Source organism: Luteibacter aegosomatissinici, from assembly GCF_023078495.1.
Lineage (GTDB): Bacteria > Pseudomonadota > Gammaproteobacteria > Xanthomonadales > Rhodanobacteraceae > Luteibacter > Luteibacter aegosomatissinici.
This window is the reverse complement of sequence record NZ_CP095742.1, coordinates 4811863-4927205: the sequence shown is the minus strand read 5'-3', so window position 1 is coordinate 4927205 and position 115343 is coordinate 4811863. Positions and strand designations below refer to the sequence as shown.

General features: G+C 65.9%; 95 protein-coding genes and 1 riboswitch (2 of these 96 only partly in view). Of the genes, 57 read left to right on the top strand and 38 right to left on the bottom strand.

Annotated elements, in window-relative coordinates; all coding sequences use genetic code 11:
• Window positions 1-562 carry the 3' portion of a pirin family protein gene (locus L2Y97_RS22000; protein ID WP_247431109.1) on the top strand. The gene continues 83 nt to the left of window position 1, outside the view, so only the last 562 of its 645 coding nucleotides appear in the window; its start codon lies beyond the left edge, outside the window; its stop codon occupies window positions 560-562.
• A gap of 18 nt (window positions 563-580) precedes the next feature.
• On the opposite strand, the gene L2Y97_RS21995 is transcribed toward L2Y97_RS22000, so the two are convergent.
• Window positions 581-1162: a TetR/AcrR family transcriptional regulator gene (locus L2Y97_RS21995; RefSeq protein WP_247431107.1), complete on the bottom strand. Its 582-nt coding sequence runs from the start codon at window positions 1160-1162 to the stop codon at window positions 581-583.
• Between the two features lie 90 nt (window positions 1163-1252).
• Here L2Y97_RS21995 and L2Y97_RS21990 point away from each other — a divergent pair, with 90 nt between their 5' ends.
• Window positions 1253-2440: an MFS transporter gene (locus L2Y97_RS21990; RefSeq protein ID WP_247431104.1), complete on the top strand. Its 1188-nt coding sequence runs from the start codon at window positions 1253-1255 to the stop codon at window positions 2438-2440.
• A gap of 5 nt (window positions 2441-2445) precedes the next feature.
• On the opposite strand, the gene L2Y97_RS21985 is transcribed toward L2Y97_RS21990, so the two are convergent.
• Genes L2Y97_RS21985 through L2Y97_RS21965 form a run of 5 tightly spaced genes read right to left on the bottom strand, consistent with a single transcriptional unit; the run spans window position 2446 to window position 6346 of the window.
• Window positions 2446-3372, bottom strand: coding sequence for a M14 family metallopeptidase (locus L2Y97_RS21985; RefSeq protein WP_247431102.1), 927 nt, complete (start codon window positions 3370-3372; stop codon window positions 2446-2448).
• Between the two features lie 53 nt (window positions 3373-3425).
• Entirely contained in the window at window positions 3426-4163 is a 738-nt protein-coding gene (locus tag L2Y97_RS21980; protein WP_247431099.1) for a GNAT family N-acetyltransferase, read from the bottom strand.
• 18 nt (window positions 4164-4181) lie between these two features.
• Window positions 4182-5810 (bottom strand): PepSY-associated TM helix domain-containing protein, encoded by a 1629-nt coding sequence (locus L2Y97_RS21975; protein WP_247431096.1) that lies wholly within the window; start codon window positions 5808-5810, stop codon window positions 4182-4184.
• Between the two features lie 3 nt (window positions 5811-5813).
• Entirely contained in the window at window positions 5814-6077 is a 264-nt protein-coding gene (locus L2Y97_RS21970) for a hypothetical protein (RefSeq protein ID WP_247431093.1), read from the bottom strand.
• A complete protein-coding gene (locus L2Y97_RS21965; protein WP_247431090.1) occupies window positions 6077-6346 on the bottom strand; it encodes a hypothetical protein in 270 nt (89 codons plus the stop codon). Before L2Y97_RS21965 ends, L2Y97_RS21970 begins: the two co-directional genes overlap by 1 nt.
• A gap of 293 nt (window positions 6347-6639) precedes the next feature.
• Here L2Y97_RS21965 and L2Y97_RS21960 point away from each other — a divergent pair, with 293 nt between their 5' ends.
• The 7 genes from L2Y97_RS21960 (at window position 6640) to L2Y97_RS21930 (ending at window position 11913) form a co-directional block, all read left to right on the top strand.
• Window positions 6640-7074, top strand: coding sequence for an SPFH domain-containing protein (locus tag L2Y97_RS21960; RefSeq protein WP_247431088.1), 435 nt, complete (start codon window positions 6640-6642; stop codon window positions 7072-7074).
• 129 nt (window positions 7075-7203) lie between these two features.
• Window positions 7204-7833, top strand: a complete 630-nt coding sequence (gene rsmG, locus L2Y97_RS21955; protein WP_247431085.1) for a 16S rRNA (guanine(527)-N(7))-methyltransferase RsmG — start codon at window positions 7204-7206, stop codon at window positions 7831-7833.
• Between the two features lie 146 nt (window positions 7834-7979).
• Window positions 7980-8822 (top strand): ParA family protein, encoded by an 843-nt coding sequence (locus tag L2Y97_RS21950; RefSeq protein WP_247431083.1) that lies wholly within the window; start codon window positions 7980-7982, stop codon window positions 8820-8822.
• A 9-nt stretch (window positions 8823-8831) separates the two neighbouring features.
• A complete protein-coding gene (locus L2Y97_RS21945; RefSeq protein WP_247431080.1) occupies window positions 8832-9707 on the top strand; it encodes a ParB/RepB/Spo0J family partition protein in 876 nt (291 codons plus the stop codon).
• Window positions 9708-9728: 21 nt separating this feature from the next.
• Window positions 9729-10268 (top strand): sigma-70 family RNA polymerase sigma factor, encoded by a 540-nt coding sequence (locus L2Y97_RS21940; protein ID WP_247431077.1) that lies wholly within the window; start codon window positions 9729-9731, stop codon window positions 10266-10268.
• Entirely contained in the window at window positions 10265-10993 is a 729-nt protein-coding gene (locus L2Y97_RS21935; RefSeq protein WP_247431074.1) for a DUF3379 family protein, read from the top strand. Before L2Y97_RS21940 ends, L2Y97_RS21935 begins: the two co-directional genes overlap by 4 nt.
• Window positions 10994-11196: 203 nt before the next feature.
• Window positions 11197-11913 (top strand): glycosyltransferase, encoded by a 717-nt coding sequence (locus L2Y97_RS21930; protein ID WP_247431071.1) that lies wholly within the window; start codon window positions 11197-11199, stop codon window positions 11911-11913.
• Between the two features lie 120 nt (window positions 11914-12033).
• Here the strand turns inward: L2Y97_RS21930 and L2Y97_RS21925 are convergent, their stop codons facing one another.
• Both L2Y97_RS21925 and L2Y97_RS21920 read right to left on the bottom strand, forming a co-directional pair.
• Complete coding sequence (locus tag L2Y97_RS21925; protein ID WP_247431068.1) at window positions 12034-12981, bottom strand: patatin-like phospholipase family protein; 948 nt, start codon at window positions 12979-12981, stop codon at window positions 12034-12036.
• Window positions 12982-12997: 16 nt separating this feature from the next.
• The gene (locus L2Y97_RS21920; protein ID WP_247431065.1) at window positions 12998-13993 is read right to left on the bottom strand and encodes a helix-turn-helix transcriptional regulator; all 996 of its coding nucleotides are present in this window, start codon (window positions 13991-13993) and stop codon (window positions 12998-13000) included.
• Window positions 13994-14205: 212 nt separating this feature from the next.
• On the opposite strand from L2Y97_RS21920, the gene L2Y97_RS21915 reads away from it, so the two are divergent.
• Together L2Y97_RS21915 and L2Y97_RS21910 are read left to right on the top strand one after the other, a co-directional pair.
• Entirely contained in the window at window positions 14206-15135 is a 930-nt protein-coding gene (locus L2Y97_RS21915; RefSeq protein ID WP_247431063.1) for a hypothetical protein, read from the top strand.
• Between the two features lie 90 nt (window positions 15136-15225).
• Complete coding sequence (locus L2Y97_RS21910; protein WP_247431060.1) at window positions 15226-16071, top strand: DUF481 domain-containing protein; 846 nt, start codon at window positions 15226-15228, stop codon at window positions 16069-16071.
• Between the two features lie 123 nt (window positions 16072-16194).
• Here L2Y97_RS21910 and hemC read toward each other — a convergent pair whose 3' ends face one another.
• The 5 genes from hemC to L2Y97_RS21885 form a co-directional block, all read right to left on the bottom strand.
• Window positions 16195-17115, bottom strand: coding sequence for a hydroxymethylbilane synthase (gene hemC, locus L2Y97_RS21905; protein ID WP_247431057.1), 921 nt, complete (start codon window positions 17113-17115; stop codon window positions 16195-16197).
• A gap of 88 nt (window positions 17116-17203) precedes the next feature.
• Complete coding sequence (locus tag L2Y97_RS21900; protein ID WP_247431054.1) at window positions 17204-17914, bottom strand: LytR/AlgR family response regulator transcription factor; 711 nt, start codon at window positions 17912-17914, stop codon at window positions 17204-17206.
• Window positions 17892-19004: a sensor histidine kinase gene (locus L2Y97_RS21895; protein WP_247431052.1), complete on the bottom strand. Its 1113-nt coding sequence runs from the start codon at window positions 19002-19004 to the stop codon at window positions 17892-17894. Before L2Y97_RS21895 ends, L2Y97_RS21900 begins: the two co-directional genes overlap by 23 nt.
• Entirely contained in the window at window positions 19001-19669 is a 669-nt protein-coding gene (locus L2Y97_RS21890; protein ID WP_247431049.1) for an alpha/beta hydrolase, read from the bottom strand. Before L2Y97_RS21890 ends, L2Y97_RS21895 begins: the two co-directional genes overlap by 4 nt.
• A 36-nt stretch (window positions 19670-19705) precedes the next feature.
• A complete protein-coding gene (locus L2Y97_RS21885; RefSeq protein WP_247431046.1) occupies window positions 19706-22519 on the bottom strand; it encodes a glycoside hydrolase family 38 N-terminal domain-containing protein in 2814 nt (937 codons plus the stop codon).
• 76 nt (window positions 22520-22595) lie between these two features.
• On the opposite strand from L2Y97_RS21885, the gene L2Y97_RS22600 reads away from it, so the two are divergent.
• The gene (locus L2Y97_RS22600; RefSeq protein ID WP_425492803.1) at window positions 22596-23528 is read left to right on the top strand and encodes an NUDIX hydrolase; all 933 of its coding nucleotides are present in this window, start codon (window positions 22596-22598) and stop codon (window positions 23526-23528) included.
• On the opposite strand, the gene L2Y97_RS21875 is transcribed toward L2Y97_RS22600, so the two are convergent.
• The 4 genes from L2Y97_RS21875 to L2Y97_RS21860 all read right to left on the bottom strand — a co-directional run bounded on the left by L2Y97_RS21875 (window position 23517) and on the right by L2Y97_RS21860 (window position 27764).
• Complete coding sequence (locus L2Y97_RS21875) at window positions 23517-24617, bottom strand: glutathionylspermidine synthase family protein (RefSeq protein ID WP_247431044.1); 1101 nt, start codon at window positions 24615-24617, stop codon at window positions 23517-23519. The two genes, L2Y97_RS22600 and L2Y97_RS21875, sit on opposite strands and share 12 nt — an antisense overlap.
• Window positions 24617-25153 (bottom strand): DUF1190 domain-containing protein, encoded by a 537-nt coding sequence (locus L2Y97_RS21870; protein ID WP_247431041.1) that lies wholly within the window; start codon window positions 25151-25153, stop codon window positions 24617-24619. The genes L2Y97_RS21875 and L2Y97_RS21870 overlap by 1 nt, the downstream gene beginning before the upstream one ends.
• Before the next feature lie 10 nt (window positions 25154-25163).
• Window positions 25164-25568 (bottom strand): DUF350 domain-containing protein, encoded by a 405-nt coding sequence (locus L2Y97_RS21865; protein ID WP_247431038.1) that lies wholly within the window; start codon window positions 25566-25568, stop codon window positions 25164-25166.
• 93 nt (window positions 25569-25661) lie between these two features.
• Window positions 25662-27764: a prolyl oligopeptidase family serine peptidase gene (locus L2Y97_RS21860; RefSeq protein WP_247431035.1), complete on the bottom strand. Its 2103-nt coding sequence runs from the start codon at window positions 27762-27764 to the stop codon at window positions 25662-25664.
• A gap of 121 nt (window positions 27765-27885) precedes the next feature.
• Here L2Y97_RS21860 and L2Y97_RS21855 point away from each other — a divergent pair, with 121 nt between their 5' ends.
• The 10 genes from L2Y97_RS21855 to L2Y97_RS21810 all read left to right on the top strand — a co-directional run bounded on the left by L2Y97_RS21855 (window position 27886) and on the right by L2Y97_RS21810 (window position 40842).
• Window positions 27886-30294 (top strand): S9 family peptidase, encoded by a 2409-nt coding sequence (locus L2Y97_RS21855; protein WP_247431032.1) that lies wholly within the window; start codon window positions 27886-27888, stop codon window positions 30292-30294.
• A gap of 314 nt (window positions 30295-30608) precedes the next feature.
• Window positions 30609-30701, top strand: a complete 93-nt coding sequence (gene kdpF, locus L2Y97_RS21850) for a K(+)-transporting ATPase subunit F (RefSeq protein WP_247431030.1) — start codon at window positions 30609-30611, stop codon at window positions 30699-30701.
• Complete coding sequence (kdpA, locus tag L2Y97_RS21845; protein ID WP_247431027.1) at window positions 30698-32419, top strand: potassium-transporting ATPase subunit KdpA; 1722 nt, start codon at window positions 30698-30700, stop codon at window positions 32417-32419. Before kdpF ends, kdpA begins: the two co-directional genes overlap by 4 nt.
• Before the next feature lie 3 nt (window positions 32420-32422).
• Complete coding sequence (gene kdpB, locus L2Y97_RS21840) at window positions 32423-34498, top strand: potassium-transporting ATPase subunit KdpB (protein ID WP_247431024.1); 2076 nt, start codon at window positions 32423-32425, stop codon at window positions 34496-34498.
• A 13-nt stretch (window positions 34499-34511) separates the two neighbouring features.
• Entirely contained in the window at window positions 34512-34700 is a 189-nt protein-coding gene (locus L2Y97_RS21835; protein ID WP_247431021.1) for a hypothetical protein, read from the top strand.
• A gap of 56 nt (window positions 34701-34756) precedes the next feature.
• Complete coding sequence (locus tag L2Y97_RS21830) at window positions 34757-36175, top strand: outer membrane beta-barrel protein (protein WP_247431018.1); 1419 nt, start codon at window positions 34757-34759, stop codon at window positions 36173-36175.
• Between the two features lie 12 nt (window positions 36176-36187).
• Window positions 36188-36763 carry a potassium-transporting ATPase subunit KdpC gene (kdpC, locus tag L2Y97_RS21825; RefSeq protein ID WP_247431015.1) on the top strand — a complete coding sequence of 192 codons (576 nt, stop codon included), beginning with the start codon at window positions 36188-36190 and terminating at the stop codon, window positions 36761-36763.
• 150 nt (window positions 36764-36913) lie between these two features.
• Window positions 36914-39574, top strand: coding sequence for a sensor histidine kinase (locus L2Y97_RS21820; protein ID WP_247431012.1), 2661 nt, complete (start codon window positions 36914-36916; stop codon window positions 39572-39574).
• Window positions 39571-40269, top strand: coding sequence for a response regulator (locus L2Y97_RS21815; protein WP_247431009.1), 699 nt, complete (start codon window positions 39571-39573; stop codon window positions 40267-40269). Before L2Y97_RS21820 ends, L2Y97_RS21815 begins: the two co-directional genes overlap by 4 nt.
• 243 nt (window positions 40270-40512) lie before the next feature.
• Window positions 40513-40842, top strand: a complete 330-nt coding sequence (locus tag L2Y97_RS21810) for a hypothetical protein (protein ID WP_247431007.1) — start codon at window positions 40513-40515, stop codon at window positions 40840-40842.
• 7 nt (window positions 40843-40849) lie between these two features.
• On the opposite strand, the gene L2Y97_RS21805 is transcribed toward L2Y97_RS21810, so the two are convergent.
• The gene (locus L2Y97_RS21805; RefSeq protein ID WP_247431004.1) at window positions 40850-41641 is read right to left on the bottom strand and encodes an AraC family transcriptional regulator; all 792 of its coding nucleotides are present in this window, start codon (window positions 41639-41641) and stop codon (window positions 40850-40852) included.
• 144 nt (window positions 41642-41785) lie between these two features.
• On the opposite strand from L2Y97_RS21805, the gene L2Y97_RS21800 reads away from it, so the two are divergent.
• From L2Y97_RS21800 to L2Y97_RS21780, 5 genes are all read left to right on the top strand, one after another.
• On the top strand, window positions 41786-42028 hold the full coding sequence (locus L2Y97_RS21800) for a hypothetical protein (protein WP_247431002.1): 243 nt from the start codon (window positions 41786-41788) through the stop codon (window positions 42026-42028).
• A gap of 76 nt (window positions 42029-42104) precedes the next feature.
• On the top strand, window positions 42105-42563 hold the full coding sequence (locus L2Y97_RS21795) for a MarR family winged helix-turn-helix transcriptional regulator (RefSeq protein WP_247430999.1): 459 nt from the start codon (window positions 42105-42107) through the stop codon (window positions 42561-42563).
• Window positions 42564-42587: 24 nt separating this feature from the next.
• Window positions 42588-44039, top strand: coding sequence for an efflux transporter outer membrane subunit (locus tag L2Y97_RS21790; protein ID WP_247430996.1), 1452 nt, complete (start codon window positions 42588-42590; stop codon window positions 44037-44039).
• Between the two features lie 30 nt (window positions 44040-44069).
• Window positions 44070-45284, top strand: coding sequence for an HlyD/EmrA/EmrK family protein (locus L2Y97_RS21785; RefSeq protein ID WP_247430994.1), 1215 nt, complete (start codon window positions 44070-44072; stop codon window positions 45282-45284).
• Between the two features lie 82 nt (window positions 45285-45366).
• Window positions 45367-46893: a DHA2 family efflux MFS transporter permease subunit gene (locus L2Y97_RS21780; RefSeq protein ID WP_247430991.1), complete on the top strand. Its 1527-nt coding sequence runs from the start codon at window positions 45367-45369 to the stop codon at window positions 46891-46893.
• A 166-nt stretch (window positions 46894-47059) separates the two neighbouring features.
• Here L2Y97_RS21780 and L2Y97_RS21775 read toward each other — a convergent pair whose 3' ends face one another.
• Window positions 47060-47593, bottom strand: a complete 534-nt coding sequence (locus L2Y97_RS21775) for an acyloxyacyl hydrolase (protein ID WP_247430988.1) — start codon at window positions 47591-47593, stop codon at window positions 47060-47062.
• A 264-nt stretch (window positions 47594-47857) separates the two neighbouring features.
• Here L2Y97_RS21775 and L2Y97_RS21770 point away from each other — a divergent pair, with 264 nt between their 5' ends.
• The 3 genes from L2Y97_RS21770 (at window position 47858) to L2Y97_RS21760 (ending at window position 52311) form a co-directional block, all read left to right on the top strand.
• Window positions 47858-50803 (top strand): bifunctional diguanylate cyclase/phosphodiesterase, encoded by a 2946-nt coding sequence (locus L2Y97_RS21770; protein ID WP_247430985.1) that lies wholly within the window; start codon window positions 47858-47860, stop codon window positions 50801-50803.
• A gap of 87 nt (window positions 50804-50890) precedes the next feature.
• The gene (locus L2Y97_RS21765) at window positions 50891-51667 is read left to right on the top strand and encodes a dioxygenase family protein (RefSeq protein WP_247430983.1); all 777 of its coding nucleotides are present in this window, start codon (window positions 50891-50893) and stop codon (window positions 51665-51667) included.
• An 83-nt stretch (window positions 51668-51750) separates the two neighbouring features.
• Entirely contained in the window at window positions 51751-52311 is a 561-nt protein-coding gene (locus tag L2Y97_RS21760) for a DUF2239 family protein (protein WP_247430980.1), read from the top strand.
• Between the two features lie 108 nt (window positions 52312-52419).
• On the opposite strand, the gene L2Y97_RS21755 is transcribed toward L2Y97_RS21760, so the two are convergent.
• Window positions 52420-55587, bottom strand: coding sequence for an efflux RND transporter permease subunit (locus L2Y97_RS21755; RefSeq protein ID WP_247430978.1), 3168 nt, complete (start codon window positions 55585-55587; stop codon window positions 52420-52422).
• A 224-nt stretch (window positions 55588-55811) separates the two neighbouring features.
• Window positions 55812-57692 carry a TonB-dependent receptor domain-containing protein gene (locus L2Y97_RS21750; protein WP_247430975.1) on the bottom strand — a complete coding sequence of 627 codons (1881 nt, stop codon included), beginning with the start codon at window positions 57690-57692 and terminating at the stop codon, window positions 55812-55814.
• Between the two features lie 155 nt (window positions 57693-57847).
• Window positions 57848-58082: riboswitch (cobalamin riboswitch) on the bottom strand.
• A gap of 524 nt (window positions 58083-58606) precedes the next feature.
• Here L2Y97_RS21750 and L2Y97_RS22415 point away from each other — a divergent pair.
• Entirely contained in the window at window positions 58607-58738 is a 132-nt protein-coding gene (locus tag L2Y97_RS22415) for a hypothetical protein (RefSeq protein ID WP_256452063.1), read from the top strand.
• A 294-nt stretch (window positions 58739-59032) separates the two neighbouring features.
• On the opposite strand, the gene nagA is transcribed toward L2Y97_RS22415, so the two are convergent.
• The 3 genes from nagA to L2Y97_RS21735 all read right to left on the bottom strand — a co-directional run bounded on the left by nagA (window position 59033) and on the right by L2Y97_RS21735 (window position 62093).
• Window positions 59033-60181: an N-acetylglucosamine-6-phosphate deacetylase gene (gene nagA / locus L2Y97_RS21745; RefSeq protein WP_247430972.1), complete on the bottom strand. Its 1149-nt coding sequence runs from the start codon at window positions 60179-60181 to the stop codon at window positions 59033-59035.
• Between the two features lie 109 nt (window positions 60182-60290).
• Complete coding sequence (locus tag L2Y97_RS21740) at window positions 60291-61325, bottom strand: SIS domain-containing protein (RefSeq protein ID WP_247430969.1); 1035 nt, start codon at window positions 61323-61325, stop codon at window positions 60291-60293.
• A gap of 15 nt (window positions 61326-61340) precedes the next feature.
• Window positions 61341-62093, bottom strand: a complete 753-nt coding sequence (locus L2Y97_RS21735) for a GntR family transcriptional regulator (RefSeq protein WP_247430966.1) — start codon at window positions 62091-62093, stop codon at window positions 61341-61343.
• Between the two features lie 238 nt (window positions 62094-62331).
• On the opposite strand from L2Y97_RS21735, the gene zwf reads away from it, so the two are divergent.
• The 5 genes from zwf (at window position 62332) to L2Y97_RS21710 (ending at window position 68044) form a co-directional block, all read left to right on the top strand.
• On the top strand, window positions 62332-63804 hold the full coding sequence (gene zwf, locus L2Y97_RS21730; RefSeq protein ID WP_247430963.1) for a glucose-6-phosphate dehydrogenase: 1473 nt from the start codon (window positions 62332-62334) through the stop codon (window positions 63802-63804).
• The gene (gene pgl / locus L2Y97_RS21725; protein ID WP_247430960.1) at window positions 63801-64499 is read left to right on the top strand and encodes a 6-phosphogluconolactonase; all 699 of its coding nucleotides are present in this window, start codon (window positions 63801-63803) and stop codon (window positions 64497-64499) included. The genes zwf and pgl overlap by 4 nt, the downstream gene beginning before the upstream one ends.
• A gap of 42 nt (window positions 64500-64541) precedes the next feature.
• Window positions 64542-66353, top strand: a complete 1812-nt coding sequence (edd, locus tag L2Y97_RS21720; RefSeq protein WP_247430957.1) for a phosphogluconate dehydratase — start codon at window positions 64542-64544, stop codon at window positions 66351-66353.
• A gap of 14 nt (window positions 66354-66367) precedes the next feature.
• Entirely contained in the window at window positions 66368-67015 is a 648-nt protein-coding gene (gene eda / locus L2Y97_RS21715; protein WP_247430954.1) for a bifunctional 4-hydroxy-2-oxoglutarate aldolase/2-dehydro-3-deoxy-phosphogluconate aldolase, read from the top strand.
• 141 nt (window positions 67016-67156) lie between these two features.
• On the top strand, window positions 67157-68044 hold the full coding sequence (locus L2Y97_RS21710; RefSeq protein WP_247430951.1) for an EamA family transporter: 888 nt from the start codon (window positions 67157-67159) through the stop codon (window positions 68042-68044).
• Between the two features lie 85 nt (window positions 68045-68129).
• Here the strand turns inward: L2Y97_RS21710 and proP are convergent, their stop codons facing one another.
• From proP to L2Y97_RS21695, 3 genes are all read right to left on the bottom strand, one after another.
• The gene (proP, locus tag L2Y97_RS21705; RefSeq protein WP_247430948.1) at window positions 68130-69620 is read right to left on the bottom strand and encodes a glycine betaine/L-proline transporter ProP; all 1491 of its coding nucleotides are present in this window, start codon (window positions 69618-69620) and stop codon (window positions 68130-68132) included.
• 310 nt (window positions 69621-69930) lie between these two features.
• On the bottom strand, window positions 69931-70959 hold the full coding sequence (locus L2Y97_RS21700; protein WP_247430946.1) for a LacI family DNA-binding transcriptional regulator: 1029 nt from the start codon (window positions 70957-70959) through the stop codon (window positions 69931-69933).
• 65 nt (window positions 70960-71024) lie between these two features.
• On the bottom strand, window positions 71025-72314 hold the full coding sequence (locus L2Y97_RS21695) for a sugar MFS transporter (RefSeq protein WP_247430943.1): 1290 nt from the start codon (window positions 72312-72314) through the stop codon (window positions 71025-71027).
• Window positions 72315-72680: 366 nt separating this feature from the next.
• Between L2Y97_RS21695 and glk the strand changes: the two genes are divergently transcribed.
• The 3 genes from glk to L2Y97_RS21680 all read left to right on the top strand — a co-directional run bounded on the left by glk (window position 72681) and on the right by L2Y97_RS21680 (window position 79042).
• Window positions 72681-73706, top strand: a complete 1026-nt coding sequence (glk, locus tag L2Y97_RS21690) for a glucokinase (protein WP_247436952.1) — start codon at window positions 72681-72683, stop codon at window positions 73704-73706.
• 119 nt (window positions 73707-73825) lie between these two features.
• Complete coding sequence (locus L2Y97_RS21685) at window positions 73826-76558, top strand: TonB-dependent receptor (protein ID WP_247430940.1); 2733 nt, start codon at window positions 73826-73828, stop codon at window positions 76556-76558.
• A gap of 207 nt (window positions 76559-76765) precedes the next feature.
• Window positions 76766-79042, top strand: coding sequence for a beta-N-acetylhexosaminidase (locus L2Y97_RS21680; RefSeq protein ID WP_247430937.1), 2277 nt, complete (start codon window positions 76766-76768; stop codon window positions 79040-79042).
• A gap of 135 nt (window positions 79043-79177) precedes the next feature.
• Here the strand turns inward: L2Y97_RS21680 and L2Y97_RS21675 are convergent, their stop codons facing one another.
• Window positions 79178-83449 carry a DEAD/DEAH box helicase gene (locus L2Y97_RS21675; protein ID WP_247430935.1) on the bottom strand — a complete coding sequence of 1424 codons (4272 nt, stop codon included), beginning with the start codon at window positions 83447-83449 and terminating at the stop codon, window positions 79178-79180.
• Between the two features lie 149 nt (window positions 83450-83598).
• Between L2Y97_RS21675 and L2Y97_RS21670 the strand changes: the two genes are divergently transcribed.
• Both L2Y97_RS21670 and L2Y97_RS21665 read left to right on the top strand, forming a co-directional pair.
• Window positions 83599-85809: a beta-glucosidase family protein gene (locus L2Y97_RS21670; RefSeq protein WP_247430932.1), complete on the top strand. Its 2211-nt coding sequence runs from the start codon at window positions 83599-83601 to the stop codon at window positions 85807-85809.
• Window positions 85810-85873: 64 nt separating this feature from the next.
• Complete coding sequence (locus L2Y97_RS21665; protein ID WP_247430930.1) at window positions 85874-86644, top strand: transporter; 771 nt, start codon at window positions 85874-85876, stop codon at window positions 86642-86644.
• Window positions 86645-86665: 21 nt separating this feature from the next.
• On the opposite strand, the gene L2Y97_RS21660 is transcribed toward L2Y97_RS21665, so the two are convergent.
• The 3 genes from L2Y97_RS21660 to mprF all read right to left on the bottom strand — a co-directional run bounded on the left by L2Y97_RS21660 (window position 86666) and on the right by mprF (window position 90861).
• The gene (locus L2Y97_RS21660; protein WP_247430927.1) at window positions 86666-86827 is read right to left on the bottom strand and encodes a hypothetical protein; all 162 of its coding nucleotides are present in this window, start codon (window positions 86825-86827) and stop codon (window positions 86666-86668) included.
• A 627-nt stretch (window positions 86828-87454) separates the two neighbouring features.
• Entirely contained in the window at window positions 87455-88255 is an 801-nt protein-coding gene (locus L2Y97_RS21655; protein ID WP_247430924.1) for a virulence factor, read from the bottom strand.
• A complete protein-coding gene (mprF, locus tag L2Y97_RS21650) occupies window positions 88252-90861 on the bottom strand; it encodes a bifunctional lysylphosphatidylglycerol flippase/synthetase MprF (protein ID WP_247430921.1) in 2610 nt (869 codons plus the stop codon). The genes L2Y97_RS21655 and mprF overlap by 4 nt, the downstream gene beginning before the upstream one ends.
• A 214-nt stretch (window positions 90862-91075) precedes the next feature.
• Between mprF and L2Y97_RS21645 the strand changes: the two genes are divergently transcribed.
• Window positions 91076-93001 (top strand): LTA synthase family protein, encoded by a 1926-nt coding sequence (locus L2Y97_RS21645; RefSeq protein WP_247430919.1) that lies wholly within the window; start codon window positions 91076-91078, stop codon window positions 92999-93001.
• Between the two features lie 87 nt (window positions 93002-93088).
• Here the strand turns inward: L2Y97_RS21645 and L2Y97_RS21640 are convergent, their stop codons facing one another.
• Both L2Y97_RS21640 and L2Y97_RS21635 read right to left on the bottom strand, forming a co-directional pair.
• The gene (locus tag L2Y97_RS21640; RefSeq protein ID WP_247430916.1) at window positions 93089-93790 is read right to left on the bottom strand and encodes a pirin family protein; all 702 of its coding nucleotides are present in this window, start codon (window positions 93788-93790) and stop codon (window positions 93089-93091) included.
• A 121-nt stretch (window positions 93791-93911) separates the two neighbouring features.
• A complete protein-coding gene (locus tag L2Y97_RS21635) occupies window positions 93912-94337 on the bottom strand; it encodes a BP74-related protein (protein ID WP_247430914.1) in 426 nt (141 codons plus the stop codon).
• Between the two features lie 183 nt (window positions 94338-94520).
• Here L2Y97_RS21635 and L2Y97_RS21630 point away from each other — a divergent pair, with 183 nt between their 5' ends.
• Window positions 94521-95528 (top strand): LLM class flavin-dependent oxidoreductase, encoded by a 1008-nt coding sequence (locus tag L2Y97_RS21630; protein WP_247430911.1) that lies wholly within the window; start codon window positions 94521-94523, stop codon window positions 95526-95528.
• Window positions 95525-95959, top strand: a complete 435-nt coding sequence (locus L2Y97_RS21625) for a putative toxin-antitoxin system toxin component, PIN family (protein WP_247430908.1) — start codon at window positions 95525-95527, stop codon at window positions 95957-95959. Before L2Y97_RS21630 ends, L2Y97_RS21625 begins: the two co-directional genes overlap by 4 nt.
• A gap of 26 nt (window positions 95960-95985) precedes the next feature.
• Here the strand turns inward: L2Y97_RS21625 and L2Y97_RS21620 are convergent, their stop codons facing one another.
• Together L2Y97_RS21620 and L2Y97_RS21615 are read right to left on the bottom strand one after the other, a co-directional pair.
• Complete coding sequence (locus tag L2Y97_RS21620) at window positions 95986-96651, bottom strand: DUF6348 family protein (protein ID WP_247430905.1); 666 nt, start codon at window positions 96649-96651, stop codon at window positions 95986-95988.
• Between the two features lie 32 nt (window positions 96652-96683).
• Entirely contained in the window at window positions 96684-97499 is an 816-nt protein-coding gene (locus tag L2Y97_RS21615) for a DUF72 domain-containing protein (RefSeq protein WP_247430902.1), read from the bottom strand.
• 104 nt (window positions 97500-97603) lie between these two features.
• Here L2Y97_RS21615 and L2Y97_RS21610 point away from each other — a divergent pair, with 104 nt between their 5' ends.
• The gene (locus L2Y97_RS21610) at window positions 97604-98224 is read left to right on the top strand and encodes a response regulator (protein ID WP_247430899.1); all 621 of its coding nucleotides are present in this window, start codon (window positions 97604-97606) and stop codon (window positions 98222-98224) included.
• 5 nt (window positions 98225-98229) lie between these two features.
• Here the strand turns inward: L2Y97_RS21610 and L2Y97_RS21605 are convergent, their stop codons facing one another.
• Window positions 98230-99204, bottom strand: coding sequence for a GlxA family transcriptional regulator (locus tag L2Y97_RS21605; RefSeq protein ID WP_247430896.1), 975 nt, complete (start codon window positions 99202-99204; stop codon window positions 98230-98232).
• A 136-nt stretch (window positions 99205-99340) separates the two neighbouring features.
• Here L2Y97_RS21605 and L2Y97_RS21600 point away from each other — a divergent pair, with 136 nt between their 5' ends.
• The 3 genes from L2Y97_RS21600 (at window position 99341) to bla (ending at window position 103637) form a co-directional block, all read left to right on the top strand.
• A complete protein-coding gene (locus L2Y97_RS21600) occupies window positions 99341-101563 on the top strand; it encodes a TonB-dependent receptor family protein (RefSeq protein WP_247430892.1) in 2223 nt (740 codons plus the stop codon).
• Window positions 101563-102639, top strand: coding sequence for a PepSY-associated TM helix domain-containing protein (locus tag L2Y97_RS21595; protein WP_247430887.1), 1077 nt, complete (start codon window positions 101563-101565; stop codon window positions 102637-102639). Before L2Y97_RS21600 ends, L2Y97_RS21595 begins: the two co-directional genes overlap by 1 nt.
• A 188-nt stretch (window positions 102640-102827) precedes the next feature.
• Window positions 102828-103637, top strand: coding sequence for a subclass B3 metallo-beta-lactamase (gene bla, locus L2Y97_RS21590; protein ID WP_247430884.1), 810 nt, complete (start codon window positions 102828-102830; stop codon window positions 103635-103637).
• A gap of 112 nt (window positions 103638-103749) precedes the next feature.
• Here bla and L2Y97_RS21585 read toward each other — a convergent pair whose 3' ends face one another.
• Entirely contained in the window at window positions 103750-104646 is an 897-nt protein-coding gene (locus tag L2Y97_RS21585) for an acyltransferase (protein ID WP_247430881.1), read from the bottom strand.
• A 32-nt stretch (window positions 104647-104678) separates the two neighbouring features.
• Complete coding sequence (gene ligD / locus L2Y97_RS21580; RefSeq protein WP_247430878.1) at window positions 104679-106619, bottom strand: DNA ligase D; 1941 nt, start codon at window positions 106617-106619, stop codon at window positions 104679-104681.
• A gap of 130 nt (window positions 106620-106749) precedes the next feature.
• Between ligD and L2Y97_RS21575 the strand changes: the two genes are divergently transcribed.
• The 9 genes from L2Y97_RS21575 to L2Y97_RS21535 form a co-directional block, all read left to right on the top strand.
• Complete coding sequence (locus L2Y97_RS21575; protein WP_247430875.1) at window positions 106750-108435, top strand: copper resistance system multicopper oxidase; 1686 nt, start codon at window positions 106750-106752, stop codon at window positions 108433-108435.
• Window positions 108432-109370 carry a copper resistance protein B gene (locus L2Y97_RS21570; RefSeq protein WP_247430872.1) on the top strand — a complete coding sequence of 313 codons (939 nt, stop codon included), beginning with the start codon at window positions 108432-108434 and terminating at the stop codon, window positions 109368-109370. The genes L2Y97_RS21575 and L2Y97_RS21570 overlap by 4 nt, the downstream gene beginning before the upstream one ends.
• Window positions 109371-109442: 72 nt before the next feature.
• Entirely contained in the window at window positions 109443-110348 is a 906-nt protein-coding gene (locus L2Y97_RS21565) for a LysR family transcriptional regulator (RefSeq protein ID WP_247430869.1), read from the top strand.
• A 59-nt stretch (window positions 110349-110407) separates the two neighbouring features.
• The gene (locus L2Y97_RS21560; RefSeq protein WP_247430868.1) at window positions 110408-110566 is read left to right on the top strand and encodes a hypothetical protein; all 159 of its coding nucleotides are present in this window, start codon (window positions 110408-110410) and stop codon (window positions 110564-110566) included.
• Window positions 110567-110595: 29 nt separating this feature from the next.
• Window positions 110596-111075: a VOC family protein gene (locus L2Y97_RS21555; RefSeq protein ID WP_247430865.1), complete on the top strand. Its 480-nt coding sequence runs from the start codon at window positions 110596-110598 to the stop codon at window positions 111073-111075.
• Window positions 111076-111238: 163 nt separating this feature from the next.
• Window positions 111239-112690, top strand: a complete 1452-nt coding sequence (locus tag L2Y97_RS21550; RefSeq protein ID WP_247430862.1) for an alpha-L-fucosidase — start codon at window positions 111239-111241, stop codon at window positions 112688-112690.
• Between the two features lie 135 nt (window positions 112691-112825).
• Entirely contained in the window at window positions 112826-113092 is a 267-nt protein-coding gene (locus tag L2Y97_RS21545; protein ID WP_247430860.1) for a DksA/TraR family C4-type zinc finger protein, read from the top strand.
• A gap of 40 nt (window positions 113093-113132) precedes the next feature.
• Window positions 113133-113750: a histidine phosphatase family protein gene (locus tag L2Y97_RS21540; protein ID WP_247430857.1), complete on the top strand. Its 618-nt coding sequence runs from the start codon at window positions 113133-113135 to the stop codon at window positions 113748-113750.
• A 158-nt stretch (window positions 113751-113908) separates the two neighbouring features.
• A protein-coding gene (locus L2Y97_RS21535; protein ID WP_247430854.1) for a GGDEF domain-containing protein crosses the window boundary here: on the top strand, window positions 113909-115343 show its 5' portion. It continues 398 nt past the right edge of the window; the window shows 1435 of its 1833 coding nt (coding positions 1-1435); its start codon is at window positions 113909-113911; the stop codon falls past the right edge of the window.

Below are 115343 nucleotides of genomic sequence, written 5' to 3'. Positions count from 1 at the left end.
CACGGCCCTCTTCGAGGACAGCCGGGGTCGGTTCCTCAACCGCGATTCCCTCGGTAACAACCTAGCGCTGCAAGGCGGCGACCTGTATTGGCTGGCGGCTGGACGGGGGGCGGCGCACGAAGAGAAGCCGACCGAAGGCGGTTGGATCCACGCGCTGCAGGTGTTCGTTGACTTGCCTCCCCGCGCGAAGGGGGAGCCGCCGAGGGCGGTGCTCGTGCAGGCGGCGGACGTGCCCCTTGTCGAGGCCGTGGGTTGCCGGGTGCGCATCGTGCTCGGCCGGAGCGGCGCCGTCGTCGGTGAATTGGGCACGCCCCAGGAGATGACGATGCTGGATGGTGTGATGGACGCGGGCGCCTCGTTCACCCATCCGCTGCCTGCGGGAAGGTCAGCCTGGATTTACGCCATTGCGGGAGCCCTCTCGCTGGTCATCGGCGATGAGCGCCGCGACCTGGCTGAGGGGCATGCCGTGGCAGTCGCCGCTGGCGCGGCTTTGCCCATCGTCTTGTCCAGCGAGCGCGGCACGCATTTCGTGTTGTTCGCAGGCATGCCCCTGGGCCACTAACCGCAGGGCCGGCTGCGCTTATGTGTTCCTGGTCATCAGTGCATCGAGCCAGCTGCCCACGTCGTTCGCATCGGGCGTGCCGGCCGTGAACAGGATGCGATACATCATGGGTGCGACGACGCTATCGAGGATGTCCTGGGTGGCCAGCGTGGGCTCGTCGCGCGCGATGGCGCGCGCATTGATCGCATCCAGCTGCTGTGTGCAATAGAAGGCGCATTTACCCGTGCTTTCGCGGCCCTGCACCCCCAGCACATCACGCAGCATGGTGCGCCCGGGGCCCGACGACATCTCGTCGCGGTACTGCTCCAGCCACGTGAACAGGTCACCGCGATAGGTGCCCGTATCGGCTGGCAGTCCCTCGGGCCGCAACTGTTCCACCGCCACGTCCGCGAGCAGTTGGGACAGATCGCCCCAGCGGCGGTAAATCGTGGAGGGAGTGACGCCAGCCCGTGCAGCGATGGCGGGTACGGTGAGCGCTTCCCGCGCGCCTTCGGCCTGGAGCTCATGCACAGCCTGGTGAATAGCGGCCTGCACGCGGGCGCTACGGCCACCGGGACGGGGGCCCGCCGGGCGGGGCTGGGAGGCTGCAATATCGTTCATGGCTGCCTATCTTACTCCTAAAGGCTAATCTGTTGCTTTAGTGAGCGAGCGGCGTAGACTAACGCGCATTCTTTGCTTTTAGGCAAATCCATGAACGCCCCCGTCGTTCGCCGGCCCATGGCCGTGCATACCTTCAGCCTTATGGCGTTTATTGGCGCTTCCACCGCGCCGACGCCGCTCTATCGCCTTTACCAGGGGCAGTGGTATTTCACGCCCACGCTGCTCACCGTGATCTTTGCGGTGTATGCGTTCGCGTTGCTGGCGGCGCTGCTCATTGCCGGGCGGCTCTCCGATCACCTGGGGCGTAAGCCGGTCATCACGGGTGCCATCGTGCTCGATATCGCCGCCATGCTTGTCTTCCTGTCGGCGACCGGCCCGGCCTGGTTGCTGGCGGCGCGCGTGGTCCAGGGCATCGCCACGGGTATCGCCATGTCGGCGCTGCCCGCCGCGATCCTCGATATCGATCGCCAGCGCGGCGCCACCGTGAACAGCCTGGCGCCGTTGATCGGCATGGGGGCGGGTGCCTTGGGAAGCACCGCGTTGGCGGTGCTGGCGCCGGCACCACTGCAAGGCGTGTATGTCGTGGTGATCGGCGTGCTGCTGGTGGCGCTGTTGCTGACCCGCGGTACCCCCGAGACCGCTACGCCGAAGCCCGGCGCCATCGCCAGCCTGATGCCACATGTCGCCGTACCCGAACGGGCCCGGCCCGCGTTGCGTGCGGTGACGCCGCTTAACGTCGCGCTGTGGATGCTCGGTGGCTTCTACCTTTCGCTGATGCCTTCGCTGGTGGCGAAGACCACGCACTCCACTTCGCCCTGGATCGGTGGGCTTGTGGTTGCCGCGCTGATGCTCAGTGGCGCGGCGGCGGTGCTGCAGGGCCTGCGCCACGCAGCCATTCGCTCGCTGAAGCTGGGCGCCGTGATGCTTGCCGGTGGTTTGTTGTTGGTGCTTATCGGTGAAGTGATCGGTTCGGGCGCGTGGCTGATTGGCGCGTCGATCATCACGGGCGCCGGCTTTGGCGCCTCGTTCCTTGGCGCCGTCCGTAGCGTGATGCCACTCGCCGAACCGCATGAGCGCAGCCGCCTGATGGCCGCGTTCTATATCCAGAGCTACCTGGCTTTCAGCGTGCCGACCATCGCGGTGGGTGCGCTGGCGCAGCACTACGGCCTATCGGCGGCCATCCATCTGTACGGCGGCCTCATCGTTGCGCTGACGCTTGCAGGGCTGGCCTGGATCATCGCGCGTGCGCACCACGTGCACGCACCGGCGATCCCCTGAGTGTCTCAGCCAGCCGGGTGCGCGAGGGCGTAATCGATCGCCGCGCGCACCGCGGCCACCTGCGCGTCATTGCATTCCTTCGGCGTGGCGCGTGGGCTATCCGGGTAGACCTCGGTGGTGGTGCAATAGCGGGCCGGGGTAATGCCAGCGCACAGGCCCAGCGACTTCAACGCGTACTCGATGACGCCATGCGCCACTTCCGGTGACCCGATGATCTCGCCGTTCGCATCCGCCGGTGCGATGTGCGTGACCTTGGCCACGGCTTCGATCACGGCTTTCTGGAAGGCAGGCTGCGGCTTGTCCGCGTCATCGACCAGATAAAAACCATCCGGCACTTCACCCGGCTCGTAATCCTTCCCGTCACGGGCGGCAAGCGCCGGTCGGAACTCGGATTCATCCGTATCCGTGGTTTCGTGCAGGTCGATGTGCATCAGCACGTTGTCGGCCAGTGGTGCGAGCAAGCGCACCAGTGCGGCGGATTCGGCGGCGGGGCTGCCGTCGCGGAAGTTTCGGTTGGGATCGATGGCGTCGAAGTTCCAGCGGTGGATGCGCTCGTAGGCCCAGGGGCTTACGCAGGGCACCACCAGCACGTTCGCGCGGCCGGTGTAGTCATTGGCGTGTTCGCGCAGGAACTGCAGGGCGCCATGCACGCCGCTGGTCTCGTAGCCGTGAACGCCGCCGGTCACCACCATGACGGGCAGTGCGTCGTCCCAGTGGCGGGTGCGCAGGGCAAAGAACGGGTAATGCTCACCGGCGTAGTCGACCGAACCGTATTCCTCCACGTCGAACGATGCGCGAAGCGGATCGATGGCCTTCACCACCTCGTCGGTGTAGCTGCGTTGCTTCTGCTGCGTGGCACGCCACGCCTCGACCTCGGCGGGGCCCCAGGGCGTGCCGGGCGTACCGATGGGATAAGGCGTGGACTGCGTCATGGCGTTGGCTTCGTGGGCTACAGGTGCGGCGATTGTATACGCGCTCGCGCCGATCAGTTCCCGTGAAGCGGCACGCCTGCGGGGGCGCCGGCCCGGGTGATCTGGTTCAGCATGAAGACGCGGCTGCGCTGGAAACCCAGCCGTTCGTACAGGCCGATGGCGGATTGGTTCTCGCCGAACACATGCAGGAACGGGATTTCGCCACGGCGTTCGATATCGGCGCGTACGACGTTGATCAGCATGGCGGCGAGCCCTTTCCCGCGCCACTCAGGGCGGACGCATACCGCGCTGACCTCGGTATAGCCGGGGACGCGCATGCGCTCGCCCGCCATGGCGATGAGCTTGCCGTCGTCGCGCAGCCCGATGTAGCGGCCCATAGCGTTCGTCCGGCGAACGAAGGGTCCGGGCCGGGTGAGCTGGGTCAACGCAATCATCTCATCGACATCGTCGTCTCCAAGCTCCAGGAAATCGGCGCCGAACGAGGTGTTGTCCACCCGTGTCTCGGCGACCATCTGGTGCACGGCGCCCAACGGTATGGAGCGCAGGATCGGCGGAACCGAAAGCGGCTCACGGGAAAGCACGGCGGCGACGTCGCCGGGCTGCATCAGGGCGTGCAATGCTTCGAAGGCCGCAGGCAATTCATCGGCCACGGCGGCGAACGGAGCCACATCGGTCTGGTACCGCCGAACCAGCGCATCGCCTTCGCCAAGGTGCGCCTGGCGGGTACCGAGGGCACTCCAGATGGGGGTGGACAGGTCGCCGTGGGTTTCGTTGCCAGGGTCGCTCACCATCCACCTCCTGAAGATTACTCACCCATCATGCGCGGGTGTGGTCGATGCTGTCACGCGCGACGGCCTGGCTGCCCACACGCTGCATGGATCGCCCGCCACCGCCCGGCGGCGGGTAGCGACGGCCAGCCACGCGAAGCCTGCGCCCATCGCGATGGCGACCAGGTCCACGCCCAGCACGTCGTAGCGGCCTGCGGCCAGCGTTCGGGCCAGGCGATCGCCATGCAGGGCCATGTCGAGCAGGCCCACGAGCACGGACACGGCCGCCGTGGCCCAGAGCAGGTCGACTGCGGCCCTGGCCGGCCGTCGCCAGAAGGTCCAGGCGATGGCGGCGAAGAACGTGATGAAGCAGACCGGTTGGACGACCAACGTAGGCTCCGCACCGAAGTACGGCGCCAGGTGGTTGGCGACGAACGTGACCGAGATGGCGAGGCAGGTACCCAGACAGACGCCCACCGTGGCCGTGGCCATCGCGCGCACCTTCAGCGGCTGGTCGGCCTGGCGGCGCTTACGCCGCGTCTCGATGTAAAGCAGGTTGCCCGAATAAAAGAGAAATGCCCCGGCCAGGCCCAGGATGAAATACAGCCAGCGCAGCGACAGGTTGCCGAACGTGCCGAAGTGCAGGCCAAAGATCGCCGAGTAGGTGGCGTGGTTCGCATCGCGCGCGCCGGTGACCTGCACGTTGATGATGCGGCCGGTACTCGCATCGAGCGCAACCATGCCGTACTCACCCAACGTCTTCTCCGATGTTCCGCGCACTTCCGCCGCCGCACCCGGTTGGCCGTAGTGCACGTAGCGCATGTAGTCCGGGTCGAAATTCGCGGCGCCCGCGGCTAGCGCCGCCTTGCGTGCGATGGCGCCCAGCTCGGCGGGCGGCAACATGGCCACGGTGGTGCTTGCGTCAGTTTTTGGAGCGGCCGCCGTCATCGCGGCGGTATCCGGCAGCGCACTGGTCATGCGCTCGAAAGCACTCATCAGCTTGCCATCGAAGATCACTGTGTTGAACGCCATCAGCGCGACAAGCGTGAGACACAACAACGCACCGGTGACTGCAAAGATGATGTGGAAGGGCAGGCTGAGGATGCCGATCACGTTGTGCGCATCCTGCCAAAGGCGCTTCAGGTTGTGGCCCGGGCGCAGCGCGAACAGCTCGCGCAGCAGGTTCGGCAGGTGGATCAGCACGCCGGTAAGCAGGGCCAGCCCATAGATGACGCTGACGATACCCATGAGGTAGATGCCGATCTCGGGAATACCGAGGTCGTAATGCAGTTCATAGACGAAGTCGGCCAGGCCATGCTCGTGGTCTTCGGCATCGTGCGCGGCGCGGTCATCGATGGCCTGGGTCATCCAGGTGCCATCCTTCTCCATCCAGTAGGCGGCCACTTCATGCGAGGGGTGGCCCGCGGCGTAGGTGACGCCGATGGATTCGCGCGCGGCCGGATGCTTCGTCACGATGTCGGCCATCATGGCGCCGGCCTTGTCCATCACCTGTGCGTCGGCCAGTTCCTGCTTCGGCAGCGCCCAGGTATCGATCGGGTCGTGGAACATGGTCAGCGCGCCGGCATAGAACGCGATGAACAGGGCGAAGCCCGCGAGGAGCCCGGTCCAGGTATGCACGGTGGTGAAGGTGCGGATGGTGCTGGACTTCATGGCTCAGATACCGGGCAGGGTGTGCTTGGCGAGGAACAGCGCGGCGAACGCGCCCACGTTGGCCACGGCCAGCCAGGCCCAGGCCCGCACGCCGCTGCGGAACATATAGGTCGCGGCGATCACGACGGTCCACAGCGGGAAGAACGCCACCAGCCAGGGAATGAGCACCGCTTCGCTGGCGCCTGGCCACAGGTAGACGGCCAGGCCGACGATAGCCATGCATAGCGGGAAGCCGAGGAGGATGCCGGCGAAGGTCTTGGCGAGCATCAGCGGGCCTTCTTCGGGTCTGCCGGCTTGAACAGCCAGATCACGTAGGGGAATGCCACCGCGCCGAGCATCAGGGCGGTCAGCGTTGAGAAAATTCCGGGAAGCGTGGTTTCGCCCACCACCCAGCAAGCCAGTGCCACCGCCGTAAGCGCGCCCGCCGCGACCTTCGCGCCACGGCCCAACGGCCGCGCCAGCGCGCGCTGGTTACGGGAGGAAAGGTAGGCGAGCGCCATGGCAGCGAACGCCACCAGGCAGCCAAGCAGGTTCATGGGCGTAACCGGTCGGATAGTTATTGATAATTGTTATCATTCGCTACCGGCGGGTCAAACCCGCCCCTCCCCGCGCCGTGCCCTTTTCCGGCCGCCGTGCCCTCGGCATGGTCAAGAAATGCCCAGTGCTCAAGTTTTGACCAACCCATCCGCTAACTGAATATGGGGGTCTGGTAAAACTAGCGTTAAGGTCCTTCGTTATATTAGAGTTAACACCCCGATTGATCAGCGTGGTGCGTCATCTCGTTGCACCACGAGACAGGAAATTAGCGTAACTCATTGAAGTAACAGCCATGTTGACTATCGCCCTCCTCAGCACCGTTCTTGTCGCCAGCGTCCTCGCGGTCGCCTCGTTCAAGCGTGTGCCGGAAGGCCAGGTCTACAGCGTGCGTCGCTTCGGCCGTACCCCGGCCCTCCTGTCCGCCGGCACCCACGTCGTGCTGCCGCTGCTGGATCGCATCACTCACAAGATCGACCTGGGTGGCCAGGTGCTTCGTTTCGATGGCGGCACTGTCTACTGGCAGGTGCTCGAACCGGCCGCGGCCGATCCGGTGATCGAAGAAGCCCCCGAACTCATCCGCAGCAACGTTGTTGCGGCCCTGCGCGACCCCGCCACGGCCCATCTGGTCGATCGTCGCGCTGTCGGCACCCAGTTGAAGCACGCCGTGAACGGTTCGCTCCGCGCCCGCGGCATGCTGGTGACCCGCGTCGAACTCGACGCCGCATAAGCAGATAACAAGAGAACGCGTGTGCGTTATTTAAAAGGCGGCGGCAACGCCGCCTTTTTTTCGCGCCGCGTTTTCTAAATGCCGGGCTGGCTGCGATAATTTCCTGCCATCAGGACCATCCACACGCCCATGACCGCGCGCGACGACCTCAAATCCCTGCTCGAACGCGGCATCGCCCAGCTGGATGTGGCCCTCCCCGAAGGTGCCGTCGAGCGCCTGCTCGATTACCGCGAGCTGCTGGAACGCTGGAATTCGGCCTACAACCTCACCGCCATTCGCGATGACCGGGCGCAGATCAACCTGCACCTCATCGATTCGCTGGCCATCCTTCCCTATGTACACGGCCGCTCGCTGGCCGACCTCGGCACCGGCCCTGGCCTGCCGGGCATCCCGCTGGCCATCGCCGAGCCGGCACGCGAAGTGCTCATGGTGGATTCGAACGGGAAGAAGGTGCGCTTCCTGCGCGAGGCCATTCGCTCGTTGAAGCTGGGCAACGCCAAGGCACTGCAGAGCCGCGTGGAAGATGTCGAAGGCACCTTCGAATGCATCACCGCGCGGGCGTTTGCCTCATTGGCCGACATGCTCGGCTGGGGTGGGCACCTGCTGGCGCCGGGCGGCACCTGGCTCGCCATGAAGGGCAAGCATCCGGCCGAAGAGCTGGATGGGGTGCCGGCGGGGTTTCGGGTGGAGGCGATCCATACGCTGGCCGTGCCGGGTGTAGAGGGCGAGCGGCACCTTGTGGTCATTCGCCGGGATTGAGTGTGGGGCGGCGTAGATCGCGCGCAAGCGCGCTCCTACAGGGTAGGCGGTAATGCCGTGTGGGCCGGCGGCGCGGTGGAATGCAGGCGTTGCGCGCTAGATGCTACGCTAGCGCCCCTTCCGTGCACGGTAGCTAGCGACTTTCCATGGCCCGCATTATCGCAGTCGCCAACCAGAAGGGCGGCGTCGGCAAGACCACCACCTCGGTAAACCTCGCCGCGGCGCTTGCCGCCGCGAAGCGCAAGGTGCTGCTTGTCGACTTCGACCCGCAGGGCAACGCCACCATGGCCTCGGGCGTGGATAAGCACGAAGCCAAGCCCAACGGCTGCGAAGTGCTGCTCGGGGAAGTCGCGATCGAGGATGTGCTGGTCCGCACCGAGGCGGGTTACGACCTGCTGCCGGGCAATGGCGACCTCACCGCGGCCGAGCTGAAGCTCATGGACGGCATGGCCCGCGAGCAGCGCCTGAAAGAGCAGCTGGCCAAGGTGGCCGACCGCTACGACACCATCCTGATCGACTGCCCACCCTCGCTGCACCTGCTGACGCTGAACGCGCTCACCGCGGCCAACGGCGTGCTCATCCCGGTGCAGTGCGAATACTTCGCGCTCGAAGGCCTTTCCAGCCTGCTCGATACCATTTCGGCCGTGCGCCAGCGCCTGAATCCGGAGCTGGACGTGGAAGGCCTGCTGCGCACCATGTACGACGTGCGCAACAACCTGGGCAACGAGGTGTCGGCCCAGCTCACCACGCACTTCGGCGACAAGGTGCTGCGCTCGATCATTCCGCGCAACGTGCGCCTTGCCGAGGCGCCCAGCCACGGCCAGCCCATTCATCTGTACGACCGCGGCTCGCGCGGCGCCATCGCTTATATCGGCCTCGCGGGCGAAATCATCCGTCGCGAACGTGCCCTGGCCGGCGCCCCTGCTGGCGCCGCCGAGGCCGATGAGCCGGCGGCGGATGCCACCGACGCCGCCCCGACCACGCCTTAAGGAGCCCCCATGGCAGCAGCGAAGAAACGTGGACTCGGCCGTGGCCTGGATGCCCTCCTGGGCGGCGGTGCCGGTCCGGAAGCCGCCCCCTCGGTGATCGAGCAGGAAGGCGAGCTCCGCACGCTGCCCATCCACCATATCCAGGCCGGTAAGTACCAGCCGCGCCGGCACTGGAACGATGAGGCGCTCGACGAGCTGGCCGCGTCGATCAAGGCCCAGGGCCTGATCCAGCCGGTGGTCGTGCGTGCCATCGGCAAGAACAGCTACGAGCTCATTGCCGGTGAACGCCGCTGGCGCGCCGCGCAGCGTGCGCAGATGAGCGAGATCCCGGCCCTGGTGAAGGATGTGCCCGAGCAGTCCGTGCTCGCCATGGCCCTCATCGAGAACATCCAGCGCCAGGAGCTCACCCCGCTGGAAGAAGCCCAGGCCTTGCAGCGCCTGGTCGATGAGTTCGACCTGACCCACCAGCAGGCCGCCGATGCGGTCGGCCGCTCGCGCGCGTCGGTGTCGAACCTGCTCCGCCTCAACGAACTGCCGGCGTCGATCAAGCAGTTGCTCGACGAGAGCAAGCTCGAGATGGGCCATGCCCGTGCGCTGCTCACCCTGCCCTCGTTCATTGCCGAGCCGCTCGCGCGCGACTGCGCCCGCAACGGCTGGACGGTGCGCGAGCTGGAAGAAGCCGCCCGCAAGGCCCAGCTCGATCCCAAGGGCAAGGCCAAGTCGGCCGCACCCATGGACCCGAACGTGGCTAACCTGGAGCGCGAACTCGCCGAACGCTTCGCCACGCGCGTCGAAGTGGCCCAGGGCCGCGGTGGCAAGGGCAAGCTCGTCATCCACTACCACAGCAACGACGAGCTGGACGGCATCCTCAGCAAGATCCGCTGATGCTGGCGCGGGTGTAAGTAAATGGCCAAGCGCCCGGTCCATGAGGATGTGAACCCGAAACAGCGCCAGTACGAAGCGATGGTGCGCGCCCTCTCAGCCGACCTTTACCGGTTTGCCTGGTGGCTGGCGCGCGACGAGGCCGTGGCCCAGGACCTGGTGCAGGAGACCTTCCTGCGCGCCTGGAAAAACCTCGATGCCCTCCGCGAGGCCGAATCGGCGAAGGCCTGGTTGTTCACCATCCTGCGCCGCGAGCATGCACGCCTGTACGAGCGTAAGCGGCTGGATGTCGTCGAACTGGACGACAACGTCGTCGAAGATGCTGCTTTCGCCAGCCCCGAGCGCAGCGGCGACGCCGCGCAGGTGCGCGATGCCATCGGCCGGCTTCCCGATAAATACCGTGAGCCGCTGGCCATGCAGGTGCTCGCCGGCATGAGTGCCGACGAGATCGCCGCGAGTACCGGCCAGAAGGCTGGCGCCGTGATGACCCAGTTGTTCCGCGCCCGCCAGCAGCTCAAACGCCTGCTGGGCGGCCGCGCCGCGGCCGAGGGGGGCCGGACATGAATTGCCTCGACTTCCGCCGCCGGATCGGCAGCGAACCACGCTCGCGCGATCCAGAGCTGCTGGCCCACCGCGACACCTGCCGCGAAGGCTGCGCCGCGTTCTGGCAACGTGCCCAGCGTTTCGAAGATGACATGGAAGCCGCCATGGCGGTGCCCGTGCCGGAGGGACTGGCCGACCGGATCTTGCTGGCCCAGGCCACGGGCGAACGCCGGGTCCAGGTGACCCGGCGCCGTGCATGGATGGCCATGGCGGCCTCCGTGCTGATTGCCTTCGCTGGCGTGGGCATGATGTGGCGCTACACCGATCAGCATTCGCTGGAGGCCATGGCCGTGGCCCACATGCCGGGCGAAATGGACGCACTGGCACTGACCCGCCCCATGACGGACGACCAGGTCGAAGCCGGCTTTGTGGGACGGGCGACCCGCCTGAAGGGTCCCGCCCCGGGCATGGTCACCTACGTCCACGACTGCGTGGTGGGCCAGTACCCCGTGGTGCATGCGGTCACCCGCATGGACGACGAGCCCGTCGTGGCGCTGTACATGCCTGGCAAGATGGACGGCAAACCCGGCACCTTCCACCGCGATGGCTGGGATGGCCGCGAGGTACAGCTGCGCGGCGGCACGCTGCTGCTGCTTGCCCAGGGCCCCAGCCACAAGGCCATGGACATTGCCGAACGCGGCTGGCGCGCCGCCATCGACGGCGAAAACCTCACCGTCTCCCTGTAGGAGCCCACCCTGTGGGCGACATCTTTTCGTGACATCCCCGCAGGGCCTGTTGCTTTGTCGCGAACGGCGTCGCCCACAGGGTGGGCTCCTACGGGGAGGTTCGCTGGAGCGTGGACCTGAACGAGTGCAGGCAAAGCAGCCTTCTGTAAGGATTGTTGGGCGATAATGCCGCCCGACTCCTGCCACCCGCCCCCGGAACCGCGATGACCGATCTCGCCGTGGTCGTGCCCGTCTTCAACGAGCGCGACAACATCCCGCCCCTCCTCGCCGAGATCGCCGCGGCCCTGCGTGGACGGATCGACTTCGAGATCATCTACGTCGATGACGACAGCACCGACGACAGCGTGGCCGTGCTCAAGGCGGCGCAGAAGGATTACCCCGAGCTGCGCATCATCCACCACGTGACCCGCAGCGGGCAGAGCACCGCCGTGTGGAACGGCGTGCGTGCTGCACGCGCCTCGTGGATCGCCACGCTCGATGGCGATGGGCAGAACGACCCGGCCGACATCCCCAAGCTGCTCGCCGCGCGTGCTGGCGCTGGTCCGGAACTCAAGTTGTTTGCGGGCTGGCGCGTCACCCGGCGCGACAGCTTCAACAAGCGCATCTCGTCGAAGATCGCGAACGCGGTGCGTTCGCGCATGCTCCAGGACAGCACGCCGGATACCGGTTGCGGCCTGAAGCTGTTCGAGCGCGACACGTTCATGCGCCTGCCCTACTTCGACCACATGCACCGCTACTTGCCGGCGCTGGTGAAGCGCGCGGGTTTCGCCAGCCAGAGCGTCCCGGTGGGCCATCGCCCGCGCACGGCCGGCACCTCGAAGTACGGCATGCTCGATCGCCTGTGGGTAGGCCTGGCCGACCTGCGCGGCGTGGCGTGGCTGATGCGCCGCGCCAAGGTCACGAAGACCGAAGAATTCTGATCTGAAAGCATCGCGGTAGGAGCCCACCCTGTGGGCGACAACGTTCGCGACAAGCAACAGGTCCTGCGTCGATCTCGCGAAAAGATGTCGCCCACAGGGTGGGCTCCTACCGCGATCCGATTAGCGCAGCGGGGTGCCGCGCGGCACCCACTTGTCCAGCATGGCCTCGGTCCGCTCGCGCCCCAGTTCGATGAGCTCGCGGGCGCGGTAGAACTCGTACACCGCCGAAACGTTGCGCGGCATTTCGATTAGCAGGTCGGGCGGGTACGCGGCCAGGCGCAGGCGCGACAGGTTCGCCTGCATCAGGTCCATCGACTGGGTCATCAGCTCGAATGCGCCGGGGTCGCGGTGAATCTTGGACTCGGAGCCGGGCAGAACCTTGCCCAGCAGGCGGCCGAGCTTTGCCGCATAGCCCTGGTCAGGCACCGCCGCTACGTCTTTCTCGGGCGCCTTCTGCAATTCCGCCGCGCCATCCACGCTTACCGCCATCACGTAGTCGGCGTCTTCGCGCATCAGCGGTAGCACCGGCAACGGATTCAACAACGCACCATCGACAAGGCGGCGGCCTTCGTGCGTGTAAGGACGGAACAAGGTTGGGATGGCGATGGAAGCACGGATGGCATCGAACAGCGGCCCCCGGGTGAGCCATACCTCACGCTCGCGATCGATATCGGTGGCGACGGCCGTGTACGCGATCGACAACTCTTCGATGTTCACCTCACCGATGAGTTCGCGCAGCGCGGCCATGATTCGGTCGCCCTTGATGAAGCCGCCGCCGGAAAAGCTCCAGTCGACGAGGCGCAGCACATCAAAGCGCGCTAGCGTCGATACCCAGTCGCGGTACACATCGAGCTTGCCCATGCCATAGATGCCGCCGACCAGCGCTCCCATCGAGGTGCCGGCGATGGCGACGATGTCGAAGCCGCGGGCCTCCAGCGCCTCGATGGCACCGATGTGGGCAAGGCCCTTGGCCGCGCCGGCGCCTAGCGCCAGCGCAACGCGGGGTCGACGGGGTTGTCCGGTCGTAGCGGGTAGCGCGCCGGGATCGGCGATATCAAAGTCGCTCATGGAACCTGGTGCGTGATCAGTGGTGGTTACCGTTGTTGCCGTTCTGGTAGCCGGACAAGGCCAGCTGCAGGAGGATCTTCATTTCCTCGCGCAGCGGCAGCGGCGACACGATCTCCGCATCGGGGCCGTACTTGAGTACGTCCATCAGCAGCTCGCGGGAGTTCGAGTAGGGCACCTTCAACTCGTAGCGGCCATCGGGGAGCCAGTCGCCCTTCTGCTGCGAGTGCCAGTGTTCATCGGCCACCCAGCGCGCGGCGTGCGAGGAGAAGCGAATGGTCGCCCAGGCCTTGGGCTTGCCGGCGAAGATGCCGTAGCTGGACGCGAGCAGATCGTTCAGCTCGGTCTCTTCCACATCCTTCGCCCGTGCATCCTGTGCCTGTGGTTCGGCGATGCGATCCACGGCGAAGCTGCGCAACGCCTCGCGATCGTGGTCCCACACATCGAGGTACCAGTTATCGCGGTAATGGGTAAGGCGCTGTGGCGACACCGTGCGGCGCGTATCGGAATTGGTGGTGCGGGCGCGGTAGCGGAAGGTCAGCTGGCGCCTTTCGAGCACCGCGCCCGCCACGATCCGGAACACCTGCTGGTCGAGCTTGCGCGCACCCCAGGAAATAACGCGGATGCGATCGACCGGCAGTGCCTTGCCGCTGCCATGATCGGAGAGCAGGCGCTCGATGCGTGCCTTGAACGGTGCCAGCGCCCCGGCCAGTACCCCGGGATCCGAGCGGCCGATGAGCTCATTGAGGGCCATCAGCGCGGCCAGCTCATCGCTGGTCAGCCACAAGCCCGGTAATTCGAAGCTATCGCCCTCGCCCGCCTCGTAACGGAACGAGGCCTGGTCGCCGGCGACGCTCTGCACGGGCGCGCCCAGCGCATCGCGCAGGAACGCCACGTCGCGGTAAAGGGTGGCCCGCGAGCATTCAAGCTCATCCATGAGCCGCGAAAGCGGAACCGGATAATGCGCGGACTTCAGCAGTCGGTGCAGGGTAAGAATGCGCTCGTAGCGGTCCATGGGGTTCGCCGGCAGGTGGAGCTAAGCAAAGTGTGTCCGCGCGGGCGTGACGCCCGTATCTACGCGCAACAAGCATGGCGTTGGCAGGGGCCGTCCGCAAGGGTTGCCGCAGTACAACGATTGGCCAGGTGGGGCCGGCGGTGGCCGCAAGGTTTGCGCCCGGGGCGAAACGGCGCAAAAATGCCGCTTTGCCATCGCCGAAGCCCCCGACCATGGCGCAACCCGACGACGCACCGGCCGTCGCGCTGGGCCCCCAAGGCCAGCCCGAGGACGGTTCGCGCGCCCAAAGCCTGTTTTCCCTCCCTGCCGTGGTCCTCCAGACCGCGACGGCGACGGGCTACGGCCTGTGGATGGTGCTCGGCACCGCGGTGGCGCTGGGCACGTACACCGATGGGCGTGGCGATGTCCTGGTGCCGCTGTCCTTTGGCTTCGTGCTGGTGAGCCTGGGCCTGGCAGCCACCTGCCTGCGCCTGCGCTTTGCGCGCGAATGGCATGGCTGGGACCCGTTCCGGCGCATGCTGCCCACCACGGAAGGCATGGTGGCCATGGCGAATTACCTGCCCATGCTGGCGCTGGGCGGTCTGGCGCGCGGTGAGAACGACTTCTGGGCCACGCGGCTGGCCGGCGCGGCACTCATGATCTGCAGCCTCGCCACCCTGATCTATACGGCGCGCAGCACGGCGCGGGATATGCCCGCTCCACTGGCGTCGGTCGCCAATACGCAGCCGATGGGCCGTGCCGTGTCGGCGGTATTCGCCGGTGGGCTGTGGTTCTGGTTATGCGTCGCACTGCAGAGTGATACTACGCTGGGTCCGCTAAACCCCTGGCGGCTCAGTATGTTAGCGGTGGGCCTGGTGCTCGGCGTGATCGAAGGCATGCGCTGGCGGGCACTACGCCAGTTGGCGGATGAACGGGGAGCCGGCGCGTTCTTTGCGCCCAGGCGCGGGACAGGTACCCTGTTGGCCTGGTGTTTCGGCATTGCCGTGCTCTCGGTGGGCCTCCCCTGCGTGTTGCTGGTCTCGCACCCCACGGGGCCGCTGGTGGCCGTGGCCGCTGGTATGGCCGCGTTAAGCTGCGTTATCGGTCAATGCCTCGAACAGCGGTTGTATGGGCGGGCGTGGGCCCAGCTCGCCAGCCATTGAGCAGCAAGCAGCCCCCCGGCGCGTGGGTGCGCCAATGGCCGTCCCCACGGCCCACCCCAATACCACTTTCTTTCCACATCCGGGTAGACGATGAAAAAAATCCTTCTCGCCTCGCTTGTCCTCGCCGCGCTGCCTTTCGCCGCGCAGGCCCAGGACGCTTTCTCCACGACCAACCCCAATGGCGGTGGTGCCCCCAGTTCCGATGCCTCCAAGAATGGCGGCTGGACCGGTTCGGGCGAATTCGGCTTCGCCTCCTCGCGCGGTAATTCGCGCTCGGAGAATGCCAACGCCAAGCTCGGGCTGGCACAGGAAAACGAAGTGTGGAAGAACAATTTCTACCTCAATGGCCTGCGCTCGAAAGGCGAGGTCGATGACGGCAGCGGTAACAACACCTTCAGCACCACGGCCAACCGCTATGAGAGCGGTGCTTCAGTGGGCTACAAGTTCGACCCGCGCAGTTATGTCGTCACAGCCGCGCGTTACGAACATGATGATTTCGGTGCCAATCTCTGGCAGGGGGTCGTCTCGGTGGGTTACGGCTACATCGCGCTGAAGAACGAGCGCGCCGAGCTTTCCTTTGAAATCGGTCCCGGTTTCAAGCGCTACCAGCCAGCCAAGACCAGCGAAGACGTCGTCCAGCCTGATCAGACCGTCGTCACGGTCGTCACGACGCCCAACGCCGAGAGCGAAGTGGTCGGCCGTGGCCTGGTGAACGGCAAGTACCGCCTCACCGATAACACCGCGCTGGAAGATACGTTCCTGGTGGAAGCGGGCTCGAAGAACCAGTACTACCAGAACGACATCGGCCTGTCGGTCAGCATGACCAAGAAGATGGCGCTGAAGCTCGGCTACCAGATCCGCTACAACAGCGATACGCAGCCGGGCACGGTGAGCACCGACAAGTTGATGACCACGAACCTGGTCTACAACTTCTAAGCGACACACGCTATTCCGTAGGAGCCCACCCTGTGGGCGACATCTTCCGCGACGGCACCACAGGTCCTGTGGCTCTTTCGCGAACGGCGTCGCCCACAGGGTGGGCCCCTACGACAGCGGTGATTAACGCTGCGGCTTGAGCAGCTCGCCCGCGCCCTGCTGCAACAGCATGGCCGCCACTTCGTGGCCCAGTGCCACCGGCTTGTCGCCGTTGATATCCGCCTGTGCGGTGATCAGTTCGCCACTGGCGGCATCGCCGACCAGCGCATGCAGGGTGAGCCCGAACTCCGCCACCACGCAGAACGCACCGATCGCCACGGCGCAGCTGCCGCCCAACTGCTCATTCAACGCACGCTCGGCATCGGTTGCCAGGCGCGTGTCAGCGTCGTCGATAGCCGCCAGCAGCTCGGCCGTGCGCGTGTCGCCCTCGCGGATCTCCACGGCAATGGCACCCTGGCCCGGTGCCGGCAGCCAATCCGGACTGGCCAGGCGGCTGCGCACGCGGCCACCCAGGCCCAGGCGGTCCACGCCAGCGCAGGCCAGCACGATCGCGTCGTAATGGCCCTCGTCCAGCTTGGCCAGGCGGGTATTCACGTTACCGCGCAGGTCGAGCAACTGCAGGTCGGGGCGCAGGGCGCGCAACTGGGCCTGCCGGCGCAGCGAGGAGGTGCCGACGCGGGCGCCATTGGGCAGCTCGGCGATCGTCGCGTAATCGTTGCTGATGAAGCCATCGGCGGCATCGGCGCGCGGCAGGATCGCCGAGAGCGCAAAGCCAGGTTCGAGCACCGCCGGCACATCCTTCAGCGAATGCACGGCGATATCGGCACGGCCTTCCTGCATGGCCACCTCCAGTTCCTTCAGGAACAGGCCCTTGCCGCCGATCGTGGCAAGGGAGCGATCCAGGATCTCATCGCCGCGGGTCGAGAGCGGCACCAGTTCCACCACCAGGCCAGGGTGCGCCTGGCGTAGCAAGGCGGCCACGTGTTCGGCCTGCCAGAGGGCCAGCGCGCTCTTGCGGGTGGCGATGCGAAGCGGTGCGGTCATGGGGATTCCGAAAGCACGGGAGGCAATGGGCTGATTGTCCCGTAAAACGGCACCCGAGCGCAGCGCGGCCGTACGCCGCGATGTCCGGTCAGGACTCCGTGCGCAGCCACTGGCGAATGGCGGGCAGGTTGCGCCGGCTTACTTCCGGCGCGCTCTCCGTACCCGAAAGACGAGCCAGTACGCGGCCATCGGCCAGCGTGCGCAGGCCCACCAGGCGGTCGCGCGGCACCAGGCAATTGCGGTGCAGGCGAATCACCCGCTCGCCCAGTGCCACCTCGAGCTGGCGCAGCGAATCATCGATCAGGCGCGAGCCACCCACGTGCTCGACGGTCACGTACTTCTCGCCGGCCGTGAGCAACAACACGTCGGTTAGCGCAATACGTACCTCGTCGCCACCGCTGCGCGCGCGCAACCAGCCGCCGCGCTGCGGCTGCGCAGGGGCAAGCCGGGCCGCCGCCCGGTCGAGCGCTTCATCCAGGCGCTCGGCGCGCACGGGTTTCAGCAGGTAGTCGGTGGCGCCAAGATCAAACGCGCTGACGGCATGCTGTTCGTAGGCGGTGCAGAACACGACCAGGGGCCGGCTCGGCAGGGTGGCCAGTTTCGCCGCAACGGCCGTACCGGTCAGCCCCGGCATTTCGACGTCAAGCAACAGCACGTCGGGCCGCTCGCTGGCGCACGCGGCCAGTGCTGCATCGCCGTCCGCCACGCTGCCCACCAGCTCCACATCGCCGCGCCGGGCGAGCAGGCTGGCCAGCCGCGCCCGTGCCAGCGGTTCGTCATCGGCGACCAGGACGCGCACTCGCTACCTCCGGCAGGAACAGGGTGACCACGAAGCGCCCATCATGCGCCTCGGCCTTGACCACGGCGCGCTCGCCGAACAACAGGCGCACGCGCTCACGCACGCTGCGCAGGCCGTGGCCGGTGCCTGGCGTGGTGGGTGCATCGGAAAGCGGGTTATCCACAGTGACCACCACGCCGCCTTCAAGCCGGCGCCCACCCAGCCGCAGTACGCCACCCTGGCGCGATGGCTGGATGCCGTGGCGGATCGCATTCTCCACCAGCGGTTGCAGCAGCAGCCGCGGCATGGGCAGTGTTTCAGGTGTATCGATATCGCGCTCAACGCGCAGGCGTCCGCCGAGGCGCAGGCTCTCGATCTCCAGGTACTGGTCGACCAGCCGCCATTCCTCGCCCAGTGTGCCGGGCGTAGTGCCTTCGCTGCCCAGTGCGGCGCGGAACAATTCGGCGAGGTTCTCCACCGTGCGTTCGGCGGCATCCGGGTCCACGCGGATAAGCGCCGCCACGGCATTCATGCTGTTGAAGAGGAAGTGCGGGCGGATACGCGCCTGCAACGCGGCGACCTGCGCCTGCGCGACGGCTTCCACACGCGCCTGCCATTGCGCCACCACGTAGAAGTAGCGCAGCAGCGCGGCACCGAGCAGGCCGGTGGCGAGCAACGTATCGCGGACGAAGCGCGCGGTAGACACGGGCGTGAGGTTCGATCCCAGGTTATGGTCGATCCAGCCCAGGGCCACGCTGGTCACGCCCACCATCCCCATGAGCGTGAGCCAGATGCCCGCGTACGGGAGCATGCCCGGCAGCCGCTGCATCACCGGCCGCGCCTTGCACAGCACGACGGTCAGCAGCACGGAAAGCCACGCTGTATAGAGCACGCCCACCGACAGCGAGCGCAGGCGTAGTTCCCCGCCCGGGGCGAGCCACATCAGGCACGCGGTAATCGTGCCCACCACCAGCAACGCGAACAGCGTCGGCAGGCTGCAGAAATCAGGCAGCGGCGCGGACGCCGGTGGCGTGGCGGGTTGGTCGGAAGGCGCGGCGGGCATGGCGCGAGTATGCCGGATGGGCAAGGTGCCCGCCGCGCGGGCGATCACGCCCCGGCGAAAATCCCGCCGAGCCAGGTACGGATATCGTTGATCTCCGGCAGGCTCACCTGGTGGCCCATGGGGTACGTGTGCCAGTCAATGCGGTGGCCCAGGCTTTCGAGCAGCTGGCGCGATTGTTCGCCAAGCGCCAGCGGCACCACCGGGTCGGCCACGCCATGGCCCCAGAACATCGGGGTGGCATGGTTGGCGCCGCTGCGCTCGGCCTCGATGGTGTCGTGCAGGGGCAGGTAAGCGGAAAGGACCAGCAAGCCGGCCAGTGCTTCCTTGTGGAGCAAGCCCGCAGCGAGCGTCATGGCACCGCCCTGGGAGAAGCCGGCCAGCACGATCCGCGACGCGGGCACGCCGCGCTCATGCTCCCGGGCGATCAGCGCTTCAACCTCATCGATCGACAGGCGGATACCCTCGGCATCCTGCTTGTCGGCGAGCGCGAGGCCCTTGATGTCGTACCACGCGCGCATGGGCACGTTGTTGTTGATCGTGACCGGCCGCACCGGCGCATGCGGGAATACGAAGCGGATGGCCGGCCAGGCCGGATCGACCAGCTCCGGCACGATCGGCGCGAAGTCGTTGCCATCCGCACCCAGGCCATGCAGCCAGATCACCGACCATTCGGGTGACGGGCGGGTTTCGTGTTCGACGGTGGGCAGGGGCATGGCAACGGGTCCGGCTTGAAGAATCGCGTGATCGTATCAGCCCCGCTCCACGCGGATGCTCACGAGCTCCCAGCCCCCCACTTCCACATCATCCTGTATCGGCGAGAGGCGATCTTCGGCGAGGTTGGACAGCGCGGCCGGCCCCATGAGGTCGTGCCAGTGGAGCCGCGCCTGGCGCGTGCTGCCCGATGCGCCGAACAGCCGGACGATGACGGCCTTGCCGTCGGCGCTGGGCGTTATGGACTGCAACTGGACATCCTCAGGCTCGATACGCAGCACGGAGGCCGCGGGCGCCGCGATGTCCACCAACAGGGGCTGGGTCATTCCGGTGGCCAGGCGCGACGCGTGGCCATCGTCACGCACCGCATGCGGGCGCAGGGCGTAGCGGAACGCGACCGGGCCTTCCTGCCACGCACGGTAGTTCGTGCCCCAGTGGTTGTTCATCACCCACGACATCACCGTCTGGCCTGGCGCCAGGTGATCCATCCACACCTTGGGATCCGTCTGCGAATTGAGCTTGGTGGCGGTGACGCCGCCCACTTCGATCAAGGGGGCATCCAGCGTCATCCAGGTGACGCCGAGCGTGTCATTGGCCACGTCCACGTAGCGGCCCACGGGCATCCAGTTGCGGCACGCACCGGGAAGTTGATCGGCTTCCGGCTCCATCTGGCTCAACGGCACATCCACATGCATGCGGCCGCCGGGCACCGCAAGCGGGAACGCGAACTGAAGGCTCTCCTTCGCTACCGCGCGCATGGTCTTGCCGCGATGGTTCGGGTCCGGCACGTCCTCGTAAGGGGCGCGTTCCTTATCCACGGTGTTCTCGATCTCGAGCCAGTCGGCACCGGCAACCAGGCGGAGCCGGCGTTCGAGCTTGCGGCACGATGGCGCTTCCGAGCTGATGAGCACGGTGACGACGAGCGGGCCTGCCTCCTCGACCGTGATGGTCGGGCGCACGCTGGTCTGCAGCTGATCGACGGCATCGCCCGCCATGTACACGAACTGGTTGGCCGACCAGCGGCTGGCATCGATGAACTCATGGTCCAGGCCAATGCGCTGGAGGCTGGCAAGGTTGCCTGTGTCGGGATCGATGCGCGCGCGAACGAGGCCGTTGCTGAAGGTGGTGCCGTCAAATGATGCGGCCTGCGCCGGCGCCGCGGCGGTGCCTTCGTGGCGTACGAGCAGGACCGTGGCGAGCGGGGGAAGGTCGGGGACCCAAACGGCGAGCGTTCCGTCTCGCAAGCGCTGCGTGGCCAGTTCACGACCCGCGAGCGACACACGATCGCCCCCCTGCGAGGGAAGGTGGACCAGGCCGCTGCGTACCCATCCCGAGGTGTTCGTGACGGTGTGTTCCTTGCCTGCGTGCGTGGCCAGCAAGGCATCGGCGCGTGCCGCGGCATCATCGGCGAAGGCGCGCTTCACCCGCCACTGGTCGGTAGTCATCGCCTCTTCGGGATGCGTCACGCTGCGCGCGGCACCCCAGGTGTGTTCGGAGTAAAGCAGTACATCGCGCCATGCCTCGTCGGCATCAAACGGCTGGCGGCGCAGGGTCGCTACGGCCGCGGCCTGCACCAGCTTGTCGGCGGTATTCCGGTTGAGTGCGGTTTCTCGCGCTGAGGAGGCGGCGCCATCTTCCCAGTACGGCGTGAGGTCGCCGCGCAGCTGCGGAATCGCGTCGCCAAACTTGCGCTCGAATGCGGTGAAGGCTTCGCTGGCGCCGCTGATATGGAACTTCGGCCACGCATACCGGGTGTTCCAGTCACGCGTGAAATCGCTGATGCCAGGATCCGGCGGTGCGTTGTCGCCGTGGCCGGCCCAGCGCACGTGGGAGATGTCGTATCGAAACGCCACCTCATCGAGGCGCGCCTGGTAGGCGCCTACCCAGTCCTCGTCCGCTGCCATGACGTGCGACATGGCGTAGCCCGTCCACGGAACCCAGAACAGCACGCGGGACTTTCCGCTACGCGACACCCACCAGAATGGTTTGTCCTGCCATGTGGCCATGAAGCGGCCGATGCGGTCGAAGTAATTCGGTGCGGCGGAAAAATAGCGGATACCCGCCTGCGCCATGGCCTCCACCGTACCCCAGGTATAGCCCGGTACATCACTGAACATCGCCGAGTTGACCGGCGTGCCGGTGAGCTTCGCCAGCTGCGTGCCGAAGCGGAACAGGCGCAGCAGCTCTTCCGGCCGGCAGATGCCGGTGAGTTCATTGGCGTACGAGCCATTGATCGCGAGCTTGCCGGCGCGCACGGCCTCGATGAAGGCATCGCGGTCCGCGGCCGTACCACGCTTGAGGAACAAATCCGCGCCCCACAGGACCTCCAGATTCCATACGAAGCGTGCACCGTCGACGTAACCCGCCGTGGCATCAGCCAGCGCGATGCCCTTGCGGATGTTTTCCACCTGGTGGTCTTCCACATCAGCCTGGTGCTCGGTGTAGCCCAGGTCATGGTGGGAATGCGGGAGCACATAGACGGTCATCTTCCGCACGGGCTGTAGCGTGACCGCGCCGGCAAGGTTCGAACCGGCCACATCGGCCTCTACGCGCACCGCCTTCGCAGCATCTACCGCAGGGACGAGTACATCGAAGTAGGCCTCCCCCGCTGCCAGGGTCCGCCGATCGACCTCCACACCATCGATGCGCGTGACGACCTGTCGCGGCGCCGCCGATGCAGGCGGCGTAATCCGGATCGGTTGCCGTGCCGGCCCATCCCCCGCGACGATGCCGCGAATCGCCCGGATGGGCGCCGGTGTGGTGGCCATCTCCGCGGCCACCGCCCAGCGTGGCAGCCAGAGCCCGGCCGTGCCGGCCAGGGCGAATCCCTTGAGTAAATCGCGACGATGCATGCGTGGTCCCGTGGGGTGGGGAATCGTCGGTTATAGGCATAACGCCCGCATTTGTCACGATCTAATGCAGCAAGTCATGGAGGCGCAGGATGCGATCCTCCCCTGCCAAACGCTCGGCCCGTCGCCGGTATCGCGCCGCCGGCCAGATTCGTATGCTTGGCGACATGAAAGCGAGGGATACGCATTGGACAGTGGCTCGACAGTGATCTACATCGTGGCGGCGGTGATCGCGGATGACGAAGGACGGATCCTCGTCGTTCGTAAACGAGGTTCGCTTATCTTTATCCAGCCTGGCGGCAAGCGGGAGCGGGGTGAAACGGCACTGCAGACGCTCGAGCGCGAGCTGTACGAAGAACTGGGCGTGCGGATGGAGGTCGCGACGGCGGAACACCTGGGCGCGTTTCGTGACCATGCCGTTCACGAGCCGGGAAAGCAGGTCCATGCGGAAACCTACGCGGTCGCCGTCGATGGCCTCCCTGTCGCGAGCGCGGAGATTGAAGAAATTCGCTGGGTCGATCCCGACGATTGTGCTGACCTGCCGCTGGCGCCGCTATCCAGGCACCGCATTTTTCCGGTGGCGATGCGTTGGTTGAAGGATCGCGCGGTGAAGCGGAGGAAGGCGCGCCTCGACGAACCTGGTATGCGCAACATCACCTTTGCCCTCAGATGCGTGTTATGGCCGGTGCTCCTTCCGTTCATCCTGATAGCGGTGCCCATCGTGGGCAACGTCATCGTGATCACGGCGGCGAGATCACTGGGGTGCAACACCGGTGAGGATGCGATTCATCCGTGCACGTTCGCGGTCTGGCAAGTCGGCGACTTCATCGGCGGCTACACCATCGGTTCCTTCCTTGGCGGGATGTTGAATCCCGCCCTTGCCGCCGTCGCTCTCTTCGCGTTCGTGAAGACCTGGATCGGTGCCGCCTGGCTTCTCGCCGTAGGTAGCCTGGTTGCCGTGCGAAGGATCAGGCGCCGCCGCTTGCTCGCCGCCCAGCCACTACCGAAATAGATGCGGCACGAAGCAGCTCGTATTCCTTGTGATGCGATCGTTGTCTTCACGGATGCCGATGCCAGCAGGTTCATCGCCAACGATCCACGAGCCGACCAGCGCGTGGCGCCCATCGAACACGGGAAGGGGTGCCAGCGCCTGGTACATCGTGTGCGGTGCCACGACAGCGCCCTGGCTGGGATCGAGGATGGCGATACCCTCGCCTTCGCGCCCCCAGAATGGCTTGGCTACCGCGGCACCCGCAATGCCGTCACGACGCAGGCTGGCGGGCAGCAGATTGGGGTGGTTTGGAAACCACTCCCATAGCAGCGGCAGGATGGCCTTGTTCGACAGCAGCATCTTCCATGCAGGTTCGATGAAGCGCGTGCGCGAAGGGGCGATGTGTTTCGAGAATGCCTCGGCGAGCATCCATTCCCACGGGTACAGCTTGAACAGCCGGTCAATCGGGCGATCAGCCAGGTCGATGAAGGCACGGCCATTCCAGCCGATCTCTTCGATGTCCAGTGCCTGCACCTCGTGGCCGGCCTGCAGGCAGGTATCGAGCAGGTAATCGGTGGTGGTGCCGTCCTCGGGGTTGTCGTAGCAGGCGGCGAAGTGCACCCGGCTCCCGCCGCCGACGATGGGCCAGCGGGCGATCAGCTTCTCGTGGATCGAGTTGAACTGGTCGGCATCCGGGTAGCACGCCTCCAGCCAGTACCACTGCACCACCGAGGCTTCGAACAGCGAGGTTGGCGTATCGGCGTTGTATTCGAGCAACTTGGGTGGTGACACACCATCCCACGACAGATCCATGCGCCCATAAAGCGACGGTTCGCGATCAAACCAGCTGCGTTCAGCGAGCCGGGCGGCATCGTCGTTGATGCCAAGGGTATCGTAGCGGCCATCGCGAACGATGCGGTCCACCGCCTCCAGGCACATCGCATGCAGCTCGCCCGTCGCCGCCTCGACCTCATCGATCGCATCGGCGTCGAACACGTAGCAGGCATCTTCGCGCCAGTAAGGCTGGCCATCGATGGTGTGGAAGCCGAAGCCGATGCTCTCCACCTCGTGCTGCCAGTCAGCGCGAGGCGCGATTCGTTCCCGCCGCATCATCCGCCCCGTGAGCCAACGCGGCCGCTCGAGCCAAAGCCACCGCGGGAACCGAAATCGAAGCCGGTGGGGCCGTGGCCGGTGAAACCGCTGGCGCCGCCGCGTGCACCGCTCGCGTACGACCGGCCGGGGCCAGGATCGCCCGCTACCGGGTTTGTGCGCCAGTCGCTGCGATACCACGGGCCGTAATAGTGGTAGCCGCCCCCGGTTGAATAACCATCACTGTTACCGGTTGACGGCTCGAACGTACATTTCCCGGTGGCGTAATCGTGCTCGCAATCCTCTTTGCTCGTATAGCTGTTGCGCTGTACATCGGTGCGCGGCCACGCCGCGTAGCCGAACAGGCCGAGCACACCTACGACTACCGCCGCCGAGCGCATGCGCTTGCCGCGCTCGCCGAAGTTGAACAACGGCTCGGCCTTGCCCGAGGGGTAGAACGACGGGTGGCGGTAATCCGGTGGGAGGTTGAACTTCGCATCCGGCTTGCCAGCGGGTGAGGCCTTACCGCTAAGGGACTTCTTGTCCTTGTTCGCCATGGCGGCCGCCTCAGTAGGTCATGGCGGCAGCATTGATCGCACCCACGCAGGTGGCGACCACGGCGACGAACAGCGCGACCGAGCACATGTTGGCTTCGATCTTTCCACGCAGGTCGCGCACGATCAGGCGCAGCACGCCGTGCGTGACCAGCTGCACCGCCCAGGCCACCAGCCCCCACAGGGCCAGGTCGGTCAGGCTCACGCTATGCGCGATGGCGCTGGCGAGCGGCAGTACAAAGCCGATAGCGGCGCCGGCCAGGCTGATGGCGGCGGCGAGGTTGCCGGCACTGATCAGTGCCATCTCGCGCTGCGGGGTAATCCAGATGTAGGTCACGAGGAACGCGACGAAGTAGAGAATGCCCAGGCCCAGGTAGGCCACGAACGCGGGCAGGGTGAACAGGTCCGACCAGATCACGAACGCTTCCTTGTATGACGCGGCTCCCCATGGCCGCCCCGCCACTATAAGGCGGAGCGGCCGTTACGTGGGTGAGAAAAGCGGACGATCCGCTTACTCGCCCAGGCCCAGCTCGTTCGCGAAGAACGTCATCGACAGTGCAGCATTGCCGACGCGCTGGCTGAAGGGCGCGCCGATGCCGTGCCCGGCGTTCATGCGGGTGAGCAGCAGCACCGGGTTACCCGAGGTGGAGGCATCCTGCAGGCTCGCGGCGAACTTGCGCGACTGCCAGGGGGCCACGCGCGGGTCGTTGGCGCCGGTGGTGAGCAGCACCGACGGGTAGTTCGTACCCTTCTTCACGTTGTACAGCGGCGAATAGGCGCGCATCGCCCTGGCGATCGCCGGGTCCTTCACCGAGCCGTATTCGCTGACGTTGTACGGGCCGTTGGCAAACGCGGTTTCGTGGCGCGGCACATCGTAGATGCCGACCATCGCCACCACCGCACGGAACTGGTCCGGGTGCTGGGTAACCAGCGCGCCCATCAGCAGGCCACCGTTGCTGCCGCCCAGAATGCCCAGGTGCTTCGTGTCGGTCCACTTCGTATCGACCAGCGCCTGCGAGGCCGCGTAGAAGTCATCGAACACGTTCTGCTTGTGGGTCTTCTGGCCCTGCTCGTGCCACTGCTCGCCAAACTCGTTGCCGCCGCGGATGTTCGCGTAGGCGAGCACGCCACCGCGTTCCAGCCAGGCCAGGTTCGGGCCGATGAAGGAAGGTGTGACCGGAATACCGAAGCCGCCGTAGCTGTACAGGATGGTCGGGCGCTTGCCGTTCGGCGTCACGCCATCCATCGAGATGACGGTCACCGGGATCTTCGTGCCGTCCTTCGATGTCCCGTCGATGCGGGTGACCTTCACCTTCGAGTAATCGGCGGCGGCTTTTACCTCGAACACGGTTTTCAGCGCACCGCTGGCACCGTCGTACTCGGCCCAGTGCGTGGGCGTTGTCCAGCCACCGTAGGTGATCAGGGCCTTGTCCTGGCCCTTCTCGGCGGCCACACCGCCAATGGTGATGCCGGTGGCAGGCAGCGGCAGGCGGCGCACGAAGGTGGCCTTGGCGTCGTACTGGTCGGCCCACCAATCGGGGCCGGCGCTGCGCACCACGAGGAAGCCGCTACCAATCGGCGTCACGCGCTGGATGGCGCCCTCGCCCTGCGGCAGCACATCGGTCTGCTTGCCGCTGGCATCCAGGGCGACGACCTTGCCGCGCGGCGCACCGGCGAACGTGACCACGTACAGGCGATCGCCCACCCAATGCGCCGAGCGCACGTCGGCCTCACGGCCCAGCGCCTTCTTGAACGGGCCGTTGCCCTGGCGGATGTATACCTCGGCCGGGCCGCCATCGCCTTCGTTGGCGAGCAGCGCCGTGGCCTTGCCACCTTCGCCGTCCATCAGGATGTATTCGGCCACCGGCGAATAGCCCTTGCCGAACACCACGGTGTCCTTCTCCTGCGCCGTGCCGATCACGTGGTGGGCGAGGTACGCATCGAACTCGCGTAGCGGCTTGTCCTTGGTCGGCGTATCGAAGCGCGCGTAGGTCACGCCCTTCTCGTCCGCATCCCACGACAGCGCCTGCGGCGTGGTGCCACCGCCCGCCCAGGGCAGCGAATCGGACAACGCCTTGCCGGTCTGCGTATCCAGGATGTGGATGGTGGTGAGCTCGCTACCACCCTCGGCCGTGCCGTACGCGAGGTAGCGGCCGCTGGGCGAGGGCCAGTATTCGGTGATCGCGGTATTGCCATCGCCCTTGTTCAGATCGACCAGGGTGCGCACCGGGCCATCCGGCCAGGCCTTGGCCACCAGCACGGGCTGCGGCTGCGGCGGGGTGTTCTCGAAGTAGAACAGCGTGCCGCCGGCCAGCTCGGGGGACGAGCGCGTGGTGGAGGTGGTGGCCAGTTCGGTGATGCGCTTGGTGAGGTCCTTGCCCATCGGCATCTTGCCGATGGTGGCTTCGGTGAAGGCATTCTGCGCCTCGATCCACTGGGCCACGCCCTCGCCATCCGGATTCTCCAGCCAGCGGTAGGCATCGGTCACCGGCTGGCCGCCGATGCTGTCCTTCACCTCGTGCTTCGGGGTAGGCGGCGGGGTGGCCGTGGCGGCATGGGCGGAGCAGGCCGCAAAAAGGCTCAGGGCAAGCAGGCGGGGAACGATGGGACGCATGGGGCAACCTCGTGGGCGGGATCGCCCGAGCGTAGCAAACCCATGACGCCCGGCACCCCTGCCGCCAGTTGGGTAGCGGCACCGGTTATCCTCGAAGAATTTGTTGCTGCCGGAAACACTCATGCGCCCGCTCGCCACCGTCCTCCTCACCGCCCTGGCCGCCGCGCCTGCGCTGGCCTCCGCCGCGCCGCCGCCGTTGGATATGGAAACCATCATGGCCGACCCCGACTGGATCGGGCAGGCGGTGGAGGAGCCGTACTGGAGCGTGGATGGCAGCCAGGTCTATTACTCGCTCAAGCGCGACGGCAGCCCGGTACGCGATCTGTATCGGGTGCCGGCAGCGGGTGGCGCGCCGGTCAAGCTCGACCCAGCCGCCGTGGCCAATGCCGATGGCACGAAGCTGGTATTCGACCACGCCCACCGCCATGCCGCGTTTGTTCGCCACGGCGATATCTTCCTGCGCGACCTGGGCACGGGCAGCACCGTGCAGGTCACCCGGTCTGCCAAGGCGGAAACCTCGCCGCACCTCTCGGCCGATGGCCGCCTGCTTACGTGGCGCTCGGGCGACGACTGGTTTGCCTACAGCACCGCCGGTGGCCCTGCGTGGCAGGCCGCCGTGGTGGAGGCGAAGGACGACCCGAAGAAGGACAAGAGCAGCGAGCTCCAGGACCAGCAGCAGGCGCTGTTCTCGACCCTGCGCGGCCTGAAGGCGGACGAGAAAGCGATGAAGGCCGACGCCGATGCGCTGGCCGCCGCGGACCCGGCCCACGCGCCCGCAACGTTCTACGTGGGCAAGGACGTGTCCATCGTGGATACCTCGCTCTCGCCCGATGGCCGCTACATGCTGGTGGTGACCAAGGCGAAGGACGCCGACGCGGGCAAGATTGCCGACCTCACCCATTACGTCACCGATTCGGGCTATGCCGAAGCCGAGGCGACGCGCACGTACGTCGGCCGCAGCGACCCCACGCCACAGGCGTTGAAGCTGCTCGACCTGCGTGCCCATGCCGTTTACGACCTTGATACGGCCACCCTCCCCGGCATCCACGACGACCCGCTGGCCGAGATCCGTGCGAAGACCGTGGCGGCCTTGCGCAAGGACGGAAAAACCGACCGTGCCGACGCGCTGGCGGCACCGAAGACCCGCCCGGTGATCGTGAACTCGGAATACAGCCCGGGCATCGTGTGGAGTGATGATGGCCAGAACGTCGCCGTGCAGCTCACCTCGGTCGACAGCAAGGACCGCTGGATCGCCACGGTGGATTTCGGTCGCCATGCGCTCAGCACCCAGCACCGCCTCAGCGACAAGGCGTGGATCAACTGGGACAACAACGATTTCGGTTTCCTGCGTGATGGCCGCACGCTGTGGTACCTGAGCGAAGAGACCGGCTATTCGCACCTGTACACGCGCTCGCTGGGTGGCAAGCCTACGGCGCTTACCTCGGGTCGTTTCGAGGTGGACCACCCGGTGCTCAGCGGCGATGGCAAGACCTTCTATGTGCGTACCAACCAGGTCGCGCCATACAGCTATGACATCTACAAGGTGCCCTCCGCCGGTGGTGCGCTGGCCCGCGTCACCACGTACGAAGGCATGGATGATTTCTCGCTTTCGCCGGATGGCCGCCAGCTGGCCGTGCTGCATTCGTCGCCGTACGTCCCTTCACAGCTGGCGACGGTATCGACCGATGGCGGCACGCCGCACGAGCTCACCCACACCGTGAAGCCGGGCTTCGCCGAGCACGCATGGATCGCGCCGAAGATCGTGCAGGTGCCCTCCTCGCACGGTGCGGGCACCATCTGGGCCAAGTTCTATGGCCCGGCCGATGCCGCACAGGCCGCGTCGCGGCCCGCGGTGATCTTCGTGCACGGTGCGGGCTACCTGCAGAACGTGCACCTGTCGTACCCGTCGTACTTCCGCGAGCAGATGTTCCATAACCTGCTGGTGCAGCGCGGTTACGTGGTGCTTGATATGGACTACCGCGCCTCCAAGGGCTATGGCCGCGACTGGCGCACGGCGATCTACCGCAACATGGGCCACCCGGAGCTGGAAGACCTGCTCGATGGCAAGGCCTGGCTGGTGAAGAACCAGGGCGTGGATCCGAAGCGCGTCGGGATTTACGGCGGCAGCTACGGTGGCTTCATGACCCTGATGGCCCTGCTGCGTGCGCCGGGTGAGTTCGCCGCGGGTGCCGCGTTGCGCCCGGTGACCGACTGGACGTCGTACAACCACGAGTACACGGCGGCCATCCTCAACGACCCGCAGCTCGATCCCGAGGCCTATGCCACGAGCTCGCCGATCCAGTACGCCGACAAGCTGCAGGATCCCTTGTTGATCGAGCACGGCCTGATCGACGACAACGTGCTGGCCAGCGATTCGATCCGCCTGTACCAGCGCTTCATCGAGCTGCACAAGAAGAACTTCTGGATGTCGCTGTACCCGATGGAACGCCACGGTTTCGTCCACCCGGATTCCTGGCACGACGAGTACCGCCGGATCGACGAGCTGTTCCAGCAAAACCTGAAGCAATAACGCCCCACGGTAGGAGCCCACCCTGTGGGCGACAGCTTTTCGCGATAAGGCCACAGGGCCCCTGGGCTCTATCGCGAAAAGCTGTCGCCCACAGGGTGGGCTCCTACGGGAGCGGAATTTACGCAAACGTTACGCGGGGCCTTACCGTCCTTACACCGTAAATATCCACGACGTCGAAAAATACGCACCGTCCTCTCCTGACGGAACGTTTCCCGTGGAATTCCTGTACGTCCTGCTCATCGTCGTGCTCACGGCGGTGACGATCGGCTTCCTGATGATCTGCGACCGGCTGGGTCGCCGCTAAGGACGCCGCCATGTCGCTTATCTACGTTCTCGCGGCCGTGATCGCGGTCGCCCTGTGCGGCTATCTCTGCGTGGCCCTGCTGAAGCCGGAGTGGTTCGAATGACCGCGAACGACTTCTTCCAGATTGGCCTGTACCTTGCCGTCCTGCTGGCACTGGTGAAACCCGTGGGTGCCTACATGGCCCTGGTGTTTGCCGACGAACCCAACCGGGTCACCCGCTTCGGTGCGCGCGCCGAGCGCTTGCTGTACCGCGTGGCCGGCATCCGTGCCGACGAGGACATGGGCTGGAAGCGTTACGCGCTGGCCATGCTGGTCTTCAATGTCGTCGGCCTGGCCGTGGTGTACGTGCTCCAGCGGACCCAGCAGTGGCTCCCGCTGAACCCGCAACACCTGGCCGCCATCACGCCGGATTCGGCGATGAACACCGCCATCAGCTTCGCCAGCAATACTAACTGGCAGGGCTATGCCGGCGAATCCACCATGAGCTACCTCACCCAGGTGCTCGGCCTGGCCGTGCAGAACTTCCTCTCGGCCGCGACCGGCATCGCCGTGCTCATCGCGGTGGTCCGCGGTTTCGTTCGCCGTGGTGCTGGCGCCGTCGGCAACTTCTGGGTCGACATGACCCGTGCGACGCTGTACGTGTTGGTGCCGTTTTCCATCGTGATCGCGTTGTTGCTGGTGTCGCAGGGCGTGGTGCAGACCCTCGCGCCTTACGTCGATGCCACGACGTTGCAACACGGCGCCCAGCAGCTTCCGCTTGGACCGGTCGCATCGCAGGAAGCGATCAAGATGCTCGGTACCAATGGTGGTGGCTTCTTCAATGCCAACTCGGCGCACCCGTTCGAGAACCCCACGCCGTTCGCAAACTTCGTGGAAATGCTGGCGATCTTCCTTATCCCTGCGGCGCTTTGCTACACCTTTGGCAGCATGGTCGGCGACCGCCGCCAGGGCTGGGCGATCCTTGCGACCATGCTGCTGATTTTTGTGCCGCTCTCGGTGGGCCTGGTGGCCGCTGAGCAGGCCGGGAACCCGGCGTTACATGGCCTCGCCATCGATGCGCAGGCATCGGCGCTGCAAAGCGGCGGCAACATGGAAGGCAAGGAGACGCGCTTCGGCATCGTCTCGTCGGGCCTTTTCGCCGCGATCACCACGGCCGCCTCGTGTGGTGCAGTCAACGCCATGCACGATTCGCTCACCCCGCTGGGCGGCCTGGTGCCGTTGTGGCTCATGCAACTGGGTGAAGTGATCTTCGGCGGTGTCGGCTCGGGTCTTTACGGCATGCTCGCCTTCGCCGTGGTCGCGGTATTCATCGCCGGGCTCATGGTGGGCCGCACGCCGGAATACCTGGGCAAGAAGATCGAGGCGCACGAAATGAAGATGGCCAGCCTGGCCGTGCTGATTCCCTGCGCGCTGGTCGTGATCGGCACCGCTATCGCCGTGATGGTGCCGGCGGGCAAGGCCGGCGTCGCCAACCCGGGTGCGCATGGCTTCAGCGAAATCCTCTACGCCGTCACCTCCGCATCAAACAACAACGGCAGCGCGTTCGCTGGCCTCTCCGCCAACACACCCTTCTGGAACGTGTTGCTCGGCATCTGCATGTTCCTGGCCCGCTTCCCGCTCGCCATCGCCATGCTGGCCATGGCCGGCTCGCTGGCGGCCAAGCGCCACGTACCGCCCTCGGCCGGCACGTTGCCCACGCATACGCCGCTGTTCGTCACGCTGCTGGCGTGCGTCGTCATCGTCGTCGGCGCGCTTACCTTCCTCCCGGCGCTGGCCCTCGGGCCGATCGTCGAGCACCTCACGTCCGTTACGGGCCACTGATCCATGACTTCCCACGCCCACACCCCGCGCGGTTTCGATCGCGCGCTGGTGGCACGCGCCCTCAAGGACGCGTTCGCCAAGCTCAATCCGCGCCTACAGTTCCGCAACCCGGTGATGTTCGTCGTGTTCGTGTGCAGCGTCCTCACCACTTTGTTGTGGGTGCAGGCGTTGACCGGCCATGGCGAGGCGCCCGCCGGCTTCATATTCCAGGTCTGCCTGTGGCTCTGGTTCACGCTGTTGTTCGCAAACTTCGCCGAAGCGCTGGCGGAAGGCCGCGGCAAGGCGCAGGCCGACGCGCTGCGCGGATCGCGCCGCGACGTGGCAGCCAAGAAGCTGATCGTGCCGCGCCGTGATTCGCAGATCGTGTTTACGCCCTCCAGCGAACTGCGCACCGGCCACCACGTACTGGTCGAAGCCGGTGACATCGTGCCGGGTGATGGCGAGATCGTGGTGGGTGCCGCCAGCGTCGACGAAAGCGCCATCACGGGCGAATCGGCGCCGGTCATTCGCGAGGCTGGCGGCGACCGCAGCGCCGTGACCGGCGGCACCCGCGTCCTCTCCGACTGGCTGGTGGTGCGCATCACCAGCAACCCGGGCGAAAGCTTCCTCGACCGCATGATTGCCATGGTGGAAGGCGCCTCGCGCCGGAAGACACCCAACGAAATCGCCCTGACGATCCTGCTGGCGAAGTTCACCCTGATCTTCCTGCTCGCGTGCTCCACCCTGCTGCCGTACTCGATCTACAGCGTTGAAGCCGCGGGCACCGGCAACCCGATCACGCTCACCGTGCTCGTGGCGCTGCTCGTGTGCCTGATCCCGACCACCATTGGCGCGCTGCTTTCGGCCATCGGTATCGCCGGCATGGATCGGATGATCCGCGCCAACGTCATCGCCACTTCGGGCCGCGCCGTGGAAGCCGCGGGTGACGTGGACGCGCTGCTGCTGGACAAGACGGGCACGATCACGCTGGGTAACCGCCAGGCCGTGGCATTCCACCCGGCCCCGGGCATCGAGGAGCGTGAGCTGGCCGAAGCCGCCGATCTTGCCTCCCGTGCGGATGAAACCCCGGAAGGCCGCAGCATCGTGGTGCTCGCCGAGACGAAGTTCAGCATCGCGGGCCGCCCGCGTCGCGAGGAAGCGAAGGCCGTGTTCGTGCCGTTCACCGCGCAGACCCGCATGAGCGGCGTGGATGTGGGTACCCGGCACATCCGCAAGGGTGCGATGGATGCCGTGGAACGCTACCTCGATAGCCAGGACAGCCACATGCCGCCGCTGGTGCGGCGCATGGCCGAGGATGTGGCCCGGCGTGGTGCCACGCCGCTGATCGTGGTGGATGGCGCCCTTACGCTCGGCGTCGTGGAACTGAAGGACATCGTCAAGGACGGCATCAAGGAGCGCTTCGCAGAGATGCGCCGCATGGGCATTCGCACGGTGATGATCACCGGCGATAACCCACTGACGGCTGCCGCGATCGCCGCCGAGGCTGGCGTGGACGACTTCCTGGCCGAAGCCACGCCGGAAGCGAAACTCAAGCTGATCCGCGACATGCAGGCCGAGAACCGCCTGGTGGCAATGTGCGGCGATGGCACCAACGATGCGCCCGCGCTGGCCCAGGCGGATGTCGCGGTGGCGATGAACAGCGGCACGCAGGCGGCAAAGGAAGCCGGCAACATGGTGGACCTGGACTCGAACCCCACCAAGTTGATCGAGGTGGTGGCGATCGGTAAGCAGATGCTGATTACACGTGGTGCGCTGACCACGTTCTCGATCTCGAACGATATCGCCAAGTATTTCGCGATCATTCCCGCCGCATTCGCCACCACCTATCCGGCATTGAATGCGCTGAACATCATGCGCCTCGCCACGCCGCAGAGCGCCATCCTGTCGGCGGTGATCTTCAACGCGATCATCATCATCTTCCTGATCCCGCTAGCCCTGAAAGGCGTCGCGTACCGCGCGCTGGGTGCCGCCGCGCTCCTGCGCCGCAACCTGCTCGTCTATGGCCTGGGCGGCATCGTGGTTCCGTTCGTCGGCATCAAGCTCATCGACATGTTGCTGGTCCTTTGTGGGCTGGCCTGACCGAGGTCTCACCATGCATACCGTAAAACTCACAGTGCTTATCGACGACCCGGGCGACATCGACATGGAAGTGCGTGTCGTCGCGCCCGAGGCGGCACGGGCCGAGGCCGCTGCGCCGGTCACCACGCTCAAGCCACGCGTCGTCACGCCCGTGCGTGACATCGCCGATGACTACACCCTCGGCGGTTACGCCGGTATCTGATGCTTCCGCACCATCACACACACCCACACAAGGCGTCCCGCGAGGGACGGTTCACCATGCGCACCACTCGTTATGCCTGTCTTGCCGCCCTGCTTGCGATCGCCCCGGTTTCCAGGGTGCTCGCCGCCAGCAGTGATGACTGTTCCCAGGGGTTCGGTACCCGTCTTGCCGCCGCGTATCGCGAAGATGCCCAGCCGGCCGATCCCAACGCTCCGGCGCCGGCACGCCGTGCCATGCCCTCGTCGTTCCCGTCACCGCCGTTCCCCTCGGCGGAATGGCAGCTCGGTGGCGTGGCCTACCCGATCGGCGTGCCGAACCTGAATTCGCAGTACCCGCTGGAAAAGGCCATGGCATGCAATGCCCTCGGCAAGTGGATGAAGGACAACCGCATCGAGGTGTACGGCTGGATCAACCCGTCGATGAACATCAGCAGCTCGGCGCATTCGAACTACCCGCTCTCCTACGCCACCCGCCCCAACCGCGTGGAGTTCAACCAGGCGTTGCTACGTATCGAGCGCATTCCCGACACTGTGCAGACCGATCACCTGGACTGGGGCTTCCACCTGGATAACCTGTACGGGTACGACTACCACTACACCACGATGAAGGGCGTGCTCAGCAACCAGCTGCTGAACAACCCGCGTGCTGGCGAAGCGTTGAACGGCAAAACCTATGGCTACGACCCCATGCTGTTCTACGGGGATATCTACATCCCGTGGGTGGCCGAGGGCATGGTGGTACGCATCGGCCGTTACCTGTCGCTACCCGATATCGAAGCGCAGTTCTCGCCCAACAACTACCTGGTGACCCACTCGGTGCTGTACACGGTGGATCCGTATACCCAGATGGGCATCATGACCACCACGCGGCTCAGCCAGCAGTGGACCCTGCAGCTGGGCGTGAACGGCGGCAACGATACGGCGATATGGAACCACAGCTCGCGGCCCACGCTGCAGGCGTGCGTGCGCTGGGTGTCGGCGGATAACAACGACATGCTGTATCCGTGCGTGAACAGTTTCAACTCGTCGGATTACAACTACAACAACGTGCAGATGTACGTGACCACGTGGGGCCACCGCTTCAGCGAGAAGGTGCACATCCTCACCGAGGGCTATTACATGTACGGGCGCAACATCGCCGGGTTCGGTCCGGGTGGCGAGCCGGGTGTCGTCGCCTCGTCGCCGCTGCCGGGCAAGGCGGCCGAATACGGCGTGGTGAACTACATCAACGTCGAGATCAACCCAACCAACATGTTCTCGTTCCGCAACGAGTGGTACAACGACCAGAAGGGGCAGCGCACGGGCTTCGCCACGCGTTACACCTCGCACACGCTCGGCATGACCCACTGGGTCAGCCCCGACCTGGAGATCCGCCCCGAGGTGCGCTACGAGCGCTCGTACGACGCATCGGCGTACGACAAGGGCAACAAGGATTACCAGCTCACCGCGCTGGTCGACGCCATCTGGCATTACTGACGGAGGCTCACCATGGGCACCCTGCTGCGCAACGCGCTTGTTCTCCTGCTCCTGCTTACGGCCGTCACCGGCGTCGCGTACCCCGCCGTCGTCGGCGGACTTGGGCACCTGCTGTTCGCGAATAAAGCGGGCGGCAGCCTGGTGGAACGCGACGGCAAGGTGGTGGGTTCGTCGCTGATCGGCCAGACCTTCACGGCGCCGGGTTATTTCTGGGGCCGTCCTTCGGCAACCACGCCGGATCCCTATAACGGTGGCGCGTCTAGCGGCTCCAACCAGGGCCCGTCGAACCCGGCGCTGACCGAGGCGGTGAAGCAGCGTATCGCCGCGCTGAGGGCGGCGGATCCAGCTAATACGGCGCCGGTACCCGTGGATATTGTGACGGCCTCGGGCAGTGGCCTGGATCCGGAGATCAGCCCGGCCGCGGCCGAGTACCAGGTGGGGCGTGTGGCTGCTGCACGGCATATGGATGCGGGCAAGGTCCGCGAGCTCGTGGCGGCGAATACGAAGGGGCGCCAGCTTGGCGCCCTGGGCGAGCCGCGGGTCAATGTGCTGGAGCTGAATCTCGCACTGGATGCGGCGGCACGGTAACCACCGACCGGTAGGAGCCCACCCTGTGGGCGACGCCGTTCGCGTAGAGGCCACAGGTCCTGTTTCCCCATCGCCAAACGATGTCGCCCACAGGGTGGGCTCCTACGGAACGCGGTCACGTCATTACCTCCACCCTGTATCGTTCGCCCCATGACCGATTCCCGCGATGCCCGCGCCGATGCCTTGCTCAACGCCGTGAACAGCGACGGCGGGCAGCGCCTGAAGATCTTCCTCGGCGCGGCACCCGGGGTCGGCAAGACCTACGCCATGCTCTCGGCGGCGCGCGACCTGCGCCGGCAGGGCATCGATGTGGTCATCGGCTTTGTCGAGACCCACGGCCGCGCCGAGACGGCCGCCTTGCTCGAAGGCATGGAGATCCTGCCGACCCGGCCCGTTCACTACGCGGGCCGTGAGTTCCAGGAGTTCGACCTGGAGGCCGCGCTGGCCCGCAAGCCAGCCGTGCTGGTGGTCGATGAATTGCCACACACCAACCTGCCAGGCGGAAGGCACACCCGGCGCTGGCAGGACATCGCCGACCTGCTCGATGCCGGGATAGAGGTGTACACCGCGCTGAACGTGCAGCACCTTGAAAGCCTCAACGACCAGGTGCGCCGTATCACCAACGTGGCCGTTCGTGAAACCGTGCCCGATGCCTTCCTGGACCGCGCCCGCGATATCGTCCTGATCGATCTGCCGCCGCGCGAGCTGATCACCCGGCTGAAGCAGGGCAAGGTGTACGTACCGGAAACGGCAGCCGTCGCGCTGGATGCGTTCTTCTCGCCTACCAACCTCGCGGCGTTGCGTGAGCTCGCCGTGGAAACGGTGGCCCACCATGTCGACAGCGACCTGCGCGAACACATGCTGGCCCGCGGTGGCGCCATGCCGGTACGCCGCCGCACCATGGCCGCGATCGACGGCCATGCACAAAGCGAGTACCTGGTGCGCATGACCCGGCGCATTGCCGAGCGTCGCGGAGGCCCGTGGAGTGTGTTGTTCGTCGATACGGGTAGCGTCGACGGCGAACGGCGCGAGCGGGTGGATGCCGCCATGCGCCTGGCGCGCCGCCTTGGCGGTGAGCCGGTGATCCTGCGCGGCCACGCGATCGCGGATGAGCTGCTGGCCTGGGCCGATCGCGAAGGGGTCGGCCAGATCGTGGTGGGCCGCACGCGCGAGCGGCCCATCGCGCGCCGCCTTGGCTTGTCGCTTACCCAGCAGTTGCTCCGCCGCGGCGCACACCTCGAACTCACCATCGTGGCGACACCGGCCGAGCGGGCCCGTGCGCGGCACCGCCTGCGCTTCGCCAACGGCAACGGTACGCGCCGGGAATACCTGTTCGCGACGGCGGCAACGGCGGTGGCCATGGCGTTGTCGTTCGTGGCCGATCGTTTCCTGTCCGTCGCCAACCTGTCGCTGATCTTCCTCACCACCGTGCTGGTGGTCGCGGCCCGCACGCGCATGGCCGTGGCGGTATACACCGCCATCCTTTGCTTCCTCGGCTACAACTTCTTCTTCGCCCCGCCGCGCTACACGCTGGCCATCGCCAACGCGGACGACGTACTGGCCGTCACGTTGTTCCTGGTCGCTGCGTTGGTGTGCAGCCGCCTTGCTACGCGCCTGGCCGGCCAGGTCCAGTCATTGCGTGCCGCGCAGGTGCGAGGCCGGGCGCTGGTGGCGCTTGGCCAGCAGCTCGCCACCAGTGCGGACGCGGAAGGTATCCGCACCGCCGGCGCCCGTGCCATGGCGCGCGCGCTGGATGCCGAGGTCGCCATGCTGGCTCGCGACGCCGGCGCGGACCTGAAGGTTGTCGTATCCAGCCCGGATGCATTCGCGCTATCCACCCAGGACCGCGCGGCGGCTGACTGGTCGGAAGCGCATGCCGAACCGGCGGGCCGTTACACCGATACGCTCAACGGCGCCTCGTGCTGGATGCTGCCGCTCGGCACCGAGCAACGGCGCGCTGGCGTCGCCGCGCTTCGCTTCCCGCTGAATGCACGCGAGCCCGACGCAGACCGTCGTGGGCTCGCGCTGGCCATGGCCGAAGATATTGCCCAGGCGCTTGAGCGCGCGCGGCTGGCGGTGGAACTGGAAAGCGCCCGCGTGCAAGGCGAGACCGAGCGCCTGCGCAGTGCGCTGCTTTCCTCGGTATCGCACGACCTGCGCTCGCCGCTCGCATCGATGATCGGCTCGGCCGGCACGCTGCTGAGCTACGACGCCCAACTGCCTGCGGATGAGCGCCATGAGCTTCTCCAGGCGATCCTGGGCGAAGGCCAGCGGCTGGATCGGTACATCCAGAACCTGCTGGACATGACCCGGCTTGGCCACGGCACGCTCAAGCTCAACCGCGACTGGGTGGATGCGGGGGAAATCGTCGCGGCAGCCGTCGCGCGCCTGCGCAAGCTCTTCCCGGATACGCGCGTGGACGTGCACCTGCCGCACGACACCGTCCTGCTGCACGTGCACCCGGCGCTGATCGAGCAGGCGTTGTTCAACATCCTGGAAAACGCGGCGCGCTTCTCGCCACCGGATGAGGCGATCCGGGTCATCGTGCGCACCGAGGCCGGCCGCCTGCTGGTGGATGTGTCGGACCGCGGCCCCGGCATTCCCGAAGACGAGCGCACGCGGATCTTCGATATGTTCTATTCGGTATCGCGTGGCGATCGCGGTAAGCAGGGCACCGGTCTTGGCCTGGCCATCTGCCGCGGCATGGTCGGCGCCCACGGGGGCACCGTGGAGGCCTTGCCCCACGCGGGCAATGGCACGACCATCCGTGTCTCGCTGCCCCTGCCACCACCGCCCGAAGAGACCGCATGAATCCTGCTGCCCCGCGTGTCCTGGTGATCGATGACGAAGCGCAGATCCGCCGCTTCCTCGATATCGGCCTGCGCGCGGAGGGCTACCAGGTGGTGCTCGCCAGCAACGGTGCCGAAGGCCTTGGCCTGGCGGCCACGCAATCGCCCGACCTGGTCGTGCTCGATATCGGCTTGCCGGACATGGAAGGCCACGATGTACTGCGTGAGCTGCGCACGTGGAGCCAGGTGCCGGTGCTGATGCTCTCCGTGCGCGATGCGGAGACGGAGAAGGTCAAGGCCCTGGATAGCGGGGCCAACGATTACGTGACCAAGCCGTTCGGCATCCAGGAGCTCATGGCACGCCTGCGCGTGTTGTTGCGCCAGGGTGCGAAGGCGGGCGAGCCCGAGGCACCCGTGCGCTACGATGACGGCTCGCTGATTGTGGACCTGGCCCGGCGTGAAGTATTTCTCGACGGCGCCGCGGTCGCGCTGACCCGCAAGGAGTTCGCGGTACTGTCCATGCTGGTGCGCCACCCCGGCCGCGTGGTGAGCCAGCAGCAGATCCTGCGTGACATCTGGGGCCCGACCCATGTGCAGGACACGCACTACCTGCGCATCGTGATGGGCAAGCTGCGCCAGAAGCTGGGCGATGACGCCACGACGCCGCGCTGGCTGAAGACCGAACCCGGCGTAGGCTACCGTTTTCCGGCCAATTAGCCCCTGTATGTAGGAGCCCACCCTGTGGGCGACATCTTTCGCGACACCGCCACAGGCCGGGTCGCGATATCGCGAACAGCGTCGCCCACAGGGTGGGCTCCTACCGTTGGCCGTCATGCGTGCCGATGGGCGTGACCGCGATCACGCGAACAGCGATTGGCCGAATTTCTCAGAATAGTCTGATTCCATTCGCCCACGCCGCGCCGCAGGCTCGTCGGCCCTTGTTGGTACCGGAGCCTGCCCATGCGTCTTTCTATCGTTGCCGCCGCCCTTTGCCTTACCGCCACGAACGCAACCGCCGCCACGCAATGCAGTGCGGAGCGCTACGTATTCGGCAACCACAACTTCCCCTCGCATGAGGAAGCGCTCGTGCAATGCCAGCGGGAGGAAGCGGAGATGACCAACGCGGAAACCGGCACCTACGAGCGTGCCGGCGGCTGCCATGACATTGGCGAGACTAGCCAGCACGAGGGCTGGACGTACGGCCGGGTCGCGCTGGATGTGGTCGCGCGCGACTCCGGCGATCCGTATACGTTCGAGGGCTTGTGGATGTGCAAGCCCGTGGCGGAGTGATGCCCGCTTACGCAGCCGCCGCCTGGCGCGACAGATAACGCCCCGGTGTATCGCCGAAGGCCTTGCGGAACATCGCGACGAACGCACTGGGCGTGGCGTAGCCGAGCGAATCGGCGATCGTGGCAACGGCCTCGCCTTCGGCCAGGCGTTCCAGTGCCCGGGTGAGCCGGGCGGTCTGCCGCCATTGCGCCACGCTGCACTGGGTCTCCTCGCGGAACAGCCGGGTAAGCGTGCGCACGGAAAGGCCCGCCCAGGCCGCCCACTCGTCGATGCTGCGGGTGTCCTCCGGGTGCTCCACCATCGCCATGGCCACGCGGCGCAGGCGCCGGTCGAGGGGCATGGGCAGATGCATGCGTTCCACCGGCGCGTGGCGGATCTCGTCCAGCAGCACGGCGAGCAGGCGCTCGCGCTCCGGGGTCGTGTCCGCATCGGGCGCCCAGGTCGCCACGCGCTTCACGACAGCCCGGAACACGTCATCCACGCCGACGACGCAGGCGTGCTCGGGGAGGCCGCGCGAGGCATCGGGCGATACAAACACGCCCCAGGCCCGGCTGGGGCCCGAAATCGTCACCGTGTGCATCAGGCCCGGCGGCATCCATCCCGCGCGATGCGGCGGCAACAGGTAGGTGCCGCGGTCTGTTCGGGTAACGATAAGGCCCTGCTCTACATAGAAAAACTGGCCACGCACATGCTGGTGCCAGTCGATCTCCATCAGGCTCGTTTCGCGCTCCATGGCGTAGGCGAGCAGGGGCGGGCCATCGGCCCGGTCGAACATCTCATGGAACTCAGATTTTTCCATTTTGGCCGGATCTCGACACTATTTGGCCCGATAACGATATCAGGCCGATAGGGTCCATGTATAACATTTGCATCCCCAAGTAACTGTCCCGCGCGCGGCATCCGCCGACAGCCCGCGTGCCGGACCTCGACGCCGGAGGTCCCCATGATCCGCCTCGTCACCACCGATTTTTCAGAACTCCGCGACGACACCGCCGCCGGCGATGCGCTGGTCACGTTCGTCGCCTGCGCCCACGCCATGCTGGATGCCACAACGCCTGAGGAGCAGCGGCGCCGCCTGGAGCCACGCCTGCTGGCCCAGCTGCCCACCCTCCGGGCCCTGGGTGTGTTCGACCTTTTCGACATCCGTGACCCCGCCCTGGCCGCCCTACTGGCCGACGAGGAGTAGATCCGCCAAGCCGAAAATATATGACGCCGGTATATTTGCCTTGACAATTAATCTTGAGGCAATAGAATGCGCGGCTATGAATACCAACCTGTGCATTTCCCCGGACGGCCGCGATAGCCTCGGCGCCCTCATCGGCATGGTCCGCGGCGAAATCGTACGGGCCATCGAGGCGGACCTGGCTGCGCTGGGCGCCGACCTGAAGTTCACCCAGTTCCACGTGCTCAAGCGCCTCGCCAACATGGGCCCGATGACGGCCACCGAGCTGGCCCGTGCCGTGGACCTGGATGGCGGCGCCATGACCCGCCAGCTGGACCAGCTGGAAGCCAAGGGTTACCTGCGCCGCCAGCCGCATGAGCAGGACCGCCGCGCGCTGCGCATCGACCTCACCGAGGCCGGCCTGGCGCTTTGGCGCCACCTGCACGAAAGCAATGTCGCCACGCTCGAGCGCGCGCAGAAGGATCTGTCAGCGGAAGAACGCAGCCAGCTACTCGATTACCTGCAGCGCGTGCTCTGCGTGCTGCGCGACAAGAACTGATCTAAAAAACCTGAGGCAAAACGCATGCGTCTGCACACTCTCGTGGCGGCCATCGGTGCCGCCTTCGTCCTTTCCGGCTGCGTCACCAGCCGCGGACTGGAAACGCAGGGCCACCTGACCGACCCGGCCACCCTCCACGCCGAGCAGAGCCTCGCCAAGGGCGAAGGCGCCACGTCCGCGTGGCCGGCGGCCGACTGGTGGACGGGGCTGGGCGATGCCCGCCTGTCCGGCCTGATCGAAGAAGCGCTGAAGGACAACCCGAACCTGGCGGCCGCCGATGCGCGCGTGCGCCAGGCCCAGGCGCAGGCCGGTGCGGCCGACGCCAACCGCGATCCCACCTTCAACGTGGGTGGCGGCGCGGCCGGCGCGCACCTGCCGCAGGGCCTGGTCGGTAACGAACTCGGTCACTTCAGCTGGACGAAGTACGGCTACGGCAACTTCAACTGGGACCTGGACCTGTGGGGCGGCAAGCGCGATGCGTTCGAAGCCGCCGTGGGCTCGCAGCGTGCCGCCGAAGTGGACGCCCGCGCCGCCCGCATCGAGATCTCGACCAACGTCACCCGCGCCTACGTGCAGCTGGGTTACGCATTCGACCAGATGGACGTGGCGAAGGCCGAGCTGGACCGCAGCCGTGCCTCGCGTGACCTGACCAAGCAGCGCGTTGCCGCCGGCGTGGATAACCAGATCCAGGTGAAGCAGTCAGATAGCGAAGTCGCATCCGCCGAGCGCGAAATGGCGGTGGCCCAGCGCGCGATCGACTCCGCGCGTACCTCGCTCAGCGTACTGCTGGGCAAGGGCCCGGATCGCGGTATCGACATCGGCCGTCCCACCACCCTGCAGCCTGCCGCGATCGCCGTACCGGCCAACGTGCCTGCCGATATCCTCGGCCACCGCGCCGACCTGGTCGCCGCGCGCTGGCGCGTTGAAGCCGCCGCGAAGGATATCGATTCGGCGAAGAAGGAGTTCCTGCCCAACGTGACCCTGGGCGTGCTCGCCGCGCAGGTCGCCGGTGGTTCGGACAACCTGTTCTCGTCGGCGGCGCGCTTCTGGCAGGTGCTGCCCGCGGTGAGCCTGCCGATCTACGACGGTGGCCGCCGCCGCGCCAACCTGGCCGGCAAGGACGCGCAGTACGACCTCGCCGTGGCCCAGTACAACCAGACCCTGGTCGGCGCGGTGAATGAGGTCGCCGACGATCTGTCGGGCCTGGATTCGCTGAATGCACAGATGCAGGCGCAGCAGCGTGCGCACGACGCCGCGCAGCAGGCCTACGACCTGGCCCAGCAGCGCTACAAGGCCGGCGTGGGCAGCTACCTCGACGCGCTCTCGGTGCGCCAGCAGTTGCTCGAAGCCGAACAGCGCCTCGTCGCGCTGCGCGCCGAGCAGGTCGACACGTCCGTGCAACTTATCCAGGCGCTCGGTGGCGGCTTCCGCCCCGAAGCCGGCGACCAGCCGGTCGCCGACGCCGCTACCCGCTAAGAACACACACACTTTCCAAGGCACCCAACGATGTCCCAAGAAACTACCGCCCCCACCGGCGCTACCGTTGCGCCACCGCCGAAGAGCCGTCGTGGGTTCTTCCTTAAGCTGCTCGTCGTCCTCATCATCCTGGCCGCCATTGGCTGGACGGTGTGGTACTTCGTGGACGGCCGCTGGTACGAAGATACCGATGACGCGTACGTCAACGGCAACGTCGTGCAGATCACCCCGCAGATCGCCGGTACCGTCACCTCGATCGGCGCCGACGATGGCGACCTGGTGCACCAGGGCGATGTGCTGGTGAAGCTCGACCCGAGCGATGCGGAAGTGGCCCTGGAAAGCGCCCGCGCCAACCTCGCCACCACCGTGCGCCGCGTGCGCGGCCTGTACAACAACGTGACCTCGGCGCAGGCCGATGTCGCGGTACGCCAGACCGCCGTCGACCGCGCCCGCGCCGACTACAACCGCCGTCGTGACCTCGCCAAGAGCGGCGCCATCTCGGCCGAAGAACTGTCGCACGCGCTCGATACGCTGACCTCCGCCGAGAGCAGCCTCTCGTCGGCCAAGCAGTCGTACAGCAGCAGCAAGGTGCTGGTGGATGACACTGTCGTCGCTTCGCACCCGGATGTGCGCGCCGCCGCTGCCAAGCTGCGCTCGGCCTACCTCGACTTCGTGCGTTCCACGCTGGTCGCCCCGGTGGATGGTTATGTCGCCAAGCGCAGCGTGCAGGTGGGCCAGCGCGTCCAGCCGGGTGCGGCCCTGATGGCCGTGGTGCCGCTGCATGAAGTGTGGATCGACGCCAACTTCAAGGAAACCCAGCTCACCCACATGCGTATCGGCCAGCCGGTCGATGTGACCGCCGATGTGTACGGCAGCGATGTCGTTTACAAGGCCAAGGTGCGTAGCCTGGGTGTGGGTAGCGGCAGCGCGTTCTCGATCCTGCCGGCGCAGAACGCCACCGGTAACTGGATCAAGATCGTGCAGCGTGTGCCGGTGCGCGTCGTGTTCACCGACCCGAAGCAGCTGGAAGACAAGCCGCTGCGCCTTGGCCTTTCGACCAAGGTCACCGTCTCGCTGCACGACCAGAGCGGTGCCCTGCTGGCGCAGCAGGCCCCGACCAAGCCGGAATTCTCGACGCCCGTGTATGACAAGCAGCTGGCCGATGCCGACCAGGACATCGCCCGCGTCATCCACGAAAACGCGTCGGCCGGCGATGGCGCCGAGCAGCAGAAGGCGCCGAAGTAAGGGACATGTGCGCGGGCGCGCTGGCTCACACCACGCGCCCGCCCTGCCCTCACTGTCACTCTCTTAACGACCAGGCTTATTCATGAGCACCGAATTTCGACCGCCCAATCTGGCGCTGTCCACGGTCGGGTTATCGCTCGCGACCTTCATGCAGGTGCTGGACACCACCATCGCGAACGTGTCGCTGCCGACCATCGCGGGCAACCTGGGTGTCAGTTCCAACCAGAGCACCTGGGTGATCACCTCGTTCGCCGTGAGCAACGCGATCGCGTTGCCGCTTACCGGCTTCCTCACCCGCCGCTTTGGTGAAACCAAGCTGTTCGTGTGGGCCACGCTGTTGTTCTCGCTGGCCTCGTTCCTGTGCGGTATCGCGCAGAGCATGAGCATGCTCATCCTGTTCCGCGCCATCCAGGGTGCGGTGGCCGGCCCGATGTACCCGATCACGCAGTCGCTGCTGATCTCGATTTATCCACCGGCGAAACGCGGCATGGCGCTCGCCCTGCTGGCGATGGTGACCGTGGTCGCGCCCATCGCGGGCCCGATCCTCGGCGGCTGGATCACGGATAACTACACCTGGCCGTGGATCTTCTTCATCAACGTGCCTATCGGTATCTTCGCCAGCTTCGTCGTGGCGAACCAGATGAAGGGGCGCCCGGAAACCACCGAGAAGCCCAAGGTCGATTATGTGGGCCTGATCACGCTGATCATCGGCGTGGGCGCACTGCAGGTGGTGCTCGACAAGGGCAACGACGAGGACTGGTTCAACTCCACGTTCATCGTGGTGACCGCGATCATCGCCGCCATTGGCCTGGCCGTGTTCCTGATCTGGGAACTCACCGACAAGGACCCGATCGTGAACCTGCGCCTGTTCCGCCACCGGAACTTCCGCATGGGCACGCTATGCCTTGTGCTTGCGTACGCCGCGTTCTTCGCCATCGGCCTGCTGGTGCCACAGTGGTTGCAACGCAACGTCGGCTATACATCCACCTGGGCGGGCTTCGCGTCGGCGCCACTGGGTATCCTGCCCGTGATCCTCACGCCATTCGTTGGCCGCTACGCGCACAAGTTCGATCTGCGTGTACTGGCATCGGGTGCGTTCCTGGTGATGGGCGCCACCTGCTTCATCCGCTCGCAGTTCTACCTGGAGATCGACTTCTACCACGTGGCGCTGGTGCAGCTGATCCAGGGCCTGGGCGTGGCGTTCTTCTTCATGCCGGTGCTCACCATCCTGCTTTCCGATCTGCAGCCGCGTGAAATCGCAGCGGGGTCGGGCCTGGCGACGTTCCTGCGTACCCTGGGCGGCAGCTTCGCGGCATCGCTCACCACGTTCCTGTGGGATCACCGCGCCATCGTGCACCACGAGCGCCTGGCGGAGAACATCACGCCGTTCAACCAGGGCGCGCAGGAAGCGCTCACCCAGATCGGCCATGGCGATACCACGTATGCCGCGGCCTCGGTGAACCAGATGATCACCCAGCAGGCGTACCAGATCTCATTCAACGAAGTGTTCCACCTGCTCGGCTTTGTCTTCGTGGCACTGATCCTGGTGGTGTGGATGGCCAAGCCGCCGTTCGCGGCGAAGGCGGGGCCCGCGGCGTCGGGGCATTGATGTTGCGGTCAGTCGGCCGCTGTCGCGGCCTGGGAGTCGCGAGCTGCGCTCGCTGGGAATCGTGAGCGTTTGTTGGCGGGCTTGCGCTGTCTTACGGCACCGTTCCTGCAGAGCGAAAAAAAGCCCGGCATGCGCCGGGCTTTTTTTTCATCGCGCCGCGCCGGCCTCAGATATCAAACCCGATACCTACCAGACCCATGGTCTCGCCGCGGTTCGGCTCCTTGAAGCTGCCGTTGGAGATGTGGCGGACCTGGAAGCTGATGTTCTTCCACTGCCAGCCCAGGGTGCTGACGAACTCGTAGCCCGAGGACAGGGCCTGGGTGCGGCCACCGGCCGTGCCGGCCAGCTGGAAGCTGAAGAAGAACGGGTGGTACCAGTCGCCATCCACGCCGTAGTGCAGGCGGGCGCCCACGGCGCCGACCCAGACGTTGTTGGTCACGCCCGGATGAGAATCTTCGTAGCGGCCGATATCACGTCCCTTGATATAGCCAATGGAAACATCGGGCGACCAGGTGAACCGGCTGGCACCCATCGGGTGGGCATCGAACACGGATTCGATGAAGAAGGCATTGGTGCCGTGGCTATCCATATAGCTACGCCCGCCCTGCAGCTCGATATGCGTTTCGGCGGTGGCGGGGAGTGCGGCGGCGGAGAGGGAAAGGGCGGCGAGGACGCCGAGGGCTACGCGGGACGAGCGCATGGGGGAACGGGTCCTTATGGTGGGACGTTTATGTGCGGAGCAAATCTTGAACTGAATCGTTCGGTAAATAGTGTTCAGCAGGCGTGAAAAAAGGGGGTAGGGCCAGAATATTTCTGCCGATAAAGCGCAGGATTGCATTCACGTGTTGCAGCCGCCTTTCCTCGCCATCTCAAGCCACCGCCGCCTTGGCCGATAACGCCCATAGGCATCCCGGCGGCGGATGCGCAGCTAACCAACAGGGCGGTAGGGACGTTGACAGGGGCGGTGGATAAAGGAGCGACCAAGCTGCGCGCGCGCCGTATCCGGCTGGCGCTCTGGCTGGCCGCAGCCGCCCTTTCGGTGGGTGTGGTGGCCATCGTGGCCCGCCTGCAGCTCGATGCGTACGAGCGCATGCTGGGCAGCAGCCACCGGCAGATCGCCGGCGCTGCCTCGGGGGTTATCCGCTCGCTCGACCAGGACATCGATTCCAGCCTTGGCCCGCTGCTGGCGTTGCGCAATGGCGTCGTCAGCGCGGACCCCGGCCCGCTCAACACGGCCCTGGCGGAAGTCCACGCCCGCCATCCTGAGCTGGCCAACTTTGTCGCGCTCGATGCCGATGGCGATGTCATCGCCTCAACGCGCCCGCCACGCGGGGGCGACTGGCACGCCGTACTCAACGCGCCCCGCCACGCTGCCCTGGGGGCGAGCGTGCGGGTGAGTGTCAGTGCGGCGCATGGCGATCTAAGCCCGACGGTCCGTGTCCTGGTTGATTCGCGGGTTGCCCAGCCGGCCGCCTTTGGTGCCCGCATCGATAGTGAGCGGGCAAGCGACATGTTGCGCCACTCCATGCTGAGCAGCACGGCCGTGCTCACGGTGTTCTCCACCGATGGGCAACTTTTTGCGAGCAACCGCGATGGCCTGGCCCAGCACTGGGTGCCTCGTGACGTACCACCCGGCACCAGCGGTACCTACGACGAGGGCAACTACACCTACGCGTGGGCAACGTCGGCCACCTACCCCCTCGTCGTGCGCGTCGGCGTGGATCGCACCGCCATCCGCGCCGAGTGGTTCGACCAGGGCCAGGCGACGGTACTGGCCACGCTGGTGCTGCTGCTCATCCTCAACGGCGTGGCGTCGTGGCTTGGCCGTGCCTACAGTCACCAGGGCACCTTGCTGGAAGCGCTCACCCGCAGCGCGCGACACCTGGGCGATGTGCAGCGCAGCGGCCACATCGGCTTGTGGGAGGCTGACCTGCGCTCGCGCAGCATCCTGTGGTCGGGCCATGTCCACGAGATCACCGGCCTGCCACTGGAGCGCATGGGCGGCCGCCTGGGCACGTATTACAAGCTGGTGCACCCCGAAGACCAGGTCGCGATCGTTGCATGGCTCGATCGCTTCACCGATGGCGACGGCCCGTACGAGATCGAACACCGGCTATGCCGCCCGGATGGCCACGAGGTGCGCGTGAACCTGCGCGCGGCGCGGATCACCAACGAAGAAGGCACGACGATCCTGGCCGGCACCATCAGCGAGATCACCGCGCTGCACGAAACCCGCCAGCGCCTGCGCGAATCCGACCGTGACCTGGCCGCCAGCGAAGCGGCTTACCGCAAGCTGCTGTCGCGCATGCCGCTGCCGTTGCTGGTCGTGCGCGATGACCATATCGATTTCGCCAACCCCCTGGCCGAGGAGCGCCTGGGCGAGCCGGGTGAAAGCCTGACCGGGCGCAGCGCTTCCACCTTCATGGACAGCGATGCACTGGCCGCCATTCGTACCGGCAGCACCGACAATGCCGGCGTCATCGCATGGCTCGAACCGATGCGCGGCATGCCGTTCGAGGCAGAACTCGCGTTATCCGACTACAAGGATTCGCGTGGCCGCGGCACGCTGGTGATCGTGCGCGACGTGACCGAGCAACGCCGTTACGAAGAGCGCCTGAACCATCAGGCGACTCACGATGAACTCACCGGCCTGCCCAACCGCCGGGCATTGCGCGAGCAGCTCGATGGGCTGGTGCGCGATTGCATCCGTGACAACAGCGGGCTGATGGTGTTGTTCATCGACCTGGACCATTTCAAGTTCATCAACGATGCACTGGGCCACGCCCTGGGCGACCAGGTGCTGCGTGATGTGACGTTGAAGCTGGGCGATGCACTGGATGGCCTGGGCCACGTCGGCCGGTTCGGTGGCGACGAGTTCGTCGCGATGCTCCCGTTCGCCGGGCCGCCCGCCAAGGCACTGGATGTGCTGCCGCGCATCCAGCGTGCCATCGAAGAGCCGCTGGAAGTGGCCGGCACCGTGCAGCGCCTGAAATGCAGTATCGGCGTGGCGTTCGCGACGCGTGATGGTGCGGATGCCGACACCCTGATCCGCAACGCCGATACCGCGATGTACGACGCCAAGCGGTCCGGCCGGCACACGTGGAAGCGCTACTCGGCGGACATGCATGCCACCGCCATGGCGAGGCTCACCGTCATCACCCGCCTGGCTCCGGCCCACCTCGACCAGGAGCTGGCGCTGGCCTGGCAGACCCAGCACGACAGCCTCACCGGCAAGGCGATCGGGGTGGAAGCCTTGCTGCGCTGGCCCATGGCACCCGGTGACCTGGCATGGCCCGACCAGCTGATTCCATTGCTCGAGGAGACCGGCACCATCGTCTCGATCGGGCAGTGGGTATTGCGCGAGGCATGCCGCCAGCAGCGGCGCGTGCTCGAAGCACTGGGCGAAGGCTGCCGCATCGCGGTGAATATTTCCGCCCAGCAGCTCGCGCACGCCGACCTGGTGGCCGAGGTGCGCCAGGCGTTGCGGGAAACCGGCGCCAGTGCCTCCGCGCTGGAGCTGGAGCTGACCGAAAGCGCCTTCATGAACGAGCCCGAGCGGGCGATCCGCACACTGCACGAACTGCGTGCGATGGGCGTGAGCATCGCGCTCGATGACTTCGGCACGGGCTACTCGAACCTCACCTACCTTTCACGGCTGCCGCTCGACAAGATGAAAGTCGACCGCCACTTCACCACCTCGCTGCTGGAAGACACGGCGGATGCCTCGATCTGCCGCTCGATCATCTTCCTGGCTCGCAGCCTCAACCTGCAGGTCGTCGCCGAGGGTGTGGAGACCCAGTCCCAGCGGGAGTGGCTCGAGCGGGAAGGCTGCGTCGCCATGCAGGGCTTCCTGTTCTCGCGCCCCGTGCCGCTGGCGGACCTGAGCCGCGAACCGGCCCTCATCCGCTGAACAATCCGTTCGCCCCGCGGTGATTTATCCGCGCGGGCACGATGCCTACATTGGAGAGCATCCCCAAACGCTCCCAGGCACACGGCCATGCAACGCGCTCCCGCCCTCTTCGTCTCCCACGGCTCGCCTACGTTCGCGTTGGAGCCGGGCTTATTGGGTAGCCAGCTCACGGCGTTGGGCGAACAGCTGGCGAGCGCCACGGCCATTGTCGTGGTGTCGCCGCATTGGCAGACCTGCGGCGTGCGCGTCACCGGCGCACCGCATCCTTCCACCCTCCACGATTTCGGCGGCTTCGCGCCGGAGCTCTACTCGCTGGGCTACCCGGCGCCCGGCCTGCCCGCACTGGCCGCGGAAACTGCCGGCCTGCTGATCGAGAAGGGGTTCACGGCGCTTGTCGACGGCGAGCGCGGCCTGGACCATGGCGCGTGGGTGCCGTTGCGTTACCTGCGCCCGGCCGCGGATACACCGGTGCTGCAGGTCTCCATGCCGCATAACCTCGACGTGGGGTCGGCGCTGCGCCTGGGCGAGGCCCTCGCACCGCTGCGTGACCGTGGCGTGGTGGTGATGGGCTCGGGCAGCCTCACGCACAACACGCGCGAAGCGCGGGTCACCCGCGAACCGGAGGATTACGCGAAGGCCTTTGCCGCGTGGGCACGCGGAGCGGTGCTCGCCGGTGACATCACCGCCCTGCGCGAGTACCGCAGCCACGCGCCGTCCGCGCTGAGGGCCCATCCCACGGACGAGCATTACCTGCCCCTGCTGGTCGCCGCCGCCGCGGCTGGCCAGGACACCGCGCGCGTGATCGATGGCGGGGTAACCTATGGCGTGCTCTCGATGGATTGCTATGCCTGGGGCATGCACTGACGCTGCTGTTTTTACCCGGGCACTATTGACGTGTAATTATTGCCGGGTAATATCTGGCGGGTCCCGGTTTAAGGAAGACCCCCATGCAAACGAACTACACCGCATTTGATGGCGCCGCCCGCGTTGCATCCGGCGCACTGGCTGTCGTGGCCGAGCGCTGCAAGGCATTGCTTGATGGCGAGCCCAACGCCAGCCCGATCATCTACGACGACAGTACCGGCCGCCCGGTGGACGTGGATTACCGGGGTACGACCCATGACGTGCTTGCGCGATTACCGCTCGCGGACGAGACCCCGGCGCGGCGCGGCCCAGGCCGGCCGAAGCTGGGCGTGGTCGCGCGGGAGGTCACGCTGTTGCCCCGGCACTGGGAGTGGTTGGCCAGCCAGCCCGGCGGCGCGTCGGTTGCGCTGCGCCGGCTGGTCGAGAACGCCACACGCGAGAACGTCGATGCGGACCGCGCCCGCGTGGCCAGCGAAGCCGTTGACCGCGTGATGCTGGCGCTGGCCGGCAACCTGGCGGGCTACGAAGAGGCCTCGCGTGCGTTTCACCGGCGCGACGGTGAACGATTCCGAGCGCTGATTGAAGGGTGGCCCGCGGACGTGCGCGATTACGTGCGCCGCTTGGCCGACGTCGTCCTGTCATGACAACACCCGCCCACCCGTAGGAGCCCACCCTGTGGGCGACGCTGTTCGCGACAGGGCAGCAGGAGCTGTTGCGTGGTCGCGAAAGGATGTCGCCCACAGGGTGGGCTCCTACGCCCCGCGCGCCTTGCGCAGCTTCTTCCACACCTTGTAACGGCGCTTGAGCATCTTGCGGTGCTTGCGGCGTACCTTGCGTTCCTTGCGGTCGTGGTTCCACAGGTAGATCGCCGGCGTGCTCAGCAGCGTGAGCAGCTGGGACACCAGCAGTCCGCCCACGATCGCGATACCCAGCGGGCGGCGCATCTCCGAACCCACGCCAAAACCGATGGCCAGCGGCAGCGCCGCGCCCATCGCCACCAGCGTCGTCATCGTGATCGGACGGAAGCGCACGAGTGCCGCCTGGCGGATCGCCTCCACCGGCGACATGCCCTGCTCACGCTGTGCCGTCAATGCGAAATCCACCATCAGGATCGCGTTCTTCTTCACGATGCCGATCAGCAGTAGCACCGAGATGATCGCCATCAGCGTGAGCTGCGTCTGCGTCACCAGCATGGCCAGGAACGCGCCGGCACCCGCCGCGGGCAGCGTCGAAAGAATCGTCAGCGGGTGGCCCAGGCTTTCGTAAAGAATGCCCAGCACGATGTAGACCGCCAGGATCGCACCGATGAGCAGCACCATGCCATTGGACTGCGCATCCTTCAGGCGCTGGTTCGCGCCGGTGAAATCCATGCGCACGCCTTCGGGAAGGTTGAGCCGGGCCACCGCCTGTTCGACCAGGCTGTTGCCCTTGTCCGCGGAGATCTTCGGTGCCAGGTTGTACGTGATATCGGCCGACTCCAGCTGGTTCTGGTGGGTCACCGCGCTGGGCGTGCTGATCGGCGCGATATGCGCCACGGCCGATAGCGGCACCATGTTGCCGAGGTTGTTCTTTACATACGTGTTGAGCAGCGACTCGGGCGACAGCGACTGCGCGGCCGCGGCCGTGAGTACCACCCAGTACTGGTTGATATCCGAGTAAATCACCGAGACCTGGCGCTGGCCGAACGCGTTGTACAGCGCGGTATCGATCATGCCCATGCCGATCTGCAGGCGGCTGGCCGCATCGCGGTCCACCTGCAGCATCTGCTGCTTGCCGACCACGTCGAAGTCACTGCCGACGTCCTTGAACTCCTTCATGCCGCGCATGATCTGCACGAGCTTGAGCGTCCACGGTTCGAGGCTTTCACCGCCGGTGCTGATCAGCTGGAACGAGTACTGGCCACGGTTGCTGTTGCCGCCGCCACCACCCAGGAACTGCACTGGGTTGAAGAACACCTGGACGTCGGAGATCTTCTCGTACTCCTTGCCCATCCGGTCCATGATTTCCTTGATCGATTCCTTGCGATGGTCGGGGCCACTACCTTTGGGTTTCAGGTCGATGAACATCAGGCCCTGGTTACCGACGGCACCGCCGTTATCGCCGCCGAGGATCGCGGTGACATCGGCCACCGTCGAATCCTTCTGCATGATCTCGGCCACGCGGGTGAGGCGCCGGGTCATCTCATCGGGCGAGATGTTGGCATCGGCGGTGATCTCCGCCTGCAGCATGCCGGTGTCTTCATCGGGCATGAAATTGCCACCGGCGGTTTTCACCACCGCCATGGCCAGCAGGAAGGTCGCGATAAGCAGGGTGAGCGGCTGCCAGCGCATGATCCGGCGGTGGCGCATGGCCCAGTCCAGGCCGCGCTCGTAAAAGCGCAGGAAGCCCTTGTCGAACCGCTCCAGCGCCTTCTCCAGGCGGCCCGGCACACGGTCCGGTTCGTCGTGCTTGAGGTAGCGGGCGCACAGCGCGGGCGTGAGCGTCAGCGACACCACGGCGGAAATGAGCACGGCCGCGGCCAGGGTCACCGAGAACTCGCGCAGGAGCTTGGTGATCATGTTGTTGCCGAACAGCAGTGGCGCGAACACCGCCACCAGCGAAATGGTGATGGAGATGACCGTGAAGCCGATCTCGCGCACGCCCTCCAGCGAAGCCGGCATGGGCGCGGAACCATTCTCCATGTGGCGCACGATGTTCTCGATCACCACGATCGCATCGTCCACGACGAAGCCGATACACAACACCAGCGCCATCAGCGACATGGTGTTCAGCGTGTAACCGAGCGTCCACATGACGACGAACGCGCCGGCAAGCGACAGCGGCACGCTCAGTGTCGCGATCAGCGTGGGGCCCAGCCGGCGCAGGAACACCAGCATCACCAGGCACACCATCACGATCGAGATCATCAGCGCGACTTTCACCTCATGCAGCGCTGATTGCGTGGTCTGGGTCAGGTCGAAGATAGGCGTAACGACGGCGTCGGCCGGCAGCATGGCGCGGAAGCGCGGGAGTGCCGCACGAATGGCGTTGGCCGTCTCGATCGAGTTGGCCTCGGGGCGCTTGCTGATCTGCATGGTGACCGAGCGTTCGCCCTGGAACCATGCCTTCTGGAAAATATCCTGCTGCCCGCTGGTAACCCTGGCGATATCCGACAAGCGCACGGGCACGCCGTTACGCATGGCGATGAGGATGCGCGCGAACTCATCCGCATCGCGCAGCCCATCGTTCGCGATGACGGTCATCTGCGAGCGGCCATCGGAGAGCAGCCCCTGCGGCGAATTGACGTTGGCGGCCTGCAGCGCGTTCGAGACGTCGTTCGTGGTCAGCCCTTTCGAGGAAAGCGCATTGGTATCCAGCTCCACGCGCACCGCATGTGGCGTACCGCCGAACACCTGTACGCGCGCCACGCCGTCGATCTGCGAGACGGTGGGTCGTATCAGCGTATCGACCACATCGAACAATTTGTCCGCCGGCATCGTCTTCGAGGTGAACGAGACGAGCAGCACGGGGATCTGCCCCGTATCGAACTTGAAGTACTGCGGCGGCGAGGGCATGCCGGCCGGGAGATCGGCGACGGCGGCATTGATGGCGGCCTGCACATCACGCGCGGCGGCGTCGGTGGAGCGGTCCATCGTGAAGCGGATACGGACGAAGCCCGAACCCTCCACGCTGTTGGAGTACATCTGGTCCACGCCCGGGATCTGCCCCAGGTGGCGTTCCAGCGGCGCGATGATCGTGTTGGCCATCGTCTGCGCATTGGCGCCCGGCATCTGCGCCTGGATGAACACCGCCGGCACCTCGATCGAGGGCAGCGCGGCCACGCCCAGCAGCATGTACGCCAGTATGCCGGCCAGCGTGAGGCCTGCCGCAAGCAGCGACGTTCCCCGGGGCCGGCGGATGAAGGGAGCAAAAAAATTCACGACACATCCTGTGACAGCGGGAACGTCCCGCGCCGCGCACTTTATGCCGTTACGGTGCCTTTCGTCGCCTGTGCCGTCCGTCAGCCCCCTGCCGAAAGGCAGGGGAAGGCTGTTTGGACAGGTATTTCCCGTAGGAGCGCGCTTGCGCGCGATGGGTGCTCGCGGTGGACCGGATCGCGCGCAAGCGCGCTCCTACAGGGGTATCGCTTGCTTTACGTCAGGGCTTACGGAGCAGGCGCGAAACGCACGGTCACGTAATAGGTGCGGCCCAGCTGGTTGTAGTACGCCGCCGTCTCATAGTGCTTGTCGGCTACGTTGGCCACGCGGCCCTGAACGCTCCAGGCGTTATCCACATGCCAGGTCGCACGCAGGTCGGCCGTCGTGTAACCGCCCAGGCGGGTGGTGTTGGCCGCGTCGTCGTAGCTGTAGCCGGCTGCATACACCGAGCCGCCCACCGTGAAGGCGCCCAGGTCCTTGTCCAGGTCCACCCGGCCGGTGCGGCGCGGGCGGCGGGCCAGCAGGTTGTCTTCTTGCGGGCCGCTATCGCGGTTCAGCGGCTGCTGCAGCGTGAGGTACGTACGCACGTGCCAGCCATCCACATCGGCGCCGAGCTGGCCCTCGAGACCACGGATACGGGCCTGGCTCACGTTGATCGGCAGGAAGTTGGCGTCGTAACCGATCAGGTCGTCCACCTTGGTCTGGTAGGCGTTCACCGCCCAGTTCCAGATACCCGGGCCGCCACTCAGGCCGATCTCGGCCGTGCGCGACTTCTCCGGCTTCAGCGAGACGGGGGCACCGTACGGGTAGTACTCGTCGTTGAAGGTCGGTGCATGGAACGCCGTGCCGTACGAGGCCGTGATCCGCATGCCGTTATCGAAGCGAAAGCCGTACGCCGCCGAGCCGGTGTTGTGGTTGCCGAACTGGGTGTTGTGGTCGTGGCGCGCGGAAAGCTGGATCTCGTGCGGACCAAACACGCCCTGGTACAGGGCGAACACGCCGGTGTTGTTGCGGGTGGTCTTGAGGTAATCCGTGTCGCTATCCAGCTTCTCCTGCTGGTAATCCACGCCCGCGCTCAGGGTCTGGCCCGGCGCCAGGGTGACATCGTTCTGCCAGGCGGCCTGGTTGCGCTTGGAATAGAGGTAGCCCTGGCGCACCTTGTCCACACCGTAGTTCACGTAGTCCAGGGTCTTGTCGGCGCCGTTGAGGTAGTTATCAGCACGGTCCTGGTTCTGGCCCACGCTCACCGACATGCGCCAGTCGGCCATCACGTCGAAGCTGAGCTTGCCGCCGGCCACCTGCTGCGAGCGGCGGGTAAGGTTCTGGTAATCGCCGTCGTACTCGATCGTGCCCTTGCTGCGCAGCCAGCTGCCGGTGAGCTCGGTGCCGTCATCCCAGCGGTAGCCGCCTGAAAGCGCGCCGTTGTAGGTGCGGTAGGCATCGTGGTCGGGCTCATCGGTGAAGCAGCCCTTGAAGGCCGTGCCCGCGCCGATGCGGCAGGCATTGATGCCGGAGGTGTACTGGCCGCCCAGGCTGGCGTTGTACCAACCGTGGGTGGTGCCGCCGGAGACGCCGAACTGGCCGGCGCTGTAGCCATGGCTGCCGCCGGTCACCGAGACCGAAGGCGTCGGCGCTTCGCCGGCCTGGCCGTGGCGGGTGAAGATCTGGATGACGCCACCGATGGCGTCCGAGCCGTACAGGGTCGAACGCGGGCCGCGGACCACTTCGATGTGGTCGATCTGCTCGACCGGGAGCTGCTCGTAGGCCGGCAGGCCGGCACCGACCGTGCCCACGCGGACGCCATCGATCAGCACCAGGGTGTGTGCGGAGTTGGTGCCGCGCATGAACAGGGACGTCTGCTGGCCGATGCCACCGGTGTTGGCCATGACGACGCCGGGCAGGCCGGTGAGCAGGTCCTGCACGCTGGTGGGCTGCAGGCGCTCGATGTCGTCGCGGGTGATCACGGTGACCGGGGCCAGCACCTCGTCCAGCGGAGTGGGCGCGCGGTTGGCGGTAACGACCACCGAGGGCAACGTTTCCGGGGCATCGGCGGCGTGGGCGATGGTGATGGACGACAGCAGGGCGGTCGCGAGCAGGGTCTTCTTCATGTGTGGAGCGTCCTCGTGCCGCGGGCGGCAAGTCTTGGAAACGGGGACGGTCACGGGGGTGTGGCGAACGGCGCACGGGCGGCGGGGCCCGGTGACTGTCCGGATCCGCCCGCCGCGAATCGTCCGAAACAGGTCGCGCCCGCGGCCATGGCTGGCGCGGGGGTGCGTTTCGGGCCGGTCTCCGGACTTGCCTTTACCGCGTGGGCGGGTTCGTCCGGCGCCTTCCCACTCCGTGTGGAGCAGTGGCTGAGGCCGGATGGAATGGGGGTGGTCCCCTGGGGCTTACCGTTGCGGGGGCAGTGCCGGCCTTGCCGCTTCAGCGGCGCACCGGCTTCCCGTTTCATCCTTCCGCCGTGGAGGCGGGTGGACACCCGAACGGGGGGCATTCTAGCGGTGATCGGGTCGGACCGGAGGAAATCGGTTCATTCGCTTATGCGAATGCATGTGACCAGCGGCTTGCGCCGCCTCGCTCTGGTGGTTTCGAGGCCGAGAGCCGTCGGTGCCCACCCTCGCGTCGGATGCTGCGGCTGCGCCGCCGTGCCTTTGATTCGCGCACAAGGTGCGCTCCTACAACCGCCGCCCCGTGAGTGAGCCATGGGCCAGCCCCATCTAAGGCTGGCCTACGGCCGCTCTCTTGTGCGGAACTCGCCTCGAGGGTGGGCACCGACGGCTCTTTTGACCCATGAGGTTGGGTGGGTGGAGAGCCGCGGCGTTGTCTGCTGGGAGATTGGTACGTTCGGACACGTGCGGACGGACAGCGGCTTCGTCCGCGGACAGGCGTGGTCGTGTGGCGTGGATGGGCGCAGATGGCGTCGTGGCGCCGTTTCCGGGGTGTAGGTTAGGTTGGCACGGTGAATGCAACGCCTTGGGCAACGGGGCCTGGCCCCATCTGACCCACCTCACGGAGCATCGCCATGAACGTTGAAACCTTCCTGCTCAAATCCTTCTTCGTTGCTGCCGTGCTGACCTGTGTGTTGGCCATGGGTTCGTTTGTCACGGCGAGCCCGTCGCACCTGCCAGCGACCGTGGTGGCCGTCGCTCGGTGATCGGTTGCGGCGTCATCGCAGCGTGGGTTGTTCGCGTGCAAGCACGCTCCCACACGAGCCTGGCGTGGTCATTCATCCGATCGCGGTACCCCGTGTAGGAGCCCACCCTGTGGGCGACATCTTTCGCGACGACGTAGCACTGTGGCTTTGTCGCGAACGGCGTCGCCCACAGGGTGGGCACCGACGGCTCTCGGCCTCACGCCCACAAGCACGAGGCGGCGCAAGCCGCTAAGAACACGCATTCGCGCTAGCGAATGAACCGCTTCGATAGCGCGAAGCCAGAGGCGAGCCGTCTCAGGCGGTGTAAACGCGCTCGCCGCCGATCCAGGTTTCTACCACGTGGTGGGTGTCGTCCAGCACCACGAAATCCGCGCGGAAGCCCGCGGCGATGTGGCCGTGCGTCGCGCCCAGGCCCAGGAAGGCCGCCGGGTACGTCGATGCCATGCGTGCCGCCTCGTCGTAAGGCACGCCCACCATGTTGATCGTATTGCGCACCGCCGAGGCCATATCGAGTGCCGAACCCGCCAGCGTGCCGTCCGCCGTCTGGCAAACGCCATCCTTCGCCGTGATCGTCTCGCCCTTCAGCACGAAGTTCGGATTATCCGAACCCACCGGCGGCATCGCATCCGTCACCAGCATCATCTTCTCGCGCGTCTTCGCCGCGATAGCGACACGCAGCGACGCCGGATGCACATGGTGGCCATCCACGATCAGGCCACACCAGCTCGCATGATCTTCCAGCGCGGCACCCACCACGCCCGGCTCGCGGCTGGTGAACGGTGTCATCGCGTTGAACAGGTGGGTGAAGCCGCGCACGCCCATCGCCAGCGCATTGCGCGTCGTCTCGTAGTCGGCTGCCGTGTGGCCCGCGCAGACGATCACGCCGTTATCGACCAGCTGCTTCAACACGTCATCGCTTGCTCGCTCGGGTGCCAGCGTCAGCAGCGTCACGCCACCGTGGCGGCGGGCGACCATCGCGATGTCATCAGCGCCTGCGATACGGAACTTCGCCGGATCGTGCACGCCCTTGCGCTCGGGCGCGATGAAGGGGCCTTCCAGGTGCACGCCGAGCACGCCCGGCACGCCCTGCTCCACCGCCGCGTTCACGGCATCGATCGCGCGCGACATTACCTCGGCATCGTCGCTGATCAGCGTGGGCAGGAAGCCCGTGGTGCCGTACTTCGCATGCGCCTCGCCGATCGCGCGGATCGTTTCCACCGTGGGTGCGTCGTTGAACAGCACGCCACCGCCGCCGTTCACCTGGCAATCGATAAAGCCCGGCAGCAACGTGCGCCCGCCCAGGTCGTGGCGTTCCGCAGCGCGCACGCGCGGATCCGACGGCAAGGCGAGCCCGGTGATCTTGTCATCATCGACCAGCACGGCAAAGCCGGTCTGGAAGCCGTTGTCGGTCAGCACGCGGCCGTTGACGAGGGCGAGGGTCATGGGTGGAATCTCGTGGCCAGGTTAAAGGGTGCGTTCGGTGAAGCGTCAAGGGTAAAGCGTGAGGATGAGCGGTACTTGCGCGCTTCTACTTACGGTTTGCTCTTCGCGGTTAAACGGTTTCCGTCACCTTGTTGAGGTGCGGCGGGACATCGGGGTTGAAGCCGCGCTTGATCGCGAGGGCCGCGGTGGCGCGGTAGAAGCTCTGCACGGTGACCAGCGGCGCGGCGATCGGCGCGGTGGCGACCAGCGGCAACACGCCCTCGCCCGTTGCGCCCGGTGCGGCAACCCACACCTTGGCGCCGCGCTTGCGGAACTCGGCGGCTACATCGAGCACGCCCGGCAGGGTGTCGTCATTCTGGGCGAAGAACAGCACCGGGAAATCCGGGCCCACCAGCGCCATGGGGCCGTGCTTCACTTCCGCGGCGCTGAACGCCTCGGCGTGCAGGCCACAGGTTTCCTTGAACTTCAGCGCGGCTTCGAGCGCGCCGGCGAAGCCAAAACCACGGCCAACGACGAACAGGTTGTGCGCATCGACCAGGCCATCGGTGAGCGAGGACCAGTCGGCATCCCAGCCCTGGCGCAGCTGTGCGGGCAGCGCGGTGAGCGCATCGGCGATCTCCTGCTTGCCGCTCCAGCGAGCGGCAATATGCAGGATGGCGAACAGCGCGCCGAGGTAGCTCTTGGTCGCGGCGACGCTCGTTTCGGGGCCCGCGTGCAGCGGCACCACGACATCGGCGACGGCTGCCAGCGGTGAATCCACCACGTTGACCAGGGCTACGACGTAGGCGCCAGAGCGCTTGGCGGCTTCGGCGTTGCGGACCAGGTCCGGGCTCTTGCCCGATTGCGAGACGGCGACATACAGCGCGCCATCGAGGTGCTGGTCGGCGTGGTAGATCGAGGTGACCGAGGGCGAGGCCGATGCGGTGACCACGCCAAGCTGCGTCTCGAACACGTACTTGCCGTACATGGCCGCGTGATCGGAGCTGCCGCGGGCGCAGGTGATGACCATGCGCGGCGGGTTCGCGCGCAGGCGCTCGGCCAGCGCGGCGATCACCGGTTCGTTATGGGCAAGCTGGCGCTCGACGACCTCGGCGGTCTCGTGCGCTTCGCGGAACATCAGGGTGTCTTGCGGCTGGAGGGTCATGGTGGCTTCGGCTGGTCAGTCGCTTTGCAGTTCCGCCACGAAATCGTAGATATCGCCGCGGTACCAGGAGTTGGTGAATTCAACGATGCGTCCATCGTCGAGGAAGCTGCGCCGTTCGATGTTCAGGCCGGCGCTGCCGACAGGCAGGCGCAGCAGGCGGAGCTGGGCGGGACCCAGCACCACGGCGCGCAGGCGCTGGAGCGCGCGGGTGGGCCGGTTGCCCAGCTGATCCAGCGCTTCGTACAGGGAATCCTCGACCAGGCCCGGATCGGGCAGCAGGGCCAGCGGCACGGCGCTGCGCTCGATCGCCAGCGGCTCATCGCCGGCATAACGGAGTCGGTGCAGGCGTACCACCTGGGTGCCTGGCGACAGGTTCATCGCCATCGCCTCTTCCGGGTTCACCTCGCCGATGGCCTTCTCGAAGAACTCCGAGCGCGGGTTCAGGCCACGGGCGCGCAGATCCTCGGTGAAGCTGGTCATCCGCGAGAGCGGCTTCACGATGCGCTCGGAAACGAAGGTGCCGGCACCGTGGCGCTGGGTGAGCAGGCCATCCTCGACCAGGCCGCCGATGGCCTTGCGCACCGTGACCCGGGACAGGGTGAGGGCCCTGGCCAGGTCACGTTCGCTCGGCAAGGCGTGGCCCACCTGCACCTCGCCGTTCTCGATCACGTTGCGGATGGCCCGGCGCAAGCGCATGTACGCCAGCGGCAAGCGGGCGGCCGGGTCGGACTGCAGGCGCTGGTATTCGGCGACGAGGGCGGGTTCCATCCTGCGAAGATACCAATACCTGACCAGTGGGGCAAGGCGGTCCGGAGGCGGCCCGGTGCCCCGGTTGACCGAACGGTTGTTTGCACGATCTAAATCAGGCTGAAAACGTTTCCGTTGTGTGATCACGAGGTTACGTGGAGGGGAAGGCCATACGGAGTGGTACGGGGCTGGTACGCCGTGGTATGTCACTGGTACGATCGAGTGGAACCCCTGACGCAAACCCTCAAGAGGCACTGTCGTGAGCGCTTCCTCCCTCCCGGTCGAACCCTTCGATCTGGTCATCTTCGGCGGCACCGGCGATCTCGCCGTGCGCAAACTCCTTCCTGCGATGTACCACCGGTTCATCGATGGCCAGATTCAGCCGCGCAGCCGGATCATCGGCGTGGCGCGCGAGGGCCTGGACGATGCCGGTTACCGCGAGCAGGTACGTGCCGCGGTCGAGAAGGGCGTTTCCCATGTCGCCCCCGCGCAGCTGGATGCCTTCATCCAGATGATCGGCTACCGCTCGCTCGATGCGCGCAAGGCCGATGGCTGGGATGAATTCGCCGCGCTGATGGCCGAGCACAAAGAACATATCCGCGTGTTCTATCTGTCGACCTCGCCGGAAATCTTCACCGACATCTGCCAGCGCCTCGGCAGCCTGGGCCTGAATGGCGAAGGTTCGCGCGTGGTGCTGGAAAAGCCGATCGGCCGTGACCTGCAGAGCGCCAACGCCATCAACGATGCGGTGGCGAAGGTGTTCACCGAATCGCAGACCTACCGCATCGACCATTACCTCGGTAAGGAAACGGTGCAGAACCTGCTGGCGTTGCGCTTCGGCAACGCGCTGTTCGAGCCGCTGTGGAACGCCCAGCATATCGACCACGTGCAGATCACCGTGGCCGAAACCGTCGGCGTGGGCCACCGCGCGGGTTATTACGATCGTGCCGGCGCGCTGCGCGACATGGTCCAGAACCACATCCTGCAGCTCCTGTGCATGCTCGCCATGGAGCCGCCGTCGTCGCTCGCCCCCGATGCCGTGCGCGATGAAAAACTCAAGGTGCTGCGTTCGCTCCGCCCCATCAACGCGAGCAACGCAGCCCAGCTCACCGTGCGCGGCCAGTACCGCGCCGGTGCAGCGGAAGGTCAGGGCGTTCCGGGTTATTCCGAAGAACTCGGCAGCGACCAGTCAAAAACCGAAACCTTCGTCGCCCTCAAGGCGGAGATCGGTAACTGGCGCTGGGCCGGCGTGCCGTTTTACCTGCGCACCGGCAAACGCCTTCCCAATCGCGTTTCGGAGATCGTGGTCACGTTCCGCGCGTTGCCGCACTCGATCTTCGATCCCGCGAGCGGCCCGCTCCTGCCCAACCGCCTGACGCTGCGCCTGCAGCCGGACGAGGGCGTGAAGCTGTGGCTGACGATCAAGCATCCGGGTCCGGGCGGCCTGCGCCTGCGCCACGTGCCGCTCGATATGAGCTTCGCGGCAGCGTTCGGCGTGCAGCAGCCCGATGCCTACGAGCGGCTCATCCTCGATGTCGTGCGTGGCAACCCGACCCTGTTCATGCGTCGCGATGAAGTGGAAGCGGCGTGGAACTGGGCCGGCCCCATCCTCGACGCCTGGGAGGCAAGCGGCGATACGCCGAAGCCGTACACCGCAGGTACCTGGGGTCCCAGCGCCGCCGTGGCGCTTATCGAACGCGATGGCCGTACCTGGGCCGAGGACGCCGCATGAACGCAAAAATCATCCGCAACGAATACGCCGACAAGCTCACGCTGGCCGACAAGTTGGCGCGCGATATCGCATCGAAGCTGGACGCCGCCATCAAGGCGCGCGGCAAGGCCACGCTCGCCGTTTCCGGCGGCGGTACGCCCAAGCAGATGTTCGCCGTGCTGTGCGAGCAGGAGATCGACTGGTCGAAGGTGACCATCACGCTGGTCGACGAGCGCTGGGTGGATACCGATAGCGATCGCTCGAACGCGAAGCTCGTGGCCGACCATCTCCTGCACCACGAAGCGCACACCGCCACCTTCGTGCCGCTGTTCGACAAGGCGCACAAGGACGATGTCGATGCCGCGCTCGGCGATGTCGGCAAGCGCATCGATGCGCTGGGCAAGCTCGATGTCGTCATCCTGGGCATGGGTCCGGATGGCCACACGGCGTCGTTCTTCCCCGGTGGCGATAACCTTGCCGAAGCGCTGGACCCGAACGGCACGAAGGCCGTGATCTCCATGCGAGCGGGTGGTGCTGGCGAGCCGCGCATCACGCTCACCCTGCCGCGCGTGCTCGATGCGGGCACGCTGTACCTGCATATCGAGGGTAACGACAAGAAGGAACTGCTCGCGAAGGCCGAAGCCGGCGAGGACGTGCCGATTCGCGCCGTGCTCACCCAGGATCGCGTGCCCATCCATGTCTTCTGGGCGCCCTGAACGGCGCCCTGCTTCCACCGGTCAAAGCCTGAGAACACCGCCATGACCCTGCACCCCGTCCTCGCCGAGGTGACCCAGCGCATTGTCGAGCGCAGCCATGCCACGCGCGCGGCCTACCTCGCCAAGATCCATGCCGCACGCGGCTATGGCGCCAAGCGCCATCACCTCTCGTGCGGCAACCTTGCCCATGGCTTCGCTTCATCGTGCGAGCCTGACAAGGATGCGCTGCGCAACGGCCACGCCGCGAACATCGCGATCGTCACCGCTTACAACGACATGCTCTCCGCGCACCAGCCGTACGAAGGCTACCCGGAGCGCATTCGCACCATCGCCCGCCGTTATGGCGCCACCGCGCAGGTCGCCGGTGGCGTGCCTGCCATGTGCGACGGTGTGACCCAGGGCCGCCCGGGCATGGAGTTGTCGCTGTTCTCGCGTGACCTGATCGCCATGGCCACCGCGGTATCGCTTTCGCACGACATGTACGAAGGCGCGCTGTACCTGGGCATCTGCGACAAGATCGTGCCGGGCATGATGATCGGCGCCCTTTCCTTCGGTCATCTCGCCAGCGCGTTCGTGCCCTCGGGCCCGATGCCGTCGGGTATTCCGAACGAGGAGAAATCGAAGGTGCGCCAGGCGTTCGCCGCCGGTAAGGCGACGCGTGCGGAACTGCTGGAGGCGGAAGCGCGTTCGTACCACGGTGCGGGCACCTGCACGTTCTACGGCACGGCCAACTCCAACCAGATGCTCATGGAGATCATGGGCGTGCACCTGCCGGGTTCGAGCTTCGAGCTGCCGGATACGCCGCTGCGCCATGCGCTCACGGAAGCCACGGTCGAACGCGTGCTGGCCAGCGATTGCCTGGGCGAGCACTACATGCCCATCGGCCACATCATCGATGCGCGTGCCATCGTCAACGGCGTTGTCGGCCTGCATGCCACCGGTGGTTCCACGAACCACCTGCTGCACCTCGTCGCCATCGCGCGCGCCGCCGGTATCGACCTGCGCTGGGACGACTTCGATGCGCTCTCGTCGGTGGTGCCGCTGCTTGCTCGCGTGTACCCGAACGGCTATGCCGACGTGAATCATTTCCACGATGCGGGCGGCATGGGTTTCCTCATGGACCAGCTGCTGAGCGTGGGCCTGCTGCACAACGACGTGAACACGATCATGGGCCACGGCCTCGACGCGTACCGCAAGAAGCCGGTGCTCGAGGACGGTAAGCTCGCCTGGGTGCCGGTCTCGAAGGAGAGCGGCAACCGCGGTGTGCTGCGCGCCATCAGCGAGCCGTTCCGCGCCGACGGCGGCCTGCGCATGCTCAAGGGAAACATCGGCCGCGGCGTGATCAAGGTCTCGTCGGTGCCGGAAGACCGCATGATCATCGAGGCACCCGCCATCGTGTTCGATGAACAGGATGACGTGAAGCACGCCTTCGATCGCGGCGAACTCAACCGCGACTTCATCGCGGTCGTACGCTTCCAGGGCCCGCGTGCGCGTGGCATGCCCGAACTGCACAAGCTGACGCCGACGCTGAGCCTGCTGCAGGATCGCGGGTATCGCGTGGCGCTGGTGACCGACGGACGCATGTCCGGTGCCTCGGGTCGCGTACCTGCGGCTATCCACGTCACGCCGGAAGCCGAAGCCGGCGGTCCCATCGCACGTATTCGCACCGGTGACATGGTGCGCCTCGATGCCGTTGCCGGCACCGTGGAAGTGCTGGTGGACGCCGACGACTGGAACAGCCGTGTTCCCGATAACGTGGACCTGGGTGTGCATCACACCGGCATGGGCCGCGAACTTTTCGCCATGTTCCGTCAGTCAGCCGTCGCGGCCGACCTCGGCGCCGGCGTGTTCTGATCATTGGAGTAACGATGAGCAACGAAGCAAAGCAGGCCAAGGTCGCAGCCACACTGGCCCTCGCGCCGGTCGTCCCCGTGGTAATCATCGAGGATGCCTCGAAGGCCGTGGGCATGGCCCGCGCACTGGTCGCCGGCGGCGTGCCGGCCATTGAAGTGACGCTGCGCACCGCGGCTGCGCTCGACGCGGTGCGCGCGATCGCCGCCGAGGTCGAAGGCGCCTTCGTTGGCGTCGGCACCGTGCTGGCCGCCAAGGATCTCGAGGCCGCCTTCAAGGCGGGCGCGAAGTTCGCCGTGTCGCCGGGCAGCAGCTCGCGGCTGCTCGATGCTGCGGATGACCATGAGCTGCCGCTGCTCCCGGGCGCCGCCACGTCCAGCGAAGCCATGGAACTGCTCGAGCGCGGCTACCGCTTCCAGAAGTTCTTCCCGGCCGTCCCGGCCGGCGGCGCCAAGCTGATCGGTGCGTGGGCTTCCCCGCTGCCGCAGATCACCTTCTGCCCGACCGGTGGCATCAGCCTCGCCAACGCGCCGGATTTCCTCGCGCTGCCGAACGTGGCCTGCGTGGGCGGCTCGTGGCTCACCCCGGCCGATAAACTCGCCGCGGGCGACTACGCGGCGATCGAAGCCCTGGCCCGCGAAGCCGCGCAACTTAAGCGCCGCTAAGGCGCCCAAGCGTAGGAGCCCACCCTGTGGGCGACATCTTTCGCCTCACCGCCGCAGGATCTGCGGTTCCCGGCGGACGGCGTCGCTCACAGGGTGAGCTCCTACATGCGCGGTAGGGGGACGTAGGGCCTGGTTCGTGCGATGCTTCGCAGCCTCGTATACCTCCGTTTCGACCCCATGGTTTACATCCTTCTAGCTGTCCTCTTCAGCGTCGCGGTCTCCGTCCTGCTGAAGCTTGCCCGCCGCGCGGGTATCGATATCGTCCAGGCCGTGGCCACCAACTACGTGGTCGCGTCGCTATTGGCCTGGCAGCTGCTGGGCGCGACGCCGCAAGGCGTGCTCGCAGCGAAAGCCACCTGGCCGCCGCTGATCGCGCTCGGCATCCTGCTTCCCGCCATCTTCGTGGTGCTTGCACAATCCGTACGCACCGCGGGCATCGTGCGTACCGATGTGGCGCAGCGGCTCTCGCTTTTCGTCTCGCTGTTCGCCGCCTTTGTCTTCCTGGGCGATGTGCTTACCGGGCAAAAGGCGCTGGGTATCGGCATCGCGTTAGTCGCGGTGCTCTGCGTGCTTTGGCGGAAGCAGAAAGGCACGGCCGAAGCGAGTGGCTGGTGGGCGCCCCTGCTGGTGTTCGCCGGCTTCGGTGCGATCGACATCTGCTTCAAGCTGGTCGCGAAGGCCGGTGCATCGTTCGCCGCGGGGTTGCTCGGTTCGTTCCTCATCGCCCTGGTGCTGTGCTGGATCGTGGCGCTAATCCGGGCGGTGACCGGCAAAGTGGCGCTTACGACGCGCAGCATCGGCTTTGGTGTGCTGCTGGGCGCATTCAACTTCGCCAACATCCTGTTCTACGTAAAAGGCCACGTGGCCATGCCGAACGATCCGTCGCTGGTGTTCGCCTCGATGAACGTTGGCGTGGTGGTGCTGGGCACCCTGGTTGGCGCGCTGGGTTTCCGCGAAAAGCTCACCGCGGTGAACTGGGTTGGCATAGCTCTCGCGATCGCCGCGATTGCAGTGATGACAGCCAGCTGATCGATCCCCTGTAGGAGCGCGCTTGCGCGCGATGGGTCTTGCGGCAAGCACCCATCGCGCGCAAGCGCGCTCCGACAAAAGCAGGCTACGCCGGTGTCGGATTGCTTGCGGCGTCTTCCGGCAGGGCGGGTAGCGCTTCATCCACCGTCAGTGGTGCATCACTGGCGAGCAGCTCCTTCGCCTCCGCGTGGTCGGCCACGGCGGGCGGCGAACCGCGCAAGGGCAGGCCCGCGGTTTCGGTCACGAACAGCATGGTGATGATGCCGATCACGGCCGCGCCCATCAGGTAATACGCAGGTACCAGCGGATCACCCGTACGTTCCACCAGCCACGCGGTGACCAGCGGCGTGGTCCCGCCGAACAGCGATACCGAAACATTGAAGGCGATCGACAGCGCGCTGTAGCGCACGGGTGTGTAGAACAACGCAGGCAAGGTCGACGGCATGGTGCTGGTAAAGCACACCAACGCCACGCCGAGCAGCATCAGCCCGGTGAAGATCCACGCATCGTTACCGGTGCCGACCAGCAGCATGCACGGAATGGCCAGCACGAACATGGCCGCGCACGCGCCGATGATCATGGGCCGGCGGCCGAAGCGATCGCTGAAGCGGCCGCCCAGCACGTTCAACGGCATCATCACCAGCATGACGATCAGGATGAGCAGCAGGCCCTTCGCTTCGCTGTAGCCCAGCGTCACGGTGAGGTAGCTCGGCATGTAGGTCAGCAGCATGTAGTCGGTGACGTTGAAGACGAGCACCAGGCCGATGCACTTGAGCAGCTGCGAGCCATGCACCGACACGAGCTCCATCAGGCCAATGCGAGGTGCATCGCCCGTGGCTTCCATGGCTTCTGCGTGCGCCTTGAAGGCCGGCGTCTCCTCCAGCTTCATGCGCATGTACAGGCCGAGCAGGCCAAGCGGGCCCGCCACGAGGAACGGCACGCGCCAGCCCCACGCCAGCATGTCGTCGTTACCCAGCAGCATGGTGAGCGCGGTGACGACGCCGGCACCAGCGATGTAGCCACCGAGCGTGCCGAACTCCAGCCAGCTGCCCATCTGCCCGCGTTGGGCATCGGTGGAGTATTCCGCGATGAATGTGGCGGCGCCACCGTATTCGCCACCGGTGGAGAAACCTTGCAGTAGCCGAGCGAGGAGCAACAGTACCGGCGCCCACAGACCAATGCGGTCGTAGGACGGGATAAGGCCGATGGCGAACGTGCCGAGCGCCATCATGATCATGGTCGCCGCGAGCACGCGCTGGCGCCCGAAGCGATCACCCAGTGGTCCAAACACCAGGCCACCGATCGGACGCACGAGAAAGGCGACAGTGAAGGTGGCGAAGGTCGCGATGACCTGCGCCGTCGGGTTGCTTCCCGGAAAGAACACATGACCCAGCGTGACGGCGAGGTAGCCGTAGACACCGAAGTCGAACCACTCCATGGCGTTGCCGAGCGCCGCCGCGCCGACGGCGCGCTTCAGCATCGACTGGTCGACGATGGTCAGGTCATCGGGCTTGAGGTGTTTGCGGCGGCGGGTGAACCAACCAAAGTGGGCGTCGTGCCCGGCGGATCCTTGCATCGTGTGTGCTCCTGTTCGCGCGGACGTGCAGGCACGCAAACGCGTGGCCGGAACCAACCGTCCTGGAGATAGGGATGCGCAACGCGGAACGCGGCGCTCGGCGCGGTCCGCTCACGGGGGACACGCGGGATACCATCGCTTAAGGCGCGCAAACATGGCGCGCACGCTGGATATCCCGAAAAGCTTAACAAATGCGGCGTTAACCCTATGTAGGAGCCCACCCTGTGGGCGACATCTTTCGCGATGACGCCGCAGGGCCTGATGCTCATTCGCGAACGGCGTCGCCCACAGGGTGGGCTCCTACGGGGCGTTAGAGGCGGCGCGGTGCCGTCGAGCCGCGCACCACCAGGTCGGGGCTGAAGCCTTCGTTGTCGATCGGCGGGGCGGCGCTATCGCGTTCGATCTCGGCGATGAGGCGCTGTGCCGCGTGGCGGCCGATCTCCTCGGTGTTCTGCCGGGACGTGGTCAACGCGGGCCACGATTGCTTGGAGAACGGACTGTCCTCGAAGCCGGCGATGGAAAGCTCCCATGGCACATCGACACCGCCCGAGCGTGCGGCGGCGAGCACGCCCGCGGCAATCTCATCGTTCGAGCCAAAGATCGCGGTGGGCGGATTGCGCAGCGCGAGCAGCTTGCGCGCACCACGGAAACCATCGTCGAAGGAGTAATCACCCTCCACCACCAGGGCGCGGTCGATCTCGATGCCGTACTCGCGCAGTGCATCCTCGTAGCCCTGGTAACGCTCGGGGCTGGAGCGGTGCTCCTTGCCACCCCAGAGGAAACCGATGCGGTGGTGACCGAGCTGGATCAGGTGCTCGGTGATCGCGTAGGCGGCGTCGCGGTCATCGACGAACACGCACGGCCAGCCATCCTTCGGGTCCTGCCGCGCGGAAATGATCCGCACGAAGGGCACGTTCTGTTCGGTGAGCGTCGCCAGCAGCTGCGGCTGTTCCGACATGGGCGGACACAGCACCAGGCCGGCCAGGCGGTTACGCCGCACCAGGTCACCGAGCTGCTCGGCGAGGCGCGTGGCGGACGAATCGCAGGGGTGGATCTGCAGGCCGAAGCCGCGCTCCCGGCACACCGACAGCACGCCGTTCTGCATGGCGATGACGTAGTGCGCATTGGGATTGTCATAAACCAGGCCCAGCGCGTACGTGCGCGAGCTGCGCAGGCTGCGGGCGGCCTGGTCGGGCTGGTAATCGAGTGCCTCGATGGCGCGCTGCACCTTGTCACGGGTGCGGGCGTGCACGGAGGGTTCGTGGTTGATGACGCGGGAGACGGTCTTCAGCGACACGCCGGCCCGCTCGGCCACGTCCTTGATGGTGGGGCTACGCAAATCACGACCCTCGATAGCAAGACGGCCATCCTAGCGGATGGCCGTCACCGAGCGAAGATGGGGCGTCAGTCCTTGACGTGCTGGCCGACCTTATGGCCCGCCGCGCCGTAATACAGGATGTACAGGTAGCACGGCACCATGATGGCCAGGAACACCAGCTGGAAGTCATGCCCTTGCTTCAGGTGGGCGAACAACTGCGGGATGATCGCGCCACCGGCGATGCCCATGATGAGCAGGGCCGAGCCGAATTCGGTCAGGCTGCCCAGGCCCTTGATGGCGAGCGGGAAGATGGCCGGCCACATCATGGCGTTGGCAAAACCCAGTGCCGCCACGAACGCCACCGAGGTGTAACCGGTGGTGGCATAGGTGCCGATCGAGAACAGCACGCCGAGGATCGCCGAGATCGCCAGGTACTTGTGCTGCGAGACCACCTTCGGGATCAGCACCAGGCCGGCGACGTAGCCGATCAGCATGGCGAACAGCGTGTACGAGGTGAAGTGCTTGGTGTCTTCCGGCGTCATGCCGAAGCCCTGGCCGTAGGTGCCGATGGCGTCGCCCGCCATCACTTCCACGCCCACGTACACGAACAGGCACAGCACGCCCAGCCACAGGTGCGGGAAGCTGAAAATGCCACCCTTGGCATGGCCGATGGCACGCTCGGAGTTATCGGTGGAGGCGCGGATCTCCGGCAGCGACGAGCGCACCACCCAGATCGCCAGCACCACCAGCAGGCCCGCCATGGCCAGGTAGGGCATGTGCACCTTCGCGGCGAAGGCATTGAGCAGCGCTTCCTTCTCCTCCGGCGAACCGGCCGCGGCGATCTGCTTGTCGAAGCCGCCGATGTTGCTCATCACCACCCAGCCGAACACGAACGGTGCGAGCGCGCCGGCGATCTTGTTACAGATGCCCATGAAGGCGATGCGCTGTGCTGCGCTATCGATCGGGCCCAGCACCGAGATGTACGGGTTGGAGGCGGTCTGCAGCAGCGAAAGGCCCGCGCCTATGATGAACAGGCCCGTGAGCGCGCCCGGGTACACGCGCATGGTGACGAACTGGCCGAAGGTGGCCGCGCCGATCGCCATGACGAACAGGCCAAGGCCCATGCCCTTCTTCATGCCCGTCTTCTTAAGGATGAAGGAGGCCGGCAGCGCGAGGAAGAAATACGACAGGTAGAACGCGCTGGGAACAAGGAACGCGCCCACGTCATCCAGGTTGAAGGCCAGCTTCACGAAGGTGATCAGCGGGCCGTTGAGCCAGGTGACGAAGCCGAAGATGAAAAACAGGATGCCGATGATGATCATCGGTCCGACGCTCGAATGGCGCGTCTCGCCGACGGCGGCCGTGGTGGACGACATGGGTTGCTCCCCTTTGGATGTTTGGTGCCGCGGTTTTGTCCCTTTATTGACTCGTGCGAGCAACGTTGTCAATCCGCGTGTTACCACCCGGCAGGGTGTTGGCATTTCGTTATGACTTTCGATGTCGCGCCGCCGCAAGCATCTGATCCTGCGCATTCAATCGTTCCAAAAGGTCTTGCGGCGCAAGGTGTCGCGGGTGGGCGGCGCGGGTCGTAAACGTTTCCTGTTGCAGTGCACGATGGGATGTTGGCTGTCCTAGCCATTTGTCCTGTTGACAACGTTGTCATCTGGCTCACAGACTCAGTCGTAACAAGGGGGTCACAGGAAATTCATGTGACCGCATCGCAGGGAACCAAGGGGTTAAACGTGGGCGAGCAGGCGAACAAGCGGGAAGCTGTGCGGACGGCGCGTGCGGAGGCGTTCATCGCCGCCGACGTGGGCGGCACGCATGCCCGTATCGGCCTGGTCCGTCCCGAACTGGCCGGGGGCACCTTCGAAGTACTGCGCTACGAGCGCTATGCCTGCGCCGACTGGCCCAGCCTTACCGCCGTGCTGAAGGATTTCGTCGGCCACCTCGAGGGCCAGTTCGCCGTGCAGCATTGCGCGGTGGCCAGCGCGGGCTATGTACTGGGCGACGCCATCGTCAACGAGAACCTGCCCTGGCCGGTCTCCATCGGCGACATCCGCGAAAGCCTGCACCTGGCCGGCCTGAGCGTCGTGAACGATTTCGAGGCGGTGGCTTACGCCTGCCAGTTCCTGCGCGATCACGAAACCACCGCCATCATTGAAACCGCTGCCACGCCGGCCGCCGGCCCCATCCTGGTGATGGGCCCAGGCACGGGCCTCGGCTCAGCGGTGTTGTTGCCCGGCAAGCCGCACGCCACCGTGCTGCCCACCGAAGCCGGCCAGATCTCGCTCGCCCCCGGCACCCCGCGCGAAGCCGCCATCCTGGCCGAGCTCGCGAAGAGCCGTGACTACGTTTCGTACGAGACCGCCCTCTCCGGCCCAGGCCTCGTCAATCTCTATAAAGCCATTTCGACGCTGCGCGGCACCCCCGCGACGCTCGCCGAACCCGCCGCCGTCACCACGGCCGCCCTCGCCGGCAACGATCCGGCTGCGGTGGAAGCCCTGGATGTGTTCTGCGGCCTGCTCGGCAGCTTCGTCGGCGATCTCGCCATGCTCTACGGCGCCCGCGGTGGCGTGTTCCTGGCCGGCGGCATCCTGCCCCAGGTGCGCGACTACCTTGCCGCCAGCAGCTTCGCAGACAGGTTTTTCAACAAGGGCGTCATGCGCGCCTTTCTCCAGCAAGTGCCGGTACGTCTGATGGACCACGGACAGTTGGGTGTGATCGGTGCCGCCGGTCTCTACCTGCACGGTTCGATAGCTCATTGATGAGCGGGAAAGGAACGCAGGCTCAGTAAAAAACCGGGCCGAAAGGCTCTTCGATAGCAACGAAAGCACGGCGCGGCCGCGAAACCCGCCGGAGCTACATCCTCTGAGGGGAGGACACCATGTCGCATCGTAGGAATCTGCTCACGGCGAGCATTATCGCCGGACTCTGTTGTTTCACCGGTGTAGCCGCCGCGCAGGACGCGTCGACGCAGCCGGCCAAGACGCAGACCGCCCAGCAAAAGGCTGATGCTGCCAAGGCAGCCCAGCTCGAGGGCATCACCGTCACCGGCATTCGCGCCAGCCTTGAGAAGTCGCTCGACACCAAGCGCAATGCCGATGCCATCGTCGAGGCCGTGACGGCCGAAGACATCGGCAAGTTCCCCAACACCAACGTCGCCGAAGCGATGACCCAGGTCCCTGGTGTCACGATCGATCGTCAGTTCGGCCAGGGTGACCGCGTATCGATCGACGGTACCGATCCCAGCCTCAACCTGACGTTCCTCAACGGCCAGCCGGTGTCGCAGACCCCGTGGCAGTACGGCGCGCAGCCGAACCGCGGCTTTGACTTCACCATGCTGGCCCCGGAAATCGTCGGCCGCCTGGAAGTGTACAAGTCGCCCGAAGCCCGCCTGACCGAAGGCAGCCTGGGCGGCACGGTGCTGCTGCACACGCTGAACCCGCTCGACCTGCCGGCCAACACGGTCCGCGGTTCGTTCGGCCTAAACTACAACGACCAGGCCACGCCGGGTGCACGCCCGAACGGCTCGGCGCTGTATAGCTGGAAGAACGAGTCCAACACCTTCGGCATCGTCACCTCGATCCAGCATTACGAGGAAAAGATCGACCGCCAGGGCTTTGAAATCTTCAGCTACAGCCCGGTCTCCAAGTGGGCCTCGAGCCCGGCCGTTGCCGCCGGCATCGCCAATGGCACGCTGGATCCGAACGCCAAGGTGCCCGATGAGGTCAACTCGGCGTGGTTCCAGCAGAAGCGCAAGCGCGATACCGCGACGCTGGGCCTGCAGTTCCGCCCGACGGACAACTGGGATATCGATTTCAACAACCTGTTCGTCCGCGAAAACTTCGATAACTGGAACCAGTCGCTGTATCCGTTCACCGGTGCGACGCCGGGTAACGTCACCAGCTTCAACCAGGGCCCGAACGGCGTGGTCACCGGCGGCCACGTCTGCGGCAACGACGATCCGACTTGCCCGGCCATCGCGCAGGGTACGTTCGACAGCAACATCCGCAAGTCGGTGGTGCGCACGGTTGCCCATGACCTGAAGTCGACCTGGCACGGTGATGGCTGGCAGCTGTCCGGCGCAGCCGGCTACAGCAAGGCGATCAACGACAATATCTCGCAGGCGGTGATGGAGCCGGTGTACGCCGGTGGTTATACCTGGGATATCAACAAGGGCTTCAACTTCGACAGCCCCGCCGCCGCACGTGACCCGGCCAACTGGCACATGGGTGACGTGGATGGCCTGGGTGGCTGGCCCGGTAACTACGGTTCGTACTCCGCGCACTCGCGTGACACGTACGGCCAGCTCGATTTCTCGAAGTTCTTCGATTCGTTCATCAACGAACTGGCGTTCGGCTACCGCTGGAACCGCCACGAAGAAGGCATGACCGCCCACGTGTACGGCGGTAACGCCCCGACCAACCTGGAAGCCCTCGGCTTCGGTGGTTACACCGATACGCTCGGCGCCCTCGATGGCCTGGATGGCTCGGCCAACCATGTCATGCCTGATCGTGACGCCCAGTACGCCTGGGTGCGCAACACCAACGGCGGCAACGAAGACCCGGGTACGTACCTCAACGGCACGTACAAGCTCGTCGAGAAGACCAACGCCGCTTATGGCCAGGCCAACTTCGCGGGCGGTGGCTTCCACGGCAACTTCGGTATCCGCTACGTCGATACCAAGACCGACGGCACCGGCTTCAACTACAGCGGCGCCCCGGTGCTGCCGGCACCGCCGGGTTCGTGGCAGACCTCGTCGCGCACCACGAAGAACTGGCTGCCCAGCCTGAACATCGCGTACGACCTGACCGACGACATCGTGCTGCGCGGTGCGGCCGCCAAGGTGATCGCACGTCCGCCGTACAACATGCAGGTGAACAACCTGTTCCTCAACGACTCGGTGCTCACCGGCTCGGGCGGCAACCCGGACCTGAAGGACTACAAGTCGAAGAACTACTCGCTCGCCGCGGAGTGGTATTTCGCGCCGCAGTCCTACCTGGCCGTGACCGGCTTCCTGAAGCAGATCGATGATTACGTGCTGGTCGATTCGGCGAACGAGCTGCTCTACAACTCGGGCATCGTCAACGACCAGGCCACGTTTGCCCGCCAGGTCGCGCAGGGTCTCTGCACCCCGGATGGCTTCTGCGAATACTCGATCAGCCGTCCGCGCAACACCGGCGGCGGCAAGATCCGCGGCGGCACGGTCAGCTACCAGCAGGCATTCTGGGATACCGGCCTGGGCGTGACGGCGAGCTACACCTACGCCAAGGGCACGCTGGATGCAGGTGGCGCGCTGCCGTACAACTCGCAGAACGCGTACTCGGTGAGCCCGTACTACGAAATGGGCCCGTTCAGCGCCCGCGTCACGTACAACTGGCGCAGCAAGTACCTCGCCGGCGGTTACATCGCCGGTGCGCCGCCGGCCACCACGGCCGATTACGGCGACCTGGGTGCCACGCTCGGCTGGAAGCTCAACAAGAACGTCTCGTTCACCCTCGCGGGCATGAACCTGACGAACGAGAAGTACAAGCAGTACCTGACCACGACCGATATGCCGGTCGCGAAGTACACCACCGGCCGCCGCTACATGGCCTCGGTGCATTTCGATCTCTAAGCGTTAGCGTCATGGCTTGGCGGCCACGGATGGCCGCACATAACCCTCGAAGCACGATTCCCCACGGGCCCGACGAATCCCTTTGCCGGGCCCGCTTTTTTTTTGACGCGCAAGCGTGTGGTGTTTGCTGACTGCTTACTATTTACGCTTTACCGCGAACCCCGTAGGCTTCGGCCTCTATCGCCAGTGACGACACAGGGCCATCGCATGCGCCGTATCCTCCTCCTCGCCATGGCCACCGGCCTTGCCGCCTGTGCCAGCCAGCCGAGGCAGACCACCGCCCCCGTCGATACGACACCGCTGTCGCTGATACCGATGCCCGCGCAGCTGTCCCGCGTACCGGGCCACTTCCGCATCGATGCGTCCACGAAGATCGCCACCGCCGCCGGGGATACCCAGGCGAAGAAGGTAGCCACCCAGTTGCAGGGCTGGCTGCGCCAGGCGCGCGGTGTCACCGTGCCCATCGTGGAAGGCAAGCCGGGTGCCGGGACCATCTGGTTGCACACCGAAGCCTCCGTGAAGGGCATCGAGGCCTACGCGCTCGATGTCGACGACAAGGGCGTGCGGATTGCCGCCAACGACGAAACCGGCCTGTTCTACGGTGCCGTGACGCTGTGGCAGCTGGCGACCGACCCTGCCGCGCAGAACGGCCTGCCGGGCGTGCACATCGTCGATAAACCGCGCTTTGAATGGCGCGGGCTCATGCTGGATTCCAGCCGCCACTTCCAGTCGGTCAGCGAGATCGAGCACCTGCTCGACCAGATGGCCATGCACAAGCTCAACACCTTCCACTGGCACCTTACCGATGACCAGGGCTGGCGCCTGCAGATCGAAAAGTATCCCAAGCTGACCGATGTGGCTTCGTGCCGTACGCCAGTAGGCCCGGATATCGCGATCACCGGCGGTGCGGACAAGCCGTATTGCGGCTTCTACACCAAGGAAGAGGCGAAGCAGATCGTCGCCTACGCGGCCGAGCGCCACATTACCGTGGTGCCTGAAATCGAAATGCCTGGCCACGCGCAGGCGGCCGTCGCGGCCTATCCTCAGTACGGCGCCGGCAAGAAGCACACGGTATCGGCGGACTGGGGCGTGAACACTGCACTGTTCAACGTCGACGACGGCACGTTTACCTTCCTGGAGGACGTGCTCGACGAAGTGATGGATATCTTCCCGTCCACGTATATCCACGTGGGTGGTGATGAAGCGGCCAAGGATGAGTGGGAGCACTCGCCCAAGGTGCAGGCGAAGATGAAGTCGCTGGGCATCGATGACGAAGAGAAGATGCAGGGCTGGTTCGTTGCGCGCATCGGCGAATACCTCGAGCAGCACCATCGCCGCCTGATCGGCTGGGACGAAATCCTCGATGGCAAGGTGCCCGCCAGCGCCACGGTCATGTCATGGCGCGGCACGGCCGGCGCGATCAAGGCGGCCAATGCAGGCCATGATGTGGTGATGGCGCCTTCGCCGAACCTGTACATGGATTACCTGCAGTCCAGCATGGCCGACGAGCCCGCGGGCCGTCCGAATATCCAGTCGCTCGAAAGCGTGTACAAGTTTGAGCCAGTACCAGCGGGCATCCCGGCCGACAAGGCAAGCCACGTGCTGGGCGAACAGATCACCCTGTTTACCGAATACCAGCCCAACTGGCAGCGCGTGCAGCATGCGCTGTTCCCGCGCATGGCTGCGCTGGCTGAGCGCACGTGGACGCCGATCCCGGACTGGAACGGCTTCCTCACTCGCCTGCCCGCGCAGTTCTCACGCTACCGTGCGGCGGGCATCATGCCGGCCGATAGCGCATTCGCGGTGGCGATCGATGCAAAGGCCGCCGGCAACGACAAGGCGACGGTCACGCTCTCCAGCCAGACCGGGTACGGCAAGATCCGCTATTCCACCGACGGTACGCCGCCCACGGCGCAGTCGCCGGAATACACCGGTCCGTTCGAGGTTGCGCTCCCGTCGACGGTGCAGGCCATCACCTTCGCAAACGGGTTTGGCCTGTCCGGCCCGCGTTCGGAAACGATCGATGCCAAGTCACTGCTGCGCCGTAACAGCGATGAGCTCGGCCTGTGCAGCAGCAAGCTGCCGGTTCGCGTGGAATCGCCCACGCTGGTCGACGGCGTCCGCCCTGTGTACAAGGTGGACATCATGGACACCTGCTGGACGTGGAAGGGCGTGAAGCTGGATGGCCGCTACGGCGTCGCCATCAGCGTGAACAAGCTGCCCTTCAACTACGCACTGTGGAAGGACACCGCCGGCATTGTCACGCGCAAGGCAAAGTCGCGCGATGGCGAGATCGAGATCCACCAGGACACCTGCGACGGCCCGAAGCTCACGACCATCCCGCTGGCCAAGGCCAAGGGTGGCCCGGCGACGCTCGACGGCATCCTGCCCAAGCGCGAAGGCACGCACGACCTGTGCATCCTGATCACCGGCAAGCCGGGCCCGTCGACGTTCTGGGTGATCGGCGACGTGCAGTTGCGCTAACAGCATCGCCGTAGGAGCCCACCCTGTGGGCGACATCTTTTCGCGATACCGCAACAGGTCCTGCGGCGGTATCGCGAAAGGCGTCGCCCACAGGGTGGGCTCCTACATCGTCGTGGCCGGGTGGCGCGGGATCGGTTATGCGGGAACGCGCATATCCGCACGGCGCTGCAACGCGGCGCGCGCCTCGCGCTCCTCATCGGGTGCCACATCGCCCAGCACCACGAACTTGCCGGCCACCATCGCCGCCAGCGGAATGCCATCGCGAATGGCGATGCGGTTGCCGATGTTCGCCGGTACCTTCGTACCCGCCACGATGCCGCCGATCAGGTTCAACGGATCGGTACCCGCAATGCATACGATCTCGCCATCGTGCTCACGGTGGCGGATCTGGCGCAACGCGGTCAGCGCCTCCGGCAGTGCGAACTGCTCGCCCACCAGGCCATCCACGAAGCGGCCGCCACGGATCTCGCCGCGCGCCTCCAGGCGGTGGTACACCCGGCGCAGGTCGCGCCACGCAGGCAGCCACGCCGCTTCACGCTCGAGGATCCGCCAGCTGACCACGCCATAGCGGCGCAGCAGCGTGCGGGCGATATGCTCCATGCCGTCCGCATCGTTGCGCTCCTCGCGCGGGCGGCGCGAGAGCGCCCAGCGGCCGGCGTCCTCGATGCCGCTGAGCATGTGCCGGCGCGTACGCCGCGCACGGCCGCTATGGCGTTTGGCTGACGGGAGCAGCAGCGCACGCAGGCCAGCGAAGCTGTCCGCCGTAACGCGGCCTGCCGCCACGAGTTCACCCAGGGCATCTTCGAGCTCGGTGCGCAGCAGGCGCGTTACCGAGGCGAGCTCATCGAAGAACAATGCGCCTTCATCACGCAGCGCCTCCTCCACCGCTTCCGCGCGGGAAGAAAGCTTCACCTCATCGGAGATGGCCGGCGCCGCCGCCGACCACACCGCCAATTGCCGGCGCGGCAACAACACGATGGGCGTGGCACGCACCGGCCCACCGGTGCCGGTACCCAGGCGCAGGCGGCTCCACACGATGCGGCCTGCACGGCACAGGTCATCCAGCCAGCCGATGCTGTAGTCGCTCACGCGCGAGGGCAGCAGTTCGGATTCCCACGCACCGGCGGCGGCCTCAAATCCCTCGAGCTGGCCGATGACGCCGGCCAGGGCATCGGGGCCCGCCACTTGCGCCGCACGGGTGACATGCTGCCAATCGAGCAGGAAGCGCATGAAGTCGCGCGGTGCCACCGGTTCAATCTCGCGGCGGAGCCGGCCGATGGTGTAGCGGTGAATGCGGGCCAACAGGTGGCGTTCGCACCATTCCGTCTCCGTGGCGCCGGGTGAGAACGGCCCGCGCATGACATAGCCTTCGCTCTCCAGCGCAACAAGCGCAAGGGACACATCCATCGCCTCCACGCCCAGCGTCGGCGCCATGCTGCGCTCCTCGACGACACCGAGGCCGCCAAGGCGGCCGCGCACGATATCGATGAGGGCAGCCTCACGCGTCCAGGCCTGCGCCGCATATTCCGCCGGTGCGGCGATAGCCGGCTGCATGACCGCAGCCGGGTGGATGGCCTGCCATGCGGGCAGGCGCTCAGCGGCCACCCATACCGACGTGCCATCGGCAGTAAGCAGCGTCGCGCGCGAATCCTTAGCCAGCGCCTGAAGCAGTCGCAACCACCCGTTGTCACGCACCTCATCGGGCGTGACCGAACCGAGCTGCATCAGCGCCTCGTGCATCTCATCCGCGCTACGGGCCTCGGGCCATGCTTCTGCGCGCACCGAGGCGATCGCGTCGGTATCGAGGCGGCCAAGGTCATCGGCGCTCTCCGCATCGTTCCAGCGGCGCGACTGCACGGCTTGCGTGCGCCGCTCTTCCAGTGGCGCGTCATCGAGGAAGGCGTAGGGCGCCGCACTGAGCACCTCGGCCGCGAGCGGCGAGGGCGTGGCCAGGTCGCGCGCGATGACGCGGATACTCCCAGCCTCCATGCCACGCAGCACGGCCAGCCAGCCCTCGGTGTCCATCGCCTCATGCAGGCAATCGTCCAGGGTCTGGTTCACCAGCGGGTGATCGGGCACCTCGCGCTCGCCCACGATGTTCTCCAGGCATGCCACCTGGTCGGGGAACACGGTGGCCAGCAGGTCTTCGCTCTTCATGCGCTGCAGCTGCGGCGCCACCTTCTTTCCGCCGGAGAAGCGCGGCAAGGCCAGTGCGGTTGTCGCGTTCCAGCGCCAGCGCACGCCGAACAACGGTGCATCGAGAAGGGCCTGCACCAGCACGTGTTCGGCACTGGCCGAATGCAGGTAGCGCGCCACCTCATCCAGCGGGAAGCTGTGGCTGGTGGAGAGCGAAAGGACGATGGCATCTTCGGTAGCCGCCGCCTGCAATTCGAAATTGAACTTGCGACAGAAGCGCTTGCGCAGGGCCAGTCCCCACGCCTTGTTGATGCGGCTACCGAAGGGTGTGTGGATGATGAGCTGGGTACCGCCCGACTCATCGAAGAAGCGTTCCATCACCAGCGTATCGCGCGTGGGCAACGCACCCAGTGCCGCGCGGGCACGGAACAGGTAATCGACGATCTGCTCGGCGGCGGCCTTTGCCACGCCCAGCTCGCCCATAAGCCAGTGCATCGCTGCCTCACGGCCGCCTTCGTCGAAGCGCTCCGCGATCTCGGTACGGAATCGTGCCACGCCGATCGACAACTCGTCGGTACGGCCGGGGGCCTCACCCAGCCAGAACGGAATGTTCGGCGGCTGGCCCTGAGCATCTTCCACGCGCAGGCGGCCCATCTCCACGCGCAGGATGCGGTAGGAGCGGTTGCCAAGCTGGAACACATCGCCGGCGAGGCTCTCGATCGCGAAGTCCTCGTTCACCGTGCCCACCATGGTGGACTGCGGTTCGAGCAGGACGTTGTAATCGCCGGTTTCGGGAATGGTGCCGCCGGAGGTCACGGCGGTGAGCCGTGCACCACGACGCTCGCGCAGGCGCTTGTTCACCGCATCGCGGTGGATGTACGAACCACGCGGGCCAACGCGCGTGCTGAAACCATCGGCGAGCATGCGCACGACGTCATCGAACGTCGCCCGCTTCAGTTCGCGGAACGGGTACGCGCGGCGGATCAGGTCGTAGAGCGCATCCTCGTCCCATTCCTGGCACGCCACCTCGGCCACGATCTGCTGCGCCAGCACGTCGAGCGGCTGCTCAGGCATGATCAACGCATCGAGTTCGCCGCGGCGCACGCAATCGAGCAGCGCGGCGCACTCCACGAGGTCATCCCGCGACGTGGGAAAAAGGCGTGCCTTGGGCGTGCCGCCCACGGCATGCCCCGCGCGGCCGGCGCGCTGCAGGAAAGCGGCGATGGAACGCGGTGAGGCGATCTGGCAAACCAGGTCCACATCGCCGATATCGATGCCCAGCTCCAGCGACGCGGTGGCGACCAGGGCGCGCAACGAGCCCGCCTTCAGCCGTTGCTCGGCATCAAGGCGTTGCTCGCGCGAGAGGCTGCCGTGGTGCGCGGTCACTGCATCGGTGCCCAGGCGTTCGGACAGATGGCGCGATACGCGCTCGGCCATGCGCCGCGTGTTCACGAACACCAGCGTGGTGCGGTGCTGTTCGATCAGGTTGCCCAGCCGGTTATAGACCAGTTCCCACATGTCATTCGACATCACCGCTTCGAGCGGGACGGGCGGAACGTCCAGGGCGAGATCGCGCTTGCGCGTGTGTCCGATATCGACGATGGCGCACGCATCGCCGCCCGTGAGGAACGCCGCCACCTTTTCAATCGGCTTCTGCGTGGCGGAGAGGCCGATGCGCACCAGGCGCCGCTGGGCCAGTGCTTCGAGCCGTTCGAGCGAGACCGCCATGTGGCTACCGCGCTTGCTGGCGGCCACGGCATGGATTTCATCCACGATCACTTCGCGGATGTTGCGCAGCATGGCCCGGCCGGATTCCGAGCCCAGCAGGACGTACAGCGACTCCGGGGTGGTGACCAGGATGTGAGGCGGCCGCTTGCGCATGCGCTCGCGGTCGGCCGTGGGTGTATCGCCCGTGCGCACCGCGGTGCGGATCTCGACATCGGGCAGGCCCTGCTTGCGCAGCTCTTCGCGGATGCCGTCGAGCGGCGCTTCCAGGTTGATGCGTATGTCGTTCGACAGCGCTTTCAGCGGCGACACGTACAGGATGGTGGTGCGGTCGGGCAGGCCGCCCTCCGCCACGCCCTCACGCACCAGGGCATCGATGGCGGAGAGAAATGCCGTCAGCGTTTTGCCGGAACCGGTAGGTGCGGCCACCAGGGTGTGCTGGCCGGAACGAATGGCCGGCCACGCGGCGACCTGCGCCTCGGTGGGTGCGGGAAACGTGGCTTCGAACCAGGCCGAAACCGCCGGATGAAACGCACTGAGTGGCATTGACGTTTGTGAATTCATTCAATGACATAGATGGGGGCGCCAAGCGCCACCGACAAGCATTGAAGGTACATCGGAAGCGTCTCGTGGGTTGCGATGAAACCGTTACTGGAACATCGTGGGGCGTTTCGTTAACCCACGGATGCCTGATCATGGCCGATACTGCTCGTCGCACCGCCCTCGCCTTCGCCATCACCGCCGGCCTTGCTGGCACGGCCGCCGCCGCGACGCCGCCCGCGCACCCCTGGATGGATCGTTCCCTGTCGCCGGACAAGCGTGCCGAACTCATCGTGGCGGCGATGACCGACGACGAGAAATTCCGGATCATCCGCACCGACTTCGGCATGAAGAGCGACAAGCACGGCGAGCCTGAGGGCGCGCTGGGCAACGCGGGCTTTATACCGGCCAACCCGCGCCTTGGCCTGCCCGCCATCCAGGAGACCGACGCAGGCCTGGGTGTCACCAAGCACGGCATCGACAACGCCGGTGCCATTTCCCTTCCGGCCAGCCTGGCCACGGCGGCTAGCTTCGACCCGGCAGTGGCCCATGCGGGCGGCCGCATGATCGGGGGCGAGGCGCGCGGCAAGGGCTACAACGTGCTGCTCTCCGGTGGTGTGAACCTGCTGCGTGATCCGCGCAATGGCCGCAACTTCGAGTACGCGGGCGAGGACCCGATCCTGGCTGGGTACATCGTGGGCGCCACGATCAAGGGTGTGCAGGAGCGCCAGGTGGTCTCCACCATCAAGCACTTCGCTGCTAACGATATCGAATCGGGCCGTAACACCATCAGTTCACAGATCGACCCGGTCGCCCTGCGGGAATCCGACCTGAAAGCCTTTGAGATCGCTATCGCGCATGGCGACCCAGGCTCGGTCATGTCCGCCTATAACCGGGTCAATGGGACGTACTCAGGTGAGCACGAATGGTTGCTCAACGACGTGCTGAAGAAGGAATGGGGCTTCAAGGGCTGGGTCATGTCCGACTGGGGCGGCGTGCACAGCGCAGGCAGGGCGGCCAACGCCGGGCTGGATCAGCAATCGGCCGGCGAGGTGTTCGATGCGGAACTGTTCTTCGACAAACCGCTGCGCGAGGCCGTGGCGAAGGGGGAGGTAAGCAAGGCCCGCCTCGACGACATGGCAAAGCGCATCCTGCGCAGCCTCATCGCCCACGGTGTGCTGGATAACCCGGTACCCGTGAAGGCCGGCAAGGTGCCCTACGAAGCGGACCGTGCCATTGCAAAGGCGGCCCTCGAAGCCGGTGCGGTTCTGCTGCGGAACCAGGATGGCCTGCTGCCGCTGGCGAAGGGCAAGTCGGTGGCCGTCATCGGTGGCCATGCCGACAAGGGCGTAATGGCCGGTGGTGGCTCGTCCGTCGTCACCGATGTCCAGGGGAATGCCGTGCCGGGTCTCGAGCCGGGTGGCTGGCCAGGCCCTGTGGTCTATCACCCCTCGGCACCGCTCACCTTCATCGGCAAGCGCGCCAGCAAGGTCAGCTTCGATGCGGGTACCGATCCGGCCGCCGCGGCGAAAGCGGCGGCCGGCGCGGATGTGGCCGTGGTGTTCGTGACCAAATGGGCGGCCGAATCGTTCGATACCCCGGACCTCTCGCTGCCGGATAACCAGGATGCCGTGGTGGCGGCCGTCATCAAGGCGAACCCGCGTACCGTCGTGGTGCTGGAGACCAACGGCCCGGTGAAGATGCCCTGGCTCGATCAGGTCGGCGCGGTGATGCAGGCGTGGTATCCGGGTTCGGGCGGTGGCGAGGCGATCGCCCGCCTGCTCTACGGCGAGGTGGCACCCAGTGGCCGCCTGCCGCTCAGCTGGCCGAAGGACGAATCGCAACTGCCACGCGCCACCGTGCAGGGCGCCGGCCTGAACAGCAAGGAGAAGCCGGCGGATACCATCGATTACAACATCGAAGGTGCGGATGTCGGATACCGCTGGTACGAGAAGACGAAGCGCCAGCCACTGTTCGCGTTTGGCTACGGCCTGACCTACACCGCCTTCGATTACAGCGGCTTCGCGGTCGAGAAGGGCAAGGACGGTCATGCGGTTGCCCACGTCACCGTGAAGAACAGGGGCAAGGTTGCCGGCGCCGATGTGCCGCAGGTGTACGTCACCGGCCCGGATGGCGGCGCCCGCCGCCTTGCTGGCTGGGCCAAGGTCACCCTGAAGCCGGGCGATAGCCGCCGCGTGGATATCCCGCTGGAACCGCTGGCGCTCGCCCGCTGGGATGATGCCGGCAAGCGCTGGCACGTCGCGGCTGGCAGTTACCAGCTGAAGCTGGGCCGCTCGGCGGAGGATTTCGCGGGTGATGCCACGATCACGCTGCCGGAAAGCTTCCCCGTGGTGAAAGCCCCGTAATCCACCGGGGGTGACGGGCGGTGTGCACGCCACGGCGACGCGCCGGCCCGTCACAATGCGCCGCATGAACCTGCGCCATGCCCTCGCTGCCCTCCTTCTTCTTGCGCCCGCCGTGGCGCTCGCCGATCCGCCGGACTTTGATCGCCCGGGTGCAGGGTTTGCCACCAGCGTGCTGCCTGCGGGCACCGTGGCCTGGGAGCAAGGCCTGCCGACCTACGAACGCGAGCGTTCGGACGGCTACCTCGATCGTACTTACACCGCCGATAGCCTGATCCGCATCGGCACGGGTGGACCGGTGGAACTGCAGGTGGGCGGCTCGGCATGGAACCGCCTGGAGGAACGTGGCCAGGGTTCACGCCGTCATGCGGTAGGCCATGGCGATACCAGCGTGGCCATGAAGTACGCCCCCGCGGGCAGTGATGCCGACGGCGCATTCAGCTGGGCGGCACTGGGCCAGGTCACCTTCGCCAACGGCGACGAGGATTTCGGGAACGGTGCAAGGCAGTACAGCCTGGGCACCACCCTGCAGTGGAAGCCCGACGACAAGGCGCAGAACACCCTGTACGCGAATGTTGACCGCCTGAAGGGCCGTAACACGTGGACGCTGGCGCCGACCTTCGGCCGCAAGATCGGTGAAAACTGGATGGCGTACGTGGAGGCGGATGCGATCCATGACGCGGACGACGGCAATGAGGTCCAGGCCGGCGGTGGTGTCGCCTACAGCATCGGCGATCACCTGCAACTGGATGCGTATGCACTGCACCGTATCGGCGGGCACGGCCCGTCGGTGACCGGGGGACTCGGCGTTTCATACTTCTTCGGCAGCACGCAGTAACGTTGGCGTACCCGGTAACGCTCAGCGGTTGCCTTTGCGCATGGCCCGGAACAGCAACACGGTGAGGACCGCGCCGACAAGCAGGCCTATGCCTGCACCGTAAATCGAGCCGGCCTTTTCACCGGCCAGCCAGCCGATGCCGCAGCCAAGCAGCATGAAAATCGGAAGAGGAAGGCAACCCATGTGGCCATTGTAAGGGTCCACGTGGTGTGTGGCCGATAAGACATGGCCCTCGCGCTCACGCGGAGGGCCATGGTGACCGTCCCTGGGTCTGGCGGCATAGCCGCCTATACGCGGCCCGGCAAAGCCGGCGCGGCGTTTCCGCCGATGAAGGGGGGGATCGATCCTGGCGCTAGGGACGGACGGCATCCTGCCGTCGGATCGGTCATCGGCGAATTCGTACCCGACGGATAGCGGCCGGGCACGGGCCTAAGTCTTACTTAGGCCGCGCGCCGAGGGATATAGGAGGATTCTGAAAATTAGGACTGATTCGCCGTCAGCGGCGACGGTGCGGGCTGCCGTTCAGGCAGGCGTCTGGGCAGGGCGCCGTGCTTGATCAGGCTGCTGCCTGGTGGCAGGCCGTGTGGCGGGGCGTGGCTGCGGCGGCACGGGGACGCCACGGCTGGCGAGCGAGCGCAGCGCGGCGCAATCGGACGTGCCGTAATCGCGTTTTCCCGGTTCTCTATGCATGGTTCGTCTCCTGCCTTTCCCGCCCGGATGGCCAGACTGAGCGTGGGAGACGAAAATTTCGGTGGCATGGCGGTGAAATTTCAGTGACAGCATTTCACACGCCGATTCGGCCAAACCGCGTTAAGGCGGTGTCGACGCGTTGGGTAGCAACGCCCGTGGCGGCATCCGCGAAATCAGCTCCGTCGCGAGCTGTTCGTAGTTCTCGTCAAAGTGGTGCGAGCCGGGCTTTTTGTACACCGTGACGAACGATGGCAGGTTCGGGTCGGTGCACCCGCTGTCTTCGGCATCCTCTGCGCCGTAATAGCAGGCCATCGGCGGCTTGCCGTCCAGGGCGTGGATGGGCGGCATGGCATCGTAATGGACCACGGGGTTCAGCCACTGCAGCAGGTTGTGCGTGTGGGTCGTCCACCAGCCCTGCTGCATGTAGCCCTCGAGTTCGATCTCGAAATTCACGTCGCGGCTGGCCGAGAGCAACACGAGTTGCGAGAGCCGGCTACGGTTGTCCGCACGCAGTTTGCCGACCAGGCTGGGCAGCACGTCGGCGCCAAAGGAATAGCCCACCAGCAGGATCCGGGTCTTGCCCCACTGCTTGCTGTACTTGTCGAGCAGGCGATCGAGATCGTGGCCCGATTCGTCGGGCGCACGGTAACGCCAGAAGTACTTGAACGTGCTCAGGCCCACGACGGGGATGCCGCGCTGGGTGAACACGGCACCCAGGCGCTGGTCGAGATCCCACCAGCCGCCATCGCCGGAATAGATGACCACCATCAGGTCTTCCTCGCCCGCCGGCGGCGCCTTGAGCGCGGGGAGCTCGACGGTGGCACTTTCCAGCGAGGCGCGGGTCCACGGGTGCCAGGCCAGCAGGCCGCCCAGCAGCATGACAACTAGGGCGATGACGACGCCGCGAACGATCTTCCTCACCGGCGCACGACCCCGCCGAGGCCGCCGGAAATCAGGCTGGCCACGTTGGCCAGCGCGAGCGGCAGCGCGATACCGCCCGGCACGGCGATGTAGCGCGGCTCCCATTCGGGATCGAACTTGTCCTTGTAGCGGTGCAGGCCACGGAAGTTATAGAAGCGCTCGCCACGGCCAAACACCATGGCGCCAAAGCGGCTCCACAGCGGTGCCGTGCGGCGGTTCTGCAGGCCCGAAAGCGGGGCCATGCCCAGGTTGAACCAGCGGTAGCCGTTGGCTTTCGCCCACGTCATCAGCTCGATGAACAGGAAATCCATGATGCCGGCAGGGCCTTCGGGCAGGTGGCGCATAAGGTCGACGGAGGCTTCCTCCTTCGACTCGGTGAGGAACATGTTGGCGAACGCGACGAGTTCTTCACCCTGCCAGATCACCGCCATGGGCGTGCGTGAGAGGTACCGCTCATCCCACAGGCCCAGCGAGAAGCGCTTCTCGCGGACCTTCTTGTCGCGCATCCATGCATCGGAGATGAGTTTAAGCCTTGGCAGGATGGCTGGCACCTGTTCGATCGGGATGATCTCCAGGCGTAGCCCGTCGCGCGCGAGCTTGTTCACCGTGCCGCGCAGCGTCTTCTTCGATTTGCCATCGAGGTTGAAGGTCTCCAGCCGAACCCGCGCTTCCTCGCCGATCTTCAGCAGGTTCATGCCCACTTCGAGGTACAGGTCCAGGTCCTCCGGGCGCACCTGGTAGAACAGCGGCCAGCCACCGGCGCGCTCGCATTCCTCCCGGAAGCTCCATACCAGTTCGCGGCGGGCATCCTCATCCTCACCCACCGGGTCGCCCATGGCCACCCAGCTGCGCCCTTCGATGTCGTACATGATGAAGGCGCGGTCATCCGGGGCGAACATCAGGGTCTTGTCGGCCACGAGTGCCAGGTGCGCCTGCGCCGAGCTGAACTGCTTCAGCAAAGGCATGGCACGGGCCAGTTCCGTATCGCTGGGGCGGGCACGCCGTGGTGGGGCCGGCCGGATCAGGTTCGCCAGCGCGAACAGCATGACCACCGCGGCGGCGCCCACCAGGGCGCGCAAGGCGCGGGGCGCACCGCCGTGGCGGAAGCTGAACTCCCACCACAGGTTGTTGCTGTACTCGACGTGCTTGAAGCTGAAGAACACCAGCCACGTGGCGCAGGCGAACACCGCGGCGATGGCGATGACCCAGCCGGGAGAGAACGAGGCGCGGAACAGCGAGGCGCGGCGGTAGAAATGCCGATGCGCTGGCGCGAGCGCCAGGGCGAGCAGGGTGAGGAGCGTGGCCTCTTCATAGTCGATGCCCTTCAGCATCGACAGCACCGCGCCCAGGATCAGCAGCACAAGGCTCAGCCAGTACGCCGCATCGAGCCGGCGCTGCAGGCCGCGGGCCAGGATCAGCAGCAACATGCCGACCACGCTGGAAAGGAAGTGCGAGACCTCGACCAGCGGCAGCGGCACGAAGCCGCGCAGGATCTCCATGCGGCCCGGGATGGCCAGGGTGGCCCCCGAGAACAGCAGCACCGCACCGCATACCAGCGTGAGCCCCGCGAAGAACGGCGGCAGCAGGCCGGAGAACCACGGCGTGATCAGGGCGGCATGGCGCAAGGCGCGCAGCTCGCGGACGATCACCATGAGCGTGGCCACGCACAGCGGCAGCAGGTAGTACACCGCGCGATAGGCGGCCAGCGAGCCCAGGATCGGTGCCTCCAGCCCGTGGTTCCCGGTGGCACCGAAGCCGGCCAGCATCACGGCCTCGAACACACCCAGGCCACCCGGCACGTGGCTGATCAGGCCCGCCATCTGGGCGAGCACGAAGATGGCCAGGAAATGGCCGAAACCGCCCACGATCGCTTCGGGCATCAGCACGTACAGCACGCCCGCCGCCAGGCCCCAATCCAGTGCGCCGACCAGGATCTGCCGCGCCGCGACGGTTGGCGTGGGCGAGTTGACGGCCCAGCGCCAGACGCGGATGGGGCGGCGCACGAACACGGCCACCGCGAACCAGGCCACGGGTACGGCCGACAGCACGATCGCCAGCGGGATCCGCAGGCCCGAGAGCGGTACTTCCGGCGGGATGGGGACGAACATGAGGATGGCGCCGGTGAGCGCCATGAGGCCCAGCCAGAAGCTCAGCGTTGTATAGAGCACCACCCGGGCAATCTCGCCCGTGGTCAGCCCCGCCTGCACGTAGAACCGGTAGCGGATGGAGCCCGACACCAGCAGCGACATGCCCAGCGCATTGGAAAAGGCATAGCTGATGAAGGAGATAAGCCCGACGCGTTTTGCCGGAAGCCGCTTGCCCACGCTGGCCAGGCCGAACCAGTCGTACAGGGTCATCACCGCGAACCCGGCGCCCGTCAGCAGCACCGCCAGGCCGATATCGGCGTTGGGCAGGTTGTGCACGTAGTCGCCGATCTGGCGGTACGTCACCTCGCTGGCCATGAGGTGCAGGGCCCACAGGGCAAGGCACAGCAAGGCCACCGACAGCAGTGGCCCGCCCGCCCTGCGCAGCAGGTTGGCGTAATGCGCGCGCTTGCCAAGGGGCGGTTGGTTAGGCGACAGCTCCGTGCTGGGTGCTTGCTCCACGGTGCCGCGGCTCCAGATCTGGCTCGTAAGGTCGTGTAGGGTGCCACATAGCGCGCCGGGGCGGCAGGGAGCACGTTCGTGCCGAATGCGATGTATGCCCATCCGGCACGTGAAAGCTGGCGCTAAGGTTTGGGAAAGGAGCATGTAAGCGCGGTTTCTTACGCTGCGATGACAAGGCAGGCGTGCGCGCCCGCCCGTCCGTCCGCGAGGCACCATGCATCCTGTTTCCCCGGCGCTGCGCCAGCGCTTCCGGCCCCTGGCCTGGTATGGCGCCCTGTTCATCGCCGTGGCCTTCGTGGTCCGGCTCATCCTCCTGATCAAGACCGGCAAGGATGTGCCGCACTCGCCGGGCGCGCTGCTGTACGTGTTCGGCGTGGGGCTGGGTTACGACCTGGTCACCTTCCTCTACATGGGCTGGCCCATGTTGCTGGTGCTGTGGCTATTGCCGCGGCGGGCCGCCATGTCCCGCTGGGGCCGGCGTATCTTCCTTGGCTTCGCCTGGGTGCTGGCCTTCGCCACGCTGTTTGTCGCGGTCGCCGAACTGGTGTTCTGGGGCGAGTTCAGTGCCCGCTTCAATTTCATCGCGGTCGATTACCTCGTCTACACCCATGAGGTCGTGGGCAATATCCAGGAGTCGTACCCGATCGGCACCTGGATCACCATGATCGCCCTGCTCGCCGTGGGCATCATCTGGCTCAGCCGCCGCAAGCTGGCGCTCGGTGACGATGGCTCGCGCTTCGCTGGCCGCAGCATGGTCGTGCTCGGCTGGCTGGTGGCGACCGTGGCCGTGAGCTTCGGCGTGGATGCCGCCATGAAGGATGGCCAGCGCAACCAGTACATGAACGAGCTGGCGGGTGATGGCACCTACGAGTTCTTCGCCGCGTTCCGCGAAAACGAACTCGACTACGCCAAGTACTACCCTTCGCTGCCCAAGGACCAGGCCTTTGGTGAGCTGCGCACGTTGCTGAAGACCCCCGATGCCACGTTCACCAGCGATGATCCGATGGACATCACCCGGCGGATCGAGAACGCCGGGCCGGAAAAGAAGCTCAACGTGGTGCTGATCAGCGTGGAGAGCCTGTCGGGCGACTACGTGGAAGGTCTTTCGGTCAGCAAGCACAAGCACCTGATGCCGAACCTGGATGCGCTCGCCGACAAGAGCCTGTTCTTCACCGAGCTGTACGCCAATGGCACCCGCACCGTGCGCGGCCTGGAAGCGCTGGCGCTCTCCGTGCCGCCCACGCCCGGCGAATCGATCGTCAAGCGGCCCGGAAACGAGGGCCTGTGGTCCCTGGCCGATGTGTTCAACGCGAAGGGCTATACGTCCGAGTTCGTGTACGGCGGCTACGGCTACTTCGACAACATGAACCACTTCTTCGCGAGCAATGGCTATGACGCCGTTGATCGCAACGTGATCGATGCGAAGGACATCCACGCCGAGAACGTGTGGGGCGTGGCGGATGAGGATCTGTTCACCCTGGTCATGAAGCGCATGGATGATGCCTATGCGAAGGGCAAGCCGTACTTCGGCCATGTCATGACTACGTCGAACCACCGGCCGTTCACCTTCCCGGCCGGGCGTGTGCCGCTGCCGCAAGGCTCGCGACGTGCCGCGGTGCAGTACACCGACTGGGCCATCGCCGATTTCCTCAAGCGCGCGGCGACCAAGCCGTGGTTCGATGACACGATCTTCGTGATCACGGCCGACCACTGTGCTACCAGCGCAGGCAAGACCAGCCTGCCGATCGATCGTTACCACATCCCGCTCTATATCTATTCACCCAAGCATGTGGCGCCGGGTCGGGTCGATCGGCTGATGAGCCAGATCGATATTCCGCCGACGCTGCTGGGCATGCTCAACTTCAGCTACACATCGCGCTTCTACGGCTACGACCTGTTCAAGCTGGAGCCCGGTCGCGAGCGGGCGTTCGTAAGCACCTACCAGGAGTTGGGTTACCTGCATGGCGGCATGCTGGCATCGCTGGTGCCCAGGCAGCCGGTCAAAGAGATGCTGCCGCAGGAGGAAACCGGCGATGCGACACCGGTGGCGACGTACAACGACCAGAACGCGAAAGATGCAATAACTTACTACCAGACCGCTGCGTACCTGTTCACCAATGGCCTGATGAAACGCAAGTAATGCCGCAACTGAAGGAGCGCGCTTGCGCGCGATGGGGCCTGCCATAACCCCCATCGCGTGCAAGCACGCTCCTACAACGGCTATCGGTTACGCCGCCGAGTCGACCAGCACCAGTTCGGCATCTTCCTTCGCGGTGATGCGCAGTACGCGCTCATCGCGGATCGCGGCGCCATCGCCCTTGCCGAGGTCCTGGCCGTTGATCTCCACGGCACCGGCAGCCGGCACCATGTAGGCGAAGCGACCTTCGCCCAGCGCGTACTCCGCGGTCTCGCCGGCCTTCAGGCTGGCGCCAAGCACGCGCGCATCCGTGCGAATCGGCAGCGCATCGGCATCGTCTTCAAAACCGCTGGCCAGCGTCACGAAGCGGCCCGAGCGCTCGCCCTTGGGGAACGGGCGGGTGCCCCACGACGGTGCCTTGCGTTCGCCATCGGGAATGATCCAGATCTGGAAGATCCGCGTGGCGTCCGGTTCGGCGTTGTATTCGGCGTGGCGGATGCCGGTGCCTGCGCTCATCACCTGCACATCGCCGGCCTCGGTGCGGCCCTTGTTGCCCAGGCTGTCTTCGTGGGTGATCGCCCCTTCGCGGACATAGGTGATGATTTCCATGTCCGAATGCGGGTGCGCCGGAAAGCCGGTGCCGGCGGCGATGGTGTCATCGTTCCATACACGCAGCGCGCCCCAGCCCATCCGCTTCGGATCGTGGTACGAGGCGAAGGAGAAATGATGCTTCGCGTCGAGCCAGCCGTGGTTGGCACCACCCAGGGTGTTAAAGCGGCGGATATCGATCATGGTCATGCTCCCCCGGTGTTCGCCGGAATGGTTGAGTGGATGGGCGTATTTTCCGCCTCCACCGGGGGTTGTGGCGCATCGGCCGGCCGAACGGATCGTTTCCCCAGGGAATCAGCCGAAGCTAGCGTGGCGCCGGTGGGTTGATTTCACGAACGACACGAACGGCTGGACACCATGCGCTGCCGTGCACGTTCGCGCCGCCGGCAATCAGCAGGGTGACCTGTCCCGGGCCGTGCGATGAACAACGGGATACCAGCGCCTGGGTGGAAATGAGGCGGTGGCGCTCGGTGTAGAACGGCCACGCTGTGTTCCAGGCGGCCGGCCGCTGGACAACGCGGCTGGTGAGGCGCAAGGGCTGGCCGTGCTGCATCGCTTTGGCGAACGCCTTCGCACGCGCGGTTTCACTAATGCGTACCACGAACTCGCCAGAACCTGGCGCATCGCCTACGGTCTGCACGGCGAAGTAGCGATCGGCCTGCATGTTCGAGGCCATGGATGACGCGGGCGCGGCGAGCGCCAGCGCGGTCAGCAAACGTAGGTGTGGCATGTAGCGTCCTTCCTTGGAGGGGCCTCAAGGGAAGCACGGGGCGCGCGAGCGGGTCCACGGCCAGCCGTACTGGCGGGCGCAGCGCCTACGGATCGTGCCGGCATTCGCCTACACGGTTGCCTTTGGGCGAAGGCTGCCCATATGGAAATGATCGGTGCCCGTCGCACCCCAAGGATTGCGCCCATGATTCCGTTTTCCGTCCTCGACCTGGCCCCGGTGCCGCGCGGCTCATCCCCCGGCGAGGCGCTGCGCCACTCGCGCGACCTTGCCGTGCATGCCGAAGCGCTTGGATTCCACCGCTACTGGCTGGCCGAGCACCACAACATGACCGGGATCGCCAGCGCCGCCACCGCGGTGGTGATCGGCTATATCGCGGAGGCGACGAAGACGATCCGTGTGGGCTCCGGCGGCATCATGCTGCCCAACCACGCCCCGCTGGTGATCGCCGAGCAGTTCGGCACGCTGGCCTCGCTCTACCCGGGCCGTATCGACCTTGGCCTGGGCCGTGCCCCGGGCACCGATTACGCCACGGCACGCGCATTGCGCCGTGCGATGGGGCCGAGCGACGACCGGTTCCCGGATGACGTGGTGGAGCTCCAGCATTACCTGGGCCCGCTGCAGCCCGGCCAGACGGTGCGCGCCGTGCCTGGCATGGATACGAACGTACCGCTGTGGCTGCTGGGCTCCAGCCTGTTCAGTGCGCGCCTTTCGGCGGAGCTGGGCTTGCCGTTCGCGTTCGCATCGCATTTTGCCCCCGACCTGATGATGCAGGCGCTAGAGGTGTACCGCACCATGTTCCGGCCCTCCGCCGTGCTGGACAAGCCGTACGCCATGCTCGGTATCAACGTGGTGGCCGCCGATACCGACCAGGAGGCACAGCGCCTGTTCACGTCGCAACAGCAAGCGTTCTGGAACCTGCGCCGCGGTGCGCCCGGCCAGCTGCCGCCGCCGGTCAACAGCATGGAGGGCATCTGGACCCCGATGGAGAAGGCACAGGTCGATCACGCGCTGTCGTGCGCGGTCGTGGGTTCACCCGATACGGTGCGCGAAGGCCTTGCGGCGTTCATCGAACGCACGCAGGCCGATGAACTGATTATCACTGCCCAGGTCTTCGACCACGAGGCACGCAAGCATTCGTACACGCTGGTGGCCGAACAGCACGCTGCGCTCGCCGCGAGCGCCGCGGCATGACGCTGCGGGTCGTCCTGGACACCAATGTGTGCCTGGATGCCTTCGTGTTCGCCGATCCCCGGGCCGCGGCGCTGGTCGCGGCCATCGAGGGTGGCGAAGTGGAAGCCATAACGCGTGATGATTGCCGCGACGAATGGCTGGCGGTACTCGACTACCCAACGCTGAAACTCGACGACGCCCGCCGGGCCGATGCGGTATCACGCTTCGATGCGCTGGTTCGCCGGTTGCCGACGGATGAGTGCACGAAGAAGCCGCCTCGCTGCAAGGATCCCGACGACCAGAAGTTCCTTGAGCTTGCGGCGTCCTCGCGTGCCTCCATCGTGTTCTCGCGTGATGCCGAAGTACTACGCCTCGGCCGCCGCACGAAGCGCGAAGGGTTGTTCGAGATCATGCGCCCCGAGGAATGGCCCGCGTTTCGCGACGCGGATTAATAAGCGCGCTCCTGCAACAGCGGTGTCTAGTCCAGCGGGACGAGCGCAATGAAATTGCGCAGGCTGTAATAGCGTTCGTGCTGCGGCCAATCCACGGAGGCGATCGCCTTGTGGCCTGCGGCCCACGGTTCGTTATCCAGCAGCACCTCGACCTGGCTCTTGCCATCGCCCACGTTGCCGTAGAAGACCCGGATCCAGTGCACATCGCTGGTGAGCGGTGCGGTGGCGATCGCGGCTTCCAGGGCCGACAGGCCGTCTTCGGGGATCTCCATCGGTGCATCGCTTTCGCCACGCAGCGTGAAATCGCCGATGTAAACGGTGAAGCGGTGCATACCCGCCGTGATCTCACGAACGGCCAGCTTCTTTTTGTTCACGAGGTGCCAGCACGCGGCCAGTACCACGTGGAAATCGTTACGGGCAAAGCTATCGATCGCGTCGCGCACGCCCACCTTGCCGGCGCCCACGCCGCCAAAGCTCTCTTCGATCGTGCGCTCCTCGTCGAGCACGATATCCAGGTCCAGCCGGCCCATGCCGCCGTCCTTGCCTTCGTGCCAGATGCCGCGGACCGCGGGGTAGTCGCCGTCGTCCGAGCCATCGTCGTCCTGGGTGAGCAGCCAGTCCTCGTCGGGTACGAGGCCAACGTCGTTGGCAGCGAAGAGATCGATAAGGCTGTTCTGGATAAGTCGGTCCATGGAAATTCCGCTGGGGTAGATCGTGGGGTGGATTATGCGATGCCTGCCGCGTGTCCGAGCGCCATCGCGGCGGCAGGGTTACGCTCTTTCGCCGCCGAGATGAAGTAGATGAACGCGTCCCTGGGTGTTTCCCGTGGCTGGGGCTGGCCGACGTGTGGCAGATCGTCAGGATCGCCACCGCTCGTCCACGTAGCGGCGCGCGTGGCCCATTCGGCCAGCGCGGCGGCCGTGTAACCGGTCTTGCGGTTCGCCTGGCTGCGCATGAGGCGTGCGTAGACGAACGGCCCGGTGAGGTCGGCGAGGTTGGGGTAATCGGGTGAATCCGTATACACCGTGGCCACGCCGCGGCCGCGCGCCAGCTCAAGCCAGCGCGGGTCGAGGAAGCTTTCGTGGCGCACTTCCACGGCGTGGCGAAGGGGCATCCCGTCCACCTTTTCCGGCAATAGATCGAGGAACGCCGCGATATCGCCAGGATCGAACGTGCGCGTGGGCAGGAACTGCCAGAGCACGGGGCCGAGCCGGTCGCCGAGGGCGGCAGCGCCCTCGATGAAACGCGATACCTGCTCCTTCGTCTCGGCCAGGGCTTTTTTCTGCACGATGTACCGCGGCGCCTTCACCGAAAAGAGGAAGCCATCCGGAACGGTGGCCGCCCACTGGCGGTAAACCTCGGGCGCGGGCGCGCGGTAGTACGTGCCGTTGATCTCGATGCTGGTCACGTGCTGGCTCGCGTACTCGAGTTCGCGCTTCTGGGTAAGGCCTTCAGGGTAGAAGACGCCGCGCCAGGGGGCGAAGTTCCAGCCACCCATGCCGGTGCGCAGGGTGCCGTGGGGTTGGGTTTTCTTGACCATGGTCACTCCATGCTCGCAGGCCATCGGTGGAGGTCACGTCGTTGCATGCCGCGATGGGGCAGATCGGCGATACTTCGGGCCCAGCACCTTGCCATCATTGCGCCATGCCCACTATCCGCATCATGACAGTCGACGATCACCCGCTACTTCGCGAGGGGATCGCTGCCGTGCTTGAGGGACAATCCGGGCTGGAGCTTGTCGCCGAGGCAAGCACCGGCGAGGAAGCGATCGAGCGCTACCGGGCGCTCCGCCCCGATCTCACCCTGATGGACCTGCAGATGCCGGGCATGGGCGGCATTGCGGCGATCGAGGCGATCCGTGCCGAGTTCCCCGACGCGCGGATCCTCGTGCTCACCACGTACCGCGGCGATGTGCAGGCGCTGCGCGCGTTCCGCGCCGGCGCCCAGGGCTATTTGCTGAAGAGTGAGCTGCGCAAGGACATGCTCAGCACCATCACCCAGATGATGGATGGCAAACGCCGCGTGCCGGACGAGATCGCCCACGAGATCGCCGGTCACGCCAATGACGACGAGCTGACGCCGCGCGAAACGCAGGTGCTCACTCACGTGGCCACCGGTGCCGCCAATCGCGATGTCGCCAGCACGCTGGGTATCGCCGAAGAAACGGTGAAGGCGCACATGAAGAGCATCCTGGCCAAGCTGCAGGCGAACGACCGCACGCATGCGGTAGCCATCGCCCTGCGCCGCGGCATCATCGAGCTCTAGGTGTTTTATCCGGTGCGCGCGTGCGCGTACCGCTTCCGGTAGTCCGCGGGCGTGACGCCCAGCCGGCGCACGAACGCGCGGCGCAGGCCATTCGCATCGGCGTAACCCAGCTTTGCGGCAACCCGCTTGGGCGTGTCGTGGCCTTCTTCCAGCCAGCGGCGTGCGGCCTCCACACGCATGGTTTCCACGAACTCGGCCGGTGTCATGCCGACCTCGCGGTGGAAGACGCGCGCGAAATGACGCGGGCTCATCCCGGCGCGTGCGGCCATGCCCGGCACGGAGTGGTCCTCGCCGGGATGCGCGGCGACATACCGTTGCAGCTCCTGCAAGGCGCCACGGCCAGCAGGGGCCGCCTCACCATGCCGGCTGAACTGCATCTGCCCACCGGGCCGGCGGTAGAACACCACCAGTTCGGCGGCGACGGCCATGGCCACGTCGCGGCCGAGGTCCTCCTCGACCAGGGCGATCGCCAGGTCCATGCCGGCGGTGACGCCCGCCGCCGTGCATACCGGCCCATCGCGGACCACGAAGGCGTCGGCCTCCACGGTCAGGCTGGGGTGGCGGCGGCCCAGCAGCTCGGCCACCTTCCAGTGGGTGGTCACCCGGCGCCCGTCGAGCAGGCCGGTCTGGGCGAACAGCAACGCGCCGCTGCAGATTGAGCCGTACCGCCGCGCGCGGGCCGAGTGCGCCTGCAGCCAATCGAGGGTATGCAGGTCAGTGGCGGCGTTGGCGAGATCCGGTGAGCCGGCCACCAGCAGGGTATCCAGCACCGGGATCTGGTCCTGGGTGCTGCGGTCGGGCAGGAAACGCATGCCAGACGACGCGGCCACGGCCAGGGGGGCGGTGCCTACCGTAAGGACCTTGTACACCTCACGCCCGGTCTGCCGGTTGGCCTCCGCAAACACGTCGGCTGGTCCTGAGACGTCCAGCATCTGGACGCCCGGTGGCGCGACGATGGCGATGGCCAGGGGCTTCGGCATGCCGTGATTATGGCTGGATAAGGCAGTAGGTAGCAATTACCGCCGTATTGACGGCCGATGCGATGACGGATTTGATCTGATAATCAGTCGTATTTACGATTAGCACCTTTCGCGTCCCCTCCCCAAGGTTTCCCTGATGTCCATCCGCCCTACCGTCCTTGCCGTTGCGCTGGCCGGCGCTCTTGTCGCGCGCGCCGCCCCCGCCCAGGACGCCACCAACCCGCCACCGCCGAACCCCACCAATCTCGAGGGCGTGAAGGTGGTGGGTGACTGGCTGGGCGATGCGCAGCAGAACGTGGTGCAGAACCACCCCGGCGCGCGCACCGTGGTTCGCCGCGAGGAACTGCGCGAAGCGGGCGCCACCAACCTGCGCGACGCCTTGCGCCGGATCCCCGGCGTGCAGGTGCAGGAGAGCAACGGTACGGGCGGCAGCGACGTCTCGCTCAACGTGGGCGTGCGCGGCCTCACCTCGCGCCTGTCGCCGCGCTCAACCATCCTGCTCGATGGCGTGCCGCTGGCCGTGGCGCCGTATGGGCAGCCGCAGGTCTCCATGGCCCCCGTCGGCCTGGGCAACCTGCAGGCGGTGGACGTGGTGCGCGGTGGTGGCTCCGTGCGTTACGGGCCGCAGAACGTCGGCGGCATCATCAACTTCGTGACCCGCGATATCCCCGAAACCTTCGGCGGCAGCGCCGGCGTGCAGTTCCAGGGCAGCGAGCACGGCGGCATCCGCACCAATACCAACGCGTTCGTGGGTGGAACCACCGACAAGGGCCTCGGTATCGCCCTGCTCTACAACGGCCTGCACGGCCCGGGTTACCGCGAGCACGAAGATAACGAAAGCATCGACGACGTGATGCTGAAGGCGAAGTACGCCATCACCAGCGAAGACACGCTCACCGGCAGCATCCACCACTACGACGGCCAGGCGGGCATGCCGGGCGGCCTTACCCAGGCCGATTACGATGCGGACCCGTTCCAGTCGCGCCGCCCGTACGATGATTTCCACGGCCGCCGTACGGACTACGTCGTCAAGTACAGCCACGTCGAGGACCGCCGCTCGTTCGAAGTGCAGTCGTACTACTCCGACAGCTTCCGCGGCAGCCACATCGAAACGATTACCGAAAACCCGAACGGCAGCTACACGCACCAGCTCAATGCGTACCCGCGCAACTACCACGTGTTCGCGATCGAGCCACGTTATTCGCAGCTGTTCGACTGGGGCCAGGTCACCCACGAGATCGGCATCGGCTATCGCTACACGAACGAAGCGATGCACGAGCAGACGTACCGCAACAACAAGTTCACCTCGAACCTCTGGTACACGCCCTTCACCGGCGATCCGTACAACGGACCGTACGTGCTTTCGGGCAACAACACCGGCAGCAACGAGGCGCACGCGGTCTACATCGATGACACGATCAACGCCGGCGACTGGACGATCACGCCCGGCCTGCGTTACGAGCGCATTCGTAGTGAGTGGCAGGCGCACCCGAGCAGCACGGTCATCGTGAAGGGTCCGACCGAGCGCCGCGAGCAGTACTCCAAGCCGTTGCCGTCGCTGAATGTCATGTACCACCTGAGCGAGGCGTGGAAGCTCTACGCCAACGCGGAAACCTCGTTCGGTTCGCTGCAGTACTTCCAGATCGGCCAGAAGGATTCGACCGGCCAGTTCGCCCAGGGCCTCGAACCCGAGCTGGCGCGCACCTATGAAATCGGCACGCGCTACGACGACAAGGCGTGGGGCGGCGAAGTCAGCCTGTTCCGCATCAACTTCGATCACGAGCTGCAGCTGGTCGGCAAGCTGCCCAACGTGCCGGATTCGTACGAAGGCTGGACCAGCCTGGGTGCAACCACCCACAAGGGTGTGGAAACGTCGGCACATCTCGATTTTGGTTCGTTCGCTGATGCACTCGAAGGGCTGACCCTGTGGGGCACGGCGACCTACACGCATGCGTTCTACAAGCACGGCTCATTTGCCGGGAAGGACCTGCCGTTCTACTCACGCCGCACCGCCAACCTCGGCCTGCGCTACAACGTGGCGGCGTGGACCTTCAACCTCGATGCGTTCTCGCAGTCGCGCCAGCACTCGCCTGGCTCGCCGAGTTTCGATCCGGCCAACCCCACCGAGTATGTCACCGAGCCCTCGGCCGATGGCGACCTGGGCAATATCCCGGGCTGGACGACCTGGAATGCGCGTGGCGAATATGCGTTCGGCCCCTCTCTGTCGAACCTGCGAGTGGGCGTGGGCGTCAAGAACCTGTTCGATCGCCGCTACTTCACCCGCTCCACCGATAACAACGACGGCCTCTACGTCGGTATGCCGCGCACCTACTTCGTCCAGGCTTCCGTGGATTTCTGATGACTCATCGCCCGCGCCGTTTCCGCAGCACCCTGAAGACCCTGCACCTTTGGCTGGGCCTGTCGCTAGGCTTGCTGCTGGCGCTGGTAACGCTTTCGGGCAGCGTGCTGTTGTGGGAGCAGCCGCTGTTCGCGGCCGCGCACCCCGAGCTGGTGTCCCGGCCGCTGCCCGACCTGGCAACCCAGGCGCGGTCACTGGAAACCGTGCTGGCGTCGCCGCAGGCCAAGGGGCTGCGCGGTTTGTCGTTGCCCGATGCCGAGCTGCCCGTGTGGGAGGCGCAGGCACGCGGCGGTGACCGGATGTATTTCGATGCCACCACGGGCGACCTGTTGCTGACCCGGCACAAGAGCGGTGACGTACTGCTGACCCTGCTCGACTGGCACACGCACCTGCTCACCGGCGAGGTAGGCGAGACCGTGCTCGGCGTCGTCGCGTGCACCGGGTTGTTCATGCTGTTTTCGGGCGTGTGGCTGTACTGGCCGGGACGCCAGCGCGCGCTGAAGCACATCAAGCCCCACGCGAACCCACCGGTGCTGCGTTGGGCGAGCTTCCATCGCGCGGTGGGCGTGGTCGCCCTGCCCTTGCTCATCGTGATGATCGGCACCGGCACCACCATGGCCTACCGCGGTGCGGTGCGTAACGGCCTGGCGGCCGCGTTCGGCGAAAAAGCGCCGGCCAAGCCGCCGAAGACTGCCCCGCTGGACGGCAAACCGGACTGGGCGGCGGTGCTGGCAGCGGCGCGTGCGGCCGCACCGGATGCGGAACTCACCCGCGTGACCTTGCCCGGCAAGGACTCCGGCACCATCGCCATGCGTGTCCGCCGCGCGGGCGAATGGAATCTCGCGGGGCGCAGCACGCTATTCATCAATGGCCGCGATGCCAGCGTGATCGGCGGCGAGGATGCAACGAAACTGGGACCAGGCGGGCGCCTGGCCAACGCACTGTTTCCGATCCACTCAGCAGCGATCGGCGGCGTCGTGTGGCGCACGGTAGCGTGCATCACCGGCCTGCTCCCGAGCTTCCTGCTGGTCACCGGCTTCCTGTTCTGGCGCGCCCGGCAGCGTCGCAAACCCTGATCCAACCCCATGCCTGTAGGAGCCCACCCTGTGGGCGACATCTTCTCGCGACCACATGGCAGGCCCCGTGGCTCTCCCGCGCAACGCATCGCCCACAGGGTGGGCTCCTACAAAAGCGCCATGTCATTGCCCCAATTGTGGCCGTATCGGCACGTATCCTGCCCGCTCAGCCCGCCAGGACCATGACCATGCGCCGCACCCTGCCCTTCATCGCCGCCTTAGCCACCCTGCCCGCTTTCGCTCAGTCGCCGACCGCGCCCGTTCCCGAATGGAGCGAGCCGGCCGCGCCACACGTGATCTACGGCAACACCTATCAGGTCGGCACCAAGGGCCTCTCCTCCATCCTCATTACTTCGCCGCAGGGCCATATCCTTATCGATGGCACGTGGACGAAGAACGCGCCGCTGATCGAGGCGAACATTCGTACGCTGGGCTTTCGCGTCGAGGACATCAAGGTGATCCTCAACTCGCATGCGCACCACGATCATGCGGGGGCCATCGGCCAGCTCGCGAAAGATAGCGGCGCCACAGTACGTGCGACGGCAGCGGGTGCGAAGGCGATGCGCCTGGGCGGACAGGATCCGGACGATCCGCAATACACGCCCGGTTCGAAGGATGCCTACCCGGTGTTCCCCGTGAAAGGCGATATCACGGACGGCACGGTCGTCACCGTAGGTCCGTTAAAGCTGACAGCACACATCACGCCTGGTCATACGCCCGGTGGAACCGCGTGGACATGGGATGCATGCGAAGGCAGCACGTGCAAGCGCATCGCGTACGCGGACAGCCTGTTTGCGTTCTCGTCGGACACGTATCGTTACAGTGACCACCCTGCCTACGTGGCGGCTTACTGGAAGACCTTCGATCGCGTGGCCGCGCTACCATGCGACATCCTGGTCACACCGCACCCGGAGCAAGGTGAAGGCAAAACCTGCAAGGCCTATGCACAGGCCGGCCGCGACAGGCTGAAAGAAAAGCTCGAAGAAGAACGCCACTAACCGTAGGAGCGCACCCTGTGCGCGACAACTTTTCGCGATGAAGCTGCAGGCCCTGTTGCGATACGGCGAAAAGCTGTCGCGCACAGGGTGCGCTCCTACCATGGCGGGTGCTTTATGCGGGCCTGGCGAGCATCTGCGTGATGCGTTCGTCCTTCTCCTGCCACAGCTGGTTGATCCACGCCTGGAAGCGTTCGCGGAAGGCGCTGTCGTTTTCGTAATCGCCGCGCATGCTGTCCAGGAGCGGCAGCTTGCGGACGTGGATTCGGATTTCGCGGATGCGGCCGGCGATCATGTCCATCATCGAGCCCGGGCCGTCGGGGTACACGATGGTCACATCCAGCATGTGCCGGATCGCATCGCCCATCGCATCGACCACGAATGCCACGCCGCCGGCCTTGGGCCGCAGCAGGTGGGTATAGGGCGATTTCTGCGCATCGTGCTTGGCTTGCGTGAAGCGCGTGCCCTCCGTGAAGTTCATGATGGCCACGGGCACGTGGCGGAACTTTTCGCATGCGCGGCGCGTGGCGTCTCGGTCGCGTGATTTCAGTTCCGGGTGGCGCTCGAGCTCCTCACGCGAGTGGCGCTTCATGAACGGGAAATCGAGCGCCCACCAGGCTGGCCCGAGCAGCGGTACCCAGATCAGCTGACTCTTCAGGAAGAAGCGCATGAACGGAATGCGGCGGTTGAAGATCTTCTGCAGGGCCGGGATATCGATCCAGCTCTGGTGGTTGCACACCACCAGGTAGTTATCGCGCGGCGTGAGGCCGTCGATGCCCTCGACCGTCCACCGCGTGCGGGTGAACGCCCCCCAAAGCCACCCGTTGAAGCTGAGCCAGCTCTCCGCGATGCCCACCAGCGCCGCGCCGCATGCCTTACGCATGGCCTGCAACGGCAGCACGATGCGCACCAGCGTCAGCAGGAGCAGCGGCGTGACATGCAGTACCGTATTGCCCAGCAGGAACAGGCAGGCAAGGGGGACGCGCAGGAAGACCGGTAGCGAGGCGAACATGGGCCGTGGGTTCGGTTAAGGAGGGGCCAAGTCTACAGGCCCAGCCGCTCCACGACGTCATCCAGGCTCTGGCGCACCTTGTCGATGCCTTCCCAGGGGTCTTTCTTCAGCCGCCCCAGGCGCTTGGGGACGGTGTGGATGGTGAAATCCGCGCCGGAGGTGAGCTTGCCCAGTTCCTCCCAACGCAGCGGTACCGCGACCGGCGCGCCGGGGCGTGCGCGCAGCGAATACGAGGCGACGGCCGTCGCCCCGCGGCCATTACGCAGGTAATCCAGGTAGATCCTGCCGCTGCGCACTTTCTTTGCCGCCGTGGCGACGAATTCATCGGGATGCGCCTGGGCCAGGGCGTCCGCAAACCCGCGGGCGAAGGTGCGCACGGTCTCCCAGTCCGCGCCTGGCGAGAGGGGGACCACAATGTGCAGGCCTTTGCCGCCCGTGGTGCGGACGAAGGATACGAGCCCGAGCTGCTTGAGAAAATTCCGCACCATGCGTGCGGCCGCGACGACGCGCTTCCACGCGACGCCTTCACCCGGGTCAAGGTCGAAGATCACGCGGTCGGCTACGTCAGGCCTTTTGGCATGCGAGCCCCAGGGGTGGAACTCGATGGCGCCGAACTGCACGAGTTCCATGAGGCCGGCCTCGTCCTTCGGGTACAGATAAACGGCCTGAGTGCCGGTCTCCTCCTTGAGCTTTGCCGAACCCACGTGATGCAAGCCGGCGATCATGTGTTTCTGGAAGAAGCAGTGCTCACCGATGCCGCCTGGGCAACGCAGCATCGGCATGGGCCGGTCAGCCACCGGCGGCAGGAACCACGGCATCACCGCTTTGTAGTAGTCGGCGACATCCTGCTTGGTGATGCCATCGTCCGGATACACGACCCGGTCGGGGTGAGTGATGGTGATCTCGTTGGTCGCCACGGGCCTTTTCCTCGCGGACGGTTTCGGGTCGGGTGATGCTGCCGTGCGACGGTCGCTATCGCGCAGATCCCTGGGTGCCTTGTCGATACGCAGCGCTTTCAGGCTGGGCTGGCGGAGCAGACCAAGGTTGCCGATGCCACGGTAATAAACCTCGGCCACCACGGTCGGTGTGACCCAGAGGGCGCCGCGGAGCAGGGGATCGATGCCGTCCAGCGGCACGGGCGGGGTCTTTTGGCCGCCCCGTGCAAGCGTTTTGCCGAGCTTGCGCAGCATCTCGTCGGTAAAGCCGGTGCCAACGCGACCCACGTAGGTCCAGCGGCCCTTCGTGCCGGGCCTGGCAAGCAGCAGCGAACCGAACGAAAGTCGCGAGCCCTTCGCAGGCGTGTAGCCGATAACGGCATATTCGTCCGCTTCAAGGCGTTTGATCTTCAGCCAGTCGTCGTTGCGCCCGCTGTGGTAAGGCCCGTCGATGCGCTTGGAGAGGATGCCCTCGAGCTTCTGTGTCATGGCGACCGCAAACGCCTTATCGCCATGCCCGATCGTGTGTGCGCTGAAACGCAGGTGGGCCGGGGCGTGCGCAAGCATGCGTTCGAGCAGGGCCTTCCGTTCGATCAGCGCGACGCGCGACAGGTCATAGCCCTGCAGGAACGGCATATCGAACAGCATGTAGACCAACGGTGCGTTGGCTTCCCCTGCGAGCGTCTTCTGAAGCGCATTGAAATCGCTGCGGCCGTGCGAGTCGAGTGCGATGAGTTCGCCATCGAGCCGTGCGCTCTCCAGGCCAAGCGCTTCAATGGCGCGCACGATCTGTGGAATGCGGTGATTCCAGGGCAGGGCGTTGCGCGACCACAGGTTCACTTCGCTGTTGGCGATGCCGGTAAGGATGCGATACCCGTCCCACTTCACTTCATGCAGCCACGTATCGCCTTGCGGCGGTGCCTCGCGCAAGCGGGCGAGCTGTGGCGCGAAGTACGCCGTGCCTGGCTTGCCTTTCCGCGCCCCCTTAAGGGCTCCGGCTGCCGTGGTGAGCGTGGCGAGTGTCTTCCGGATGGCCATGGCAAGGATGATTAAAGCCCCGCGGTGAACAGGCCGTGCAGCCCGCACGGAGCCTTCTCCAGAGTTGTCGGCGCCTACGTGGCGTGGCTACGCTCGTGGTTCCAGAAACGTCACCGGATGTTCGCACGCCATGCACGGCCCACGTCTTGCCCCCATTGACCCCGCGCGCCGCCGCTTCGTGCAAGGCCTGGCCGTGGCCGGGGTAGGCCTCGCCACCGGCGCGGTACGCCCCGTTTTCGCGCAGGCATCCATGCCACGGGTGGCCGACCTGCGCGGGCCAGCGTTCCAGTTGGCGGTGAGTGAGGCGGCCGTGGATTTCACCGGGCGTGCCCGCAAGGCGGTCACGCTGGGTGGCGGCGTCCCCGGCCCGACCTTGCGCTGGCGCGAGGGCGACGACGTGAGCATCGCTATCGAGAACCAGCTGGATACCGTGACCTCCATCCACTGGCATGGCCTGATCGTGCCCGCGGACCAGGATGGCGTGCCGGGCCTGAGCTTCGATGGCATACCGGCCCGCTCGCGCTTCACCTATCGTTTCCCGGCGAAACAGGCCGGCACGTACTGGTACCACGCACACAGCCGCTTCCAGGAGCAGAGCGGCCTGTACGGCGCCATCGTGATCGACCCGGCTGGCGGCGAGCGCTACCCTGCGGATCGCGAGCACGTGATCCTGATCAGCGACTGGACCGACGAAGACCCCGAACGCGTTTACGCGAAGCTGCGGACGCGCTCGGATATCTACAACTACGGGCAACCCACGCTCGCCGGCTTCCTGCGCGATGCGCGGGAGAAGGGCTTCCACGATGCAGTGGCCATGCGCCGCATGTGGAACCAGATGCGCATGAATCCCACTGACCTGGCCGATATCTCGGCCAGCACCTACACGTACCTGGTCAACGGCACGGCGCCCGCAGGAAACTGGACCGGTGAATTCAAGCCGGGCGAGCGCGTGCGGCTGCGGCTCATCAATGGGTCGTCCAACTCGATTTTCGACCTGCGTATCCCGGGCTTGCGCATGCAAGTGGTCGCGGCAGATGGGCAAGACGTGCTGCCGGTGGAGGTCGATGAACTGCGGCTTTCCGCGGCGGAAACGTACGACGTGATCGTTACGCCCACGGAAGACCGGGCGTACACCGTCTTCGCGCAGTCGATCGATCGCGCAGGCTATGCACGCGCCACGCTGGCGCCACGCCCCGGCATGCGTGCCGACATCCCCGCGCTGGACCCACGGCCACGGCTGGCCATGCGCGACATGATGGGTTCGATGGCCGATGACGCCACCGACGGCGCCATGGTGATGGCGCACCACGCCAGCACGGAATATGGCCCCAACGTGGATATGCGCGTGGACATGCCACGTACGAACCTCGATGACCCAGGTGTAGGTTTGCGTGAGCGCACGCACCGTGTGCTCACGTATGCGGATCTGCACAGCGTGGGCGGTGCTTACGACACGCGCGAACCCTCACGCACGATCGAACTGCACCTCACCGGCAATATGGAGCGGTTCGCCTGGGGTTTTGATGGCCTGAAGTACTCGCAGGCGAAGCCGGTGCACTTCCGAAAAGGTGAGCGCCTGCGCGTCACCCTGGTGAACGACACCATGATGAACCACCCGATCCACCTGCATGGCATGTGGAGCGACGTGGAATCACCCGATGGACGTTTCCAGGTGCGCAAGCACACGGTGAACGTGCAACCTGCGCAGCAAGTGAGTTACGCGGTGACCGCCGATAACCCGGGACGCTGGGCGTTCCACTGCCACATGCTTTACCACATGGAAGCGGGCATGTTCCGCGAAGTGGTGGTGTCATGAGGCGCTGGTTGTGGATCGTTGCGTTGTGCCCGTTCGCGGCGCTCGCGCAGGAGATGCCGGCGATGGAAGGCATGGACCATGGCGCCATGCATCACGATGCGCCGCCAACGCAGGATCCCCACGCCGCCCACGACATGAGCGGCATGCACGACATGGGTGGCATGAGTGGGGCGGCCGGCGAAAGCGATATGAAAATGGGCGCCATGCAAGGCGGCAGTGCGCCCGCCGATGCACGCAGCCCCGATTGGTCGGATGGTGTCGCTCCGGCGGCGATGCACGGCATGGCCATGCACGACATGGATGACACGGCACCGAACGCGATGTTCTTGCTGGACAGGCTCGAAGCCTTTGCAGGGCAGGGCGGTCACGGCCAGTCGTGGGAAGCGGAAGGCTGGTATGGCAACGACAGCGACAAGGTGTGGTTCCGCAGCGAAGGCGAGCGCGAGGGGAGCCGTCCACACGATGGCGATGCGGAGCTTTTCTGGAGTCATGCCGTAGCAACGTTCTGGGATACCCAGCTCGGCGTACGCAGCGATTTCGGGGAGGGCCCGAAACGGCAATGGGCCGCGTTTGGCTTGCAGGGCCTCGCGCCTTACTGGTTCGAACTGGAGGCCACGGCGTACGTGGGGCAGGGCGGGCGCACGGCAGCGCGCGTTCGCGCGGAGTACGAACTGCGTATCACCCAGCGCCTGATCCTGCAGCCCGAACTGGAGGCGAATGCCTACGGCAAGGATGACGAGCGCCGTTTGATAAGGTCCGGCCTTTCGTCGGTCGAAGGCGGCTTGCGCCTGCGTTATGAGTTCACCCGCGCGTTCGCACCGTATGTCGGGGTGGCGTGGGAGCACCTCACCGGCGCCACGGCCGACCTCGCCAGCGAACAAGGCCGCCGCATCACCGATCGGCGCTGGGTCGCCGGTCTCCGCCTCTGGTTCTGACAGCCCCACGTATTATTGACTGTCATGCACCACGGGAAGATTGTTCGTGCATCCAACGCACGAGTGCTCTTCATGTCCACCGATGGCCGCCTGCTGGGTAACCTGAGCGTCCTTGTCTCCGTCGTGGAAACGGGCAATTTCGCCCGCGCCGCCGAGGCACTGGGCCTTTCACCCTCCGGCGTCAGCCGCGCCATCGGCCGCCTGGAAACCCGCCTGGGCGTACGGCTCCTTCAGCGCACGACCCGCTCCGTCCACCTCACCGACGAAGGCGAACGCCTGGTGGCCCAGGTGGGCCCCTTGCTTTCGGGCATCGAGGACGCTGCCCTCGCGGCGGCAGGCGATGCCCAGGCGGTCCGCGGCCGTATCCGGGTCAGCCTCGATCCGATGTTTTCGCGGTTGGTCGTGGCGCCCCGGCTGGCCGCCTTCCTGGCCCAGCACCCCGCGCTGGAGATCGAGATCGTGACGCGCGACGAGCTGGGCGACCTGGTGGCCGAGGGCATCGACGTGGCCGTGCGCTTTGGCGTGCCTCCGTCGTCATCCCTGGTCGCCCGCAAGCTGCTTGATACCCGCGTGCTGACGGTTGCCGCACCTGCTTACCTCGCGGCCCATGGCCAGCCGCGCACCCCGAAGGATCTGGTGTCACACAGCTGCATCCAGTTCCGCGACCCCGTGACCCGCCGGCCCTTCGAATGGGAGTTCCACCGCCGCGGCAAGGTCACCGTGGTGGAGACGAAAGGCCCGATCCTGGTGACGGACTCGGCGACCATGTACGGTCTTTGCGTCGCAGGCGCCGGTATCGCGCAGGTGCTCGAGATCAGCGTGCGCGACGCCCTGGAAGACGGCCGGCTGGTGGAACTGTTCCCCGGCCACGCGGAAGAGACCTTCCCGCTGTACGCGTTCTATCCCTCCCGCAGGCACGCGCCACCCAAGGTGCGGGCCTTCGTCGACTTCTGCGTGGCATTGGGCCGCCGCGCGTGAACACAGCGTTGACGGGCAGGGTGGTTCGCTTGGTGGACCAGCCTGCCGGGAGCGCCGCCATGCCACCGCGCGACACCTACGACGACCCCACCACGGGCTCGGGCGACCCGACCCACGGCCAGCCACCAGGCCCGGTGGAACCGGTGAACCACGGTTCGGGCGATCCCCAGCACAAGCGCGACGCGGATGTCGAAAACGGGGGTAGCGGATCGACGTAAGGGTAGATGCCACCACGAAGGAGCACGCCATGAGCCGTCCATTCCGCCGCATTACCCCGTTCCTGTGGTTCGATACCCAGGCTGAAGAGGCAGCGAGGTTCTACACAACGATCTTTCCGAACTCGCGTATCACGGCAGTCACGCGCTATTCGAAGGAATCATCCGCTGCTTCCGGGCGGCCCGAAGGTTCGGTCATGACCGCGGCATTCGAGCTCGATGGCGAGCCGGTCACGGCGTTGAACGGCGGCCCCCTCTTCAAATTCAATGAGGCGTTGTCGCTGGTCGTGCACTGCAAGGACCAGGCGGAGATCGATCATTACTGGGAAAAGCTTTCCGAAGGTGGTGATCCGAAAGCCCAGGCGTGCGGTTGGTTGAAGGATAAGTTCGGCCTGTCGTGGCAGATTTGTCCCGTGGACATCGAGGAACTGGTGCAGAACCCCGGCTCCGTCGCGGCGTTGATGCACATGACGAAGATCGATATCGCCGCGATGCGCGCCGCGGCAACGTGACTCGCGCGCAAGCGCGCTCTTACAAGGGCTCTCGCAGGTCTTGTGTAGGAGCGCGCTTGCGCGCGAGCTTTCCCGCCAGTTGGTGGCAGCGGCTTGTGTGACATTGACAGCGTCACTTGCAAAAGGTGAAAGTCGGTCGTCATGCCATCGCGGGGAGAGGGTGTTGAACCGACGTGAGTTTGCGAAGACGCTGGCGCTGGTCAGTGTGGTGGGGAGCGGCCTGTGGCCGGTGAAGCAGGCTTTTGCGCAAGCGCCGCGCGCACAACGCGGTGTGGTGGTGGATCCAGCGAAACTCCGCGATCTGCAGCAAGCCTTTCTCGAACTTCGCTTCGGCATGTTCATCCACCTCAACATGGCCACGTTCGAAGAGCGCGAATGGGGTGATCCCCTGCTCTCGCCCAAGCTCTTCAACCCGAAGCATCTTGACCCGGCGCAATGGGCGAAGGCCGCGAAGTCGGCGAACATGGGCTACGCCTGCCTCACCACGAAACACCACGATGGCTTTTGCCTGTGGCCGACGAAGACCGGCAGCGCGAATGTCATGCAGTCGTCGTACCCGCACGACGTGGTGCGTGCCTACGTCGACGCCTTCCGCAAGGCCGGGCTCAAGGTCTGCCTGTACTTCTCGATCCTCGACCTGCGCCAGGATATCCGCGCGCGTACGGTGACGCCGGAGAAGGTGGCGCTGATCAAGGCGCAGATCACCGAGCTGCTCACGAACTATGGCCCGCTTACCGCGTTGATCCTCGATGGCTGGAACGCCTCGTGGTCGCGTATCTCGTACGCGGAGCTGCCGTACCGCGAGATCTACGACCTGGTGAAGTCGCTGCAGCCCGATTGCCTGCTTACCGACCACAACGCGGGCAGCTACCCAGGTACGGCGCTGTACTACACCGATATCAAGCAGTATGAGCAGCACGCCGGGCAGAAGATCCCGCCCGATAGCCCGGTGCCCTCGCAATCGGGCACCACGTTGCAAAGCGACTGGTTCTGGAAAACCTCGTACCCCACATCGCAGCTCGCATCCGCACAAACCATCGTCGATGACTGGCTGAAGCCGTTCAACGCGAACCACTGCAACCTGATCCTCAACGTCGCGCCAAACCGCGATGGGCGCTTCGACGACAACGCCGTGGCGCGGCTGGCCGAGATCGGTAGCCTGTGGAAGCCCGAAGGCAAGGTCGCTCCCATCGATCGCCAGGTGACCATCACCACGCCGAACCTGGCAGCCGGCAAGCCCGCATGGGCCAGCGCGAGCGATGAAGCCGTGGGCCCCGACCTGGCTTTCGACGAGAACTTCCGAACCTACTGGCTGGCCGATCGCGGCAAGACCGAAGGCTGGATCGAAGTACGCTTCGAGGCACCCATTTCGTTCAACACGCTTTCCGTGATCGAGCCGCGCGATCCTGATTACGGGACCACCAGCCGGATCACGGCGTACAAGGCGCGGGTCGAGCAGGGCGGCATCTGGGTGGATATCGCCAGCGGTGCGACGCCCGCGGCCTACCAGTTCCACGAAGTGCCCCGCGTCACCGCCCAGCGCGTACGCCTGTGGGTAGAGGGCCGCCAGCCAGGCATCACGGAATTCGGCCTGTACGACGAACCCAGGGCCTGAGGGAACGTGTAGGAGCGCGCTTGCGCGCGATCCACGCCGAGAAGGCGTAACCTATTGAAATGTAGGTTATTGCCTTCATATAGGCCTCATCGCGCGCAAGCGCGCTCTTACAGGTCTTTAGCCCGGAGGTGCGGCATGGCTACGGGATGGGCGGGTGATACCGCCGTACAGGATCAGATCGATGCCACCGTGGAAGACGCGGTGAAGCGCGCGCGCAGCCACATGGCCAAGGGCCCTGGGCTGGAGCGCTGCGAGGAATGCGACAAACCGATCCCCGAGGCGCGGCGCAAGGCCGTCCCCGGCGTGCGGCTATGCGTCGCCTGCCAGGAGGCGGCCGATCACGAGGCGGCGACTTTCGCTGGCTATAACCGGCGCGGCAGCAAGGACAGCCAGTTGCGCTGAGGTTTACCATGGGCGTTCCCCGCACCATGAAGTCCCCACGATGCTTGAACACCTGATCGTCTGCCGCCACGGCGAAACCGAATGGAACATAGCGCGCCGGGCGCAGGGCAGGGCCGATAGCCCGCTTACTGCCGCCGGCATCGAGCAAGCGCAGGCCCTGGGTCGGGCGCTCGCGGCGCGCGGCATCGAGCATGTTGTGTCGTCCACCCTGGGCCGTGCCTTGCACACCGCCGAAATCGTCGCCGGGATCGCGGGCTGTACCGTCTCGGTCGATGAGCGCCTGGTCGAACGTTCCTTCGGCGAACTCGAGGGCCAGAACTTTGATGCGATGGCGCTGGATCCGGTCTGGACGGCCGTCGTGCGCTGCACGGATCCCGATGCCACGGCACCCGGCTCCGAGTCGCTGCGCGAGGTCGCCGCCCGGGTCATGGCCGCGCTCGACGATGCGCTTACGCTCCCCTATCGCAACGTGGCCGTCATCACGCATGGCCAGTCCATCTCCGCGTTGCTGGGCACGCTGCATGGCAGCGCCGACTTCTCGACCTTCCGCCATGGCAATTGCGGCTACACGCCGATGCATGTGCGCGAGGGAACGTTGCAGGTCGATGCCTGGAACCTGGATCCGCTTGCCGTGGCAAAGGCAGAGACCGCGGCCTGAGCGGCCTGGCGCGGCGCTTCGACCGCCGCGCTCACGACGGGCGTTTTCATGGAGAGGAAACGCACACTGTCACATATCAGAAATAATTGATTTAGAACGGATTTCTAAAGTAAGAAGGACGGCTGCCGTTAACCGGTCAGTTCCCCGGCCATCCCGCCATGCCCAACAGCCAGCCGCCTGCCAACCGCGAACCGTCGCCGATCGAGCAAGTGCTCTCCGGCGCGGCGCTATCGGCCGTGTTCCAGCCGGTCATCCGCGTGGATGATGGCGAGGTGGTGGCCTATGAAGGGTTGATCCGTTGCGCCGCGCCGCAGCTGGAACTCACCCCTACCGATCTGCTCGATCTGGCGCGCGCCCGCGGGCGGCTGGGCGAGTTCGAACTCATGGCCGCGCATCGCGTCGCCGAGCGGTTCGTTGCGCTTGGTCTGCCGGGCCGGCTACTGGTGAACCTGAGCGCGCAGGCGGTGATGCACGAAGGCCTGGGTGCCGATGACGTCATCGCGGCGCTCTCGGTGCCGGGGCTCGATCTTGGCCGCGTCACCATCGAACTTACTGAGCGTGACATCGTGGAGAACGCCGCCCGGCTTGCACACGCGCTGGGCTTCCTGCGTGCGCGCGGCGTGCGCATCGCACTGGACGACTTCGGCAACGGCCATTCGAATTTCGAGATGTGGAACGAGATCCACCCCGAGGTGGTGAAGATCGATCGCTACCTGATCAACGGTCTGGCCAGCAGTGCCGAGCGGCTCGCCATCGTCCGCGCGTTGTGTTCGGTGGCGGAGACGCTGGGTGCTGACCTGGTCGGCGAGGGCGTGGAGGACGAGGCCGACTTGCGCATGCTGCGCGAGCTTGGCATTCCGTATGCACAAGGCTTTCTCATAGCACGGCCCTCCAGCGAGCCGGCCGGCGATATTGCGGAACACCTGGCCAGCGCCTTTGCACGCACGCACGTACCTGTGCCGCCACAACCGGTCGGCCCGGTGTCGGCCCGGCCATTCACCGCAGGGCATATGCTGGTGGAAGCGCCGCCGGTTGCCCCCCGGCAAAGCAACGATGACGTGGCCGACATCTTCGTCGCACATCCCCGTCTGCACGCCGTGGCGGTGGTGGATGCCGGCGTACCCGTCGGCATCATCAACCGCCGCACCTTTACCGAACGCATGGCGCAGCCGTTCGCGCGGGAGCTGTATGGCCGCAAGCCCTGCACGAGTTTCATGCACGCCGAGCCCCTGGTTTGCCCGGAGGACATGCCGTTGCAGAGCATGGCCGATATCCTGCGTGGCGAAGACCAGCGTTACCTCAGCGATGGATTCGTCATCACGTCGGGCGGGATGTATCTCGGCCTGGGGACTGGCGAATCGCTCGTGCGTCGTGTCACTGAAATCAGGGTGGAGGCGGCGCGTTATGCGAACCCGTTGACCTTCCTGCCGGGCAACCTCCCGGTCACCGAACATATCCACCGCTTGCTACAGGCGGCGCGCCCCTTCGCGGTTGCCTACTTCGATCTGGATAACTTCAAACCCTTCAACGACCAGTACGGCTACTTCCGTGGCGATGAAATGATCCGGTTGCTGGCCGGCGTGCTCACGGGTG

Coding starts and splice junctions, on each gene's coding strand:
- L2Y97_RS21995 (WP_247431107.1), bottom strand. CDS start 1,162: ATGAACGATATTGCAGCCTCCCAGCCCCGCCCGGCGGGCCCCCGTCCC.
- L2Y97_RS21990 (WP_247431104.1), top strand. CDS start 1,253: ATGAACGCCCCCGTCGTTCGCCGGCCCATGGCCGTGCATACCTTCAGC.
- L2Y97_RS21985 (WP_247431102.1), bottom strand. CDS start 3,372: ATGACGCAGTCCACGCCTTATCCCATCGGTACGCCCGGCACGCCCTGG.
- L2Y97_RS21980 (WP_247431099.1), bottom strand. CDS start 4,163: ATGGTGAGCGACCCTGGCAACGAAACCCACGGCGACCTGTCCACCCCC.
- L2Y97_RS21975 (WP_247431096.1), bottom strand. CDS start 5,810: ATGAAGTCCAGCACCATCCGCACCTTCACCACCGTGCATACCTGGACC.
- L2Y97_RS21970 (WP_247431093.1), bottom strand. CDS start 6,077: ATGCTCGCCAAGACCTTCGCCGGCATCCTCCTCGGCTTCCCGCTATGC.
- L2Y97_RS21965 (WP_247431090.1), bottom strand. CDS start 6,346: ATGAACCTGCTTGGCTGCCTGGTGGCGTTCGCTGCCATGGCGCTCGCC.
- L2Y97_RS21960 (WP_247431088.1), top strand. CDS start 6,640: ATGTTGACTATCGCCCTCCTCAGCACCGTTCTTGTCGCCAGCGTCCTC.
- rsmG (WP_247431085.1), top strand. CDS start 7,204: ATGACCGCGCGCGACGACCTCAAATCCCTGCTCGAACGCGGCATCGCC.
- L2Y97_RS21950 (WP_247431083.1), top strand. CDS start 7,980: ATGGCCCGCATTATCGCAGTCGCCAACCAGAAGGGCGGCGTCGGCAAG.
- L2Y97_RS21945 (WP_247431080.1), top strand. CDS start 8,832: ATGGCAGCAGCGAAGAAACGTGGACTCGGCCGTGGCCTGGATGCCCTC.
- L2Y97_RS21940 (WP_247431077.1), top strand. CDS start 9,729: ATGGCCAAGCGCCCGGTCCATGAGGATGTGAACCCGAAACAGCGCCAG.
- L2Y97_RS21935 (WP_247431074.1), top strand. CDS start 10,265: ATGAATTGCCTCGACTTCCGCCGCCGGATCGGCAGCGAACCACGCTCG.
- L2Y97_RS21930 (WP_247431071.1), top strand. CDS start 11,197: ATGACCGATCTCGCCGTGGTCGTGCCCGTCTTCAACGAGCGCGACAAC.
- L2Y97_RS21925 (WP_247431068.1), bottom strand. CDS start 12,981: ATGAGCGACTTTGATATCGCCGATCCCGGCGCGCTACCCGCTACGACC.
- L2Y97_RS21920 (WP_247431065.1), bottom strand. CDS start 13,993: ATGGACCGCTACGAGCGCATTCTTACCCTGCACCGACTGCTGAAGTCC.
- L2Y97_RS21915 (WP_247431063.1), top strand. CDS start 14,206: ATGGCGCAACCCGACGACGCACCGGCCGTCGCGCTGGGCCCCCAAGGC.
- L2Y97_RS21910 (WP_247431060.1), top strand. CDS start 15,226: ATGAAAAAAATCCTTCTCGCCTCGCTTGTCCTCGCCGCGCTGCCTTTC.
- hemC (WP_247431057.1), bottom strand. CDS start 17,115: ATGACCGCACCGCTTCGCATCGCCACCCGCAAGAGCGCGCTGGCCCTC.
- L2Y97_RS21890 (WP_247431049.1), bottom strand. CDS start 19,669: ATGCCCCTGCCCACCGTCGAACACGAAACCCGCCCGTCACCCGAATGG.
- L2Y97_RS21885 (WP_247431046.1), bottom strand. CDS start 22,519: ATGCATCGTCGCGATTTACTCAAGGGATTCGCCCTGGCCGGCACGGCC.
- L2Y97_RS22600 (WP_425492803.1), top strand. CDS start 22,596: ATGGAGGCGCAGGATGCGATCCTCCCCTGCCAAACGCTCGGCCCGTCG.
- L2Y97_RS21875 (WP_247431044.1), bottom strand. CDS start 24,617: ATGCGGCGGGAACGAATCGCGCCTCGCGCTGACTGGCAGCACGAGGTG.
- L2Y97_RS21870 (WP_247431041.1), bottom strand. CDS start 25,153: ATGGCGAACAAGGACAAGAAGTCCCTTAGCGGTAAGGCCTCACCCGCT.
- L2Y97_RS21860 (WP_247431035.1), bottom strand. CDS start 27,764: ATGCGTCCCATCGTTCCCCGCCTGCTTGCCCTGAGCCTTTTTGCGGCC.
- L2Y97_RS21855 (WP_247431032.1), top strand. CDS start 27,886: ATGCGCCCGCTCGCCACCGTCCTCCTCACCGCCCTGGCCGCCGCGCCT.
- kdpF (WP_247431030.1), top strand. CDS start 30,609: ATGTCGCTTATCTACGTTCTCGCGGCCGTGATCGCGGTCGCCCTGTGC.
- kdpA (WP_247431027.1), top strand. CDS start 30,698: ATGACCGCGAACGACTTCTTCCAGATTGGCCTGTACCTTGCCGTCCTG.
- kdpB (WP_247431024.1), top strand. CDS start 32,423: ATGACTTCCCACGCCCACACCCCGCGCGGTTTCGATCGCGCGCTGGTG.
- L2Y97_RS21835 (WP_247431021.1), top strand. CDS start 34,512: ATGCATACCGTAAAACTCACAGTGCTTATCGACGACCCGGGCGACATC.
- L2Y97_RS21830 (WP_247431018.1), top strand. CDS start 34,757: ATGCGCACCACTCGTTATGCCTGTCTTGCCGCCCTGCTTGCGATCGCC.
- kdpC (WP_247431015.1), top strand. CDS start 36,188: ATGGGCACCCTGCTGCGCAACGCGCTTGTTCTCCTGCTCCTGCTTACG.
- L2Y97_RS21820 (WP_247431012.1), top strand. CDS start 36,914: ATGACCGATTCCCGCGATGCCCGCGCCGATGCCTTGCTCAACGCCGTG.
- L2Y97_RS21815 (WP_247431009.1), top strand. CDS start 39,571: ATGAATCCTGCTGCCCCGCGTGTCCTGGTGATCGATGACGAAGCGCAG.
- L2Y97_RS21810 (WP_247431007.1), top strand. CDS start 40,513: ATGCGTCTTTCTATCGTTGCCGCCGCCCTTTGCCTTACCGCCACGAAC.
- L2Y97_RS21805 (WP_247431004.1), bottom strand. CDS start 41,641: ATGGAAAAATCTGAGTTCCATGAGATGTTCGACCGGGCCGATGGCCCG.
- L2Y97_RS21800 (WP_247431002.1), top strand. CDS start 41,786: ATGATCCGCCTCGTCACCACCGATTTTTCAGAACTCCGCGACGACACC.
- L2Y97_RS21795 (WP_247430999.1), top strand. CDS start 42,105: ATGAATACCAACCTGTGCATTTCCCCGGACGGCCGCGATAGCCTCGGC.
- L2Y97_RS21790 (WP_247430996.1), top strand. CDS start 42,588: ATGCGTCTGCACACTCTCGTGGCGGCCATCGGTGCCGCCTTCGTCCTT.
- L2Y97_RS21785 (WP_247430994.1), top strand. CDS start 44,070: ATGTCCCAAGAAACTACCGCCCCCACCGGCGCTACCGTTGCGCCACCG.
- L2Y97_RS21780 (WP_247430991.1), top strand. CDS start 45,367: ATGAGCACCGAATTTCGACCGCCCAATCTGGCGCTGTCCACGGTCGGG.
- L2Y97_RS21775 (WP_247430988.1), bottom strand. CDS start 47,593: ATGCGCTCGTCCCGCGTAGCCCTCGGCGTCCTCGCCGCCCTTTCCCTC.
- L2Y97_RS21765 (WP_247430983.1), top strand. CDS start 50,891: ATGCAACGCGCTCCCGCCCTCTTCGTCTCCCACGGCTCGCCTACGTTC.
- L2Y97_RS21760 (WP_247430980.1), top strand. CDS start 51,751: ATGCAAACGAACTACACCGCATTTGATGGCGCCGCCCGCGTTGCATCC.
- L2Y97_RS21750 (WP_247430975.1), bottom strand. CDS start 57,692: ATGAAGAAGACCCTGCTCGCGACCGCCCTGCTGTCGTCCATCACCATC.
- L2Y97_RS22415 (WP_256452063.1), top strand. CDS start 58,607: ATGAACGTTGAAACCTTCCTGCTCAAATCCTTCTTCGTTGCTGCCGTG.
- nagA (WP_247430972.1), bottom strand. CDS start 60,181: ATGACCCTCGCCCTCGTCAACGGCCGCGTGCTGACCGACAACGGCTTC.
- L2Y97_RS21740 (WP_247430969.1), bottom strand. CDS start 61,325: ATGACCCTCCAGCCGCAAGACACCCTGATGTTCCGCGAAGCGCACGAG.
- L2Y97_RS21735 (WP_247430966.1), bottom strand. CDS start 62,093: ATGGAACCCGCCCTCGTCGCCGAATACCAGCGCCTGCAGTCCGACCCG.
- pgl (WP_247430960.1), top strand. CDS start 63,801: ATGAACGCAAAAATCATCCGCAACGAATACGCCGACAAGCTCACGCTG.
- edd (WP_247430957.1), top strand. CDS start 64,542: ATGACCCTGCACCCCGTCCTCGCCGAGGTGACCCAGCGCATTGTCGAG.
- eda (WP_247430954.1), top strand. CDS start 66,368: ATGAGCAACGAAGCAAAGCAGGCCAAGGTCGCAGCCACACTGGCCCTC.
- L2Y97_RS21710 (WP_247430951.1), top strand. CDS start 67,157: ATGCTTCGCAGCCTCGTATACCTCCGTTTCGACCCCATGGTTTACATC.
- proP (WP_247430948.1), bottom strand. CDS start 69,620: ATGCAAGGATCCGCCGGGCACGACGCCCACTTTGGTTGGTTCACCCGC.
- L2Y97_RS21695 (WP_247430943.1), bottom strand. CDS start 72,314: ATGTCGTCCACCACGGCCGCCGTCGGCGAGACGCGCCATTCGAGCGTC.
- L2Y97_RS21685 (WP_247430940.1), top strand. CDS start 73,826: ATGTCGCATCGTAGGAATCTGCTCACGGCGAGCATTATCGCCGGACTC.
- L2Y97_RS21680 (WP_247430937.1), top strand. CDS start 76,766: ATGCGCCGTATCCTCCTCCTCGCCATGGCCACCGGCCTTGCCGCCTGT.
- L2Y97_RS21675 (WP_247430935.1), bottom strand. CDS start 83,449: ATGCCACTCAGTGCGTTTCATCCGGCGGTTTCGGCCTGGTTCGAAGCC.
- L2Y97_RS21670 (WP_247430932.1), top strand. CDS start 83,599: ATGGCCGATACTGCTCGTCGCACCGCCCTCGCCTTCGCCATCACCGCC.
- L2Y97_RS21665 (WP_247430930.1), top strand. CDS start 85,874: ATGAACCTGCGCCATGCCCTCGCTGCCCTCCTTCTTCTTGCGCCCGCC.
- L2Y97_RS21660 (WP_247430927.1), bottom strand. CDS start 86,827: ATGGGTTGCCTTCCTCTTCCGATTTTCATGCTGCTTGGCTGCGGCATC.
- L2Y97_RS21645 (WP_247430919.1), top strand. CDS start 91,076: ATGCATCCTGTTTCCCCGGCGCTGCGCCAGCGCTTCCGGCCCCTGGCC.
- L2Y97_RS21640 (WP_247430916.1), bottom strand. CDS start 93,790: ATGATCGATATCCGCCGCTTTAACACCCTGGGTGGTGCCAACCACGGC.
- L2Y97_RS21635 (WP_247430914.1), bottom strand. CDS start 94,337: ATGCCACACCTACGTTTGCTGACCGCGCTGGCGCTCGCCGCGCCCGCG.
- L2Y97_RS21630 (WP_247430911.1), top strand. CDS start 94,521: ATGATTCCGTTTTCCGTCCTCGACCTGGCCCCGGTGCCGCGCGGCTCA.
- L2Y97_RS21625 (WP_247430908.1), top strand. CDS start 95,525: ATGACGCTGCGGGTCGTCCTGGACACCAATGTGTGCCTGGATGCCTTC.
- L2Y97_RS21620 (WP_247430905.1), bottom strand. CDS start 96,651: ATGGACCGACTTATCCAGAACAGCCTTATCGATCTCTTCGCTGCCAAC.
- L2Y97_RS21615 (WP_247430902.1), bottom strand. CDS start 97,499: ATGGTCAAGAAAACCCAACCCCACGGCACCCTGCGCACCGGCATGGGT.
- L2Y97_RS21610 (WP_247430899.1), top strand. CDS start 97,604: ATGCCCACTATCCGCATCATGACAGTCGACGATCACCCGCTACTTCGC.
- L2Y97_RS21605 (WP_247430896.1), bottom strand. CDS start 99,204: ATGCCGAAGCCCCTGGCCATCGCCATCGTCGCGCCACCGGGCGTCCAG.
- L2Y97_RS21600 (WP_247430892.1), top strand. CDS start 99,341: ATGTCCATCCGCCCTACCGTCCTTGCCGTTGCGCTGGCCGGCGCTCTT.
- L2Y97_RS21595 (WP_247430887.1), top strand. CDS start 101,563: ATGACTCATCGCCCGCGCCGTTTCCGCAGCACCCTGAAGACCCTGCAC.
- bla (WP_247430884.1), top strand. CDS start 102,828: ATGCGCCGCACCCTGCCCTTCATCGCCGCCTTAGCCACCCTGCCCGCT.
- L2Y97_RS21585 (WP_247430881.1), bottom strand. CDS start 104,646: ATGTTCGCCTCGCTACCGGTCTTCCTGCGCGTCCCCCTTGCCTGCCTG.
- ligD (WP_247430878.1), bottom strand. CDS start 106,619: ATGGCCATCCGGAAGACACTCGCCACGCTCACCACGGCAGCCGGAGCC.
- L2Y97_RS21575 (WP_247430875.1), top strand. CDS start 106,750: ATGCACGGCCCACGTCTTGCCCCCATTGACCCCGCGCGCCGCCGCTTC.
- L2Y97_RS21570 (WP_247430872.1), top strand. CDS start 108,432: ATGAGGCGCTGGTTGTGGATCGTTGCGTTGTGCCCGTTCGCGGCGCTC.
- L2Y97_RS21565 (WP_247430869.1), top strand. CDS start 109,443: ATGTCCACCGATGGCCGCCTGCTGGGTAACCTGAGCGTCCTTGTCTCC.
- L2Y97_RS21560 (WP_247430868.1), top strand. CDS start 110,408: ATGCCACCGCGCGACACCTACGACGACCCCACCACGGGCTCGGGCGAC.
- L2Y97_RS21555 (WP_247430865.1), top strand. CDS start 110,596: ATGAGCCGTCCATTCCGCCGCATTACCCCGTTCCTGTGGTTCGATACC.
- L2Y97_RS21545 (WP_247430860.1), top strand. CDS start 112,826: ATGGCTACGGGATGGGCGGGTGATACCGCCGTACAGGATCAGATCGAT.
- L2Y97_RS21540 (WP_247430857.1), top strand. CDS start 113,133: ATGCTTGAACACCTGATCGTCTGCCGCCACGGCGAAACCGAATGGAAC.